The organism is Blastococcus sp. SYSU DS1024 (assembly GCF_054050795.1).
Genome location: NZ_JBJHAA010000002.1, coordinates 227,998 through 342,093 on the forward strand (window position 1 = coordinate 227,998; position 114,096 = coordinate 342,093).

At 74.1% G+C, this 114,096-nt stretch carries 109 protein-coding genes (2 of these 109 cut by a window edge); 58 read left to right on the forward strand and 51 right to left on the reverse strand.

From position 1 onward, the window contains the following. The 5 genes from ACI79S_RS02715 to ACI79S_RS02735 all read right to left on the reverse strand — a co-directional run. Positions 1–173 carry the 5' end (the start) of a hypothetical protein gene (locus ACI79S_RS02715; RefSeq protein ID WP_456591905.1) on the reverse strand. Its footprint begins 760 nt before the window's first position, so only the first 173 of its 933 coding nucleotides appear in the window; the start codon lies at positions 171–173; the stop codon falls past the left edge of the window. A gap of 13 nt (positions 174–186) precedes the next feature. Further along, entirely contained in the window at positions 187–402 is a 216-nt protein-coding gene (locus ACI79S_RS02720; RefSeq protein WP_456591906.1) for a heavy-metal-associated domain-containing protein, read from the reverse strand. 29 nt (positions 403–431) lie between these two features. Beyond that, a complete protein-coding gene (locus ACI79S_RS02725) occupies positions 432–752 on the reverse strand; it encodes a metal-sensitive transcriptional regulator (protein ID WP_456591907.1) in 321 nt (106 codons plus the stop codon). A gap of 52 nt (positions 753–804) precedes the next feature. Next, the gene (locus tag ACI79S_RS02730) at positions 805–1,143 is read right to left on the reverse strand and encodes a MerR family transcriptional regulator (protein ID WP_456591908.1); all 339 of its coding nucleotides are present in this window, start codon (positions 1,141–1,143) and stop codon (positions 805–807) included. 103 nt (positions 1,144–1,246) lie between these two features. Continuing rightward, the gene (locus ACI79S_RS02735; RefSeq protein ID WP_456591909.1) at positions 1,247–1,741 is read right to left on the reverse strand and encodes an Hsp20/alpha crystallin family protein; all 495 of its coding nucleotides are present in this window, start codon (positions 1,739–1,741) and stop codon (positions 1,247–1,249) included. Positions 1,742–1,987: 246 nt separating this feature from the next. On the opposite strand from ACI79S_RS02735, the gene ACI79S_RS02740 reads away from it, so the two are divergent. The 4 genes from ACI79S_RS02740 (at position 1,988) to ACI79S_RS02755 (ending at position 4,771) form a co-directional block, all read left to right on the forward strand. After that, positions 1,988–2,362: an STAS domain-containing protein gene (locus tag ACI79S_RS02740; RefSeq protein ID WP_456591910.1), complete on the forward strand. Its 375-nt coding sequence runs from the start codon at positions 1,988–1,990 to the stop codon at positions 2,360–2,362. 48 nt (positions 2,363–2,410) lie between these two features. Further along, positions 2,411–3,679 carry a YibE/F family protein gene (locus tag ACI79S_RS02745; protein ID WP_456591911.1) on the forward strand — a complete coding sequence of 423 codons (1,269 nt, stop codon included), beginning with the start codon at positions 2,411–2,413 and terminating at the stop codon, positions 3,677–3,679. After that, positions 3,676–4,356, forward strand: coding sequence for a class I SAM-dependent methyltransferase (locus tag ACI79S_RS02750; RefSeq protein WP_456591912.1), 681 nt, complete (start codon positions 3,676–3,678; stop codon positions 4,354–4,356). The genes ACI79S_RS02745 and ACI79S_RS02750 overlap by 4 nt, the downstream gene beginning before the upstream one ends. Positions 4,357–4,438: 82 nt before the next feature. After that, a complete protein-coding gene (locus ACI79S_RS02755; protein ID WP_456591913.1) occupies positions 4,439–4,771 on the forward strand; it encodes a TraR/DksA family transcriptional regulator in 333 nt (110 codons plus the stop codon). A 16-nt stretch (positions 4,772–4,787) separates the two neighbouring features. Here ACI79S_RS02755 and ACI79S_RS02760 read toward each other — a convergent pair whose 3' ends face one another. The 6 genes from ACI79S_RS02760 to ACI79S_RS02785 are packed head-to-tail and all read right to left on the reverse strand — an operon-like array spanning position 4,788 to position 10,071. Further along, complete coding sequence (locus ACI79S_RS02760) at positions 4,788–5,099, reverse strand: hypothetical protein (protein WP_456590987.1); 312 nt, start codon at positions 5,097–5,099, stop codon at positions 4,788–4,790. A 42-nt stretch (positions 5,100–5,141) separates the two neighbouring features. Continuing rightward, on the reverse strand, positions 5,142–6,089 hold the full coding sequence (locus ACI79S_RS02765; RefSeq protein ID WP_456591914.1) for a glycosyltransferase family 2 protein: 948 nt from the start codon (positions 6,087–6,089) through the stop codon (positions 5,142–5,144). Beyond that, positions 6,086–6,961, reverse strand: coding sequence for a glycosyltransferase family 2 protein (locus tag ACI79S_RS02770; RefSeq protein WP_456591915.1), 876 nt, complete (start codon positions 6,959–6,961; stop codon positions 6,086–6,088). The genes ACI79S_RS02765 and ACI79S_RS02770 overlap by 4 nt, the downstream gene beginning before the upstream one ends. Then, a complete protein-coding gene (locus ACI79S_RS02775; RefSeq protein WP_456591916.1) occupies positions 6,958–8,043 on the reverse strand; it encodes a prenyltransferase in 1,086 nt (361 codons plus the stop codon). Before ACI79S_RS02775 ends, ACI79S_RS02770 begins: the two co-directional genes overlap by 4 nt. Before the next feature lie 13 nt (positions 8,044–8,056). Next, positions 8,057–8,824: a class I SAM-dependent methyltransferase gene (locus tag ACI79S_RS02780; protein WP_456591917.1), complete on the reverse strand. Its 768-nt coding sequence runs from the start codon at positions 8,822–8,824 to the stop codon at positions 8,057–8,059. Then, positions 8,818–10,071, reverse strand: a complete 1,254-nt coding sequence (locus tag ACI79S_RS02785) for a glycosyltransferase family 4 protein (RefSeq protein ID WP_456591918.1) — start codon at positions 10,069–10,071, stop codon at positions 8,818–8,820. Before ACI79S_RS02785 ends, ACI79S_RS02780 begins: the two co-directional genes overlap by 7 nt. Before the next feature lie 94 nt (positions 10,072–10,165). Between ACI79S_RS02785 and ACI79S_RS02790 the strand changes: the two genes are divergently transcribed. From ACI79S_RS02790 to ACI79S_RS02800, 3 genes are all read left to right on the forward strand, one after another. Next, positions 10,166–10,459, forward strand: a complete 294-nt coding sequence (locus tag ACI79S_RS02790; RefSeq protein ID WP_456591919.1) for a Dabb family protein — start codon at positions 10,166–10,168, stop codon at positions 10,457–10,459. 36 nt (positions 10,460–10,495) lie between these two features. Next, positions 10,496–11,269 (forward strand): hypothetical protein, encoded by a 774-nt coding sequence (locus ACI79S_RS02795; RefSeq protein ID WP_456591920.1) that lies wholly within the window; start codon positions 10,496–10,498, stop codon positions 11,267–11,269. Positions 11,270–11,363: 94 nt separating this feature from the next. Continuing rightward, positions 11,364–12,452 carry a DUF4192 domain-containing protein gene (locus ACI79S_RS02800; RefSeq protein WP_456591921.1) on the forward strand — a complete coding sequence of 363 codons (1,089 nt, stop codon included), beginning with the start codon at positions 11,364–11,366 and terminating at the stop codon, positions 12,450–12,452. Positions 12,453–12,467: 15 nt separating this feature from the next. Here the strand turns inward: ACI79S_RS02800 and ACI79S_RS02805 are convergent, their stop codons facing one another. From ACI79S_RS02805 to ACI79S_RS02815, 3 genes are all read right to left on the reverse strand, one after another. Then, entirely contained in the window at positions 12,468–14,546 is a 2,079-nt protein-coding gene (locus ACI79S_RS02805; RefSeq protein WP_456591922.1) for a S9 family peptidase, read from the reverse strand. 70 nt (positions 14,547–14,616) lie between these two features. Further along, positions 14,617–14,922 (reverse strand): hypothetical protein, encoded by a 306-nt coding sequence (locus ACI79S_RS02810; protein ID WP_456591923.1) that lies wholly within the window; start codon positions 14,920–14,922, stop codon positions 14,617–14,619. A 23-nt stretch (positions 14,923–14,945) separates the two neighbouring features. Continuing rightward, positions 14,946–15,671 (reverse strand): metal-dependent transcriptional regulator, encoded by a 726-nt coding sequence (locus ACI79S_RS02815; protein WP_456591924.1) that lies wholly within the window; start codon positions 15,669–15,671, stop codon positions 14,946–14,948. Between the two features lie 156 nt (positions 15,672–15,827). Between ACI79S_RS02815 and ACI79S_RS02820 the strand changes: the two genes are divergently transcribed. The 3 genes from ACI79S_RS02820 to ACI79S_RS02830 all read left to right on the forward strand — a co-directional run bounded on the left by ACI79S_RS02820 (position 15,828) and on the right by ACI79S_RS02830 (position 20,479). Then, the gene (locus ACI79S_RS02820) at positions 15,828–17,009 is read left to right on the forward strand and encodes an acetoin utilization protein AcuC (RefSeq protein WP_456591925.1); all 1,182 of its coding nucleotides are present in this window, start codon (positions 15,828–15,830) and stop codon (positions 17,007–17,009) included. Beyond that, entirely contained in the window at positions 17,002–19,701 is a 2,700-nt protein-coding gene (locus tag ACI79S_RS02825; protein WP_456591926.1) for a bifunctional acetate--CoA ligase family protein/GNAT family N-acetyltransferase, read from the forward strand. Before ACI79S_RS02820 ends, ACI79S_RS02825 begins: the two co-directional genes overlap by 8 nt. Positions 19,702–19,825: 124 nt before the next feature. Continuing rightward, positions 19,826–20,479, forward strand: a complete 654-nt coding sequence (locus ACI79S_RS02830; protein ID WP_456591927.1) for a class I SAM-dependent methyltransferase — start codon at positions 19,826–19,828, stop codon at positions 20,477–20,479. 128 nt (positions 20,480–20,607) lie between these two features. Here the strand turns inward: ACI79S_RS02830 and sigB are convergent, their stop codons facing one another. Together sigB and dtd are read right to left on the reverse strand one after the other, a co-directional pair. Further along, positions 20,608–21,594, reverse strand: coding sequence for an RNA polymerase sigma factor SigB (gene sigB / locus ACI79S_RS02835; protein ID WP_456580410.1), 987 nt, complete (start codon positions 21,592–21,594; stop codon positions 20,608–20,610). Between the two features lie 282 nt (positions 21,595–21,876). Next, a complete protein-coding gene (dtd, locus tag ACI79S_RS02840; protein WP_456591928.1) occupies positions 21,877–22,311 on the reverse strand; it encodes a D-aminoacyl-tRNA deacylase in 435 nt (144 codons plus the stop codon). Between the two features lie 149 nt (positions 22,312–22,460). Here dtd and ACI79S_RS02845 point away from each other — a divergent pair, with 149 nt between their 5' ends. Beyond that, positions 22,461–23,009 carry a hypothetical protein gene (locus ACI79S_RS02845; RefSeq protein WP_456591929.1) on the forward strand — a complete coding sequence of 183 codons (549 nt, stop codon included), beginning with the start codon at positions 22,461–22,463 and terminating at the stop codon, positions 23,007–23,009. Positions 23,010–23,050: 41 nt separating this feature from the next. Here the strand turns inward: ACI79S_RS02845 and ACI79S_RS02850 are convergent, their stop codons facing one another. Next, complete coding sequence (locus tag ACI79S_RS02850) at positions 23,051–23,581, reverse strand: DUF421 domain-containing protein (protein ID WP_456591930.1); 531 nt, start codon at positions 23,579–23,581, stop codon at positions 23,051–23,053. 391 nt (positions 23,582–23,972) lie between these two features. Between ACI79S_RS02850 and ACI79S_RS02855 the strand changes: the two genes are divergently transcribed. Both ACI79S_RS02855 and ACI79S_RS02860 read left to right on the forward strand, forming a co-directional pair. Next, positions 23,973–24,398, forward strand: coding sequence for a hypothetical protein (locus ACI79S_RS02855; protein ID WP_456591931.1), 426 nt, complete (start codon positions 23,973–23,975; stop codon positions 24,396–24,398). 151 nt (positions 24,399–24,549) lie between these two features. Next, on the forward strand, positions 24,550–25,131 hold the full coding sequence (locus ACI79S_RS02860; RefSeq protein WP_456591932.1) for a hypothetical protein: 582 nt from the start codon (positions 24,550–24,552) through the stop codon (positions 25,129–25,131). 49 nt (positions 25,132–25,180) lie between these two features. Here the strand turns inward: ACI79S_RS02860 and ACI79S_RS02865 are convergent, their stop codons facing one another. Next, a complete protein-coding gene (locus ACI79S_RS02865) occupies positions 25,181–26,278 on the reverse strand; it encodes a hypothetical protein (protein WP_456591933.1) in 1,098 nt (365 codons plus the stop codon). Between the two features lie 511 nt (positions 26,279–26,789). Then, entirely contained in the window at positions 26,790–27,392 is a 603-nt protein-coding gene (gene wrbA / locus ACI79S_RS02870; protein ID WP_456591934.1) for an NAD(P)H:quinone oxidoreductase, read from the reverse strand. A 295-nt stretch (positions 27,393–27,687) separates the two neighbouring features. Between wrbA and ACI79S_RS02875 the strand changes: the two genes are divergently transcribed. Continuing rightward, positions 27,688–28,281 (forward strand): HhH-GPD-type base excision DNA repair protein, encoded by a 594-nt coding sequence (locus ACI79S_RS02875; RefSeq protein ID WP_456591935.1) that lies wholly within the window; start codon positions 27,688–27,690, stop codon positions 28,279–28,281. Between the two features lie 100 nt (positions 28,282–28,381). After that, positions 28,382–28,726 carry a DUF3099 domain-containing protein gene (locus ACI79S_RS02880; protein ID WP_456591936.1) on the forward strand — a complete coding sequence of 115 codons (345 nt, stop codon included), beginning with the start codon at positions 28,382–28,384 and terminating at the stop codon, positions 28,724–28,726. A gap of 4 nt (positions 28,727–28,730) precedes the next feature. On the opposite strand, the gene ACI79S_RS02885 is transcribed toward ACI79S_RS02880, so the two are convergent. Next, positions 28,731–29,609, reverse strand: a complete 879-nt coding sequence (locus ACI79S_RS02885) for a carbohydrate kinase family protein (RefSeq protein ID WP_456591937.1) — start codon at positions 29,607–29,609, stop codon at positions 28,731–28,733. An 8-nt stretch (positions 29,610–29,617) separates the two neighbouring features. Beyond that, positions 29,618–30,538: a pseudouridine-5'-phosphate glycosidase gene (locus ACI79S_RS02890; RefSeq protein ID WP_456591938.1), complete on the reverse strand. Its 921-nt coding sequence runs from the start codon at positions 30,536–30,538 to the stop codon at positions 29,618–29,620. A gap of 91 nt (positions 30,539–30,629) precedes the next feature. On the opposite strand from ACI79S_RS02890, the gene ACI79S_RS02895 reads away from it, so the two are divergent. Continuing rightward, complete coding sequence (locus ACI79S_RS02895) at positions 30,630–30,860, forward strand: DUF3039 domain-containing protein (protein ID WP_456591939.1); 231 nt, start codon at positions 30,630–30,632, stop codon at positions 30,858–30,860. 2 nt (positions 30,861–30,862) lie between these two features. Here ACI79S_RS02895 and ACI79S_RS02900 read toward each other — a convergent pair whose 3' ends face one another. The 5 genes from ACI79S_RS02900 to ppgK form a co-directional block, all read right to left on the reverse strand. After that, positions 30,863–31,924 (reverse strand): YihY/virulence factor BrkB family protein, encoded by a 1,062-nt coding sequence (locus ACI79S_RS02900; RefSeq protein ID WP_456591940.1) that lies wholly within the window; start codon positions 31,922–31,924, stop codon positions 30,863–30,865. A gap of 83 nt (positions 31,925–32,007) precedes the next feature. Then, positions 32,008–34,212, reverse strand: a complete 2,205-nt coding sequence (locus ACI79S_RS02905) for a VanW family protein (RefSeq protein ID WP_456591941.1) — start codon at positions 34,210–34,212, stop codon at positions 32,008–32,010. 142 nt (positions 34,213–34,354) lie between these two features. Next, positions 34,355–34,579, reverse strand: coding sequence for a DUF7455 domain-containing protein (locus ACI79S_RS02910; protein WP_091930645.1), 225 nt, complete (start codon positions 34,577–34,579; stop codon positions 34,355–34,357). Positions 34,580–34,958: 379 nt separating this feature from the next. After that, positions 34,959–36,308 carry an RNA polymerase sigma factor gene (locus tag ACI79S_RS02915; protein ID WP_456591942.1) on the reverse strand — a complete coding sequence of 450 codons (1,350 nt, stop codon included), beginning with the start codon at positions 36,306–36,308 and terminating at the stop codon, positions 34,959–34,961. A 280-nt stretch (positions 36,309–36,588) separates the two neighbouring features. After that, complete coding sequence (ppgK, locus tag ACI79S_RS02920; RefSeq protein WP_456591943.1) at positions 36,589–37,332, reverse strand: polyphosphate--glucose phosphotransferase; 744 nt, start codon at positions 37,330–37,332, stop codon at positions 36,589–36,591. A 95-nt stretch (positions 37,333–37,427) separates the two neighbouring features. On the opposite strand from ppgK, the gene ACI79S_RS02925 reads away from it, so the two are divergent. Then, a complete protein-coding gene (locus ACI79S_RS02925; protein WP_456591944.1) occupies positions 37,428–38,258 on the forward strand; it encodes an inositol monophosphatase family protein in 831 nt (276 codons plus the stop codon). A gap of 13 nt (positions 38,259–38,271) precedes the next feature. Here ACI79S_RS02925 and ACI79S_RS02930 read toward each other — a convergent pair whose 3' ends face one another. Both ACI79S_RS02930 and ACI79S_RS02935 read right to left on the reverse strand, forming a co-directional pair. After that, entirely contained in the window at positions 38,272–38,817 is a 546-nt protein-coding gene (locus ACI79S_RS02930) for a LytR C-terminal domain-containing protein (protein ID WP_456591945.1), read from the reverse strand. Positions 38,818–38,936: 119 nt separating this feature from the next. Next, a complete protein-coding gene (locus ACI79S_RS02935) occupies positions 38,937–39,983 on the reverse strand; it encodes a phosphotransferase family protein (protein ID WP_456591946.1) in 1,047 nt (348 codons plus the stop codon). Between the two features lie 286 nt (positions 39,984–40,269). Between ACI79S_RS02935 and ACI79S_RS02940 the strand changes: the two genes are divergently transcribed. The 6 genes from ACI79S_RS02940 to ACI79S_RS02965 all read left to right on the forward strand — a co-directional run bounded on the left by ACI79S_RS02940 (position 40,270) and on the right by ACI79S_RS02965 (position 44,163). After that, complete coding sequence (locus ACI79S_RS02940) at positions 40,270–40,569, forward strand: DUF4193 domain-containing protein (protein WP_091930594.1); 300 nt, start codon at positions 40,270–40,272, stop codon at positions 40,567–40,569. An 82-nt stretch (positions 40,570–40,651) separates the two neighbouring features. Continuing rightward, positions 40,652–41,527, forward strand: coding sequence for a hypothetical protein (locus ACI79S_RS02945; RefSeq protein WP_456591947.1), 876 nt, complete (start codon positions 40,652–40,654; stop codon positions 41,525–41,527). Between the two features lie 104 nt (positions 41,528–41,631). After that, a complete protein-coding gene (gene dut, locus ACI79S_RS02950) occupies positions 41,632–42,135 on the forward strand; it encodes a dUTP diphosphatase (RefSeq protein ID WP_456591948.1) in 504 nt (167 codons plus the stop codon). Between the two features lies 1 nt (position 42,136). Continuing rightward, positions 42,137–42,871 carry a DUF3710 domain-containing protein gene (locus ACI79S_RS02955; RefSeq protein WP_456591949.1) on the forward strand — a complete coding sequence of 245 codons (735 nt, stop codon included), beginning with the start codon at positions 42,137–42,139 and terminating at the stop codon, positions 42,869–42,871. Positions 42,872–42,935: 64 nt separating this feature from the next. Continuing rightward, positions 42,936–43,313: an OB-fold nucleic acid binding domain-containing protein gene (locus ACI79S_RS02960; protein WP_456591950.1), complete on the forward strand. Its 378-nt coding sequence runs from the start codon at positions 42,936–42,938 to the stop codon at positions 43,311–43,313. Between the two features lie 61 nt (positions 43,314–43,374). Next, on the forward strand, positions 43,375–44,163 hold the full coding sequence (locus ACI79S_RS02965; RefSeq protein ID WP_456591951.1) for a DUF3159 domain-containing protein: 789 nt from the start codon (positions 43,375–43,377) through the stop codon (positions 44,161–44,163). 64 nt (positions 44,164–44,227) lie between these two features. Here ACI79S_RS02965 and ACI79S_RS02970 read toward each other — a convergent pair whose 3' ends face one another. Next, the gene (locus tag ACI79S_RS02970) at positions 44,228–44,908 is read right to left on the reverse strand and encodes a potassium channel family protein (protein ID WP_456591952.1); all 681 of its coding nucleotides are present in this window, start codon (positions 44,906–44,908) and stop codon (positions 44,228–44,230) included. Beyond that, positions 44,908–45,585, reverse strand: coding sequence for a potassium channel family protein (locus tag ACI79S_RS02975; protein ID WP_456591953.1), 678 nt, complete (start codon positions 45,583–45,585; stop codon positions 44,908–44,910). The genes ACI79S_RS02970 and ACI79S_RS02975 overlap by 1 nt, the downstream gene beginning before the upstream one ends. A gap of 166 nt (positions 45,586–45,751) precedes the next feature. Between ACI79S_RS02975 and ACI79S_RS02980 the strand changes: the two genes are divergently transcribed. The 6 genes from ACI79S_RS02980 (at position 45,752) to ACI79S_RS03005 (ending at position 52,229) form a co-directional block, all read left to right on the forward strand. Then, entirely contained in the window at positions 45,752–47,797 is a 2,046-nt protein-coding gene (locus tag ACI79S_RS02980; RefSeq protein WP_456591954.1) for an APC family permease, read from the forward strand. A gap of 94 nt (positions 47,798–47,891) precedes the next feature. Beyond that, positions 47,892–49,139, forward strand: coding sequence for a class I SAM-dependent RNA methyltransferase (locus tag ACI79S_RS02985; protein WP_456591955.1), 1,248 nt, complete (start codon positions 47,892–47,894; stop codon positions 49,137–49,139). 66 nt (positions 49,140–49,205) lie between these two features. After that, positions 49,206–49,436, forward strand: a complete 231-nt coding sequence (locus tag ACI79S_RS02990; RefSeq protein WP_456591956.1) for a DUF4177 domain-containing protein — start codon at positions 49,206–49,208, stop codon at positions 49,434–49,436. Positions 49,437–49,517: 81 nt separating this feature from the next. Continuing rightward, on the forward strand, positions 49,518–49,886 hold the full coding sequence (locus ACI79S_RS02995; RefSeq protein WP_456591957.1) for a hypothetical protein: 369 nt from the start codon (positions 49,518–49,520) through the stop codon (positions 49,884–49,886). Positions 49,887–50,025: 139 nt separating this feature from the next. Next, entirely contained in the window at positions 50,026–51,948 is a 1,923-nt protein-coding gene (gene dxs, locus ACI79S_RS03000; RefSeq protein WP_456591958.1) for a 1-deoxy-D-xylulose-5-phosphate synthase, read from the forward strand. Continuing rightward, positions 51,945–52,229, forward strand: coding sequence for a thiamine-binding protein (locus ACI79S_RS03005; protein ID WP_456591959.1), 285 nt, complete (start codon positions 51,945–51,947; stop codon positions 52,227–52,229). The genes dxs and ACI79S_RS03005 overlap by 4 nt, the downstream gene beginning before the upstream one ends. A 333-nt stretch (positions 52,230–52,562) precedes the next feature. Here the strand turns inward: ACI79S_RS03005 and ACI79S_RS03010 are convergent, their stop codons facing one another. From ACI79S_RS03010 to ACI79S_RS03020, 3 genes are all read right to left on the reverse strand, one after another. After that, positions 52,563–53,795, reverse strand: a complete 1,233-nt coding sequence (locus ACI79S_RS03010; protein WP_456591960.1) for a ScyD/ScyE family protein — start codon at positions 53,793–53,795, stop codon at positions 52,563–52,565. 309 nt (positions 53,796–54,104) lie between these two features. Continuing rightward, positions 54,105–56,189, reverse strand: a complete 2,085-nt coding sequence (locus tag ACI79S_RS03015) for a 3-hydroxyacyl-CoA dehydrogenase NAD-binding domain-containing protein (protein WP_456591961.1) — start codon at positions 56,187–56,189, stop codon at positions 54,105–54,107. Then, positions 56,186–57,409, reverse strand: coding sequence for a thiolase family protein (locus ACI79S_RS03020; protein WP_456591962.1), 1,224 nt, complete (start codon positions 57,407–57,409; stop codon positions 56,186–56,188). The genes ACI79S_RS03015 and ACI79S_RS03020 overlap by 4 nt, the downstream gene beginning before the upstream one ends. Positions 57,410–57,628: 219 nt before the next feature. Between ACI79S_RS03020 and ACI79S_RS03025 the strand changes: the two genes are divergently transcribed. From ACI79S_RS03025 to ACI79S_RS03035, 3 genes are all read left to right on the forward strand, one after another. Continuing rightward, positions 57,629–58,735, forward strand: a complete 1,107-nt coding sequence (locus ACI79S_RS03025) for a sugar ABC transporter substrate-binding protein (RefSeq protein ID WP_456591963.1) — start codon at positions 57,629–57,631, stop codon at positions 58,733–58,735. 147 nt (positions 58,736–58,882) lie between these two features. Further along, positions 58,883–59,689, forward strand: coding sequence for an ATP-binding cassette domain-containing protein (locus ACI79S_RS03030; RefSeq protein ID WP_456591964.1), 807 nt, complete (start codon positions 58,883–58,885; stop codon positions 59,687–59,689). Between the two features lie 10 nt (positions 59,690–59,699). Then, positions 59,700–60,986, forward strand: coding sequence for a sugar ABC transporter permease (locus tag ACI79S_RS03035; protein ID WP_456591965.1), 1,287 nt, complete (start codon positions 59,700–59,702; stop codon positions 60,984–60,986). A gap of 168 nt (positions 60,987–61,154) precedes the next feature. On the opposite strand, the gene ACI79S_RS03040 is transcribed toward ACI79S_RS03035, so the two are convergent. Both ACI79S_RS03040 and ACI79S_RS03045 read right to left on the reverse strand, forming a co-directional pair. Continuing rightward, entirely contained in the window at positions 61,155–62,492 is a 1,338-nt protein-coding gene (locus ACI79S_RS03040; protein ID WP_456591966.1) for a ribonuclease D, read from the reverse strand. 38 nt (positions 62,493–62,530) lie between these two features. Further along, on the reverse strand, positions 62,531–63,160 hold the full coding sequence (locus ACI79S_RS03045) for a DUF3000 domain-containing protein (RefSeq protein ID WP_456591967.1): 630 nt from the start codon (positions 63,158–63,160) through the stop codon (positions 62,531–62,533). Positions 63,161–63,264: 104 nt separating this feature from the next. On the opposite strand from ACI79S_RS03045, the gene hemE reads away from it, so the two are divergent. From hemE to hemQ, 5 genes are all read left to right on the forward strand, one after another. Continuing rightward, positions 63,265–64,317, forward strand: coding sequence for a uroporphyrinogen decarboxylase (gene hemE / locus ACI79S_RS03050; RefSeq protein WP_456591968.1), 1,053 nt, complete (start codon positions 63,265–63,267; stop codon positions 64,315–64,317). After that, entirely contained in the window at positions 64,314–65,684 is a 1,371-nt protein-coding gene (gene hemG / locus ACI79S_RS03055) for a protoporphyrinogen oxidase (RefSeq protein ID WP_456591969.1), read from the forward strand. Before hemE ends, hemG begins: the two co-directional genes overlap by 4 nt. Positions 65,685–65,758: 74 nt before the next feature. Beyond that, the gene (locus tag ACI79S_RS03060) at positions 65,759–65,914 is read left to right on the forward strand and encodes a hypothetical protein (RefSeq protein ID WP_456591970.1); all 156 of its coding nucleotides are present in this window, start codon (positions 65,759–65,761) and stop codon (positions 65,912–65,914) included. 43 nt (positions 65,915–65,957) lie between these two features. Then, positions 65,958–66,932, forward strand: a complete 975-nt coding sequence (locus tag ACI79S_RS03065; RefSeq protein WP_456591971.1) for a hypothetical protein — start codon at positions 65,958–65,960, stop codon at positions 66,930–66,932. A 46-nt stretch (positions 66,933–66,978) separates the two neighbouring features. Beyond that, on the forward strand, positions 66,979–67,698 hold the full coding sequence (hemQ, locus tag ACI79S_RS03070) for a hydrogen peroxide-dependent heme synthase (RefSeq protein WP_456591972.1): 720 nt from the start codon (positions 66,979–66,981) through the stop codon (positions 67,696–67,698). A gap of 116 nt (positions 67,699–67,814) precedes the next feature. Here the strand turns inward: hemQ and msrB are convergent, their stop codons facing one another. After that, positions 67,815–68,237 (reverse strand): peptide-methionine (R)-S-oxide reductase MsrB, encoded by a 423-nt coding sequence (msrB, locus tag ACI79S_RS03075; RefSeq protein ID WP_456591973.1) that lies wholly within the window; start codon positions 68,235–68,237, stop codon positions 67,815–67,817. A gap of 155 nt (positions 68,238–68,392) precedes the next feature. On the opposite strand from msrB, the gene ACI79S_RS03080 reads away from it, so the two are divergent. Continuing rightward, positions 68,393–68,869, forward strand: a complete 477-nt coding sequence (locus tag ACI79S_RS03080; protein ID WP_456591974.1) for a hypothetical protein — start codon at positions 68,393–68,395, stop codon at positions 68,867–68,869. A 79-nt stretch (positions 68,870–68,948) separates the two neighbouring features. Here the strand turns inward: ACI79S_RS03080 and ACI79S_RS03085 are convergent, their stop codons facing one another. Both ACI79S_RS03085 and ACI79S_RS03090 read right to left on the reverse strand, forming a co-directional pair. After that, positions 68,949–69,152, reverse strand: coding sequence for a cold-shock protein (locus ACI79S_RS03085; RefSeq protein WP_014377016.1), 204 nt, complete (start codon positions 69,150–69,152; stop codon positions 68,949–68,951). 158 nt (positions 69,153–69,310) lie between these two features. Then, entirely contained in the window at positions 69,311–69,718 is a 408-nt protein-coding gene (locus ACI79S_RS03090) for a hypothetical protein (protein WP_456591975.1), read from the reverse strand. A gap of 267 nt (positions 69,719–69,985) precedes the next feature. On the opposite strand from ACI79S_RS03090, the gene ACI79S_RS03095 reads away from it, so the two are divergent. Continuing rightward, on the forward strand, positions 69,986–70,231 hold the full coding sequence (locus ACI79S_RS03095) for a hypothetical protein (protein WP_456591976.1): 246 nt from the start codon (positions 69,986–69,988) through the stop codon (positions 70,229–70,231). A 198-nt stretch (positions 70,232–70,429) separates the two neighbouring features. Here ACI79S_RS03095 and ACI79S_RS03100 read toward each other — a convergent pair whose 3' ends face one another. The 5 genes from ACI79S_RS03100 to ACI79S_RS03120 form a co-directional block, all read right to left on the reverse strand. Next, positions 70,430–72,010 carry an alkaline phosphatase D family protein gene (locus ACI79S_RS03100; protein WP_456591977.1) on the reverse strand — a complete coding sequence of 527 codons (1,581 nt, stop codon included), beginning with the start codon at positions 72,008–72,010 and terminating at the stop codon, positions 70,430–70,432. Positions 72,011–72,164: 154 nt separating this feature from the next. Next, a complete protein-coding gene (locus tag ACI79S_RS03105) occupies positions 72,165–73,232 on the reverse strand; it encodes a DNA polymerase domain-containing protein (protein ID WP_456591978.1) in 1,068 nt (355 codons plus the stop codon). A gap of 34 nt (positions 73,233–73,266) precedes the next feature. Further along, a complete protein-coding gene (locus tag ACI79S_RS03110) occupies positions 73,267–74,826 on the reverse strand; it encodes an alpha/beta hydrolase (protein ID WP_456591979.1) in 1,560 nt (519 codons plus the stop codon). 86 nt (positions 74,827–74,912) lie between these two features. Continuing rightward, positions 74,913–75,980: an ATP-dependent DNA ligase gene (locus ACI79S_RS03115; RefSeq protein ID WP_456591980.1), complete on the reverse strand. Its 1,068-nt coding sequence runs from the start codon at positions 75,978–75,980 to the stop codon at positions 74,913–74,915. 65 nt (positions 75,981–76,045) lie between these two features. Further along, positions 76,046–76,648, reverse strand: a complete 603-nt coding sequence (locus ACI79S_RS03120) for an NUDIX hydrolase (protein ID WP_456591981.1) — start codon at positions 76,646–76,648, stop codon at positions 76,046–76,048. Between the two features lie 101 nt (positions 76,649–76,749). Between ACI79S_RS03120 and ACI79S_RS03125 the strand changes: the two genes are divergently transcribed. Further along, positions 76,750–77,334 carry a maltokinase N-terminal cap-like domain-containing protein gene (locus ACI79S_RS03125; protein WP_456591982.1) on the forward strand — a complete coding sequence of 195 codons (585 nt, stop codon included), beginning with the start codon at positions 76,750–76,752 and terminating at the stop codon, positions 77,332–77,334. A gap of 15 nt (positions 77,335–77,349) precedes the next feature. Here ACI79S_RS03125 and ACI79S_RS03130 read toward each other — a convergent pair whose 3' ends face one another. Together ACI79S_RS03130 and treZ are read right to left on the reverse strand one after the other, a co-directional pair. Continuing rightward, positions 77,350–78,090, reverse strand: a complete 741-nt coding sequence (locus ACI79S_RS03130; RefSeq protein ID WP_456591983.1) for a dihydrofolate reductase family protein — start codon at positions 78,088–78,090, stop codon at positions 77,350–77,352. A 1-nt stretch (position 78,091) separates the two neighbouring features. After that, positions 78,092–79,846, reverse strand: a complete 1,755-nt coding sequence (treZ, locus tag ACI79S_RS03135; RefSeq protein ID WP_456591984.1) for a malto-oligosyltrehalose trehalohydrolase — start codon at positions 79,844–79,846, stop codon at positions 78,092–78,094. Between the two features lie 478 nt (positions 79,847–80,324). Between treZ and ACI79S_RS03140 the strand changes: the two genes are divergently transcribed. Next, the gene (locus tag ACI79S_RS03140) at positions 80,325–81,218 is read left to right on the forward strand and encodes an ATP-grasp fold amidoligase family protein (protein ID WP_456591985.1); all 894 of its coding nucleotides are present in this window, start codon (positions 80,325–80,327) and stop codon (positions 81,216–81,218) included. 2 nt (positions 81,219–81,220) lie between these two features. Here ACI79S_RS03140 and ACI79S_RS03145 read toward each other — a convergent pair whose 3' ends face one another. Then, positions 81,221–81,961 (reverse strand): hypothetical protein, encoded by a 741-nt coding sequence (locus ACI79S_RS03145; RefSeq protein WP_456591986.1) that lies wholly within the window; start codon positions 81,959–81,961, stop codon positions 81,221–81,223. 199 nt (positions 81,962–82,160) lie between these two features. Here ACI79S_RS03145 and ACI79S_RS03150 point away from each other — a divergent pair, with 199 nt between their 5' ends. Together ACI79S_RS03150 and ACI79S_RS03155 are read left to right on the forward strand one after the other, a co-directional pair. Continuing rightward, on the forward strand, positions 82,161–82,928 hold the full coding sequence (locus ACI79S_RS03150; RefSeq protein ID WP_456591987.1) for a hypothetical protein: 768 nt from the start codon (positions 82,161–82,163) through the stop codon (positions 82,926–82,928). Between the two features lie 247 nt (positions 82,929–83,175). Further along, complete coding sequence (locus ACI79S_RS03155; RefSeq protein ID WP_456591988.1) at positions 83,176–84,135, forward strand: ATP-grasp fold amidoligase family protein; 960 nt, start codon at positions 83,176–83,178, stop codon at positions 84,133–84,135. Positions 84,136–84,184: 49 nt separating this feature from the next. Here ACI79S_RS03155 and treY read toward each other — a convergent pair whose 3' ends face one another. Next, positions 84,185–86,557 (reverse strand): malto-oligosyltrehalose synthase, encoded by a 2,373-nt coding sequence (gene treY, locus ACI79S_RS03160; RefSeq protein ID WP_456591989.1) that lies wholly within the window; start codon positions 86,555–86,557, stop codon positions 84,185–84,187. Next, positions 86,554–88,665: a glycogen debranching protein GlgX gene (gene glgX / locus ACI79S_RS03165; RefSeq protein WP_456591990.1), complete on the reverse strand. Its 2,112-nt coding sequence runs from the start codon at positions 88,663–88,665 to the stop codon at positions 86,554–86,556. The genes treY and glgX overlap by 4 nt, the downstream gene beginning before the upstream one ends. A gap of 507 nt (positions 88,666–89,172) precedes the next feature. Between glgX and uvrB the strand changes: the two genes are divergently transcribed. From uvrB to ACI79S_RS03190, 5 genes are all read left to right on the forward strand, one after another. Further along, positions 89,173–91,287: an excinuclease ABC subunit UvrB gene (gene uvrB, locus ACI79S_RS03170; RefSeq protein WP_456591991.1), complete on the forward strand. Its 2,115-nt coding sequence runs from the start codon at positions 89,173–89,175 to the stop codon at positions 91,285–91,287. A gap of 251 nt (positions 91,288–91,538) precedes the next feature. Further along, positions 91,539–92,720, forward strand: coding sequence for a TerC family protein (locus tag ACI79S_RS03175; protein ID WP_456591992.1), 1,182 nt, complete (start codon positions 91,539–91,541; stop codon positions 92,718–92,720). A gap of 223 nt (positions 92,721–92,943) precedes the next feature. Next, positions 92,944–94,089: a TerC family protein gene (locus ACI79S_RS03180; RefSeq protein WP_456591993.1), complete on the forward strand. Its 1,146-nt coding sequence runs from the start codon at positions 92,944–92,946 to the stop codon at positions 94,087–94,089. A 260-nt stretch (positions 94,090–94,349) separates the two neighbouring features. Further along, entirely contained in the window at positions 94,350–96,305 is a 1,956-nt protein-coding gene (locus tag ACI79S_RS03185) for a S9 family peptidase (protein WP_456591994.1), read from the forward strand. A gap of 270 nt (positions 96,306–96,575) precedes the next feature. Beyond that, positions 96,576–98,249 (forward strand): M28 family metallopeptidase, encoded by a 1,674-nt coding sequence (locus ACI79S_RS03190; protein WP_456591995.1) that lies wholly within the window; start codon positions 96,576–96,578, stop codon positions 98,247–98,249. Positions 98,250–98,351: 102 nt separating this feature from the next. On the opposite strand, the gene ACI79S_RS03195 is transcribed toward ACI79S_RS03190, so the two are convergent. After that, positions 98,352–98,939, reverse strand: coding sequence for a sugar O-acetyltransferase (locus ACI79S_RS03195; protein ID WP_456591996.1), 588 nt, complete (start codon positions 98,937–98,939; stop codon positions 98,352–98,354). 87 nt (positions 98,940–99,026) lie between these two features. On the opposite strand from ACI79S_RS03195, the gene ACI79S_RS03200 reads away from it, so the two are divergent. Next, positions 99,027–99,308 carry a hypothetical protein gene (locus ACI79S_RS03200; RefSeq protein WP_456591997.1) on the forward strand — a complete coding sequence of 94 codons (282 nt, stop codon included), beginning with the start codon at positions 99,027–99,029 and terminating at the stop codon, positions 99,306–99,308. 12 nt (positions 99,309–99,320) lie between these two features. Here the strand turns inward: ACI79S_RS03200 and ACI79S_RS03205 are convergent, their stop codons facing one another. After that, the gene (locus tag ACI79S_RS03205) at positions 99,321–99,989 is read right to left on the reverse strand and encodes an MBL fold metallo-hydrolase (RefSeq protein ID WP_456591998.1); all 669 of its coding nucleotides are present in this window, start codon (positions 99,987–99,989) and stop codon (positions 99,321–99,323) included. A gap of 47 nt (positions 99,990–100,036) precedes the next feature. Between ACI79S_RS03205 and ACI79S_RS03210 the strand changes: the two genes are divergently transcribed. Together ACI79S_RS03210 and uvrA are read left to right on the forward strand one after the other, a co-directional pair. Continuing rightward, entirely contained in the window at positions 100,037–101,467 is a 1,431-nt protein-coding gene (locus ACI79S_RS03210; RefSeq protein WP_456591999.1) for an amidase, read from the forward strand. A 161-nt stretch (positions 101,468–101,628) separates the two neighbouring features. Then, entirely contained in the window at positions 101,629–104,526 is a 2,898-nt protein-coding gene (uvrA, locus tag ACI79S_RS03215) for an excinuclease ABC subunit UvrA (RefSeq protein ID WP_456592000.1), read from the forward strand. 76 nt (positions 104,527–104,602) lie between these two features. Here the strand turns inward: uvrA and ACI79S_RS03220 are convergent, their stop codons facing one another. Further along, entirely contained in the window at positions 104,603–105,868 is a 1,266-nt protein-coding gene (locus tag ACI79S_RS03220; RefSeq protein ID WP_456592001.1) for a cytochrome P450, read from the reverse strand. Between the two features lie 278 nt (positions 105,869–106,146). Here ACI79S_RS03220 and ACI79S_RS03225 point away from each other — a divergent pair, with 278 nt between their 5' ends. The 7 genes from ACI79S_RS03225 to ACI79S_RS03255 form a co-directional block, all read left to right on the forward strand. Next, entirely contained in the window at positions 106,147–106,422 is a 276-nt protein-coding gene (locus tag ACI79S_RS03225; protein WP_456592002.1) for a hypothetical protein, read from the forward strand. Positions 106,423–106,556: 134 nt separating this feature from the next. After that, the gene (gene uvrC / locus ACI79S_RS03230) at positions 106,557–108,593 is read left to right on the forward strand and encodes an excinuclease ABC subunit UvrC (RefSeq protein WP_456592003.1); all 2,037 of its coding nucleotides are present in this window, start codon (positions 106,557–106,559) and stop codon (positions 108,591–108,593) included. Next, on the forward strand, positions 108,590–109,567 hold the full coding sequence (rapZ, locus tag ACI79S_RS03235; protein WP_456592004.1) for an RNase adapter RapZ: 978 nt from the start codon (positions 108,590–108,592) through the stop codon (positions 109,565–109,567). The genes uvrC and rapZ overlap by 4 nt, the downstream gene beginning before the upstream one ends. Positions 109,568–109,602: 35 nt before the next feature. Further along, positions 109,603–110,535, forward strand: coding sequence for a gluconeogenesis factor YvcK family protein (locus tag ACI79S_RS03240; protein ID WP_456592005.1), 933 nt, complete (start codon positions 109,603–109,605; stop codon positions 110,533–110,535). A gap of 140 nt (positions 110,536–110,675) precedes the next feature. Further along, positions 110,676–111,650, forward strand: coding sequence for a DNA-binding protein WhiA (whiA, locus tag ACI79S_RS03245; RefSeq protein WP_456590378.1), 975 nt, complete (start codon positions 110,676–110,678; stop codon positions 111,648–111,650). Between the two features lie 296 nt (positions 111,651–111,946). Beyond that, positions 111,947–112,951 carry a type I glyceraldehyde-3-phosphate dehydrogenase gene (gap, locus tag ACI79S_RS03250; RefSeq protein ID WP_456592006.1) on the forward strand — a complete coding sequence of 335 codons (1,005 nt, stop codon included), beginning with the start codon at positions 111,947–111,949 and terminating at the stop codon, positions 112,949–112,951. Continuing rightward, positions 112,951–114,096, forward strand: the 5' portion of a protein-coding gene (locus ACI79S_RS03255; RefSeq protein ID WP_456592007.1) for a phosphoglycerate kinase. It continues 60 nt past the right edge of the window; 1,146 of the gene's 1,206 nt are visible here — the first part of the coding sequence; the start codon lies at positions 112,951–112,953; its stop codon lies beyond the right edge, outside the window. The genes gap and ACI79S_RS03255 overlap by 1 nt, the downstream gene beginning before the upstream one ends.

Here is a 114,096-nt window from a genome sequence, read left to right on the forward strand (position 1 = left end):
CCGCCGCCCCCGTGGCCGGGTCCCGCGGCGTGCCCGGCTCCGCCGGCGTCGGCGGTTCCGGCGGTCTCCTCGGCCGGGCCGATCGGGCCGACCGCGGATCCCACGCCGACCGCGGCGCCGAAGACGGCGACCAGGCCGACGGCGAACGCGGCGATCTTCGTGGGGGTGTTCATGGCGCCGGCCGCGTCAGCGGCCGCTCACCTCGTATCCGGCTTCCTCGACGGCGGCGCGGACGGCGGACTCGTCGACCGGCTGCTCGCTGGTGACGGTCAGCCCGCCGGTGGCCAGGTCGACGTCGACCCCGGTCACGCCCGGCACCTGCGAGACCTCCTCGGTCACCGAGGTGACGCAGTGGCTGCAGGTCATGCCGGTCACGGTGTAGCTGGCGGTGCTGGTGCTCACGGGGGATTCCTCTCGGGACGTGCGGGTGATCAGGAGCGGACGAGGCGGGCGATGGCCTCGGTGGCCTCGCGGACCTTCTCCTCGGCCTCTCGGCCGCCGGCCCGGGCGGCGTCGACGACGCAGTGGCTCAGGTGCTCCTCGAGCAGCCCCAGCGAGACCGCCTGCAGCGCCTTCGTCATGGCCGAGACCTGGGTGAGGATGTCGATGCAGTACTTCTCGTCCTCCACCATGCGCTGCAGGCCACGGGCCTGCCCCTCGATCCGGCGCAGCCGCTTGAGGTAGTCGTCCTTGCGGTGGATGTAGCCGTGCGCGTGGTCGTGGGCGGCGCAGCCGCCGTCGGTCGTCTCCACGTCGTCCTCCTGTCGGCACCGCGGGTGCGGCGTCGACCAGAACCATACCCCCCTACGGTTTCTTGTCAAGCGGGCCGGCGCGATCCCGCAGCCGGTCCAGGTCGGCCCGCACGGCGGCGAGCTCGTCCTGCAGGCCGACGATCATCTCGGCCGAGGCGACGGGGTGGCCGTCGTCGAGCAGCCCGCGCATGCGCGCGGCCAGGGCGAGCTGCTGGCGCGAGTAGCGGCGGTGACCACCGGGGGAGCGGTGCGGGGAGAGCACGCCGGAGCTGTCCAGGCTGCGCAGGAAGGCGGCCTGCACGCCGAGCAGCTCGGCTGCCTGGCTCATGGTCAGGGCCGGGTAGTCCGGGTCGTCCAGCCGGCGCAGGGGATCGGTGCGGTCCGGGTCCATCGCCCGCCTCCGGGTGTCGGGACGCCGCGGCGGGCGTCGAGCGGAGCAGGGGCCGGGCCCTGGACGGGCCCGGCCCCTGCGGTGCTGACCGGTTCGGCCGCGGTCAGCTCTCGACCGCCTTGGCCTCGTGCTGCTGGCCCTCGATGGTCCGCCCCTCGACGGCCGCGGGCGTGTCGGCGCGGGTCACCGTGATCTTGCGCGCCTTCGCCTGCTCGGCCACCGGGATGCTGATGGTCAGCACGCCGTCGTGGTAGCTCGCCTCGAGCCGGTCGGTGTCGAGGCTGCGGCCGAGCACCAGCTGGCGGGTGTAGCTGCCGAACGGTCGCTCGGCGACCGTCCACTCCGCGTTCTCCAGCTGGGGGACGGACCGCTCGGCGCTCACGGTGAGGGTGTTGCCCTCCACCGAGAGGTCGATCGAGCCGGGGTCCACGCCGGGCAGGTCGAAGTGGGCGACGAAGTTGTCGCCGACCCGGTAGGCGTCCATCGGCATGCCCGAGAGCGGGCGGGCGGTGGTGCCCCCGCCGCGGCCGGTGAGCTGGTCCAGCGCGCGGAAGGCGGCGGACGTGGCGGCGAACGGGTCGTAAGCGGTCAGCATCATGGCTGGAACCTCCTGTGACGGTGGTACTCGTGTTCGCTGCCCGAGGTATGAACCTCTAGTGGCGACTACAGATTACCTCGGTCGCGCACCCTGGTAAACGTCCCACGCGAGGAAATGTTCCCCGCGCCGACCGGCGACCGCCCGACCGTCCGGTGCGTGAACCGTGGCCCGGCGGGGCAGGACCGGACCGTGGAGGAGACGACGAACGACCCACCGCACGCAGACGCGCCGTCCGCCGAGCCCTCCGTGTCCCACACGGTGGAGGGGGACACCGCGAGGCTGGTCGTCGGCGGCGAGCTGACCGAGGCGGCCCGCCGGCCGCTCGTGCGCACCCTCACCGACCTGCTGCTCGCCGAGCACTCCCTGCAGCGGGTGGAGCTGGACCTGCGCGAGGTCGGCTTCATGAACTCGGCGGGGCTCTCGCTGCTGGTGCAGCTGCAGAAGCTCGGGGTGCCCCGCGGGATCCCGACCGTCCTGGTGCAGCCGCCGGCCTCGGTGTCGCGCCCTCTCCAGCTCAGCGGCCTCTGGCACCGCTTCACCGTGGTGACCGACGACGGCCGGGTGGTCGCGGAGGCGTCGACCGGCGGGACCCCCGCGCCGCCGGACCCGCGACACACCTGACCCGGCGCCGGGGCGGCTCCCCGGAGGCGCGGCTCCTAGCCTGACCGGGTGTCGTCCACCCATGCCCACAGCCACGGTCCCGATCCGGACGCGCCCCCGCCCACCGAGGAGGCGCTCGGCCGCCGGCGGCGCGCCGTCTGGCTGATGCTCCTGCTGCTCGTGCCCGTCGGCCTGGCCACGGTCATCGGCCTGATCGCCCTCTGGCCCAGCGGCGAGCCGACGCGGGCGGAACAGGCGGCCGCCCAGGCGCTGCCGCCGGGGACCACCTACCCCGACGGGCGGGTCGTCGCCCTCGAGGAGATCGACTGCGGGACGCCGGAGATCCCGGCCACCTGCGGCAACGCCGTGGTCGAGGTGCTCGACGGCGACGGCGCCGGCGACTTCGTCCAGATCCCGCTGGACGCGGTGGTCATGGCCAACGGGGTCGAGGAGGGGGACGTCCTGGTCCTCACCCGGGACGCCGGGGTCGAGGGCGGGGCCGGCTACGCCTTCTTCGACTTCGAGCGGGACACCCCTGTCGTCGTCCTGGCCCTGGCGTTCGCGGTGGTGGTCGGGCTGGTCGCCCGGCTGCGGGGCCTGGCCGCCCTGGTGGGGTTGGCGTTCGCCTTCTTCGTGCTGCTGCAGTTCGTGCTCCCCGGGCTGCTGGGGGAGGGCTCGCCGGTGCTGGTGACCCTGGTGGGCTCCGCCGCGATCATGTTCGTCGTCCTCTACCTGGCCCACGGCTTCTCGGCCCGGACGACGACGGCGCTGGTCGGCACGCTGTTCGGGCTGACGCTGGTCGCGGTGATGGGCGCGGTCGCGGTCGCCACCGCCCGGTTGACCGGCCTGACCAGCGAGGAGACGGTGACCCTGCAGGGCTACGACCCCACGCTGGACTTCTCGGGCCTGGTGCTGGCCGGGATCGTCGTGGCGGGGCTGGGCGTGCTCAACGACGTCACGATCACCCAGGCCTCGGCGATCTGGCAGCTGCACGAGGTGGACCCCTCGATGAGCGGGCGGGAGCTGTACCGGCGCGGCATGGCCGTGGGCCGCGACCACATCGCCTCGACCGTCTACACGATCGTCTTCGCCTACGCCGGCGCCGCGCTGCCGCTCCTGCTGCTGCTCGAGGTCTACGCGCAGCCGATCTGGACGACGATCACCTCGTCGGCGCTCGCGGAGGAGGTCATCCGGACCCTCGTCGGCGCCATCGCCCTGGTCCTCGCCGTTCCGGTGACCACGGCCGCGGGTGCCTTCTTCGCGAAGGTCGCCGACACGCAGGCCGGCACCGCCACGGAGCGCGGGGTCACCGCCCTGCGCGCTAGGTTCGCCCGATGACCATGCAGAGGCCCCGTCCCGAGGCCCGCGCCGAGCCTGCGAGGCGGGAGGAGGACGGGGTCCATCTCCTGCTGGACGCCGCCCGGGCCGCCCCGGGCTTCATGCCCGACGACGAGGGCCAGGCGCTGTACGAGGCCGCCCGCGCCGCCGCCGTCCCCGGGCCCCTGCTGGAGGTGGGCAGCTGGATGGGCAAGTCGGCCCTCTACCTGGCCGCCGCCGCGCGCGAGACCGGTCGCCAGGTCGTCACCGTCGACCACCACCGGGGATCCGAGGAGCACCAGCCCGGCTGGGAGTACCACGACCCGTCGCTGGTCGACCCCGCCGTCGGGCGGATCGACACCCTGCCGCGCTTCCGCCGGACCATCGCCGAGGCCGGCGCCGAGGACGTCGTGATCGCCGTCGTCACCCGGTCGGAGACCCTCGCGCCCCTGTGGAGCACGCCGCTCGCGCTGCTCTTCCTCGACGGCAGCCACACCGAGGAGTCCGCGCGCCGTGACCAGGACGCCTGGGTGGCGAAGCTCGCGGTCGGCGGCACGCTGGCCATCCACGATGTCTTCCCCGATCCCGCCGACGGAGGGCAGGCGCCCTACGGCGTCTACCGCCGGGTGCTGGGGTCCGGCGACTTCACCGAGCTGCCCGGCACCGGCTCCCTGCGGGTGCTCCGCCGCACCGCCTGAGGCGCCCCGCGCCGAGCGCGCCGCGCGGTCGGCGCGCGGGCGGACCCGTCGTCCCGTCGGCACCGAGGTGGAGGATGGGCCGGTGCTCCCACCCGACGACCTCTCCCGTGCGCGGGCGGAGGCGCTGGCGCAGATCGATGCGCTGACCCGCGAGTTCGACGCGATCGTCGCGGCGTCGCAGGCGTCCAACGCCGACGACGAGCACGACCCGGAGGGCGCGACGATCGCGTTCGAGCGCCAGCAGGTGGCGGCGCTGCTGGAGCAGGCGCGCCGCCGGCTGGCCGACGTCGACGCCGCGGTCACCGCCGTGGAGGCCGGCACCTACGGCCGCTGCGAGACCTGCGGCCGCCCGATCGCGCCGGAGCGGCTCGCCGCCCGCCCCACCGCCCGCACCTGCATCGACTGCGCCCGCTGAGGCGCCGGCCGCGTGGTCACCCGGGGCCGAACACCCCCGACTGCGTCCAGTCGTCGAGCTCGACCTCGTCGTCGGGGAGCTCGCGTCGCAGATCCCGCAGCAGGCGCGGCCCCTCCGCGGCGAAGCGGGCGCGGGCATCTGGATCGCGCCAGCCGCCGTCCCAGTGGAAATGCTCCTGGAAGAGCTCGTTCCAGGCGGCCAGGCGGGCCGTGAGCTCCTCGGAGAGCCCGAGCCGGCCGGGGTCGGTGAGGCCGACGGTCCACAACGGCCACTCGGCGCCGTAGTCCGTCATCAGCCGGACGTGGCGCCGCCCCTGCCCGTTCTCCACGGCTCGCACGGTAGGCCGGCGGCACCCCGCCCGCACGAGGTCTCAGCTGACGTACCGCCGGGCCGTCGAGCTCCGCTGGGCCTCCTCCAGCGCGGCGAACCGGGCCTCGGCGTGCGGGGGGAGCACCCGCCGCTCGCGCAGCACCCACGGCAGGCCGCGGACGGCCTGCAGCAGGCCGCGGGCGGTCACCCGGTCGCGGGGGACCGTGCGCAGCAGGTGCACGGTCCGCCGCAGCGCCGGGCGGAACGGACGCCGCAGCCAGGTGGTCCACAGGGTGTTGCGGATGCCGTCGGCCCGCCGCTTGTGCGGATCCCGCGCGGTGCTCGCCTGGTGGTGGATGGTCAGCGCCGGCAGGTAGCACAGCTCCCAGCCGCGGGCGGCCAGGTCGCCGGCCATCAGCTCCTCCTCGCCGCCCAGCCACAGCCGCTCGGAGAACCCGCCCACCTCGTCGAACGCCTCCCGGCGCAGCACGGAGGCACCGGCCAGGAACGAGCCGAGCGCCGGGCCGGGCAGCCAGTCGGCGCCGCGGACGGGGGAGTCGCGCAGCTCGGCGACGATCGGGTCCTCGGTACCGCCCGGCTCGACCAGGATCCGGGCGGTGACGACGGCGAGCCGCGGGTGGGCGTCCAGCGTGTCCGCCGCCGTGCGCAGCGCCCCCGGCTCCCACCAGGTGTCGTCGTCGCAGAAGGCGACGTAGGGCGTGCCGAGCCGGGCGACGCCCAGGTTGCGGCCGACCGCGCCCAGGTTCTCCGGGCTGGCGATCAGCTCGACCTGCGGGAACTGCTCGCGCACGGCATCGGCGGTGCCGTCGGTCGAGCCGTTGTCCACGACCACGACGTGCGGCTGCTCGGGCAGGGCCACCAGCCGCCGCAGGGCCAGCAGCAGTTCGTCCCGCCGCTGGTGGGTGATGACGACGACGGCGACGCGCGGGTCGGGGCCGACGGCGCGGTCACCGGTGGCCGCCGCGGGGGTCGTGCCGGTCGTGCTCACGGGCGCTCACCGGCCAGCACGCGCAGGTCCGCCCGCACCGCCGGGGGGACCGGTTCCCGCCGGCGGAGCGCGGCCGGGGCGTCGGGCAGCGCCCGCAGCAGACCCTCGACGCCGGGCCGACCGGCGCGCACGGCCCGCCCGGCCGTCCGGACGACGTCCCGCATCGGGAGCCGCATCGCCGCGGTGAGCAGCCGGCTGCGCCAGATCCCGGTCTGCCGGCGTCCGGGGGCCTCGCGCCGGGGGGACGGGTGGTGGTGCACGGTCACCTCGTCGACGTAGGCCAGCCCCCACCCGGCGGCGGCCAGGTCGAGGGCCAGCCGCTCCTCCTCGCCGGGGAACCGGACCACCGGGTCGAACCCGCCGACGGCCTCGAACGCCTCGGTGCGCACCAGCGCGGCGCAGGCGACGAAGCCCAGCAGCGAGGGGCCGGGCAGGTCCCACGCGGTGCCGAGGGGGCTCGCGGCCATCTCGGCGCAGACCGGGTCGAGGCGCTCCTCCGGCCCGACCAGGATGCGGGCGTTGAGGAGGGCCAGCCGGGGGTGGGCCCGCATGATCGCCACCGCGCGGGCGAGGTCGCCCGGTGCCCACCACGAGTCGTCGTCGGCGAAGGCGACGAACGGGGTGAGGGCGCGCGCGGCACCCAGCGTCCGGCCGTGGGCGCCCTCGTTGCGTTCCAGCGGCAGCAGCGTCACCTCCGGGTGCGCCTGGCGCACCGCGTCCACAGTGCCGTCGGTGGAGGCGTTGTCGACGAGCACCACGGGGGCCTCGTGGCGCGGCAGCGTCGCCAGCAGGTCCTCGCGGCGGTTGCGGCTCGCGACGACGACGGTCACGTCGGGGGAGGGAGGCCGGTCGGTCGGGGAGGGCGCGGTCACGGGGTCACCGTGCCCGCACCTCCGGCCAGCCAATCAGCGGGCGCAGTGGCGTCCGCCATGCCCGCCGCCGGGAGCGCCCAGGGGTCGGCGAAGACCCCGCTCGCGGGGGAGGCGCCGCACAGGGCATCAGCGGCCAGCAGCACGGCGGCGGCCGTCCACGTGGTGCGCTCGACCGGCCACCGCGCGTCGTCCGGGTAGACGAACCCGGTCCAGTAGGAGCCGTCGTCGTCCCGCAGGTGCTGCATCGCGGCGACCTGCTCGAGGGCGGCGTCGGGCTGCCCGGCGACGACCAGGGCCAGCGCGAGCTCGCAGGTCTCGGCCCCGGTGACCCACGGCCGGTCCGCGACGCAGCGGATGCCGAGCCCCGGGACGACGAACCGGTGCCAGTCGCCGGCCAGCCGGTCGCGGGCCGCGGCACCGGTGACGGCGCCGCCGAGCACCGGGTAGTACCAGTCCATGGAGTACCGGGAGCGGTCGGCGAACGCCTCCGGTCGCCGGCGGAGGGCCGTCCCGAGGTCGGCGACGGCGAGCTCCCAGTCCGGCTGGGCCTCACCGGCCAGCTCGGCCAGCGCCAGGCCGCAGCGCAGGGCCTGGAACAGGCTGGCGTTCCCGGTGAGCAGCGCAAGGTCGTCGGGGGTGCCGTCGGGCCGCAGCGCCCACGAGACCGCTCCGCCGGGCAGCTGCATCCGGGTCACCAGGTCCAGGCCGGCCCGCACCGCCGGCCACAGCTCGGTGACCAGCTGCTCGTCCCCGGAGATCAGCCAGGAGTGCCAGAGGCCGACGGCGAGGTAGCCGGCATGGTTGCTCTCCGCGGCGGGTGCGGACTCCACGCCGCCGCGGTACTCGGCCGCCCAGCTGCCGTCCGCCCGCTGCCGGCGGGCCAGCCAGCGGTAGGCGGCCGCCGCGCGGGCGTGCTCGCCGCCGAGGTCCAGCGCCATGGCGGCCTCGACGGAGTCCCAGGGGTCGAGCTGCCCGGTGGCGAACCAGGGGAGCGCGCCGTCGCGGCGCTGCTCGCCGGCGATCCAGGCGACCGTCTGCCGCACCTGGTCGGCGCCGAGCACCCCCGGCAGCTCGGGCAGCACCGGGCCGCCCCGGTCAGCGCGCCGCAGCGGACCGCTCCCGGTCCAGCCCGGCCGCCGCGGCCGCGCCGGCTCCGGCCGGCTTGTCGGCGTAGACGACGAAGCTCTTGCCGATCAGCGGGTCGAGGACGCGTTCGAGCGCCCGCGTGAGCCAGGGGCGGGTGGTGAGGTCCCAGACGAGCAACCGGTGGTAGGCCCGGACCGCGGCGGTGTCCTTCTCGACACCGACGGCGCACTTGAGCCACCAGTACGGGGCGTGCAGGGCGTGGGCGTGGTGGCTCGCCCCCGGGACCAGGCCGGCGGTGGCCAGGCGGGCGCGCAGCACCTCCCCGCGGTAGATGCGGATGTGGCCGCCCTCGTTGGCGTGGTACTCGTCCGACAGCGCCCAGCACACCCGCTCGGGGCCGTAGCGCGGCACGGTCACCGCCACCCGGCCCCCGGGCTTGAGGACGCGGAAGATCTCGGCCACCGCCGTGGCGTCGTCCGGGATGTGCTCCAGCACCTCCGAGGCCATCACCCGGTCGACGCTCGCGTCGGGGAAGGGCAGGTGCAGCAGGTCACCGCGCACCACCTCGAAGCGGGCACCGGCCGGGGCCTCGCCGGCCTCGGCGATCGCGCCGAGCCAGCGCTTCGTCGTCTCGACCTCGTGCTGACCCCAGTCGACGGCGACCACGCGCGCACCGCGGCGGTAGGCCTCGAAGGCGTGCCGCCCCTCGCCGCAGCCCAGGTCGAGGACGGTCATCCCCGGGCGCAGGTCGAGCCGGTCGTAGTCGACTGTCAGCACGGGGTTCCCTTCCGGTCCAGCGTCTCCGCGTACCACTGGGCCGTGCGCTCGGCCGTGGCCCGCCAGGTGTAGGTGTCCAGGACCCGCCGGCGGCCGGCGCGCCCCAGCTGCTCGGCCAGCGAGGGGGAGTCGAGCACCAGCTGCAGGGCGGCGGTCAGCTCGCCGACGTCGCCGGCGCGCACCCGCAGCCCCGCCTTCGTGCCGACCACCTCGGGCAGCGCACCCGCGTCGGTGGTCACCAGCGGGGTCGCGCACGCCATGGCCTCGACGGCGGGCAGCGAGAACCCCTCGTAGAGGGAGGGGATCGCCACCAGGGTGGCCCGCTGGAAGAGCCGGATCAGCTCCGCCTCGGGCACCGGGCCGGTGAAGCGCACGGCGTCGCGCAGCCCCAGCCGGTCCAGCGCCGCCTCGGCGGGACCGCCGGGCCGGGCGCTGCCCACGACGGTGAGCCGCACGGGCCGCTCCGTCCGGAGCTTGGCCAGCGCCTCCAGCAGGTGCACCAGCCCCTTGAGCGGCACGTCGGCGCTGGTGACCGCGAGGATCGAGTCGGGCTCACGGGGCTGCTCGGCCGGTGGCGGGGTGAACTGTCCGGGATCGATCCCCACCGGGATGACGCTCATCCGCTCCGGCGCCAGCCCCATGCGCGCCGCGATGTCGCGGCGGGAGTTCTCCGACACGGTGGTGACGGCATCCAGCTGCTGGACCACCCGCGCCTGCATCCGGGTGAAGGCGTACCACCGGCGCAGGGTGAGCTTCCGGCGCAGCGTCGGGGCCGCGGCCAGCTCGAGGTCGCGGTCGATGGCGATCGGGTGGTGCACCGTCGCCACCGTGGGCACGCCGGCCCGCACCAGCCGGAGGAGGCCGTAGCCCAGCGACTGGTTGTCGTGCACCACGTCGAAGTCGTCCCGCCGGGGCATCAGGTGGCGGGCGGCGCGGAGGGTGAACGTCAGCGGCTCGGGGAACCCGGCGGTGCACATCGTGGCCCACTCCGCCACGTCGACCCAGTCGCGGATCTCCGACGGGCGCGGGGTGCGGAAGGGATCGGGCTCTCGGTAGAGGTCCAGGCTCGGCACCCGGGTGAGCGGCACCCCCTCGTCGAGCTCGGGGTAGGGCTGACCGCTGAGCACCTCGACGCGGTGGCCGAGCTCGCGCAGCTCGCGGGAGAGCGCCCGGACGTAGACGCCCTGGCCGCCGCCGTGTGGCTTGCTGCGGTAGGACAGCAGTGCAATGCGCAACGACCGTCCCATGGAGCGGACTCTAACGACCGCGCACCGGGCGCCGGCTACCAGCCGGTAGCCGGACCACCCGGCCGGTCGACGCCGGGCCTGGCACAGTTCCCGCATGATCCGTCACGTCGTGCTCTTCACCTGGTCCCCGGACGCCGACGCCGAGCGGCGGGCGCAGACCATCGAGGCGCTGCGCGGGCTGCGGCGCACGGTCGGCGGGATGACGTCGCTGGTCGTGGCCGACGACGCGGACCTGGTCGACGGCAACGCCGACACCGTGCTGATCGCCGAGTTCCCCGACGAGGAGGCCTTCCGCCGCTACGCGCAGGACCCCGTGCACCTGGCGGTCATCGCCGAGCACGTGCGGCCCGTCCTGGCCTCGCGGACCGCGATCCAGCACCGGATGTGAGGGCCGGCGCGGCGCCCGCCGACTAGCGTCGTCGCCATGACCTCCGCGCACCGCGTCCCCGGCCGGCGCCGCCTGCCCGGCGCCCTCGTCGCCGGGTCGGCCGCCGTCGTGCTGCTGACCGGCTGCGGCGGCGGGGACGCCTCGGACCGCACCGCGGCCGCCGCCTCGTCGGCGTCGTCCGCGGCGGCGTCGTCGGCGCAGGCGACGGAGGAACCCGACCTCGCCTCGGGGCTGCTGCCCGCCGACGCCTTCGGGCCCGACGCGACCGTGCTGGCCCTCTCCCCGGAGCAGCTGCGCGTCGGTTCCGGCATCGTCGGCGGCGGGGCGGACGTGACCGTCACACCGGAGAACTGCCGTGCCGCCGTCGACGGCACCCAGCCGGCCCTGGACGCGTTCGAGGACGTCGCCGCGCAGAGCGCGACGACCGGGTCGGCGACGACGGTGCAGATGCTGGTGCGCGGCGGTCCGGTCGAGGACGCCGTCGCGCAGCTGGCCGACGCCGCCGAGCGGTGCCCCGAGGCGCGCCTGGCCTCCCCGCAGATCGGGGAGGCGACGATCACCTTCGAGCAGCTCCCGGTGGCCGACCTGGGGGATGGCGCGGCCCTCCTGCGGTACACGACCACGATCGCCGCACCCGACGGCTCGCAGGTGGCGGTGCCGACGCTGGTCGCGGCCGTGGAGGACGACGACCGGCTGCTCCTCCTGGTGTCCCTGGACACCGGGTTCGGCGGCGCCGCACCGGCCGACCCGGCGGCCTTCGCGGAGCTGCTCGAGCAGGCCTACGAGACCCAGGCCGACGCGCTGGGCTGACCACGCCGCCCGGCGGATCCACAGCGCCGGTCGCCGTCCACAGGACCCGCCGGGTGCTGTCCGCCGACGTCCGGGCGCCCCAGGGTCGATGCCCATGGACGTCCCCACCGCGCAGCAACCCGCCGACCAGCTGGAGATCCGGCTCTCCGACCCCGGTGAGGTGGCCGCCGCGCTGCCGCACCTGCTGGGCTTCCACCCGGCCGAGTCGGTGGTCCTGATCGGCCTGGGCGGCCCGTCGGGCGGGCGGGTCGGGCTGACCGTCCGGGGCGACCTGCCCCGGGACGGCGACGCTGCCCGGACGGCGCGGCTGCTGGTGGGAAGCCTGCGCAGCGACCGGCCCGAGGCGGCGGTGGCCGTGGTGGTCTCCAAGGCGCCCGACGACACCGGCCCGGACGACCCGCCGGTGGGGCTCCTGCCGCACCGGGCACTGGTGCACGAACTCGTCCTGGCCCTGGACGCGGCCGGCATCGCCCCGCGCGACGTGCTGCTCGTCCGGCGCGGGCGCTGGTGGTCCTACGACTGCCCGCACGCCTGCTGCGCGCCGTCGGCGGGGACGCCGTTGCCCGGCGGGGTCAGCGCGCTGGCGGCGGCGTCCGTCTGCACCGGGCAGGTGGTGGCTCCCGACCGGGCGGCGCTGGCCGAGCGCCTCGCTGCTCCCCCCGGGTCGGGTGGCGGTATGCGGGCCGCCTGCCTCCGCGCCGCCGAGGAGCGCTCGGCCCGGCTCCAGGAGGTGGGGTGGGCGGCGCTGGCCGAGGAGTCGTGGGCCGCGGTGCGGCGGGCGGTCGCCCGGTGCCGGCCAGGTCCGTCCGGCGAGGAGCCGCTCGGGGAGCACGAGCTCGCCGCGCTGGGCTGGGCCCTGCGCGACGTGCGGGTGCGCGACCGCGCCCTGCAGCTGGCCCTCGGTGCCGACGCCGCAGCGGCGGAGGTGCTCTGGACCGAGTGCGCCCGGCGGTTGCCCGCGCCGCTCGACACCGCCCCGGCCACCCTGCTGGCGGTCAGCGCCTGGTTGCGCGGCGACGGGGCGATGGCCGGCATCGCCCTCGACCGGGCCCTGGACAGCGATCCCGAGCACACCCTCGCGCACCTGCTCCGGCAGGCGCTGGACGCCTGCCTGCCGCCGGCGGGGCTGCGCGACCTGCTGGAGCGGGCGCACGCCGACGGCGGCAGCCGTCCGCCGGTGTGAGCCGTGCGACGCTCCTCAGAGCAGCTCTGGCCGCCGCCACTGCTCCCCGCGGACGTGCTCGGCCAGGAAGGCGAGCACCGTCTCGTACCAGACCCGGCGGTTCCCCGGCGTCAGCACCCAGTGGTTCTCGTCGGGGAAGTAGAGGAACTTCGACGGGACGCCGCGCTTCTGCAGGCCGTACCAGAGCGAGAGGGCCTCACCGATCGGCACCCGGTAGTCCTTGTCGCCGTGGATGACCAGCACCGGAGTGCGGATCTGGTCCACGTAGCGGTGGGGAGAGTGCTGCTCGTACCGCCGGGGTTCGGTGCACGGGTCGCCCCACTCCTTCTCCCAGTAGTACGCGGCGTCGGTGGTGCCGGTGAACTGCTCCAGGTTCCACAGGCTGGCGTGGGTGACGATCGCCTTGAACCGGTCGGTCTGCGTGGCCACCCAGTTGGCCATGTAGCCGCCGAACGAGCCGCCCATCGCCGCCGTCCGGGTCTCGTCGATCTCCGGCCGCTGCTCGGCCGCGTCCACCGCCGCCATCAGGTCGGTGTAGGGGGCGTCACCCCACTCGCCCCAGCCGCGGCGCACGAAGTCCTGGCCGAAGCCCTGGGAGAGGGCCGGGTTGGGCAGGAGGACCGCGTAGCCCTGCGCCGCCAGCACCCACGGGCACCAGCGCCACGACCACGAGTTCCAGCTCATCAGCGGCCCGCCGTGGATCCAGAGCACCAGCGGCGCCGGCGCGTCCGCCGAGGCCCCGTCGGGCAGCACCAGCCACGACTGCACGCGGGTGCCGTCGGGTGCGGTCGCCTCGACCTCGTGCAACGTCCCGGGCAGCCGGTCGATCGCCACCGGGCTCGGCAGGGGCTCCGGGTCCTGCCTCGGGGCCGCCGGGTCCAGGCGGACCGGCAGCGGAGGCGAGTCGATCGCCGACCGCAGGGCGTACAGGGCGCTGCCGTCACGGGCGACCTGCAGGTCGCTGTAGGCGCCGTCCCCTGTCAGCCGGAGGGGGTCGCCGCCGTCGAGCGGCGTGCGGAACAGCGCGTGCCGGCCGTCCTCGTCGGCGAGGAAGTAGACGGCGGTGCCGTCGGCGGAGAACTGCGGCGCGCTCGGCCATCGGTCGAAGTCAGGGGTCAGCTCCCGGGCGGCGCCGTCGGCGACCTCCACCAGGAGCAACGTGTAGTCCGGCGGCTCGGCGTAGGAGGACATCGCCTCGCGCACGCAGACCAGGCGGGCGCCGTCCGGGGCGAACGCCGGGGAGTGGACGTCGGCCAGCGGGTCGTCGACGAGCACCCGGGTGTCACCGGAGCCGGTGTCGGTGAGCACCAGCCGGGTGCGCCGACCGGCCGGGCCGTCGGGCACCTCCTCCGCCCGGGCGAGCAGGCGGCCGTCGGGGGAGAGGGCGATGTCGTCGCCCGACCCGTTCGGTGGGGGCGCGTCCGGGGTGAGGTCGCGCAGCTCCACCGGTGGGTTGCCGACCGGCTCCTCCTCGGCCGGGAGCCGGCCGGCCCAGAAGAGGTGCGGAGCCGCCGGCCCGAGGTCGTGGTCCCAGTACCGCACCGGGTAGGCCTCGTGCAGGATCGCGGAGACGCCGGCCTCGCTCCGGGCCTTCCGCCGCTCCTCGTCGGCGTCGGGCGCCGAGCCCCCGGGCATGGTCGCGGAGACGACCACGACGTCCCCGCTGTCGGCGGCGACGGCGAAGGAGCCGATGCCACCCGGTCGGGCCAGCACCGGCCGGGCCTCGCCCCCGTCGGCGGGCAGCCGCCACAGCGCCGGCGTCGGCTCGGCCGCCGGCTCCGCACCGGGGTCGGGCCGGGCCGAGGTGAACAGCAGCGAGCCGTCCGGCGCCCAGGCGGGGGCGGACTCGCCGGGCGCGCTGCGGGTGAGGCGGCGGGCCGGGCGGCGTCCCTGCGGATCGAGCTCCCACAGCGCCGACTGCCACTTCTTGCCTTCGCGGTCCAGCGTCTGCAGCGAGACCGCCAGCCGGGTCCCGTCCGGCGAGAGCGCCAGGGCGCCGAGCCGCGGCAGCGCGGTGAAGTCGGCCAGCCGGTGGAACGGCGTGGGTGCCGGCTCGGGAGCGGTGTCGGCGGGTGCCGGAGCGGACGAGCTCACCAGGGCCTTCTCTCGCGCGGCAGCGGGGGACCGCCTCACCGTAGTGAGCCGGTCGGCGCCCCGCTGTGCGTCAGCGCACGTCCCAGGCCCGGAGGAACTCATCCGGGCCCGTCGTCGCCAGCTCCGTGTCCACCGCCCGGAGCATGTCCCCGGCCGCGAACGGGTCACCGGCCGGGAAGCGCAGCACCTCCGTGCCGTCGTCCCGGCGGGTCACCACGACGTCGTGCACCGACGGTGCGGGCAGCACGCCCCACGTCAGCCCGCAGACGAACGCCCCGGCCACCCGCAGGCGGTGCAGCAGCGCCCCGCCGGGCCGGGGCAGCAGCCGCACGAGGAACACCTCGGCTGCCCGCGGAGCCGCCACGTGCTCCTCCACGCCCCCTCCTGCATCCGCTCGGCTCAGAGGCGCGGCGCGGCCTCGAGCGGGGTCAGCTCCTCGTCGACGGCGCTCACGAACATGTGCTGGGCGACACCGGTGGGCAGCACGTAGCCGTCCAGGCTCACCGATCCGTCGACGAGCTGGGCGGTCATCGAGACGCCCGGGCGCACCCCGTGGTCGGCCAGCGCCCGCAGCAGCTCGGCGTTCTCCTGCAGCTGCTCACTGATCCGGCGGATCACCACCGGCCGGCCCTCGGTCGTGGCGGTGGTGGACAGCAGCGTCAGGGAGTCGAGCACCGCGGAGGTCTCACCACCCAGCGGCTCGTCACCGCGCAGGGCGTCCAGCCCGGGGATCGGGTTGCCGAACGGCGACACGGTGGGGTTGCCGAGCAGCGACAGCAGGCGGCGCTCGACCGCCTCGCTCATCACGTGCTCCCAGCGGCAGGCCTCCTCGTGGACGTCTGCGTAGTCCAGGCCGATGACGTCGACGAGCAGGCACTCCGCGAGCCGGTGCTTGCGCATGACCGCGGTGGCCAGCTGGCGGCCCTCCTCGGAGAGCTGCAGGTGCCGGTCCCCCTCGACGGTCAGGAGGCCGTCGCGCTCCATCCGGGCGACCGTCTGGCTCACCGTCGGGCCGCTCTGGTGCAGGCGCTCGGCGATGCGGGCCCGGAGCGGGACGATGCCCTCTTCCTCCAGCTCGAAGATCGTCCGGAGGTACATCTCGGTAGTGTCGATGAGGTCGTTCACAGGTCTCCTCCGTGTCGGCAGCCAGTCTACGGGGCCGGAGGCCCGGTACCGGACCACCGGCGAGTGGTCTCGCCGACGTACCGGGCACCGCGGGACCCGGTAGCGTCGGCGACCGAGCCGCCGCGCCCGGCCGGGTGCGCCGGGAGGGGAGGTGCCGTGAGCGACTCGGTCGCCGTCGTCTGGGACGACGCGCTGCTCGGCTACACGATGGGGGGCGACCACCCGCTGCACCCGGTGCGGCTGGACCTGACGATGCGTCTGGCCGACGGCCTCGGCCTGCTGTCCAGCGACCGGCTCCGGGTGCTCGCACCGGAGCCGGCCGGCGAGGACCTGCTCACCCTCGTCCACGACCCGCTCTACCTGGAGGCGGTGCGTCAGGCGCCGGCCGATCCCGGTGTCGGCCACGGTCTGGGCACGCCGGACAACCCGATCTTCCCGGAGATGTACGAGGCCGCGGCGCTGATCACCGGCGGCAGCGTGCTCGCCGCCCAGCAGGTGCACAGCGGCGCCGCGCAGCACGCGGTGAACATCTCCGGCGGGCTGCACCACGCCATGCGGGGGGCCGCCTCGGGCTTCTGCGTCTTCAACGACGCCGCCATCGCCATCGCCTGGCTGCTGGGCCAGGGGTACGAGCGGATCGCCTACGTCGACCTCGACGTCCACCACGGCGACGGCGTCCAGGCCGCGTTCTACGACGACCCCCGGGTGCTCACCGTCAGCATCCACCAGACGCCGCTCACGCTCTTCCCGGGCACCGGCTTCCCGGAGGAGACCGGCGACCCCGACAAGGCCCTGGGCAGCGCCGTCAACCTCGCCCTGCCCAACGGCACCGACGACTCGTCCTGGCTGCGGGCGTTCACCGCTGTCGTGCCCAGCGTGCTCAAGGCCTTCGCGCCGCAGATCATCGTGACCCAGTGCGGGTGCGACGCCCACCACGAGGACCCGCTGGCCGACCTCGCGCTCACCGTCGACGGGCAGCGCGCCAGCTACAGGGCCATGCATGAACTGGCCCACGAGATCTGCGACGGGCGCTGGGTGGCCCTCGGCGGTGGCGGTTACGGCCTCGTGCGCTGCGTGCCCCGGGCCTGGACCCACCTGATCGCCGAGGCGGGCGGTGCGAAACTGGACCCGGCCACGGAGATCCCCGAGTCGTGGCGGGAGGACGTCGTGCGCCGCGGCCTCCGCGCGCGGCCGCCCACGCACATGACCGAGGGCGGCTACACCGGCTTCTCCCGCTGGGACCCCTTCACCGAGTCCCGCGTCGACCGGGCGATCATGCGCACCCGCCGCGCGAGCTTCCCCTACTTCGGCCTGGACCCGGACGACCCCCGTGACTGAGCAGCCCCGCACCGACGAGCAGCAGAACCCGACCCCGCCGCCGCACTGGGAGGCCGACATCGTCGCCGCCGACGGCGGCACGGTGCACCTGCGGCCGATCTGCCCGGAGGACGCCGCCGGCCTCAACGGGCTGATGGAGCGGAGCAGCGACCAGACGCGCTACTACCGGTTCTTCGGACCGATGAAGCGGCTGTCCGAGCGCGACCTGCACCGCTTCACCCACGTCGACCACGACAACCGGGTCGCCTTCGTCGTGCTGCTGGGCGACCAGGTCGTCGCCGTCGGCCGCTACGACCGGTACCCCGGCACCGACGACGCCGAGGTGGCCTTCCTCGTCGAGGACGCCCACCAGGGGCGGGGGCTGGGCTCGGTGTTGCTCGAGCACCTCGCCGCCGCCGGCCGGGAGCGGGGCATCAAGCGCTTCGTCGCCGAGGTGCTGGCGCAGAACAGCAAGATGGTGCGGGTGTTCCGCGACGCGGGGTACAAGGCCGAGCGCTCCTACGAGGACGGCGTCGTCCACCTGACCTTCCCCATCGAGCAGACCGAGGACGCGCTCGCGGTCGCCTACGAGCGCGAGCAGCGCAGCGAGTCGCGGTCGATCGCCCGGCTGCTGACGCCCTCCTCGGTGGCCGTGGTCGGCGCCAGCAACGACGCCGGCAAGATCGGCAACGCGGTGCTCCGGCACCTGCTGGACTACGGGTTCGCCGGGCCGGTGTACCCGGTCAACCCCAGCGCCCGGCACGTCCGCGGCGTCCCCGCCTACGCCGACATCGAATCCATCCCCGACGACCTGGACCTGGCGATCCTCGCCGTGCCGGCCGACGAGGTCGCCGGCGTGGTCGAGGCCTGCCGGCGCAAGCGGGTTCGCGGGCTGGTCGTGATCTCCGGCGGTTTCGGCGAGGCCGGGCCGGAGGGGCGTGAGGCCGAACGCCGGCTGGTCGCCGCGGCCCGTGCGTCGGGCATGCGCGTGGTCGGGCCCAACTGCCTGGGCGTGGTCAACACCGATCCGGAGGTGCGGCTGAACGCCAGCCTCGCGCCGATGGTGCCCGGCCGTGGCCGGGTCGGGTTCTTCGCCCAGTCCGGCGCGCTCGGCGTCGCGCTGCTCGAGCGGGCCCGCAGCCGGGGGATCGGGCTGTCCACGTTCGTCTCGGCCGGCAACCGCGCCGACGTCAGCGGCAACGACCTGCTGCAGTACTGGTCGACCGACCCGGGCACCGAGGTGGTGCTGCTGCACCTGGAGAGCTTCGGCAACCCGCGCAAGTTCGCCCGGCTGGCCCGCACCGTCGGGCGCACCAAGCCGGTCGTCGCGGTGAAGAGCGGCCGGCACGTCGGGGTCACCCCGGGCCTCGCCGGCACGTCGGTGGCCGTGCCCGAGCAGTCGGTGGCGGCGCTGTTCGCCTCGGCGGGGGTGATCCGCGTGGAGACCGTCGCCCAGCTGTTCGACGTCGGCACGCTGCTGGCCCACCAGCCCCTGCCCGCCGGATCCCGGGTGGCGGTCGTGGGCAACTCCACCGCCATCGGGGTCCTCGTCGCCGACGCGGTCCTCGAGGAGGGCATGGAGCTGGCGCGCGACGCGCCGGTGGACATCGGGGTCGCCGGGAGCCCGGAGGAGTTCCGGGCCGCGCTGCAGGCCGCCGTCGACGACGAGGGCGTCGACGCGGTGATCGCGGTGTTCCTGCCGCCGCTGATGGCCGGTTCCGCCGAGTACGGGCCGGCGCTGCGCGAGGTCTCGGCCGCATCGGGCAAGCCGATCGTGGCCAGCTTCCTCTCCGCCGAGGGCATCCCGCCCGAGCTCGCGGTGCTCGACGAGCACGGGATGCCGGCCCGCGGCTCGGTGCCCTCGTACAGCACCCCCGAGCGCGCGGTCATCGCGCTGGCCAAGGTGGTGGAGTACGGCCGCTGGCGCCGCCGCCCGGTCGGCGAGGTCCCCGATCTGCCCGACGTCGACGAAGCGGCCGCCCGCGGCCTGGTCCGCCGCGTCCTCGCCGAGGGCGCCGGGGGGCGGGAGCTGATCGACTACGAGCTGATCGAGCTGCTCGGGGCCTACGGCGTCCCGGTCCTCGCGACGCGGACGGTGACCAGCGCCGAGGACGCCGTCGCCGCCGCGGACGAGATCGGCTACCCCGTCGTCCTGAAGTCGACGGCCCCGTGGCTGCGGCACCGGTCCGACCTCGGCGGGGTGCGGCTCGACCTCACCGACGCCGACGCGGTCCGTGCCGGCTACGCCGCGATCCCGGCCGGCGACCCGGTGATCGTCCAGCAGATGGCCGCGCCCGGGGTGGCCACCGTGGTGGAGATCGTCGACGACCCGTCGTTCGGCGCGCTGGTCAGCTTCGGCGTGGGGGGCGTGGCCACCGACCTGCTCGGCGACCGGGCGTACCGCACGCTGCCGCTCACCGACCTGGACGCGGCCGAGCTCGTCCGCGCGCCCCGCGCCTGGCCGCTGCTGGACGGCTACAAGGGCGCGGAGCCGGTCGACGTGGAGGCGCTCGAGGATCTGCTCCTGCGGGTGGCCCGCCTCGCCGACGACATGCCCGAGGTGCTGCACCTGCAGCTCGAGCCGGTCATCGTGGGCCCGAGGAACCCGTGGCACGGGGGCCGGTCGCTCGTGGTGGCCGGCGGCACCGCCCGCATCGGTCCGCCCACCGCCCGGGTCGACCCCGGCCCGCGGAGGATGCGCTCACCGGTGTAGCGGTCGCCGTCCCGGCCGGGCGTGCGGGCCCGGGGCGCCGACAGCGCGCGCCGGGTGGTGGTCAGCGGGGGGCGCGGCTGCTGCACTTCCCGGGACGGGGCCGCCGTGCGACCGGAGGTCGGTGATGACCAGGTACGCCTTCGCCTACCGCGTGGGGTTCACACCGTGGGAGCGGTACGCCGTCGCAGCCGCCGCGAGCACCCGGGCCCTGCTGGCCCGCGAGGAGGCCGACCGCCCCACCACGCCCGGACGAGCGCTGGACCTGGGCTGTGGGCGCGGCCTGTACACGCACGAGCTCGCGCGCCGGGGCTGGGAGGCGGTGGGCGTCGACGCCGTGCCGCGGGCGGTCGAGGCGGCCCGGCGTGGCGCCGTCCCCGGGGCCCGGTTCGTGGTGGGCGACGTGACGGACCTGCCCGCGGCCGACGTGGGCTCCTTCGACCTCTTCCTCGACGTCGGCTGCTTCCAGGGTCTGGGGGCCGCCGGCCGGCAGGCCGAGGGCGTAGGCGTCTCGGCGCTCGCGAACGCCGGCGCGACGCTGCTGGTGCTCGCCTTCGGCCCCACCCGGATGCGGTCGTCCGTCGGGGGCGTGACGCGTGCCGAGGTCGAGGCCGCGTTCCCCGGGTGGGACGTGCTGTCGGTCGAGCCGGCCGACACGGCAGGGCTGGGCTGGCCGTTGAACCGGACCTCGCCGCAGTGGTACCGCCTCCGGCTGCGCCGGGTAGGCCGAGCGCACCGTCCTCCCTCACCTGGCAGCGTCCTCCCTCATCGCCGACGGTGAGGGAGGAGGCGCCATGATCAGGTTCCCTGATCGTGGCCGGTCCCCGCGACGACGAGAGCCCGTCCCCTGGTCGGGGACGGGCTCTCGTGGTGGCGCGCTGGTCGGCCCCCGCCGGAGCGGGTCCTGCCTCAGGCCAGGTAGTCGCGCAGGGCGTCGGCGCGCTGCGGGTCGCGCAGCTTGGCCATCGTCTCGCGCTCGATCTGGCGGACCCGCTCGCGGGAGAGGCCGAACTGCTTGCCGATCTGCTCCAGGGTGCGGGGCTGGCCGCCGTCCAGGCCGAAGCGCAGGACGACGACGTCGCGCTCGCGGTCCTCCAGCGTGGACAGCACGTTCCGGACGTCGCCCTTCATCATCTGGAAGGCCACGGCGTCCTCCGCGACGGCGGCGTCGGCGTCCTCGATGAAGTCGCCCAGGCGGGACTCCTCGTCGGCGCCGACGGTCTGGTCGAGGCTGACCAGGTCGCGGCTGTACTCGAGCAGCTCGGTGATCCGCTCCTCGGGCAGGTCCAGCTCGAGCCCCAGCTCCTCGGCGGTGGGCTCGCGCTCCAGCTCCTGGTGCATGCGCCGGCGGGTCCGGACCACCTTGTTGACCTGCTCGGCCAGGTGGACGGGCAGCCGGATCGTGCGGCCGGAGTCGGCCATGGCGCGGGTGATCGCCTGCCGGATCCACCAGGTGGCGTAGGTGGAGAACTTGAAGCCCTTGGTGTAGTCGAACTTCTCGACGGCACGGATCAGGCCGACGTTCCCCTCCTGGATGAGGTCCAGGAACGTCATGCCGTGGCCGGTGTAGCGCTTGGCCACGGAGACGACGAGCCGGAGGTTGGCCTCCAGCAGGTGCGCCTTGGCCGCCTTGCCGTCGGTGGCCAGGATCTTGTAGTCGCGCTTGCGGGCCGGGGTGAGGCCCTCCTGCTCGGCGAGCAGGCGCTCGGCGTAGAGGCCGGCCTCGATCCGCTTGGCCAGCTCCACCTCCTGCTCCGCGGTCAGCAGAGCAGTCTTGCCGATCGTGTTGAGGTAGACGCGCACGAGGTCGGTGGAGACCAGGCCGCTGGTGTCGGGCTCCCGCCGGGGGGCGCGCACGTCCAGGGTGTCGGTGGGGGAGGACTGCAGCAGCGTCACGATGGGTCTTCGTCCTTGCCTTGGGTTCGGATGCACCTGCCGGGCGTCGTCGGGCGGCGGTGCGATCCAGGCGTGGAGCGGGGCCACGGCTACGGGGTCACCGGCCGGTCCCGCTCTTCTCTGTCCGGTGTGGTACGCCCTGCACAACGGCCGCCACGGGGGTCGGTGTTCCACGAACCCGCCGTTCACAGCAAACCGACAGGGAGTGTCTTCGGTCACCCACCCGTACCCGGTGCCGCGGGGCCCCAGTCATGTGATTCGACCCGGGACGGCTTCCGCTGGTCAGACCTCCAGGAGGAGGGTCATCGGCCCCTCGTTCACCGACGAGACCCGCATGCTCGCGCCGAAGACCCCGGTGGCCACCGTCGCGCCCCGGCGGCGCAGTTCGGCCACCACCTCGTCGACGAGCGGTTCGGCGAGCTCGCCGGGGGCGGCGTCCTGCCACGACGGGCGGCGACCCTTGCGGGTGTCGGCGTAGAGCGTGAACTGGCTGACGACGAGCAGCGGCAGACCGAGGTCGGACGCCGACACGGCGCCGTCCGGCCCGGGGAAGACGCGCAGCTCGTGGATCTTCCGGGCCAGTGCCCGCGCCCGGTCGGAGTCGTCCTCCCGGCCCACTCCGACCAGTGACAGCAAGCCGGCGCCGATCTCGCCCACGACCACGTCGTCCACCGTTACAGCCGCTGTAGCCACCCGGCTCACCACCGCACGCACCACGGCATTCTCGCGCGACCCGTCCGCCGACGGCCGGGTTCCGGCGGATCCACAGCCAGCGGCAGGGGTGGCGCACAGGCCCGCCACAGCTGCGGCGCCGATGGTGCTGCCGGATCGGTCGCGGCAGACCGACCGGGAGCGAGGAGGGGAACGTGCGGAAGAAGCGGATCATCGCCATGACGACGGCCGGGGTGCTGGCACTGGGCGGGGGGCTGGCGGTCGCGGTGCCGGCCCTGGCGGACGAGGCGTCGTCGACCACTCGCCCGGACCGGATCCGGGACGCGCTCGCCGGCCTGGTGGAGGACGGGTCGATCACCGGCGAGCAGGCCGACGAGGTGGCCGCGACGCTGGCCGAGGCCGGGCTCGGCGGGCACGGCGGTCACGGCCGCGGTGGCCGGCTCGACCTGGCCACCGCGGCGACGGCGCTCGGCCTGACCGAGGACGAGCTCCGGGAAGCGCTGGCCACCGAGGGCACGTCGCGAGCCGACGTCGCCGAGCAGGAGGGCGTGGCCGTCGACGCCCTGGTCGACGCGCTGGTGGCGGCACAGCAGGAGCGGCTCGACCAGGCGGTGACGGACGGCGACCTCACGCAGGAGGAGGCCGACGCGCGGCTCGCCGGGCTGGATGAGCGGATCACCGAACGGGTGGCCGGCGAGGAGACCGGCCCGGGCGGGCGCGGTGGTCACCCCCGGGGCGACTGACCCGGGGCGCGGCGGCGCGTCCCAGCGGCGCGCCGCCGTCGTCACGTCCCGGCGGAGGTGAAGGGGAGCACCGAGGCGCCGTCGCCCATCTTGCCCGCGCCGATCACCGCGAACGTGCCGTCGGCCTGCAGGATCACCGCCGCCACGTCGTCGAGCGACCCGAAGCCCTTCTCCCGCGCCGCCGAGTGCAGGTCCGCCTCGATCATCCGGTGGCGGCGCAGGGCGCGGTCCAGCGGGCGCCCGTCGTGGAAGAGCAGCGTGGGACCGGGGTCGACCATCCGCTTGAGGGCGGGCCACCGGGCGCGACCCGCGGCGAACAGCCACTGCAGCGCGACGAGGAGGGCGAACGTCACGAGCGCCTCGGAGATGGGCACCTCCGAGGCGGTGAGCACCCGGCCGAACGCCGAGCCGAGCGTGACGGTGATCACGAAGTCGAACGGGGTCATCTTGGCCATGTTGCGGGGGCCGGTGCCGCGCAGCAGCAGCACCAGCCACACGTAGCCGAGGGTGCCGACCAGGAGAATGCGCAGGATCGGTTCCCAGCCGTCCCAGAGGAACTGGGTCTGGTTCACGCGGGTGACCTCCATCGGTGTCAGGGCGTCGCTGTCGACGCCGACGACAAGCTCAGCCGGAGTGCCTCCGTCGCGCCAGCCAGGATCGGGCGCGGCGCGGCGCGGGCGGGCCGCGCCGGGGCACCGCGCTCTCCGGCACACCGGTCGACGACCGTGATCGGGCGGGGAGCCGGCGTCGGCCCGTCCCGGTGCGCCCACCGATCAGGGCGGACCGGCAGTCGTGGGCAGCGGTGCCACCACGGACTCTCTGCGGACGCATGGATCGGCGGGTCCGGGTAACCCCGGAAGCCACAGCGGATCGCGATCACGGGAGCGCGCTGGTGTCGCAAGGGGGGACGTCGTGCCGGGAGCGAACGAGACGGAGAGCGTGGGCCGCACCGTCGTCCGGGGAATGCGGAGCACGGTGGGGCGGGAGAGCACCACCTTCGGCTTCTCCATCCTCGTCACCGTCACGTTCGGGATCTGCCAGGTGACGCAGGGATCGCCCGACCTGCCGCGCATCTTCCTGTACGCGGCCGGTGCGGTGATGTCCTTCACGCTCCTCGAGGGTCTCCTCTCGGCCGGCTTCCGACGGCCGATGCCCCAGCACCCCACGCAGACCCTGGCGCTGGGCACCAGCCTCAACATCCTGTCCGTGCTCGTCGGCCTGGGCGCCGCCGCGCTGCTGAGCGCGTCGTTCTCTCACGTCGCCGTCTGGGCGCTGGCCCCGTTCGTCGCCGGTCTGGTCTACCTGATCACCGAGAGCCTGGAGGCCGCGTTCGCCGAGCGGCTCCTCGTCTCCTCCGGTGACGCCGCCGCCCAGGAGGTCTCGGACTAGGCCCGGCCGCCAGGCCGGCCACCGACGGGGGCCTTCTCCGGTGGCATCCACGGCGGGCCTCCGGGGTAAGGCCGCCGGATCCGCGTCGTCACGACCGTGACAGGGCGGGCAGCCCACGAGCCCCTCCGCCCAGCAACCCGATCGAGGTGCGATGGAAACGACGCCCTTCTTCCTCCTGCTCTTCGTCCACCTCGCCGGCCTGGTCCTGGGCTTCGGATCGGTGCTGGTGACGGACCTCTACGGCCTGCTGTGGATCCGGGACCGGGTCCGCTTCCCGCAGCTCGTGCGCGTGAGCAGCGTGACGGAGAAGTTCGTCTGGGTGGGCTGGGGCGTCATGGTGGCCTCCGGGATCCCCCTGCTCGTGCTCAAGGGCGAGATCGACAACCTGCTGGTGGTCAAGCTCTTCTTCGTCGTCCTCATCGGGCTCAACGGCATCCTGCTGCACGTGCTCCACGACAAGGTGCGGGGCTACGAACAGGGCAGCGAGGTGCCGACCACCGTCCTGTTCCGGCTCTCCTTCTCGTTGCTCGTGTCCCAGATCGCCTGGTGGGGTGCGGTCCTCATCGGGTTCCTGCACCGCCACGTGCAGTCGATCATCGAGTGGCCCGATCCTCCCTGGGTGCTGATCGGGCTGATCGTCGCGGGCCTCGGGGCGCTCTGGGGCGGCGGCGAGGTGCTGGTGCGGCGCAAGCGCGAGGCCGCGGACGACCTGGTCGACGAGGTGGCGCCCTGAACCGGGCACCCGGGTGGCGACCAACCGCCCTCGGCGTCCAGCAGGCTCCCTAGTCCCACGGCCAGTCCTCCTGCGGCCGGAGCACGGCCTGCATGAACGCCCACGCCGTCACCAGATCGCTGAGCAGGGCGCCGAGATCGGCGTCCGCGGACAGGTCGACGTGGTCGAAGGAGCGGACGGCCGCCACCTCTGCCTCGGGGAAGGCCTGCTGGAGGCGCAGGAGCTCCGCGACCGGTACGGCCGGGTCGTCGAGGGCGTGTGCGGCCAGCACGTCGGCCTCGACCTGGTCGGCGACGGCGACCGGCGAGAACGTCTCGACGAGGGCGTCCCCGGGCGGCGGCAGGTTCCGGGCCAGGTCGGCGACCAGCACCGGGTCGTCGGTGGTCGCCATGCGGTAGACGAGGCGCACGGCAGCGGGGAGACCGCTCGGGTCCCGCTGCTCGAGCGCGCGGCGCAGCGGCTCCCCTTGGTCCTCGGGTACCAGCTGCGTCGCGGCGTCCCGGAGCACCGTGCGGACGACGGACTCGTCGGCGCCCCGCCACGGGTGCACCTCACCGTCCACCACGGACACCCCGGTCACCGCTGCCTGGAGCACCCCGACCAGGTCGGCGTAGGCGCCGAAGGTCGCGACCAGGTCGATGCAGCCGGCCACGCGCTCGTCCGCGGCCGCGACCAGGGCGAGGGACCCGCCGTAGGAGAACCCGAGGAACACCACTTCATCGCCCCCGCGGCAGAGCTCCGCGGCCACCTCCACCACCCGGGCGACGTCGTCGACGTCCAGCACCTCGTCGTAGAGGCTCAGCTCGGGGACCACCACCTCCCGCCCCGCGGCGGCCAGCGACGAGGCCAGGGACACGACACGCTCGTCGTCCCGTCCGGCGGGAGCCGCCCCGGGCACCACGAGGACCGGCGGCGCGTCGGCAGCGGGCGCGTAGCGGTCGACGACCACGTCCCCGATCTCCTGCTCGGTGCGCTCGACCGGCCGCGCCCACGGTCGGGGGAGCGGACCGTCGAGTGCGCCGTCGAGCACGAACACCGACTTGGCGGTCGCGCGCACGGCCGGATGGCACACGAGCCCGGCGATGGCGAGCACGGTCACGACCAGCCCCACCGCCAGCACGGCCCGGGGAGCTGGAGGACGCCGCATCCCCCGATCCTCTCGCGGTTCGCGACCACCCGCGGAGCCCGCCGACGCGGTCTTCGGCGAGGGCGACCCATCCGGCAGTTGATCGCGCCGGGATCGGACTACGGCACCATTCCGGTGTGCCGACTCTCCGCATCGCCCAGGATCCCGCCGCCGGTGAGCTGCTCGGCCGCGACCCGCTGGCCCTGCTGATCGGGATGCTGCTGGACCTGCACATGCGTCGACGAAGCAGCTGAAGAAGTCGACTGCAGTCCGACCCGCCGCGACGAGAGGGGCCGGTTCTGACCGCGCCTTCCCGTGGAGCGTCCGCGGCGCGAGAGTCACTCGCTACCCGCGCGGCCCCTGGAAGGTCGGCAGCCGACGCGCCCCGTGACCCCGTGACGGGGTGGCGTTCGCGCTCCGTGCCGTATGGGCGGGGGAGGCGCTGGCGACCTTGCGGCGGTAGCGCCGGGATCGTGGATCTGGCGGTTCCTGGGGCGAGTCCGCGGAGCAGCCCCAGGAACCGTGATCCATGTCAGGCGACGAGCTTGGCGGTCACCTCGGCGAGGCGGCGGCCCTGGTAGCGGGCCGCGGCCAGCTCGGCCTGGTTGGCGGTCGCCGCCTGGCCGCCCGAGGCGTTGGAGACGCCGTAGGGGTTCCCGCCGGCCTCGAACAGCAGGGGGTCGGTGTAGCCCGGCGGCACGATGACCGCCCCGAAGTGGGAGAACACGTTGAACAGTGTCAGGATCGTCGACTCCTGGCCGCCGTGGACGTTCTGGGCGCTGGTGAAGGCGGTGGCGCCCTTGTTGGCCAGCTTCCCGGTGAACCAGAGCCCACCGAGGGTGTCGATGAACTGCTTCATCTGGGCTGCGGGGGTGCCGAAGCGGGTCGGCGTGCCCAAGGCGTAGCCGTCGGCCCACTCGAGGTCCGCCGGCGTGGCCACCTCGACCTGATCGGCGGTGGTGTCCACGTGGGCGCGCCAGAGCGGGTTGGAGTCGATGGCCTCCTCGGGAGCCAGCTCGGGGACTCGACGCAGGCGGACCTCGGCCCCCGCTTCACGGGCGCCGTCAGCAACAGCGTCGGCGAGCTGGTGGACGTTCCCGGTCGACGAGTAGTAGACGACAGCGATGTTGGGCACGGTTCTCCCTGTAGCGCGTGGGTTCGGACATGGCGGGCGCAGTCGGCGCATCTCATTGAATACTCAACTACCGTCGCGACGCTACCGCGCGCCGGCTCGTTATGCATGTCAGGAAGTGGCGCCCGGGATGCGGACGGCGTGGTGGTTGCCGGAGTAAAGCGAAGCCGAGAATCAGCACTCGTTTACAAGGCCGTGAACGAGGTCTCTGGCAGGCGCATCGTCCACCGGCAGAGCCATACGGCCCGCGGTGCACGGTGGTGACTGCGACGGGATCGCTCTACGGCACCATCTCGATGTGCCGACTCTCCGCATCGCCCAGGACCCCGCGGCCGACGAACTGCTCGGCCGTGACCCCCTCGCGCTGCTAATCGGGATGCTGCTGGACCAGCAGTTCCCGATGGAGCGCGCCTTCGGCGCCCCGCGCCTGCTGGCCGACCGGCTCGGCGTGGACACCCTCTCGGCCGAGCAGCTCGCGGCGATGGACCCCGAGGAGCTCGTGCGGGTGTTCCAGGGGCCGCCGGCGCTGCACCGCTACCCCGGGTCGATGGCCGGCCGGACCCAGGAGGTGTGCCGGGTCCTCGTCGAGCGCTACGACGGCCGCGTGGAGGCGCTGTGGGCCGACGCCCCCGACGGCGCCACGGTGCTGAAGCGGCTGAACCAGCTGCCGGGCTTCGGAGCGCAGAAGTCGAAGATCTTCCTGGCGCTGCTCGGCAAGCAGTACGACGTCACCCCGCCCGGCTGGCGGGAGGCGGCCGGCGACTACGGCGTCGACGGCTCCCGGCGCTCGGTCGCCGACATCACCGGCCCGGAGACCCTGGCCGAGGTTCGCGCGTTCAAGCAGGAGCAGAAGCAGGCCGCGAAGGCCGCGAAGCAGGCGACGACGGGCTGACCGGGGCGGCTGCGCCGGGCTCCACGCGGTGGCACCATGGGGGTGGTCCGGGGAGCCGGCGGGGCTGATCCCCCGCGGACACCGGCCAGCGGAGGGAAGGGTGCCCGTGGCCTCGAGCCAGCAGTTCCCGCGGTCGCGCAAGCCGGAGCCGGTGCTCATCACCGAGGCGGCGCCGAGCCTGACCGACCAGCAGGCCGCCCGCAGACGGCGCTACGTGATCACCATGGCGATCCGCGGCCTGGCGCTGATCCTGGCCGCCGTCTTCTACAAGATCGTCTGGTTGATGATCATCCTCGCGATCCTGGGCACGGTGCTGCCGTGGGTCGCGGTCGTCATGGCCAACGACCGGCCGCCCAAGAACCGGACCCGCCTGGCCGGGGTGGACGCCCGCCCGGACCGGGTGCTGGAGAACCCCGCCCGGTCGGGTCGCGTCATCGACGGATAGCCGGTCAGCGCGCTCCGGGATGACCGACCACCCCGGCCGCGCAGGCCAGCCCGGCGTCGAGCGCGGCCGCGGGGGAGCACCCCGGTCTGCCGAGCCACGCGGCGAGCAGGCCGGCGGCGAACGCGTCGCCGGCACCGGTGGTGTCCACCACGGTCGCGGGACGGGCGGGCCGGTGCACGAGCTCCTCGCCCGCCGCCCACAGCGCGCCGTCGGCCCCGAGCGTGACCACCGCGACCGGGTGCCGGCGGGCCAGGGCCCTGGCCGCGTCGGCCACGTCCGCGCAGCCGGTCAGCAGCCGCGCCTCGTCGGCGTTGGGCAGGACCAGGGTCGCGCCGGCGGTGTCGTCGAGCCAGCGCTCCACCCCGTAGGCGCGGAGCGGGCCGGTCGACGCCGGGTCCACCGACACCGTGCAACCGGCCGCGGCCGCCGCCCGCAGCGCGCTGAGCCCGGCGTCCCGTGGCGCCGGGTCCAGCAGCGTGTAGCCCGACACGTGCAGGTGGCCGCCGGGGCGGGGGAGCGGCACGTCGGCCGCGCGCAGCGCCAGGTTCGCCCCGCGGTCGGCGAGCATGCTGCGCTGCCCGTCGCGCTCCACCAGGCTCACGATGGTGCCCGTCGCCGCGCCGGGCACGGTGCGCAGCCGCAGCTGCACCCCGGCCGCCGACAGCTCGGCGGCCAGGCCCGCCCCGGCGGCGTCGTCCCCGAGGCAGCCGGCCAGCAGCACGGCGGTGCCCAGCCGGGCCAGGTGCACCGCGACGTTGGCCCCCGCGCCTCCTCCGCGGCTGACGATCCGCGCGGGCCGGTCGGACCCCGGCGCCGGATCCCCGGAGAGGACGACGACGACGTCGGTGGCGACGTCGCCGACCACGACGACAGGAGCGGGCACGGCCGCGCTCAGGCGGCCAGCGCCGCGGCGATCCGGCCGGCCAGCTCGGCGTTGCGCAGCACCAGCCGGACGTTGACCGCCAGCGTCGCGCCGTCGCTGGCCCGGTGCAGGTGGTCGAGCACGAAGGGCGTGACGTCCTTCCCGCGGACCCCGGCCGCGTCGGCCGCGGTCAGCGCGTCGGCGATCACCCGGTCGTGGAGCCGCGGGTCCAGCTGCTCGTCGGCGGGCAGCGGGTTGGCCACGACCACCGCGCCGGGCGCCAGCCCGCGGCGGGCGGCGAACACCGCGGCGGCCTGCTCGGGGTCGGCCACCGACCAGTCCACCGTCGAGCCCGAGTCGGCCACGTAGAAGCCGGGGAAGGTGGTGGTGCCGTACCCGACCACGGTCACCGAGAGCGACTCGAGCCGCTCGAGGGTCGCGGGGACGTCGAGGATCGACTTCACGCCCGCGCACACCACCACCAGGGAGGTGCGGGAGAGCGCCGTCAGGTCGGCGGACTCGTCGAAGGTGTCGACGGCCTGCCGGTGCACCCCACCCAGCCCGCCCGTGGCGAACACGGCCACCCCGGCCGCCTCGGCCAGCAGCGCGGTGCTCGACACGGTGGTCGCGCCGCTCATCCCCAGGGCGGCGGCCACCGGCAGGTCGCGGACCCCCAGCTTGGCCAGGTCCGGGTCGGCGCACACGCGGTCGACCTGCGCGGCCGTCAGCCCGACGTGCGGGGTCCCGTCCAGGACGGCGATGGTCGCCGGGACCGCGCCGCCGGCCCGGACCGCCGCCTCGACGTCGTCGGCGGCCGCCCGGTTGTCCGGCCGGGGCAGGCCGTGGGCCAGCAGGGTGCTCTCCAGCGCGACGACGGGCCGGCCGTCGGCCAGGGCGTCGGCGACCTCGGGGGACAGGACCGGGCGGGGAGCGGTGTTTGCGGGCAGCACCCTGTCATCATGGTCACCGGGTGCGCCGAGCACCGCGGCGACCCCGGCCGCGCGGCCGGCGCACGACTGCACCGTCGACCAGGGAGACCGCATGAGCAGCAGCGACATCCTCGAGCGGCCGGACGTCCGCGACTCCGACACCGGCAACGCCAACGAGGTCTTCCACTACGTCCGGAAGAACAAGATCGCCGAGAGCGCCGTCATGGGCACCATGGTCGAGGCGCTGTGCGGCGAGGTCTTCCCGGTGACCAAGAGCCCCAAGCCCGGCAGCCCGGTGTGCCCGGCCTGCAAGGAGGTCTACCAGCAGCTCCGCAAGGAGTAGCGCTACCGCAGGCCGAGCCGGCGGGCCTCCTCGTCGAGCTTGGCCTGCCGCCGCTCCCGGCGGCGGCGCTCGTGCCGGCGCAACGGCGCCGGCCAGCGGGCCTGGATGGTGGCGTTGAGCTCCGCACCCAGGAGCACCGCCATGCCGAAGAAGAAGCAGAACAGCAGCGCGCCGATCGGCGCCGCCAGCGCTCCGTAGGGCAGGGCGGTGGTGAGGAAGGTGCCGACGTAGGCGCGCAGCAGCAGCGCGGCCACCAGGAAGAAGCCGAGGCTGAGCAGCGCGCCGGGGAGCTGGCGGCGCCACGGCAGCCGGTGCGGCAGGACGACGTCGAAGAAGCTGGTGAGCGCCAGCAGCAGGCCGATCACCACGATGGGCCAGTAGACGGCGTTGATCAGCATGTCGGTGGTGCCCCGCCAGTCGGGCGGGACGAGGCCGACCAGCGTGCCGCGGCCGAGCACCAGCAGCGGCAGCGTCAGCACCGCCAGGAACAGCCCGACGACGAAGAGCCAGAGCGCCTTCAGCCGGGTGCGGACCGGCCCACGCACGTCCCGCTGGTCGTAGGCGATGACGATGGTGTTCATGAAGGTGGCGGTCGCCGAGGACCCCGCCCACAGCGACACCAGGAAGCCGACGCTGACCACCTCGAGCCGACCCGAGCCGAGGATGTCGGTCAGCGTCGGGCGCACCAGGTCGTCGACGACGTCGCTGGTCAGCACCTCGGACGAGGCGTCGAGCAACTGCTCCTCGATCATCGTGACCGCGTCGTCGCCGATCAGGGAGCCCAGGTAGCCCAACGAGCCGAGCAACCCGATGAGCAGCGGCGGTACCGACAGGATCTGCCAGAACGCCGCCTCGGCCGACAGCCCGATGATCCGGTCCTGCCAGGCCTTCGCCAGCGTGCGTCCGAGGACCTGCAGCGGAACCCGCAGCGGGGTCGGCCACCGGCGCAGCCGGGACGGCGGTGGCACATCGGCCCGGGTCGCACCGGAGGCGCCGGGAGCGGGGTGCCCCGGCTCGCCCGCGCCGGCCCGGGCGCGGGAGCCGCTGGGGAGGACGGCGCTCACCTGCACAGTGTGCACGGCCGCGCCTGCATCGATCGGCGGGATGCCCGCCCCCGGCACCCCGCCCGACGTCCCGGACCCCTGCGTCAGGCCACCCGCGGACGCGGCGGGCGCCGACCGCCGGGCGCGGGGGAGCCGCCCGGGGCGGTGCCCTCCGGGCCCGGCGGGGCCGGCTCGGCGGGGACGCAGTTGATCACCGGTTCGGCGGCGTAGCGGGTGCGGAACTGCTCCCGCTTGACCTCCGCACCCGTGTCCAGGGCGCGGAAGACGCGGGTCACCGTGATGTCGAACCCGGTGGACCCCGACTGGGGCTCGCAGGTGGGGCTGTCCGGCTTGTTCTGCACGACCGGCTGGCGGATGTTGTAGCGCTCGCTGCTGATCGACTGGATCTCGTAGCGCGGGGTCCCGTAGAAGGTCACCGTGATCGTCCCCGGTGTCCAGGTGGTGTCGACGTAGACGCCCGTGTCCCCGTCGTTGCGCCACTTGAGGTCGATCGAGTCGTAGTAGACCGTCGCCTCGCGGCCCGCCGGGTAGCGGCTGATGTAGAAGCTGTGCGGCTTGTGGAAGACGTCCTCGAGACCGGCGAAGAAGACGGCGTTGAACATCGTCGTGGCGAACTGGCTGATGCCGCCGCCCACGGCGGTGGTGAACTCGCCGTTGTTGATGACGCCGGCCTCGACGTAGCCCTGCGCCAGGCCGCGCGGGCCGGTGAAGCCGTTCAGGCTGAACGTCTCCCCGGGCATGATGATCGCGCCGTCGACCTCTTCGGCCACCACCCGGATGTTGGTCCCGCTGGCCGGGTTGCCGATGTTGGTGGTGAAGCTGGAGATCTCTTCGCGGATGCCGAGGGCCTCGGCCTCCTCGGTGGTGAAGTTCGCGGGTACGGGGCCCAGTTCGGCGGTGACCGTCCGGGGCGCGTCCTCGGTCAGCGCCGGCAGCAGCTGCTCGGCCAGCCGGGCCGGCGCGATGCCGGTCCCGTCGACCGACGGGACGACGCTCACCGAGCCGCCGGACACGTCGAAGGTGGCGTCCTGCGCCGGGGTGCCGAAGACCGACAGCTCATCGCCGAGGGCCGCCTGCAGCGCCTCGGGGTCCAGCCCGACGGCGAGCTCGCCGTCGTCCTGGGGCGTGAAGGTCAGGGAGCCGGCGATCGCGTCCGCCGGCACCTCGGCGGAGGTGGCGCCGTCCTGGCTCACGACCTGGACCGGCGCGGACAACGCGGGGGTGACCGTCTCCTCGAGGACGCGGCGAGCCTCCTCGGCGTCGACCCGGACGGGCGTCACGTCCACGGGCAGCTCGATCGGCGTGCTGGGGTCCCCGCCGGAGGCCAGGGCATCGGTGATCGCCTCGGCTGCGCCTTCCCGGTCGAGCGTCCGGCCGTCCACCGGTTCCACGACCGAGGGCGTGGTGCCCTCGATGGCGATCGTGGCGTCCTGCGGAGCCCGGTCGACCTGCGCGGCGATGCCCTCGATCTGCGCGTTCAGCGCCGTCTCCTCGCCGGTGATCACCGGCTCCACCTCGCGGTCGGCGACGACCGTGACCAGCCGCGTCCAGGGGTTCAGCGGCTGCTCCTCGGCCGCGTCCACGGTGCGGGGCACGTCGAGGGTGATGCCCGCCGTGGCGGGGGAGAGGGTGGCCGTCACGTCGGCGGCGGTGACGGGGTGGTCGGCCACGACGCGGGGGGCGAGCTGCTCCTCCAGTCGCTGGGCCGCCGCCGCGGGGGAGAGCCCGCCGACGTCGACACCGGCGACGACGGTGTTCCGCGGCACCTCTCCGGAGGAAACGGCTAGGTCGATGCCGTAGAGGGCGGCCAGGGCGGCCAGCACACCGGCGGGGACCAGGGCGGCGCGGCGCCGCCACCAGGGGCCGCGCGGGCCGCCGTGGGCCTCCTGTCCGGACGGCGGGGGACCGGCTGCACCGGCGTCCTGGGGGGCCGGCTCGTGGGGCGTGGTGTCCGTGTCGTCGCGGTCCTCGACGGGAGGGACGACGGCGGTCCGTGCGCTGTCGTCGTCCGCGGCGGGCGCGTCCGCGTCCACCGGGATGCGGCTCGTGCTGGTGGCGTCGTCGTCGACCGGGTCGGACCCGGTGCTCGGGCTCACCGCGGTGCTCGGGCGCTCCGCGGTGACCGAGGACGGGTCGGGCGTGCCGGCCTGCCAGTCCCGGCCCACCGGACGGGTGTCGTCCGGCCCGGGCTCGTAGGCCGGGACCGAGCCCGTGGGCGGTGGCGGCCCGTCGCCGGAGTCGGGACGCAGGCGCACTGTCTCGTCGGATGCGGGGCGGTGCTGGGACATGGGGGTTTCCTCCGGTCGCCGCCGACCGGGGGTCCCCACAGACGACGGAGCCGCCGGTCCGGCGCCCGCACGAGGCGGGACGTCGGACGCGGCGGCGTCGTCGGGTGAGGCGGTCATCGCGGGCGCGACGATAGCGCCTCTCTCACGCAGTTACGCGCTGCTCGCCCTCAGTGTCGATGATGTCGACGGCGATGTCACGCAGCTTGCCCTCGTACTCGCGGGCGTGGTGTCCGCAGAACACGAGGTCGCTGCCGTTGGCGAGCACGACACGGACCTTGGCAAGTGCGCCGCAGCGGTCGCAGTGGAAGGGCACGACCAGGTCGTCGGCGGCGGGGGTCGTCGTCAGCGTCTGGGTCATCTGGGTCATCACTCGCTCTCTACCGCACGGACCCGCGGCTGCGGATCGGCCTCCTGCACAGCGCCAGGATGGCCCCTCGGATTCCCGTTCCCGCCCGGTTCATCCCGGACTCGCCGAATGAGATGAGTCCGTAACACGCCGGGCGTGGGTGGAGCGGGTTCAGCAGGGGACGTCACTGGCTGGGACGGGTGGTGCACGTGCTGGTGATCATCTGCCGGGCCGGTGGGTGACCGGTCCGACCGTGGGTCCGCTGCTGTTCTGACGGGTGCCACGCTACGCCGTCTACCCGACACGTGTCGGCGTACACCGCCGCCGGCACCCCGTGACCCGTCCGGGTCATGGCACTGCGCCACGACCGGCGACGGCGTCCCGGCCCGACGCCGGCGTCCTAGTCGAGGTAGTCGCGCAGCACCTGGGAGCGGCTGGGGTGGCGCAGCTTCGACATCGTCTTCGACTCGATCTGGCGGATCCGCTCCCGGGTCACGCCGTAGACCTGCCCGATCTCGTCGAGGGTGCGCGGCTGGCCGTCGGTGAGGCCGAAGCGCAGCCGGACCACGCCGGCCTCCCGCTCGGAGAGCGTCTGCAGCACGCTGGTCAGCTGGTCCTGCATCAGGGTGAAGCTGACCGCGTCGACGGCCACGACGGCCTCGGAGTCCTCGATGAAGTCGCCGAGCTGGCTGTCGCCCTCGTCACCGATGGTCTGGTCGAGGCTGATCGGCTCCCGGGCGTACTGCTGGATCTCCAGCACCTTGTCCGGGGTGATGTCCATCTCCTTGGCCAGCTCCTCCGGAGTGGGCTCGCGGCCCAGGTCCTGGAGCAGCTCGCGCTGGATGCGGCCGAGCTTGTTGATGACCTCGACCATGTGCACCGGGATGCGGATGGTGCGGGCCTGGTCGGCCATCGCGCGGGTGATGGCCTGGCGGATCCACCACGTGGCGTAGGTCGAGAACTTGTAGCCCTTGGTGTAGTCGAACTTCTCGACCGCGCGGATGAGCCCGAGGTTGCCCTCCTGGATCAGGTCCAGGAACGCCATGCCGCGACCGGTGTAGCGCTTGGCCAGCGAGACCACGAGGCGGAGGTTGGCCTCCAGCAGGTGGTTCTTGGCGCGCTCGCCGTCGCGGACGATCCAGTTGAGGTCGCGGCGCATCTGCGGGGAGAGCTTCTGGCCCTCCTCCTCGGCCTGACGCAGCCGCTCGGCGCCGTAGAGCCCGGCCTCGATCCGCTTGGCGAGGTCGACCTCCTCCTCGGCGTTGAGCAGCGCGACCTTGCCGATCTGCTTGAGGTAGGCGCGGACCGAGTCGGCGGAGGCGGTGAGCTCGGCGTCCTTGCGGGCCTGCCGCAGCGCCTCGGACTCCTCCTCCTCGTCCCACTCGAAGTCGGTGCCGCCCTCGGCGGTCTCCTCCTCGGCGGCGACCTCGACGCCGTCCTTGCCGGTGACGACCGTCTCGTCGAGCTTGAGCCCCTCGGAGCCGGCGTCCACCACGGCCACCGCGCCGTCCTCGGTGGCCACCGCGGTGAGCACGGCTCCCTCGCCGGTACCGGGCGACGGCGTGATCGCCGGCTTCGCGCGGCCCTTGGCCGCGCTCTGCGCGCCGGCCGGCTTGGCCGGGGCGCGCTTCCGGGCGGCCGCCGGCTCAGCGGCCGTCTTCTTGGCGCTGGCACGGGTACCGGCTGCGGCCGTCCTGGCGCGCGGGGTGCTCGCTGCGGCTGCTTCCGGTGCTGGCTGATCGGCGGGCACTCAGGTTCCTTCCCGTGCTGGGTGCGTTCCCCGGGGGACCGTGTGGCCCGCGGGCAGCGGCTCCGGCCCTGTGCTCGGAGCGGGAGGGGACCCCGCGGACCGGCGCGGCGTTTGGCCACGATCGGGTGTGGAAATCCCTCCCGGCTGAAGCGCGGCGGGCTGGGGCTCCACCATTGTAACGACGTCGCCGGGTGAAACCAGCGCCTCGCACCCGGGCCCCTCGCTCCGAGGGGGCGGTCGGCTCACCCCGGGAGGGTCACCCGGCGCCGCGACCCCGCGGTCAGGCCTCGCCGCGCTCGACGGCAGCCAGGGCGGCCCCGACGATCCCGGCGTCGTTCTGCAGCTCCGCGGGCACCACCGGGGTGCGCGTGGACAGCAGCGGGACCCACTTGTGCGCCTTCTTGCTGACCCCGCCGCCCACGATGATCAGGTCCGGCCAGACGCCGGCCTCCAGGACGTCGAGGTAGCGGTCCACGCGCCGCGCCCACTCGGGGTAGCTGAGCTCCTCCCGCTCGCGGGCGGCCGCGGAGGCCCGCTTCTCGCCGTCCTCGCCGTCGACCTGGATGTGCCCGAACTCGGTGTTGGGCACCAGCTTCCCGTCGGCGAACAGCGCGCTGCCGATGCCCGTGCCGAACGTGAGCATGAGCACCACCCCGCGCCGGTCGCGGCCGGCGCCGTAGCGCATCTCGGCCAGCCCCGCGGCGTCGGCGTCGTTCAGCGTCTCCACCGGGCCGGGGACGCGCTGCGCGACCCCGGCGGCGAGGTCCGTGCCCAGCCAGGTCTTGTCGACGTTCGCGGCCGTGTGCGCGACCCCCGACTTGAGCACCCCCGGGAAGGTCACCCCCACGCGCCCGGACCACTCGAACGAGCCCACGATGCGGGCCACGACGTCGAAGACGGGGTCGGGCAGCGACGGCTGCGGCGTCTCGATGCGCAGCCGTTCCCCGATCAGCCGTCCCGCGTCCAGGTCGACCAGGCACCCCTTGATGCCGCTGCCGCCGATGTCCACCCCGAAGCCCTGCACGCCGACAGGTTAGTAGAAGGACCCCCTCGCCCCCCGCAGCTCGCATGCTCGCAGCGGGCTCCTACGAGGGGGCCGCGCTGCGGCAGGATCGCCGCATGACCTCTCCGCACGCACTTCCTTCCGACCCGCCGGCACCGGGCGCGCTGCTGGAGCTCGCGGTGGCGGCGGCACGGGAGGCCGCCGCTCTGGTGGCCCGCGGGCGGGAGTCCGCCGGCGAGCGCATCACCACCAAGTCCAGCCCCGTCGACGTCGTCACGGCGGTGGACACCGCCAGCGAGGAACTGCTGGTGCGGCGGCTGCTCGCCGCCCGGCCGGCGGACGGCGTGCTGGGGGAGGAGGGGGCCGCGCGCGAGGGGACGAGCGGGGTGCGGTGGATCGTCGACCCGATCGACGGGACCGTGAACTTCCTCTACGACATCCCCGCCTACGCCGTCTCGGTGGCCGCCGAGGTCGGCGGGGTGGTGCAGGCCGGCGTGGTGCTGAACGTGGCCACCGGGGAGCTGTTCTCGGCGACGTCCGGTGGTGGGGCGTGGCTGGAGTCGCCCGGGCGGCCGGCTCGCCGGCTCGCCGTCCCGACGCCCGAGGCGCTGGACCGGACGATGGTCGCGACCGGCTTCGGCTACCGGGTCGAGCAGCGGAGGGCCCAGGGCGCGGTCGTGGCGCAGCTCGTCACGCGCGTGCGGGACATCCGGCGGTTCGGCAGCGCCGCGCTGGACCTCTGCGCAGTGGCGGCCGGCCGGGTGGACGCCTACTACGAGCTCGACCTGAACCCGTGGGACCACGCGGCCGGCGCGCTGGTGGCCGCCGAGGCGGGCGCGGTCGTGACGGGGCTCGACGGTGCGCCGGTGGGCGAGCCGATGGTCATCGCGGTGGCGCCCTCGGTGGCCGAGCCCTTCCTCGCCCTGGTGTCCGAGCTGCACCGCTGAGCGGCGGCGCGGCTCAGCAGTCGTCGGCCGCGCTCTCCGGCGCGGTGAGCGACACCTCGACCTCCTCGGGGGTGGCCAGGCTGTCGGGGAAGGTGAACTCGGGGCCGAGGACGAGGTCGACGACCGCGGTGGCCCGGGTGTCGCGGTAGTCCCCGACGCCCGGCGCGTGCACCGCGAGGAAGCGTGCGGCGTCGTTGCCCGGCGAGCCGTGTCGGACCTCGCCGACGCCCTCCACCTCGCGGCTGCTCGGGTCGTTCGCGACCTCGCTCACCGTGAAGCCGCGCGCGGCGAGCGCGTCGGCCACGGTCTGCGCCAGCCCGCCCTGGTCCGTGGCGTTGAGGACCCGCACCGAGACGGCGGCCGGGTCCAGCGACGGGGGCGCCGCCTCCGCGGTGGCGCAGGCCCGCGCGTCCGCCGCCCGCTGCTCCCGGTCCTGCCGGGCCACCGTCCACCACACCGCTCCGGCGGCCAGCGCGAGGACCAGCAGGAAAATCAGCGGGGGGAGCGGGCGCCGGCCACTGCGCGGGCGCACCGGAGGCTGGACGGTGCGCTCGGTCACGGGAATGCTCCTCGGGCGGGATCCGGCAGGCGTGGGACCGGCCGGCCGGAACGGGACGGACGGCGCCCGCGACGGGTGCGGACGGCTGTCAGCAGCGAGCTTAGGGGCGGACGGCGTTCCTAGATCGCACCGTCGTCCAGCGCGGCGCGTCCGAGCTGCACGCACGGCCCGATCCGCTCGGCGTAGCCGCTGGTGTCCTTGCCCGCCATGGCGCCCGCCGCCGACCGCGCCAGGATGCCCGCGATGATCGCGGCGAACTTGAAGAAGCCGAAGGCCACGTACCAGTGCAGCTCGGACAGGTCGGTGCCCGTCCGGGCCGCGTAGCGCTCGGCGACCTCCCGACGGGTCGGGAACCCGGGCAGGGCGGTGACCGGGCTCTGCGACGACGGACGCTGCTCGCCGGCCTCCGGCCAGTAGACGAGCATCATCCCGAGGTCGGTGAGCGGATCACCGAGGGTGGACATCTCCCAGTCGAGGACCGCGGCGATCCGGCCGGGCGCCGCGGGGTCGAGCAGGCAGTTGTCCAACCGGTAGTCGCCGTGCACGATGCTCGACCGCTGGGTCGTGGGCACCGTCTCGGCCAGCCGGGCCGCGAGCGCGTCGAGGTCGGGGCGGTCGCGATCCCGGGTGGCGTCCCACTGCTTGGTCCAGCGCCGCACCTGGCGGGCGGCGAAACCCTCCGGCCGGCCGAAGTCGGCCAGCCCCACCGCCGCCGGGTCGACGGCGTGCAGGTCGCCCAGCGTGTCGACGAGGGCGTCGCCGATGGCCCGCCGCTGCTCGGGCGCATCGGCGTACCCGGCGGGCAGCTCCCGGGCGACGTGCACACCGACGACGCGCTCCATCACGTAGAACGGCGCGCCGAGCACCGCGGGGTCGGTGCACAGGTGCAGCGTCCGCGGCACCGGGACGGGCGTCGGGCCCAGGGCGGAGATGACCCGGTGCTCACGGGCCATGTCGTGCGCGGTGGCCAGCACCGCCCCCGTGGGAGGCCGCCGGAGGATGACCGCTGCGTCGGCGGGGCCGTCCGAAGGGCTCACCACGTAGGTGAGGTTGGACATGCCCGCGGCGATCAGCTCGACGTCCACCGATCGCCATCGCTCCTCCCCGAAGACGGAGGCCAGGTACGGCCCGACGACGGCTGGATCAGCACCCGGGGAAGTCGCCACCGGCGCAGGGTAACCTCTGGCGCTCCGCCGCCCGCCCGACCGTTCCCGGGCCCGATGTGTCACGTCCGCTGAGTCGGGCACAAATCGGGGCCGAAGGGCGTTGGGGGGCCTGCTGGCCCCTCCGCGAGGGGAGGCCGGCGCAGTGGACGGGCGCCCGGTGCGGGATGCCCCACACCGACCCACCGGTCGCCCACCGGCGATCGGCCAGGACGACGGCGCGCACCCCGCGCCGCGTCAGACGAGCGGGCGCGACGCCCGCGAGAACCCCGGAGGAGGGGCACACCCCATGGCCACCGACTACGACGCCCCGCGCCGCAACGAGACCGACGAGCTCGGCGAGGACTCGCTCGAGGAGTTGAAGGCTCGCCGGGCGGAGGCGCAGTCCTCGTCGGTCGACGTCGACGAGACCGACTTCAACGAGAACCTCGAGCTCCCCGGCGCGGACCTGTCGAACGAGGAGCTGACCGTCCGCGTCCTGCCCAAGCAGGAGGACGAGTTCACCTGCTCGCGCTGCTTCCTGGTGCAGCACCGCAGCCGCCTGGCGTCCACCCGCGGCGACCAGCTGTTCTGCCGCGACTGCGCCTGAAGGGACCCCGTCCTCCCCACCCTTCGCAGGCTCAGGGTGGGACCCGGGACGGGGCCGTTCCATCCCGTCACCAGGGGGACCGATGACCGAGGGGCCGCGCACCGGCGCGCCGCGTGACGTCCCACCGCCACGGCCGGTGGCGCCGTCGGAGGGCGCCGTACCGGTCGAGGAAGGCCCCCTGGCGCGCGCCGGGCGGGCCATCGCGGACGCCGTCGCCGGGCTGACCGGGAGCGGCGCCGACCGGCCGGCCGGCGGCCTCCTGCGCGACGTCGTCGGTGCCGTCGCCGGCGCGGTGGCCGGGGCGTTCGGCGGGAGCAGCAGCGGCCCGCCGTCGCCCGGTCCGGCCGACGCCGGGGTGGCCGGCGGCGATGGCCGGGCGCCCGGGGCGCTGCTGGGCGACCTCCTGGCGGCCGCGGTGCCCCGGCTGCCGATCCGCGACCGGGAGCGGCTGCGCGCCGCCCATCCCGGCCTCCCGGACGACGAGATCGCCGAGGCGCTCGTCCAGCGCGCAGGCCGGGCCACCTCCGGGATCGGAGCGGCCGCCGGCGGGTTGTCCGCCGCCCACTGGTTCGCACCGCCGTCGCTGCTCGCCGTTCCCCTGGAGCTGGGTGCGGAGACGGTCCTGGTGGCCGCGGTGGAGGTCGTCCTGCTCGGTGAGCTGCACGAGCTGCACGGCCGACGGCCCCCGGGTGACGCCACCGCGCGGGCCCAGGCCTACCTGGAGGCCTGGTCGCAGCAGCGCGCCGTGGCCGGCGTCGGCGCCGCGGGGCTCGGCTCGGTCCTGGGCACCGCCGGCATGCGCGCCCTGCGCCGGCGCATGACCCGCCGGCTGGCCGGGGCCGTTCCCGGGGCGGCCCCCTTCCTCGTGGGCGCCGCCCTCTCCGGCCGGGTGAACCGCCGGGCGACCGAGACCCTGGCGCGCCGCGTCCTGTCCGACCTGCGCGGGCCGGGAGCTTGAGGGCGGACCCCCGTCCTCCCCGCCCTCCGCGGGCTCGGGGCGGGGCCGCTCGCCCCGCCGGGAGCGTGCGAGCGGTGGCGAGGGGGCCTTATAGGGTCGCCGACGTGCCCGATCCCTCCGCCGAGCTGGACGTGCCCGTCCTCCTCACCGCACCCGACGGCGCCGTGCCGCGCTACGCGCTGGCCGGTGACGCGGGCGCCGACCTGACCGCGGCCGAGGACGTCGAGCTGGCCCCCTTCGAGCGGCGGCTGGTGGGCACCGGTGTCGCGGTGGCCATCCCGGAGGGCTACGCCGGTTTCGTGCACCCGCGGTCCGGGCTGGCGCACCGGGTCGGGCTCAGCATGGTCAACGCTCCCGGCACCATCGACGCGGGGTACCGGGGCGAGATCATGGTCAACCTCATCAACCTGGACCCGGCCACCCCGTTGCGCCTGTCGCGCGGCGACCGCATCGCGCAGCTGGTGGTGCAGCCGGTGAGCCGCGCGCGGTTCGTGCCCGTCCCCGAGCTGCCGCCCAGCGAGCGCGGCGGGGGTGGGCACGGCTCCACCGGCGGGTACCAGGCCGGTGGGACCGGGGCCTCCGACACTCCACCACCCGAGGGGAACTGACATGCCGTTCGGACGACGGCGCAACCGCATCGACCGCAGCCTGCGCGAGCGGGGCGTCCCCCCGGAGCCGCAGCAGCGCATCCGGGACGTCCCGCCCACGAGCGGGCCCTGGGACGAGGCCGACGCGCCCGAGGACGGTCTGGCGCGCATCGACCTGGGCGCGCTCCGGCTGCCCGCCCTGCCGGGCATGGACCTGCGGGTCGAGCTCAACCAGGAGCAGAAGGTGATCGGCGCGACCCTGCGCCACGGGGACTCGCTGCTGCAGATCGCGGCCTTCGCCGCGCCCCGGGCGGCCGGCATCTGGGACGACGTCCGCGCCGAGCTGGCCCGCAGCGCCTCGGGCCAGGGCGCCTCGCTCCGCGAGGTGGAGGGCCCGTTCGGCACGGAGCTCGCCGGCACCGTCCTGGCGGCCCCGCCGGCGCAGCCCGGGCAGCCCGCCCAGCCGCCGGTCCGGCGACCGGCCCGCTTCCTCGGCGTCGACGGGCCCCGCTGGTTCCTGCGCGGGCTGCTCAGCGGCTCCGCGGCCGCGGGCGCCGAGGCGGAGGCGGCGGCGCTGGAGACGGCCTTCCGCGGCATCGTCGTCGTCCGGGGCAGCGAGCCCATGCCGGTGCGTGAGCCGCTCCCGCTCGCGCTGCCCCCGCAGGCCGCGGCCCAGCTGGCCGCGCAGCAGCCCGCGCGGGGCACGGCTCCGGGTCCGCGGTCGCCGGACGGCGGTCCGGCCGCCGGCCCGGCCTGACGACGCGATGCAGGGAACACCCGCGCGCGTCCCCGTGTGCACCGCGGCGCACTACGCTGGATCCGTGACGGAGACCCGACCGGCGGGCTGGTGGTCGCGCACGTTGCAGCGACTGACCGCCGACGACCAGACCATCGACGCGCAGGAGCTGCGCGCGGGAACGGCCACCGCCGGCTGCGAGCCGGTCAGCACCTGCCGCAAGGGCGCGGTGGTCACGGTCACCGGCCGGCTGAAGTCGGTCGTCTACACCCCGCGCGAGACGGTGCCCACGCTCGAGGCCGAGCTGTTCGACGGTTCGGGGTCGGTGACCCTGGTCTGGCTGGGCCGACGGCGGATCGCGGGCATCGAGCCCGGTCGATCGCTGACCGCGCGGGGGCGGTTCGCCGCCTTCGACGGCCGGCAGGTCATCTACAACCCCTGGTACGAGCTGAGCGCCGGCTGACCACCGCACAGCGGCGGGGAGCCGCCACGCGCGGGCCGGGCAGCGATCGGGGGAGACGAAGGTGACCGCAGCGGGCCGGCCGGGCGACGGCGAGCACGCTCCCGAGACGGGTGCGCCGGCCTCGCCGTTCGACCGCGAGCAGCTGCTGGCGCAGCTGGGCGGCTGGCGCGGCATGGTCGACGCCACGCTGCCCACGGTCGCCTTCATCGTGGCCAACGGCATCGCCGGGCTGCGCACCGGCATATGGGCGGCGGTGGTCGCGGCGGTCACGGTCTTCGTGCTCCGGCTGAGCCGGCGGCAGAGCGTGCAGCAGGCGGTGAGCGGCCTCGTCGGGGTCGGCATCGCGGTGGCCATCGCCGCCAACACCGGTCAGGCCCGCGACTTCTTCGTCCTGGGCATCGTGCGCAGCCTCGTGGTCGGGGTGGTGCTGCTGGGTTCGATCCCGCTGCGCTGGCCGCTGGTCGGGGTGGTGGCCGAGTTCCTGGCGCCGAGCCACCTCGGCGCGATGGCCACCCACTCGCTGCCCTGGAGCCGCCGGGCAGCGCCCGAGGACGCACCCGCGCCCACCACCGCGCCCCCGGTGCCCGACCCGGCCGCGGCGCCGCAGCTGCACTGGCGCCGGGATCCCCGGCTGCTGCGCGCCTACTCCTGGCTGACCGCGCTCTGGGCGGGCTCGTTCTTCCTGCGGGCGGGGGTGCAGTGGGTGCTGTACCGCGCCGACGAGGTGGAGCTGCTCGGCACGGCGTCGGTCGTGCTCGGCCTGCCGCTGACCGCGGTCGTGCTCGTGGTGACCCTGTGGGTGGTCGCCCGGCTGCACCGGCACCGCGCGCCCGGGCCGCCCGGCACCTGATCGCGGCTCCCTTGCCGGGGCCCGCCGCGAGCCTGCGAGCGGTGCGGGGCGAGGGCGTCCTCTCTCAGCGGTCGGTGCGGCCGGGGCCGACCGGCGCGAAGACGTGCTGCAGCTCCTCCTCGGTGTCGCCGTGCGACACGAACAGCAGCTCGTCGCCGGACTCCAGCGGCTCGTCCGGCGACGGGGTGATGACCCGGTCGCCGCGGAGGATCGTGGTCAGCACTGTCTCGCGGGGCAGCGGTACCTCGCGCAGCGGGCGGCCCACCCAGGAGGTGTCGTCGCCCAGGGTGATCTCCACCAGGTTGGCCGCTCCCTTGCGGAAGCTCATCAGGCGGACGACGTCGCCCACCGACACGGCCTCCTCGACCAGCGCCGCCAGCACCCGGGGGGTGGAGACGGCGACGTCGACGCCCCACGCCTCGGTGTAGAGCCACTCGTTGCGCGGGTCCTTGACCCGGGCGACCACGCGGTTGACCGCGAACTCGGTCTTGGCCAGCAGCGAGACGACGAGGTTGGCCTTGTCGTCACCGGTCGCGGCCACGACGACGTCGCAGGTGGCCAGCTGCGCCTCCTCCAGCGAGGAGACCTCGCAGGCGTCGGCCTGCACCCACTCCGCGCCGGGCACCGAGCGCGCGCGGACCTTGCGGCTGTCCTTCTCCAGCAGCATGACGGTGTGGCCGTTCTCCAGCAGCTCGCCGGCGATGGACCGGCCGACGGCGCCGGCCCCGACGATCGCGACCCGCATCAGTGGCTCCCCTCCTGGGGTCCGTGCTCGACCACCTCGTGCACGCGCGCGGTCAGCTCGTCGGTGACGGCGACGACGAGTTGGTCGCCGTCCTGGAGCACCGTGACCGGCGTGGGCAGCTGGGCCTCACCGAAGCGGACCAGCCACGCCGCGCGGGCCCCGGTGGCTGCCTCGAGGGCGGCGAGCTTGCGCCCCACCCAGGGGTCGGTGACCGTCACGCGCACCAGCAGCACCTTGCCGGTGGGTTCGCGCCACAGCTCGCTCACCTTGACCGAGAGCAGTTCGCGCAGCAGCCGGTTCACCGTCCAGGGCACGGTGGCGACGCTCGGGATGCCCATGCGCTCGTAGACCTCGGCCCGCTTGGAGTCGTAGATGCGGGCCACGACGTGCTGGACGCCGAAGGTCTCCCGCGCCACGCGGGCCGAGATGATGTTGGAGTTGTCGCCGCTGCTGACCGCCGCGAAGGCGCCCGCGGAGTCGATGCCGGCGTCCAGCAAGGTCTGCCGGTCGAAGCCCAGGCCCTTGATCTGGCGCCCGGTGAACTCCGGGCCGAGCCGCCGGAAGGCCTCGGGGTCCTGGTCGATCACGGCCACGCTGTGCCCGATCTGCTCCAGGCGCCGGGCGATGGCCGAGCCGACACGGCCGCAGCCCATCACGACCACGTGCACGCGCGTCACTCCCGCAGAGTTCCGGTGGCGCCGGCGCCGACCGCCCGCGCATCACCGGCCGCGAAGCTACACCCGCGGGCGGTCCGCGAGCGGGCAGGACGCCCGTATCCCCCCGTCGGGGCGGGGTGCGCCGAGTCACGCCCGCGGGGCTCCCGCACGTCCGTACCATCGCGCCGTGCCAAGCCTGTCCGACCTCGGACAACTCCCGAAACGCCTCGTCCTCGGCCGCCCCGTGCGCAGCGACCGGGTGGGGGAGTCCCTGCTGCCCAAGCGGCTCGCGCTGCCCATCTTCGCCAGCGACCCGCTCTCCTCCGTGGCCTACGCCACCCAGGAGATCCTCATCGTCCTGACCCTGGCGGGCACGGCGTTCCTCTACCTGGCCCCCTGGCTCGCGCTGCTCGTCGTGCTCCTGCTGATCACCGTGGTGCTCTCCTACCGCCAGGTGGTCCGCGCCTACCCCTCCGGTGGCGGCGACTACGAGGTCGCGATGAAGAACCACGGCCAGTTCGCCGGCCTCGTCGTGGCCAGCGCGCTGCTGGTCGACTACGTGCTCACCGTCGCGGTGTCGGTCTCGGCCGGCACCGACAACATCATCTCGGCCTTCCCCGCGCTCAACGAGCACCGCGTGGCCATCGCCTTGGGCCTGGTGGCGATCCTGGCCGCCGCGAACCTGCGCGGGCTGCGGGAGTCGGGCCGGACCTTCGCGCTGCCGACGTACATGTTCGTGGCCGGGATCATGATCATGATCGTCACCGGCCTGATCCGGGACTTCTTCACCGACAACCCGGTCGTCGCCGAGAGCGCCCAGTACTCGATCACCCCGGAGCCCGGCTACGAGCAGGTGGCGGGCCTGGCGCTGGTGTTCTTCGCGCTGCGCGCCTTCGCCTCCGGCTGCACCGCGCTGACCGGGGTCGAGGCGATCGCCAACGGCGTCCCGGCGTTCCGCCCGCCTAAGAGCCGCAACGCCGCCACGACGCTCGCGCTCATGGGCGGGCTGGCCGCCTTCATGTTCGCCGGGGTCACCGCGCTGGCCCTGCTCGGCGACGTGAAGTACACCGAGTTCCCCTGCGACCTCGAGGGCTTCACCGCCTGCGAGACCGAGCCGCAGCGCACGGTCATCGCCCAGCTCGCCGCGGCGACCTTCGGCGGCGACACCTCGGTCGGCTTCTACTACATCCAGGCCGCCACAGCGCTCATCCTCATCCTGGCCGCCAACACCGCATTTAACGGGTTCCCGTTGCTGGGGTCGGTGCTGGCCCAGGACCGCTTCCTGCCCCGGCAGCTGCACACCCGGGGCGACAAGCTGGTGTACAGCAACGGCATCCTGCTGCTGGCCGGCTTCGCCGGGCTGCTGATCGTGGTCTTCGAGGCCGACGTGACCCGGCTGATCCAGCTCTACATCATCGGGGTGTTCACCAGCTTCACCATCGGCCAGTGGGGGATGGTGCGGCACTGGAACCGGGAGCTGCGCGCGGAGGACGACGCCGCCGTCCGCCGGCGCATGCGCCGTTCCCAGGCGATCAACTTCGTCGGCGGGTCGCTCACCACCGTCGTGCTGCTCATCATCGTGGTCACCAAGTTCACCCGCGGCGCCTGGCTGGTGCTGCTGGCCATGCCGGTGCTGTTCCTGCTGATGAGGGCCATCAACCGGCACTACTCGAACGTGTCGCAGCAGCTCGAACCCGACACCGACGCCCGCACGTTGCCGAGCAAGGTGCACGCCGTCGTCCTGGTCTCCAAGGTGCACAAGCCGACGCTGCGCGCGCTGGCCTTCGCCCGGGCCACCCGCCCCGACGCGCTCACCGCGCTGACGGTCAACGTCGACGACGCCGAGACCCGGGCGCTGCAGGCCGACTGGCAGCGCTACGACATCCCGGTGCCGCTGACCGTGCTGGAGTCGCCGTACCGGGAGATCACCCGCCCGGTGCTCGACTACGTCAAGAGCATCCGGCGGGACAGCCCGCGCGAACTGGTGGTGGTCTTCGTGCCGCAGTACGTCGTCGGCCACTGGTGGGAGAACGTCCTGCACAACCAGAGCGCACTGCGGCTGCGCGCCCGGCTGCAGTTCCAGCCGGGAGTCATGATCACGACGGTGCCGTGGCAGCTGGAGAGCACCGCCGGGCACGACGACGACGCCGACGGGCGGCGCGGCGGGCCCGCACCCGGCGACCTCCGTCGGGGCTACACCGACGACGAGATGGACGTGACGCCGTATGGCTGAGGACCCCGCTGCCCCCCGGCACTCGCGAGCTCGCGCCGGGTCCCTGCAGCGCCGCCGACGGGGTAGCGCTCCCGAGGACCGTGGCGGTGGGTGGGTGGGGCGGGAGTTCGAGGTCGAGGTGGGTCCGGTGGCGCACGGCGGGCACTGCGTCGCCCGGCACGAGGGCCGGGTGGTGTTCGTCCGGCACACGCTGCCGGGTGAGCGGGTCCGGGTGCGGGTGACCGAGGACCGGCACCCCGGCTTCTGCCGCGCCGACGCCGTCGAGGTGCTGGTCGCGGCACCGGGGCGGGTCGAGCGCCCCTGCCCGTACAGCGGCCCCGGCAGGTGCGGCGGCTGCGACTGGCAGCACGTGGAGCCGGCCGAGCAGCACCGGCTCAAGGCCGCGGTGGTGCGGGAGCAGCTCGTCCGGCTCGGCAGGCTCGACCCCGAGGACCCGGTGGTGGCCGGTTTCGCCGTCGAGGAGCTGCCCGGTGGCGCCCTGCGGTGGCGCTCGCGCGCCCGCTTCGCCGTCGACCGCGCCGGCGCGTCGGGGCTGCGGCGGCACCGGTCGCACGACGTGGTGGTGCTCGACGACTGCCCGATCACCGTGGAGCCCGCGGCGCGGGCGGTGCTCGGACGGCGCTGGCCGGGAGCGGGCGCGGTCGACGTCTCGGTCGACTCGGCGGGCACGGTGACCACCGCCCGTCTGGACCGCCGGGGCCGGGTGCAGGCCACCGAGGTGCTGCGGGCGGGGGAGGAGCTGCCCGCCGAGCCGGCCGGTCGCGCCGAGCGGCGGGCGGGCGGGCGCGACTGGGAGGTCGAGGGCACCGGCTTCTGGCAGGTGCACCCGGCCGCGGCCGACGCGCTCGTGGCGGCGGTGACGGAGTTCGCCGCGGTGGGTCCGGGGGAGGCCGTCCTCGACCTCTACGCCGGCGCGGGCCTGTTCGGCGGTGCTCTCGCCCCCGCCGTCGGGGAGCGGGGCCGGGTGGTGTGCGTGGAGTCGGACCCGGGCGCCTGCGCGGCGGCCGACGCCAACCTGGCGGCGTTCCCGCAGGCGGAGGTGTGGCAGGGCGAGGTGGACGCCGACGGGCTGGCGGAGCTGCTCGCCGAGCTCGGCTCCGCGCCCGACGTCGTCGTCCTGGACCCGCCGCGCGCCGGGGCCGGGAAGGCGGTGAGCCGGTTGCTGGCCGGCGCCGGTGCGCGCGCCGTCGTCTACGTGGCCTGCGACCCGGCCGCGCTGGGCCGGGACGTCGCGGCGTTCGGCGAGGCCGGCTACCGGCTGGCCGCGCTGCGCGGCTTCGACGCCTTCCCGATGACCGCCCACGTGGAGTGCGTGGCGCTGCTGGTGCCGGCCGGCCGGTGACCGGGACAGGGAGTCTCCCGTCCTGCTGCCGTCACCCGCTGGACGCCCATTGGATACCGTCTCCGTGTGCCCACGTGGGAATACGCCTCGGTCATCACCGCGAACGACGCCGAGTCGCAGCGGGCCGGAGTGAGCGTCAAGCTCCCCGGCGGTCAGTCGGAACGGCAGCAGGGCGACACCAGCTCGGTGCTCAACAAGCTCGGCGCCGAGGGGTGGGAGCTCGTCAGCTACCACTCCAGCGGTGCCGGCACCTGGGGGTTCGAGCAGTTCTGGCTCAAGCGGCAGGTCGACTCCTGACGACGGCGCCGCTCGCCGGCTGACGCCCGGGCACCGGCACGCCGTCGAACGCCTGTTCGACCGGTGCGGCAGACTGGTGTCGTGGACGCGACGGTGCCGCCGGGCTGGCCGGAGGAGGTGCGCCCACCCGGCGCGCCCGACTGGGAGCGCACCGCCGTCGCCTGGTTGTTCGACCTCGTCCCGCCGGACTACCGCGCGCACGAGGTGCTCCGCCGGTATCCCGTGCTGCTCGCCCGGTTCGCCGGTGACCACGTCGCCGCCGGCCTGGAGGCGGCGCGCGCCGGCTGGCGCACCCTGCGCGTCGAGCTGGCCGACCAGCTCCCGCCCGAGGCCATCGAGGCGGCGATGGGGGCCTACGAACGGGAGGGCGCCCGGCTGGCCGCCGCTGCCCGCGGCGTCGAGGTGGTCGGTGGGGCGCTGCGGGGTGAACGGTGGGTTCCCCGGCTGTGAGCGGGGAACGGAGCGGACCGGGGCGCTGTGAGCTGCGTCCGCGCCACCCGCTCGACCGGAAGTACCCGTGAAGCGCAGCTACAGTGGGTCGGCGGCTGCTCAGCAGCCTCCGCCCAGACCGAGAGGACACCGCCGCACCGTGCCGCTCCTGCGATCGCTGCGGGGTCCGGAGGACCTTCGAGCCCTTCCCCCCGAGCAGCTGCCCGCCCTCGCGGCGGAGGTCCGTGACGCCCTGGTCACCAGCGTGGCCAGGACCGGGGGGCACCTCGGCCCGAACCTCGGCTGCGTCGAGCTGACGATCGCCCTGCACCGGGTGTTCGACTCCCCGCGCGAGCCCATCGTCTTCGACACCGGCCACCAGTCCTACGTGCACAAGATGCTGACCGGCCGGGTCGAGGGCTTCGAGCGGCTGCGCCAGCGGGGTGGGTTGTCCGGTTACCCCAGCCGCGCCGAGAGCGAGCACGACTGGGTGGAGAACAGCCACGCCTCGACGTCGCTGTCCTACGCCGACGGCCTGGCCAAGGCCTTCGCCATCCGCGGTGACTCCCGCCCCGTCGTCGCGGTGATCGGGGACGGCGCGCTGACCGGCGGCATGGCCTGGGAGGCGCTGAACAACATCGCCGCGGCCCAGGACCGCCCGGTCGTCATCGTGGTCAACGACAACGGCCGCTCCTACTCGCCGACGATCGGCGGGGTCGCCGACGCGCTCGCCACCCTGCGGCTGCGCCCCGGGTACGAGGAGGCGCTGGCCGCCGTCCGGCAGGCGCTGCACCGGGCACCCGTCGTCGGCACCAAGCTCTACGACGCGCTGCACGCGATCAAGAAGGGTCTGAAGGACGTCCTGTCGCCGCAGGGCATGTTCGAGGACCTGGGCATGAAGTACGTCGGCCCGGTCGACGGCCACGACGTCGAGATGATGGAGTCCGCGCTGCGGCGGGCCCGCTCGTTCGGTGGGCCGGTGATCGTGCACGCCGTCACGACCAAGGGCTTCGGCTACCCGCCGGCCGAGACCGACCAGATCGACGCCTGGCACGCCACCGGCGTCTTCGACCCCGACAGCGGCGCGAGCGTCCGCAAGACGGGGCTGGCCTGGACCGACGCCTTCGCCGACGAGCTGGTCCGCGTCGGCACCGAACGTCCCGACGTCGTCGCGATCACCGCGGCGATGCTGCACCCCACCGGGCTGGCGCCGTTCGCCGAGCGGTTCCCCGAGCGCACCTTCGACGTCGGCATCGCCGAGCAGCACGCGCTGACCTCGGCCGCCGGGCTGGCCATGGCCGGGATGCACCCGGTGGTCGCCGTCTACTCCACCTTCCTCAACCGGGCGTTCGACCAGTTGCTCATGGACGTCGCGCTGCACCGCCAGCCGGTGACGGTGGTGCTCGACCGCGCCGGCGTGACCGGTGACGACGGCGCCTCGCACAACGGCATGTGGGACATGTCGATCCTCTCCGTCGTCCCGGGGCTGCGGCTGGCCGCGCCGCGCGACGAGGCCACCCTGCGCGAGGAGCTGCGCGAAGCGGTGGAGGTCTCCGACGGGCCGTCGGTCGTGCGGTTCCCGAAGGGATCCCTGCCGCCGGACATCCCGGCGGTCGAGCGGCGCGGACCGGTCGACGTCCTGCGGCGCGGCGAGCGGCGGGAGGTGCTGCTGGTCGCCGTCGGCTCCATGGTCCCGATGTGCCTGGCGGTCGCCGAGCGCGCTGCCGACCACGGCATCGAGGTGACGGTCGTCGACCCGCGCTGGGTCCTGCCGGTCTCCGAGGAGCTGCTCGAGCTCGCCGCCGGCTCCCGGCTGGTCGTCACCGTCGAGGACGGCGGCCGCGCCGGGGGAGTGGGGACGACGCTCACGCAGGCGCTGCAGGACCGCGACGTCGACGTGCCGGTGCGCACCCTCGGGTTGCCGCAGCAGTTCTTCGAGCACGGCAGCCGTGGCCAGGTGCTCGCCGACGCGGGGCTGACCGAGCAGGACGTCGCCCGGCGGATCGCGGAGTGGACGGCCCGGCTGACCGAGCGCGCCGAGGCCGGGGACGACGTCGTCGAGCCGGTCGAGGGCGGGCGGTGACCGTGATCGCCGAGATCCAGGTCGCGCCCTCGCCGCCCGGGACCGCCGAGGATCCGCACGCGCACGTGGAGGCGGCGATCGCGGTGATCCAGGCCTCGGGGTTGCGCTACGAGGTCGGGGCGCTCGGGACGACCCTCGAGGGGGAGGCCGACGAGGTGTGGGCGACGCTGCGGGCAGCGCACGAGGCGATGCTCGCGGCCGGCGCCGCCGGCGGGCTCTCGCACATCAAGGTCGCGTCGGTGAACCGCACGATGGACAGCCTCACCGCCAAGTTCCGCTGAGCCCGTCGCTCTCCGCGACTCGCCCGCGCCGGGCAGCAGCGAACCTCGCGGTACACGGCGAGGGTCGCTGCCGCACCGCGACGTCCGGGCCCGCTGGGGCGCGGCCGCGTCGTCCGTCGTCGTCCTCCCTCACCGCAGAGCGTCCTCCCTCACCGCAGAGCGTCCTCCCTCACCACAGAGCGTCCTCCCTCACCGCACACCGCGAGGGAGGACGCTCCATGATCAGGTCACCTGATCCCAGCGGTGATCAGGCGGTGAGGGAGACGGCGGCACGTCGAGGTCGGCGCCCGCTGATGCGCTGAGGCCCGGCCGCGACGTCCGTCGTCGGTACGGCTAGAACGATCGCTTGGTCAGCCGCCAGACCTGCCCGTCGCTGTCCGGCGCGCCGGTTCCGGTGCCGGGGGAGAGCGAGTTCACCGCCACGTACACGTTGCCGGGCTGGTCGACGACCACGCCCGCCGGCGATGGCACAGGCAGCGTGGCCCGTGCGCCGTTCTTCGGCACCAGCACCACCTGACCGGACCCGTCAGCGCCGCCGAACAGTTCGCTGACGTACAGGTTGCCGGCCTGGTCCTGTGCTGCGCCGGTCACTCCGGTGAAGCCGGTCCAGGTCTGCTGGATGGCCCCGGTCTGGCGGTCCAGTTCCCAGACCCGGCCCGCGCCGGGAACCAGCGACCCCAGGCCCGCCACGATGATGTCCCCGTCGCGGCTGAAGGTGAGCGTTGTCGGGACCGGGTCGCAGGACAAGCTGCCGTCCTGGTTGGTTCGCGAGTCACAGCCGCCACCGCTGATGGTGGGCAGGACGGCGAACACGCTGATCGCGCCGCTACCGTCGACGGCGAGGAGGGCGTTGGCGGCGGCGTCGGCCACCAGTACCCGGTCGCCGAGGTCGAGCACCCCGTACGGGTTCGACTCGACACCCTGGCCGTCCGGGTCGAACGCCCTCTCGAAAGCGCGGATGTCGGCGACCACGACGGCCGGCTGGCCCGCCGCTGCGCGCAGCAGGCTGCCCTCCTGCTCCTCCGGCAGCCCGGTGATGCCGTCCGGGACGTCGACGTCCTTGGCGATGAAGATCCGGTCCAGGGACCGCGCGCTCGCCGCGTCGTTGCCGGTCGCGCCGATCCCGGACGGACCGGCCTCGGACAGCAGGCCGGTCACCACGCGCTCCGCGGTGACCCCCTCGACCTTGCTCGGGCGCCGCACGACGCTGACCGCCCCGGTGGTGCCGACGCACACGGTCTCCCCGCCCACCTCAGCGCAGTCGGTGCCGCCGGTTCCGGACTCCGCGATGACCAGGACCCCGTCACTGGTCAGGTCCAGTTGCCGGGGGTTGTCCAGATGCCGGGCCACCGGCACCGGGGCCAGCCGCGAGGCATCGGCGGGCGCGGCGACGGCGGGGCTGATCCCCAGCGTCGTGATCGCCAAGCCGGCGGTGGCTGCTGCACACACGACACGTCTCATCATTTCCCCCAGCGAGTCGAGCAACCTGGGCCGTCGGCACGGTCCAGCGAAGGACGCCGAACGTTCGCAGGGTGGCCCAGGGCCGTCAACCACCTGCGGCGTCATGCGCTGGAGGACGGGCCGCCGGCGCCGCTGTTCCGCAGCTCGCCGGCTGCCTGCCGATCACGGCGGCCCGACGTGGGCTGGAGGCGGGGCCCGGACCTCGTCGCGGACGGTCGACGGCGCCCGCTGATCGGACCCCGCCGTGCGGCACAGCACGTTCGATGTCGGGGGGCGGTCGTGTCGGTGCTGGTGAGACGACCACGGCGCGCAGCTCGCTCGCGCCGTCGTCCTCCCTCATGGCGGAGCGTCCTCCCTCACGGTGCACCGCGAGGGAGGACGCTCCATGATCAGGTCACCTGATCCCAGCGCAGGTCACGCGGGGAGCGAGGCCACGCCCTGGGGCAGGAACCGCGAGCCGGTGACCTTCTCCGAGACGCCGGTGCGGTCCAGGTAGGCGGAGATGCCGCCCAGCCAGAACGGCCACCCGGCGCCGAGGATCATGCACAGGTCGATGTCCTGCACCGCCTGCACGACGCCCTCGTCCAGCATCAGCCGGATCTCCTGCGCCAGCGCCTCGACCGCGCGGTCGTGCACCTGCTCCGCGGTGAGCGGCGCGTCACCGGCGAAGGCGTCCGCCAGCTCCGGGTCGACGACGCCCGGCTCGACGAAGACGCTCGACTTGCCGAGCTCGACGACGCGCTTGAGACCCTCGCCGACGGCGAACCGGTCGGGGAATGCCTCGTGCATGCGCTCGGCCACGTGCAGCGCGACCGCGGGCCCGACGAGCGAGAGCAGCTCGAACGGCGTCATGGGCAGGCCCAGCGGGTCGAGAGCGCGCTCGGCGACCTCGACCGGCGTGCCCTGCTCCACGGCCGAGGTGACCTCACCGAGGAAACGGGTGAGCAGCCGGTTGACGACGAACGCCGGGGCGTCCGCGACGAGCACGCAGCTCTTCTTCAGCGACTTGCCGACGGCGAAGGCGGTGGCCAGCGTGGCGTCGTCGGTCTGCTCGGCGCGCACGACCTCCAGCAGCGGGAGGACGGCGACCGGGTTGAAGAAGTGCAGGCCGACCACGCGCTCGGGGTGCTCGAGCTTGGCGGCCATCTCGGTGACCGACAGCGCCGAGGTGTTCGTCGCCAGCACGCAGGTCTCGGACACGATCGCCTCGACCTCGGCGAACACCTGCTGCTTCACCGACATCTCCTCGAAGACCGCCTCGATGACGAGGTCGGCGTCGGCGAAGACGTCCTTGGACAGCGAGCCGGTGACCAGGCCCTTGAGCTGGTTGAGCTTGTCGGAGGTCAGCCGGCCGCGCTGGGCCAGCTTGTCCAGCTCGCCGTGCACGTAGGCCACGCCCTTGTCGACGCGCGCCTGGTCGATGTCGGTGAGCACCACCGGCACCTTCAGCTGGCGCACGAACAGCATCGCCAGCTGCGAGGCCATCAGCCCGGCGCCGACGACGCCGACCTTGGTGACCTTGCGGGCCAGCGACTTGTCCGGCGCGCCGGCCGGCCGCTTGGCCCGCTTGTTCACCAGGTCGAAGGAGTAGAGCGAGGCCCGCAGCGGGTCGCTCATCAGCAGCTCGGCGAGTGCGTCGTCCTCGGCGGCGGTGCCGGCGGTGAAGGCCTCGCCCTCGACGCCGGCCCGCGCCAGGTCGAGCAGCTCGACGGTGCGGACGGCGCCGGGGGAGGCGTTGCGGGTGCGGGCCGCCACGATTCCGCGGGCGCGGGCGATCGCGTCGTCCCACCCCGAGCGGTCGATCTCGGGCCGGGACACCGGCACCGAGCCGTCGAGCACGCCGACGGCCCACTCCAGCGAGCGCTCCAGGAAGTCGGCCGGCTCGAACAGCGCGTCGGCGATACCGAGCTTCGCGGCCTTCGGCGCCGGCGTCATCTTGTTCTGCGCCAGGGCGTTCTCGACGATGACCGTGACGGCCGGGTCGATGCCGATGAGGTTGGGCAGCAGCTGGGTGCCGCCCCAGCCGGGCACCAGGCCGAGGAAGGCCTCGGGGAAGGCGACCGCCGCGCCGGCGCTGATCGTCCGGTAGTGGCAGTGCAGCGCCAGCTCCAGGCCACCGCCCAGCGCGACGCCGTTGACGAAGGCGAACGTCGGGATCGACGAGTCCTTGAGCCGCCGGAACACCCGGTGGCCGGTCTCGGCGACCTCGCGCGCCTGCTCCGCGGAGGCGATCGAGGGCACGCCGGAGAGGTCCGCGCCCACCGCGAAGATGAACGGCTTGCCGGTGACGGCGATCGCCGCCGGCGCCGGCGAGTGCGCCGCGATCTCGTCCAGGGCGGCGTCCAGCGACGCCAGCCCGCCCGGGCCGAACGTGGAGGGCCGGGTGTGGTCGTGCCCGTTGTCCAGGGTGATCAGCGCGATCTCCCCGGCCAGGCCCGGGTGGGCGAGGAACCGCACCTTGGCGGAGGTGACGACCTCGTTCTCGAAGACAGCAGTCACTTGGCCGCACCTTCCCAGTTCGGGTTCTCCCAGATCACGGTCGCGCCCATGCCGAGGCCCACGCACATGGCGGTGAGGCCGTACCGGACGTCGGGGCGCTCGGCGAACTGGCGGGACAGCTGGGTCATCAGGCGGACGCCGGAGGAGGCCAGCGGGTGGCCGACGGCGATCGCGCCGCCCCACGGGTTGACGCGCTCGTCGTCGTCGGCGATGCCGAAGTGGTCGAGGAACGCCAGCACCTGGATGGCGAAGGCCTCGTTCAGCTCGAACAGGCCGATGTCGGAGATGGACAGGCCGGTGCGGGCCAGCGCCTTCTCGGTGGAGGGCACCGGGCCGATGCCCATCACCTCGGGCTCGACACCGGCGAAGCCGTAGCCGACCAGCCGCATGCCGACGTTCAGCCCGAGCTCCTCGGCGACGTCCTCGGCGGCGAGCAGGCAGCCGGTCGCGCCGTCGTTGAGACCGGCGGCGTTGCCTGCGGTGACGTGGCCGTGCGGGCGGAACGGCGTCTTCAGCGTGCCCAGGCCCTCGAGGGTGGTCTGCGGGCGCGGCGGCTCGTCGACGGTGGCGACGCCCCAGCCGTGCTCGGCCGAGCGGGTCGCCACGGTGACCAGCTCCGGGCCGATCTGCCCGTTGGCGACCGCCTTCGCGTACTTCTGCTGGCTGGCCAGCGCGAACGCGTCGGCGCGCTCCTTGGTCAGGTGGGGGAACCGGTCGTGCAGGTTCTCCGCGGTGGAGCCCATGACCAGCGCGGAGGGGTCGACCAGCTTCTCGCTGATGATCCGCGGGTTCGGGTCCACGCCCTCGCCCATGGGGTGGTTGCCCATGTGCTCGACGCCGCCGGCGATGGCGACGTCGTAGGCGCCGAAGGCGATGCCCGACGCGGTGGTGGTCACAGCGGTCATCGCGCCGGCGCACATGCGGTCGATCGAGTAGCCGGGGACGGTCTTCGGCAGGCCGGCCAGCAGCGCGGCCGTGCGGCCGAGGGTCAGGCCCTGGTCGCCGATCTGGGTGGTGGCGGCGATGGCCACCTCGTCGACCCGGTCGGCCGGCAGCGCCGGGTTGCGGCGCAGCAGCTCGCGGATGCAGCGCACGACGAGGTCGTCGGCGCGCGTCTCGGCGTAGATGCCCTTCGGGCCGGCCTTGCCGAAGGGGGTGCGCACGCCGTCGACGAAGACGACCTCACGCAGCGAGCGTGGCCGCCGCTCAGTGGATGACACAGAACCTCCGCAGGATTCGTAGCAGGCCCGGCAGGGCCCGTCGCGGTACAAGTTACCCGTCGGTAACCGGAGGACCAAGGGTGGCACGACCCCGATCGAGGGGGTTCCGGATCACGGTCCGGCAACGGCCAGGGGGTGTGCTTGCGGTCACAAGGGCCGGGCGCGCAAGATGACCCGCCGGAATTTCTCTGTAACCCCAACGAAATAGAGGTCCCTCTCATGGCGCGACGGCGCACGGTGACGACGGCGATCGCTGCGGCCCTGGTCTTCGGGCTGGCCGCGTGTGGTGGCGACGACAGCGGCAGCAACGGCGGCAACGGCGGTGGCGGTGGCGGTGGCGAGGCCGCGGGCAAGGTCGGCGTGATCCTCCCCGACACCGCGTCCTCGGCCCGCTGGGAGTCGGCCGACCGTCCCCTGCTCGAGGCCGCCTTCGAGGAGGCCGGCGTCGAGTACGACATCCAGAACGCGCAGGGTGACGCGCAGCGGATGGCCACCATCGCCGAGCAGATGATCACCGAGGGCGTCACCGTCCTGGCGATCACGAACCTCGACTCGGCCTCCGGTGCGGCGATCCAGCGCCAGGCCGAGCAGCAGGGCGTGCAGACGATCGACTACGACCGCCTGACCCTCGGCGGGGAGAGCGACTACTACGTCTCCTTCGACAACGTCGAGGTGGGTCGCCTGCAGGGCGAGGGCCTGGCCCAGTGCCTGGAGGAGAACGGCCTCACGGAGGCGAACATCGCCTTCCTCAACGGCTCGCCCGACGACAACAACGCCACCCTCTTCTCGCAGGGGGCGCACGAGGTCCTCGACCCGATGGACCAGTACACCGTCGTGGCCGAGCAGGCCGTGCCGGAGTGGGACAACCAGCAGGCCGCCACCATCTTCGAGCAGATGTACACGCAGGCCGGCGGTGACATCCAGGGTGTCCTGGCCGCCAACGACGGCCTGGCCAACGCGGTCGTGTCGATCCTGGCCCGCAACAACGCTGCGGGTGAGGTGCCGGTGACCGGCCAGGACGCGACCGTCGAGGGGCTGCAGAACATCCTCGCGGGGCGTCAGTGCATGACGGTCTACAAGCCGATCGAGGAGGAGGCCAACGCCCTGGCCGAGCTCGCGGTCGCCCTCGTCAACGGCGAGGAGCCCGAGGTGGACGGCTCGGTGGAGGACCCCGAGGGTGACCGCGAGGTGCCGTCGGTGCTGCTCGAGCCGGTCTCGATCTTCCGCGAGAACGTCTCGCGGGTCATCGAGGACGGCTACCAGTCGGCCGAGGACGTGTGCACGGGCGAGTTCGCGGCTGCCTGCGAGGAGCTCGGCATCTCCTGAGCCGGTCCGGCCGGGGCGTCCACCAGCTGGGCGCCCCGGCCGTCTGCCGCCCGCCCTGCGGGTCTCGGGTCACCCGCGGACCCGCAGGGCGTCAGACTGTCTCCCTCCGGCCCACGACGGGCCGACCCCCTGCGGAAGGACGCACCGGTGTCCGCACTCGAACAGAGTCCGACCCCCACGACCACCGACCGGCCCACCCTGAGCCTGCGCGGGGTCAACAAGAGCTTCGGGGCCGTCCAGGTCCTGCACGACGTCCACCTCGACGTCTACCCCGGCAAGGTCACCGCGCTCGTCGGTGACAACGGCGCGGGCAAGAGCACGCTGATCAAGGCGATCGCCGGCATCCACCCGGTCGACTCCGGCACCGTCGAGTTCGAGGGGCGGCCGGTGCAGCTGCACGGCCCGCGCGACGCGGCCCGCCTGGGCATCGAGGTCGTCTACCAGGACCTCGCGCTGGCCGACAACCTCGACGTCGTCCAGAACATGTTCCTCGGCCGGGAGCGCAAGCGCGGCCTGGTCCTCGACGAGGCCTCGATGGAGGAGGCCGCGCGGGACACGCTCACCAAGCTGTCGGTGCGCACGCTGAAGTCGGTGCGCCAGCTGGTGTCCAGCCTCTCCGGTGGGCAGCGGCAGACGGTCGCCATCGCCAAGGCCGTCCTCTGGGAGTCCAAGCTCGTCATCCTGGACGAGCCCACCGCCGCGCTCGGCGTCGCGCAGACCCGTCAGGTGCTCGACCTGGTCCGCCGCCTCGCCGACACCGGCCACGCCGTCGTCTTCATCACCCACAACATGGTCGACGTGTTCGAGGTCGCCGACCGGGTCGCCGCCCTGTACCTGGGCCGGATCGCCGCGGACGTCCCCATCTCCGAGGTCGACCGCACCCAGGTCATCGAGCTGATCACCTCCGGCCGCTCCGGTGAGCTGGGGCTCGCACCGGACGCGCTCGAGGACTGAGAGGACTTCCATGTCGAGCAACACCCTGACCGCCGCCGAGGCGAGCGGATCGCAGAAGCCGGCCGCCGGTTTCGAGGGCGACCGCCAGGACAACTCCCTGGGCGGCGCCGTCCGCGGCTACGTGAACAAGCTGCGCGCCGGTGACCTCGGCGCGCTGCCGGCCATCATGGGCATCATCGTCCTGGGCATCCTGTTCACCGTGCTGCGGCCCGGCACGTTCCTCGCGCCGATCAACCTGGCCAACCTGCTCACCCAGGCCATCCCGATCACCGTGCTCGCGATGGGCCTGGTCTTCGTCCTGCTCCTCGGGGAGATCGACCTCTCCGCCGGCGTCGTGAGCGGCGTCTGCGCCGCCGTCCTCGCCCAGCTGCTGGTGCAGGCGGACGTGGCCTGGTACCTCGCCGTGCTGGCCGCGATCGCGGTCGGCGCGCTCATCGGGTTGTTCACCGGCAGCCTCGTCGGCATCGTCGGGATCCCGTCCTTCGTGGTGACCCTGGCGCTGTTCCTGGGCTGGCAGGGCGTCACCCTCTGGCTGATCGGCCAGGGTGGCACCGTGCCCGTCCGGGACGACGTCATCGTCGGCCTGATCAACCAGAACCTCCCGGTCGTGTGGGGCTGGGTGCTGGCGATCGGGGTCGTGGTCGTCTACGCCGTCGCCGAGCTGTGGCGGTGGCGCAGCCAGCGGGCGCGGGGACTGGCGCACCAGTCGCTGATCGTCGTCCTGCTCCGCGTCGTGGTGATCTCGGCGGTCGTGCTGGTGGCGACGGCCATCCTGAGCGTCGACCGGGCGCTCGCCGCCGCGATCGACCTGCAGGGCATCCCCTACGCGGTGCCGATCGTCATCGTGCTCCTGCTGCTGCTCACCTTCGTGCTGAGCCGCACCAGCTACGGCCGGCACATCTACGCGGTCGGGGGGAACGCGGAGGCGGCGCGTCGCGCGGGGATCAACGTCACCCGCATCCGCGTGAGCGTCTTCGTCCTCTCCTCCAGCCTGGCGGCGCTCAGCGGCATCTTCGCCGTCTCCCGGCTCAGCTCGGTCACCCCGGACGCCGGTGCCGGCAACACCCTGCTCTACGCGGTCGGGGCCGCGGTGATCGGTGGTACCAGCCTCTTCGGTGGGCGCGGCCGGGCCCGGGACGCCGTCCTGGGTGGGCTCGTCATCGCGATCATCGCCAACGGGCTCGGGCTGCTGGGTGTGGCCGCGTACCTGAACTTCATCATCACCGGCGGGGTGCTCCTGCTCGCCGCGAGCGTCGACGCGCTCGCCCGCCGACGGGCTGCCACGGCCCGACGATGACCCCTGCCGCCCGCCGTGCTCAGCGCCGGCGGGCGGCAGGCGACCACGCCGACGCCGGCGTCGTCCGCACCCCGCGGGCGGCGCCGGCGTCGTCGTCGGCCCTCCTGCGGCCCCGGGGCAGGGACCCGCTGCGAGCCTGCGAGCCGCGGGGGGCGGCGGGGTCCTCCCTCAGGCGCGGGTGATCGCGTCGGCGAGCAGGTCGCGGGTGAGCTCGAGCTGCCACTCGCGGGCGCCGCCGGCTCGCAGCGCCTCGGCCACGGCGCCGGGCTCCCGAGGTTCCGGCGGGCTCCACACGAGCCGCCGCACCAGGTCGGGGGAGAGGATGTTCTCCACCGGCACGGCGTGCTTCTCCGACAGCTCGGCGAGCCCCGCGCGGACCACCTGCAGCCGGGCGGCGGCCGCCGGGTCGCGGTCGGCCCACCGGTTCACCGGCGGAGGCCCGTCACCGGGCCTGCTGTGCAGCGGCAGCTCGTTCTCCGGCAGCGCCTTGCCGCGGGCCAGTGCGTTGTACCAGTGCGCCACCAGCCGGCGGTTGGCCCGGCCGCGGAACACCGGCAGCTCCAGCAGGGCGCCCTCGTTCTTGGGGTCGGCCTGGACGGCGGCGACCATCGCCGAGTCGGGCAGCACCCGGCCGGGCGCGACGTCCCGCTTGCGGGCCAGCTCGTCGCGCGCCTCCCAGATGGCCTTGAGCATGCCCAGCTGGCGCCGGCTGCGCAGGCCGTGCACGCCCGAGGTGCGGCGCCACGGGTCCTGCCTGGGCGCCGGTGGGCCGGCGGCGAGGATCGCCTCGAACTCCTGCCGCGCCCAGTCGCTCTTGCCCTGCTCCTCGAGGATGGCCGCCAGCGCGTCGCGCAGGTCGACCAGCACCTCCACGTCGAGCGCGGCGTAGACCAGCCACTCTTCGGGCAGCGGGCGGGTGCTCCAGTCGGCGGCGGAGTGCCCCTTCTGCAGCGAGAAGCCGAGCAGCGACTCGACGACGGCGCCCAGCCCGACCCGGGGCAGCCCCGCGAGGCGGGCGGCCAGCTCGGTGTCGAAGATCCGGGCGGGGACCAGACCGATCTCCGCCAGGCAGGGCAGGTCCTGGTTCGCCGCGTGCAGCACCCACTCGGCGTCGGCGATCGCCTCCTGCAGCACCGACAGGTCGGGCAGGGGGATCGGGTCGAGCAGGCCGGTGCCCGACCCGTCGCGCCGCAGCTGCACCAGGTAGGCGCGCTGCCCGTAGCGGTAGCCGGAGGCCCGCTCGGCGTCGACGGCGACGGGGCCGCGACCCGCGCGCAGCGCCTCGGCGTACTCCACCAGCTGGGTGGAGGTCTCGATGACCGGCGGCAGCCCGTCGCGGGGTGCCAGCAGCGGGATCGGTTCGGGGGCCGCAGCGGCCGCCGGGTCCTCCGGTGGCTGGGGAGTGGGCTCGGTGCTCAGTTGCCGTCCACCTTCTTGCCGGTCCTCGTCTGTCGGTCCACCGGCGCCCGGGCCGGGGTGCACCGCGCCGATCCTGGGGAGGAGCACCGGCGCAACGGGCTCCGTGCCGCTGTGCCGCACCGATGTTAGAGAGTCTCGCTACCGACCCGGTCGGAGGGACCCAGCAGCCGGACACCGGGCGGCGGGAGCCCGGCGGCGTTGCCGAGCACCTCCAGCCAGGCCAGCAGGTGCCGGTCCAGGTCAGCGCCGTCGGCCGTCCAGGAGGCGCGGATCTCGACGTCGACGGAGTGCTCGGGCCCGGCCAGCTCGCCGAACCGCGTCGAGGCGGTGCGGGTGACCGTGCCGCCGACGGTGTGGTGCGCCGCGCCGGCGTCCCCCAGCGCGTCGGTGAGCCAGCTCCACGCCACCTCGGAGAACATCGCGTCGTCGACCAGCTGCTCGTCGGTCGCTGCGGACAGGTAGCCGACGCACCGCGTGGTGCCGTGCCAGGCCTCGTGGCCCTCCGGGTCGAACAGGACGATGAACCGCGCGCTGGCGATCTCGACGTCGTCCTCGTCCTCGGCGTCGGGGTCGGGCACCCGGGCGCCGATCGCGTAGGCGAAGGGAGCCAGCCGCTGCGGGGCGGGGATGCGGCCCAGCTCGATCTCCGGGCGGACCCGCACTGCGGCCAGCGACTCCAGGGCGGCGCGGAAGGCGGCCGGGACGGCGTCGTCCCGGTTCCCGTCCCCGGCATCGGCCCGGTTGCGCGGCTCCACGTCCGCAGAGTAGGCCCGGACGCAGCACCAGGGCGCCGACGCGCCGCAGTCGCGCAGGACGCGGCGGACCGGTGCCGCCCGGCCGTCTGGGAGGATCGGCGGTCGTGAGTCCCGCTCCCGCGTCGGCGTCCCCGGCCGATTCCGACCTCGTCCGCGCCGCACGTGGTCTCCCGGTGAGCCGCACCCCCGTCTGGTTCATGCGCCAGGCCGGGCGTTCGCTCCCGGAGTACCGGGCTCTGCGCGCCGGCACGGCGATGCTGGCGGCCTGCCAGGACCCCGACCTGGTCACCGAGATCACCCTGCAGCCGGTCCGCCGCCACGGGGTGGACGCCGCCATCCTCTTCTCCGACATCGTGCTGCCGCTGGTCGTCGCCGGCGTCGACATCGAGATCAAGCCGGGCATCGGGCCGGTGGTCGCCGACCCGGTGCGCACGGTCGCCGACGTCGACGCGCTGCCCGACCTGGCGCCCGAGCAGCTCGGCTTCCTCCAGACGGCGGTGCGCTCGCTGGTCGCGGAGCTCGGTCCCACGCCGCTCATCGGCTTCGCCGGGGCGCCGTTCACCCTCGCCACCTACCTGATCGAGGGCGGTCCCTCCAAGGAGCACGCCCGCACGAAGGCGTTCATGTACGCCGAGCCGGAGGCGTGGGGCCGGCTGCTGCAGCGGCTCTCGGCGTCGGCGGCGACCTTCCTGCGCGCCCAGGTGGACGCCGGGGCGTCGGCGGTGCAGCTGTTCGACTCGTGGGCCGGCGTCCTGTCCGCCGCCGACTACTCCGAGCGGGTGCTGCCGCACTCGCGCGCGGCCTTCGACGGGCTGGGGGAGCGGGACGTCCCCCGCATCCACTTCGGTGTGGGCACCGGGGAGCTGCTGCCGCTCATCGGCGAGGCCGGGGCCGACGTCGTGGGGGTCGACTGGCGGGTGCCGCTGGACGAGGCCGCGCGGCGCGTGGGCCCCGGCCGCTCCCTGCAGGGGAACCTGGACCCCGCGGTCCTGCTGGCCGACCGGGCGACGGTCGACCGCGAGGTGCGCCGGGTGGTGCGGCAGGCGCAGGCCGCCCGCGGGCACATCTTCAACCTCGGGCACGGCGTGCTGCCCGAGACCGACCCGGACGTGCTCACCCACGTCGTCGAGCTCGTCCACGAGCTGACCGCGCGATGACCCGGTCCCGGCTCGTCGTCGTCGGGGCCGGCATCACCGGGCTGGCCGCAGCCTTCGAGTGGCGCCGTCGGCGCCCCGACGACGAGATCGTCGTGCTCGAGGCCGGTGACCGGATCGGCGGGAAGCTGCACCGCATCGAGCTGGCCGGGCACTGGTACGACACCGGGCCCGAGGCGATGCTGGCCCGTGTACCCGAGGCGATCGGCCTGGTCGAAGCCCTCGGGCTGGGGGACCGGCTCGTCGCGCCGGCCACCACCCAGGCGTCGGTCGTGCTGCCCGAGGGCCGGTTCCCGCTCCCGGCCGGCACCGTGCTCGGCGTGCCGGCGACGGCGGACGGGCTCGACGGCATCCTCACGCCGGCGGGCGTCGCCCGGGTGCGGGCCGAGGTGGAGCTGCCACCGCTCACCGTGGACGGCGACGTCGCCGTCGGCGGCCTGCTGCGCGAGCGGCTCGGCGACGAGGTGGTCGACCGGCTGGTCGAGCCGCTGCTGGGCGGCGTCTACGCCGGCCGGGCCGACGAGCTCTCCCTGCAGGCGACCATGCCGGCCCTGTTCGCCCACCTGCAGGGCGCGGAGTCGGTGCTGGCCGCGGCCGCGGCCGCCCGGGAGACGGGGAACCGGAGCCGGGGCGACGCCGACGGCCCCGTGTTCCAGACGGTCGACGAGGGCATCGGCGCGCTGCCCGCGGCGCTGGTGACCGCGGCCCGGGCCGAGGTCCGGCTGCGCACCCCCGCGCACGGGATCCGGCGGACACCCGCGGGGCTCGAGCTCTCCGTGGGCCCGGCGGGTGCGCCGGAGGTGCTGCGCGCCGACGCGGTCCTGGTCACCGCCCCCGCCGGCAAGGCCGCCCGGCTGCTCGCCGACGTCGCCCCCGGGGCGGTGCAGCCGTTGCTGGGCATCCCGTACGCCTCGATGGCCGTGGTGGCCATGGCCTTCACCGCGCAGCCCGTCGACGCCGGCAGCGGGCTGCTCGTGCCGCCGGTCACCGGTCGGCTGGTCAAGGGCGTCACGGTCTCCTCCGCCAAGTGGCCGCACCTGGGCGGGGACGTGCTCCTGGTGCGCTCGTCGGTGGGCCGGTTCCGTGACGAGTCCGAGCTGCAACGTGGCGACGACGACCTGGCGGCCGCGGTGGTCGCCGACGTCGCCGACCTGCTGGGGCTGTCCCGCCCGGAGCCGCTGGAGACCGCCGTCGTCCGCTGGGGCGGTGGCCTGCCGCAGTACCTGGTCGGGCACCAGGCGCGGGTGGACGCCGTCCGCGCCGCCGTCGCGGAGGTGCCGGGGCTGGGTATCGCGGGGGCCGCGTTCGGCGGGGTGGGCATCCCTGCCTGCATCCGGGACGCCCACCGGGCGCTCGACGCCCTGACCTGAACTCCGTGGCCGTCGTGGTGCGGACCACGGCCCGGGCGGGGCATCACCGGTGCCGCCGCGGCGTTGGAACCCCGGTGAGCACGACGTACCGCCACGACCAGTTCCCCGTCACCCCCGTCCGCTGCCTGCGCCACCACGTCTGGATGGCCGCCTGCCCCGACTGCCGCGAGGCCCACCGCACGCCCGCCCCCCGGCGCGGTGCCGCGACCGGCGAGAAGACCACCGGCTGACCCTCCGGTTGCCGGGCCCGCCGCCGCACCACAGGGTCGGAGCATGACCAGCACCTTCGTCCGCGGCCTGGCGGCCGGTGCCCTGGGCGCCGTCGTCCTCGACGCCGTCAACTACCTCGACATGGCCGTCCGCGGGCGCCCGGCGAGCACGGTGCCCGAGCGGCTGGTCGATGCCGTCGCCGCGCGCGCGGGACGGGAGATCCCCGGCCGCGGCGCCGCCCGCGACGCCCGGCGGACCGCGCTCGGCGCGCTCGCCGGCACCGTGAACGGCCTGGGCGTGGGCGTCCTGGCCAGCGCTGTCCGGTCGCTGGGCGTCCGGTTCCCCGCCCCGGTGGGGGCGCTGCTGGCCGGTGCGGCGTCGACGGCGGCCACCGACGGGGCGGTGGCGGCGCTCGGGGTGAGCGACCCGCGCGACTGGTCGGCCGACGACTGGCTGGCCGACGCGCTGCCGCACCTGGCGTACGGCGCGGCGGTGCAGGGGGTGCTCGAAGCGGTGCCCACCGCCCGCGAGCGGGCGACGCCCCGCGGCCCGGCCCGGGCCCGGCTGGTGGTCCGCTCCGCGGTGCTGGGGCTGGCCGCCGGCAGCCGCAGCTCGCTCGGCTTCGCCGGCCCCGTCCTCACCGCACCCACGGCCGCAGGGGCGCCGGGCGGCGTGACCAGGAAGCAGCAGGTCTTCAGCGCCGTCGGCGTCCTGGTGGAGCTGGTCGCGGACAAGCAGCCGGGTGTGCCACCGCGGACGGAGGGCGCCGCGCTGGCGCCGCGGTTGCTCGCCGCTGCCGAAGGTGGTGGGCGGCTGGCTGCCCGCGAGCGGGCCAACGGCGCGCTGCCGGTCACGGTCGGGGTCGCCGGAGCGCTGGTCGGCTCGTACGCGGGCCTGGGCTGGCGGCGTTGGGCGGCCGGGCGGATGCCGGGCACCGCCGCGGCGATCCTCGAGGACGGGGTCGCGCTGGGGCTGGCCGCGCTCGCCTGCTGGCCGGGGCGCACCCGCCGGCACCTGTCGGTGATCCCGAGCACGTGACCCGCCCGGTCCTCGCGCCGTCCACGCCGCGGAGGAAGATGTGGGCATGAGCGAGCAGCAGGTGGACGAGCGCAGCACCGGAAAGCGGGCCAACGAGCTCAACGCCACCATCCGGTACACGATGTGGTCGGTGTTCAGGCTGGCGCAGCCCTTCGGTGACGAGCAGCGGTCCGCCGCCGCCGACGAGGCCACCGCGCTGGTCGAGGAGCTGGCCGGCAAGGACGTCGTCGTCCGCGGTACCTACGACGTGAGCGGCCTGCGGGCCGACGCCGACCTCATGGTCTGGTGGCACTCCTCGTCGGCCGAGGCGCTGCAGGACGCCTACACCCGCCTCCGCCGCACGGCCCTGGGCCGGCGCCTGGAGCCGGTGTGGTCGCAGATGGCGCTGCACCGGCCGGCGGAGTTCAACCGCAGCCACATCCCGGCCTTCCTGGCCGACGAGGAGCCGCGGCGGTTCGTCTGCGTCTACCCGTTCGTGCGGTCCTACGAGTGGTACCTGCTGCCCGACGAGGAGCGGCGGGACATGCTCAAGGAGCACGGCATGCAGGCCCGGCCCTACCCCGACGTGCGGGCCAACACGGTGGCCTCGTTCGGGCTGGGCGACTACGAGTGGATGCTCGCCTTCGAGGCCGACGAGCTGCACCGCATCGTCGATCTGATGCGCGACCTGCGGGCCAGCCGCGCCCGGCGGCACGTGCGCGAGGAGGTGCCGTTCTACACCGGCGTCCGCAAGCCGGTCGCCGAGCTGGTCGCCGACCTGGCGTGACGACGCCGGACAGCACTGCGTCCCGCGTCGCGGGGCCCGGAGGGCTCCCGACGCGGGACGCGGACGCGCTCAGCGGAGCCGGGGAAGGGCTCGTGGACGCGGTGTGATCCGGAGGATCACGGTGTCGTGGCGGGCTGCAGCCGGATGCTGACGCTGTTGATGCAGTAGCGGTCGCCGGTCGGCGTCTGCGGCGCGTCGTCGAACAGGTGGCCCAGGTGGCTGTGGCAGGTGGCGCACAGCACCTCGGTGCGGTTCATGCCGAAGCTGCGGTCCTCGCGGAGGATGACGTTGTCCTCGGCGGAGGCCTCGTAGAACGACGGCCAGCCGCAGTGGGAGTCGAACTTGGTCTCCGAGCGGAACAGCTCGGCGCCGCACGCGCGGCACTCGTAGACGCCGACGGTCTTCGTGTCGACGTACTCGCCGGTCCAGGCGCGCTCGGTACCGGCCTGCCGGAGCACCGCGTACTCCTCCGGGGACAGCTGCGCCCGCCACTCCTCGTCGGTCTTGGTGACCTGGGGCTTCTCGGGGGAGGTCGTCATGCCCCGGTCAACGAGCACCGCCGGACCACCATTCCCCGTGCTCACCGGCCCGGCCCCGCCTCCCGGGCGCGCACGGGCGACCCGGCCGGAGCGCATGGTGCCCCGTGACGCCGGGCCGGGGCGCCCCGGCGTCGGGCGCCGGGGAGACTGGGCGGGTGACTCCCGCGCCCCCATCGCCCGACGGCCTCCTGCCCGACGTCTGGTTCACCCGTGACCTGCCCGTGCTCCGCGCGATCGCCCGGCTGGTCGACGAGCCGAAGCACGGCGGCGCCCCGTACCTGCTCGGCTCGGTCGTGCCGGGCAGCGGGCTGCCCAAGGCGGAGGTCGTCGCCGCGGCGAAAGCGCTGGCGTCCGCGGGGTACATCGAGCCGCTGACCAACCACGCCGGTGACATCGTGCGCATCACGGCGATCTCGGCGGAGGCCCGGCGGCTGGCCGGCCTCTGGCCGACCCCGCAGGGGGAGTGGGAGCGGTTGCTCGAGCAGCTGACCGCCCGGGCGGAGAACGCCCCGACCGAGCTGGAGCGGCAGCGCTGGCGAGCCTTCGCCGACGCGGCGGCCGCGGTCGGCGAGCACGACGGGGCCCTGCTGATGTCCGCGCTCATCGGCGGGTACGTGCCGCGGGCCCGCTGACCGCCCGCCCGGGCGGCCCACGAACGACAGCGCCCCCCGCCCGGTGAACCGGGCGGGGGGCGCTGTGCTGATCAGACGATCAGAGCGGGGTGACGTTCGCAGCCTGCGGGCCCTTCTGGCCCTGCTCGATGTCGAACGCGATCCGCTGGCCTTCATCGAGCGAGCGGTACCCGCTGGACTGGATGGCCGAGTAGTGGACGAAGACGTCCGGTCCGCCGCCGTCCGGGGTGGCGAAGCCAAACCCCTTCTCCGCGTTGAACCACTTGACAGTTCCTTCGGGCATTGCTCGCTCCTAGCTGAGGTGGTACATCGGGGTCCTGCCATAGCGCGGGGCCTTCCCGACGTCCTCACCCTAGCCGTCGATCGGGGGATCCGGACACCGGTGCGGCAGAACTGTGATCTGGGACTCTTCTCCGTGCCGGCCTCGACGGCGTCCGGAGCTCAGAGCAGGTGGCCGGGCTCCTCCGGGAACGCGGGGGCCACCCGGCGTCCGCGCCGGTTCCGCGCCGGCCCGTAGGCGCCCACCGAGTACGGGTTGCGCGCGGGGGTGGCGGCCGGCAGGGCGAGGGGCTCGGGACGCCACGAGCGGACGCCGATCGGGCGGTCCACGAGGAACGCCGGGGGCGCCGGGGGGTGCAGCCGCGCGGCCACCACCGGGGCCCAGCGCCGCAGCCCCAGCTGCCCGGCCAGCAGCACGGCGAGGGTGATCGAGACGGTGAGGAAGGCGTCGGTGACCGCGGTCGCCACGTCGAGGGCGGTGATCCGGGGCCAGCCGATGCTCTCCAGCTGGTGCCCCACCATCTCGACGACGACGTACAGGACGCCGTACGCCAGCAACCAGATCCTCACCCGTGCTCCTCCGCCGTCGTCGACTGCCGCATCGACCAGCGCTACCCCCGGCTGGAGCGCCCGGAGCCACCCGGGTGCCGGCGCTCACCCGTCCGGGGGACGCCGCGCCGCCCCTACGACGGACACGGCCGGTGCCGTGGTCGCGCAGGACGGCGAGCGGGCGGTCTTGCGGTTTTCCTGCGGTTCTCTCGGGGCCGTCGTGCGGCTGCTCCCCGACGGTGGGACCTGCCGGACGGATCCGGCGCACCACCGATCCAGGAGAACGCCATGCACCCGCTCGTCGCCTCGCCCGTGTCCTCCCGCGTTCCCGCCCCCGGCGGTGCCGTCTTCCTGCGCGACGTCGACGACCTGCACGACGCCGATCTGGACCTGGTCCTCGCCGACCGGCTGGCCGAGTCCGCCGACGCGCTGCGCGCAGCGGTGACCGCCGCCCGGCTGGCGCAGCAGATCGCGCAGCCGGTCGCGCTGAGCGTGCACGCCCTGGGCCCGGCCGCGCACCGGCTGGCCGGCTGACGGGCGGCCGCACGCCCACCGGCTCCGGCCACCTGTCCGGGGACGGGTGAGTGACCTGCAGGGGCGCCCCGCCCTGCCTACGCCGACCAGGGGAGGCGGGTGCGCGGGGTGCCCGGCCACGCCGCGACGGCGGGCGCCGGCGAGGTCGGGCGCGCTCCCGGACGGCGGCCGCGCTCGCGGCCGCCGTCCGGGAACCGGTCAGACCGGGGTCAGGTCGGTCTGGTGCAGGACGTGCCCGGCGACGTCGCGGAGCTGCACCGTCATGGTGCCGCTGCCCCCGTCGACGTGGACGTGGCCGAGGAACTGCAGGCCGTCGCTGGGCGGCTGGTTCGGGCGGTCGGCGGCCCGGTTGAACACGACCTGCGGGCCGAACGTGGGGTCGAGCTCGTTCGGGCCGAAGGTGCCGGCGTGCAGCGGGCCGGAGACGAACTCCCAGAACGGGTCGAAGTCGGTGAACGCAGCCCGTGCCGGGTCGTAGTGGTGCGCCGCGGTGTAGTGGACGTCGGCGGTGAACCAGACGACGTTGCGGACCCCGTGCCGCTTGAGGTCGGAGAGCAGGCGGGCGATCTCCAGCTCCCGGCCCGCGGGGAGACCGGGATCGCGGTTGGCGATGCCCTCGTGGTCCACCGGCCCGTCCGGCACGACCAGGCCGATCGGCATGTCGGAGGCGATCACCTTCCACAGGGCCCGGGAGTTGCGCAGCTGCCGGGCGAGCTGGCCGAGCTGGCTGGTGCCGAAGATCCGGGCCTCGGGGCCACCCATCGCCAGGTTGGGCGAGTTGGGACCGCGGTAGGTGCGCAGGTCCAGGGTGAACACGTCCACCAGCGGGCCGTACGGCAGCACCCGGTCGATCCTCTTGCCGCCGATCGGCATGTACTCGAGGAATGCCCGCCGGCCGCGGGCGGCCAGCGTGTCGACGTCCTTGACCGTGTACCGCTCGTCGGTGAGCACCTCGCCCGGGTACCAGTTGTTGGTCACCTCGTGGTCGTCCCACTGGACCAGTTGCGGGATCTCCGCCGCGAAGCGCCGCACGTTGTCGTCGAGGAGGTTGTACCGGTACTGGCCGCGGTACTCGTCCAGCGTCTCGGCGACCTTGCTCTTCTCCGGGGTGACCACGTTGCGCCACACCGTGCCGTCGGGCAGGACGACGCGCTCCTGCAGCGGTCCGTCGGCGTACACGCTGTCGCCGGAGTGGATGAAGAAGTCCGGGGCGAGCCGGCGAACCGCCTCGAACCCGGTCATGCCGTGCAGGTCGGGATTGATCCCCCACCCCTGGCCGGCGACGTCCCCGGACCAGGCGAAGCTCACGTCCCGGCGGTCGCCCGGCGCGGTGCGCAGCCGACCGGTCAGCGGCTCGCTGGTCTGCCCCGCGTCGTGCTCGGCGAAGCTGACCCGGTAGAACAGCTCCGTCCCGGCCGGCAGGCCGGAGAGGTGCACCTTGCCCGTGTGGTCGGTGTCCGGCCCGACGTCGACCGACCACCGGCCCCGGGGGGTGCGGAAGTCTTCGGTCGCCGCCACCTCGACCACCATGCGCGCGGGGCGGTCGGTCTTGGACCAGACGACCGCCGAGCGCGCGGTGACGTCCCCGCTCTGCACCCCCCAGCGCACCTCCGGCCTCGACCGGGTCAGGCCCGGCGCGCCCCATGCCCGGGGGGCGGGGCCCAGCACGGTGCCCGCCCCGACGCCGACCCCGACGACAGCGGCGGCCTGCAGCAGGCGCCTCCGGGTCAGCGCGGCCTCGGCCGGCGAGCCGTCCCGGGAAATCGATGACTCGGTCACGTGTGCCTCCTCGACGTGGGTGTCCGGCGGACAGCGTGGTGTCCGGGGAGGACGCCGGGAGGACGGCATGGCGACCCGCGGAGGAGCATCGGGTGAACGCAGTGACCACCGGCGCCGCGGAGGCGCGGCGCCGGTGGCGGGTGCGGCCCGGGGGTCAGTCCTCGGTGGTCGCGGGCTTCCGTGCGCGGCTGGGCTGCACCCGCATCGGCTCGCCGGGCATCTTCGGGTAGTCCGGCGGATAGGGCAGGTCACCGAGGCCGTCGTCGGCGGCCTGGCGCTCGGCCAGCTCCAGCAGCGGCTCGATGCCGAAGGCGTGGTCGGCCAGCCCGGCGTGCTTGTCACCCACGGCCGCGAACCGGGCCGGCATGCTCAGCACGTCGAAGTCGGTGGGGTGCACATCGGGCAGCTCCTCCCAGTCGACCGGTGCGGAGACGGGGGCGTGCGGCCGGGGCCGGATCGAGTACGCGGACGCGATGGTGCGGTCCCGGGCCATCTGGTTGTAGTCGATGAAGATCTTCTCGCCGCGCTCCTCCTTCCACCACGACATGGTCACGCGGTCGGGGAGACGGCGTTCCAGCTCGCGGCCGAAGGCGATCACCGCCCGGCGGACGTCGGTGAAGGTCCAGCGCGGCTGGATGGGCACGTAGATGTGCAGCCCGCGGCCGCCCGAGGTCTTCGGCCACCCCTCCATGCCGAGCTCGTGCAGCAGCTCCCGCACGTGCGGCGCCACCCACACCGCGTCGGAGAAGTCGGTGCCCGGCTGGGGGTCCAGGTCGATGCGGATCTGGTTCGGCGACTCGACGTCGGCCTTGCCCACCGGCCAGGGGTGGAACGTGAGCGTGCCGAGGTTGGCGCACCACGCGACGACGGCGACCGAGTCCGGCGCGATCTCGTCCGCGGTGCGCCCGCTCGGGAAGGTGATGTGCGCCGTCGGCACCCAGTCCGGGGCGTTCTTGGGCACCCGCTTCTGGTAGAACGCGTCGCCGGTGTTGTCCACCCGCGTGGAGAGCCGGGCTCCCTCGAACACGCCACCGGGCCAGCGCTCCAGCGTCGTCGGCCGGTCCTTCAGCGCGAACAGGATCCCCTCGCCCACGGCGAGGAAGTACTGCACGACGTCGATCTTGCGGATCCCGCGCTCGGGGAAGTACGGCTTCTCCGGGTTGGAGACCCGCACCTCGTGCCCGTCGACGTCCAGGACGACGGCGTCCTTGCTCGTGGCCATCCAGCTGCTCCGCTCGCTCCGGGGCCGACGAGTGTCACGCGGGACAGGTCAGCCCGTCCATGGGGGGCGCCAGGTCGATGAGGTAGGCGTTGATCGCGCCGGTGACGCACTCGGTCTTGGGATAGGCGGTGTGGCCCTGCCCCTGCCAGGTCAGCAGCACGCCGCTGTCGAGATCCTCCGCGAGGTCCACGGCGCCGGCCAGCGGGGTCACCGGGTCACCGGCGTTGCCCACGACGACGATCGGGGCGCTGCCCTCGGCGTCGCGCTCCGGCACGGGGGTGCGGTCGGCCTCCCACACCGAGCAGGTGAACAGCCCCGCCGCGGAACCGGCGCCGAAGAGCGGGTACCGCTCGCCCCACTCGGCGGCGAGCTGGCGGACCCGGCTCTCCTCCACCGTCTCCTCGGTGTCGGCGCAGTTGATCGCCACGTTGGCGTCGAGGAGGTTCGAGTACGACCCGTCCTCCAGCCGCCCGCTGTAGTCGTCGGCCAGCGAGAAGAGCGCCCGGGCGTCGCCGTTGCGGGCGGCGGCGAGGCCCTGCGCCAGCTGCGGCCACGACGCGGTGTCGTAGAGCGCCGCCTGCACCGCGGTGAGGACGACGCCGGGCGTGGCCTGCCGGGTCTCGCCCTCCTCGCTGCTCGGGATCGGGGCGGCCTGCGCCTGCGCGAGCAGCTCCTCGAGGAAGAGCCGGGGGTCGTCGCCCAGCGGGCAGCCGGCGATCAGGCCCCGGCAGTTCTCGGCGAAGGCGTCGAAGCCGGCCTCGAAGCCGGCGGCGCTGGCCTCCGCCTCGGCGATGGCGTCGTCGTCGGGGTCGACCGCGGCGTCGAGGACCATGGCGCGCACCCGGTCGGGGTAGAGCTCGGCGTAGGTGGAGCCAAGCGTGGTGCCGTAGGAGTAGCCGAGGTAGTTGAGCCGCTCCTCGCCCAGGGCCTCGCGCAGCCGCTCCATGTCGTGCGCGGTGTCCACGGTGTTGAACGTGCCGAGCGCCTCGCCGTACTCCTCGGCGCAGCCCTCGGCGATCTCCCGGGACAGTGCGAAGACGCTGTCGAGCTGCTCGTCGGTGGTGGGGCGGGGCTCCGCGGCGATCGCGCGGTCCTTGAGCTCCTTGGGGATGCACTCGACGGGCGTGGACAGCCCCACGCCGCGCGGGTCGAAGCCGACGACGTCGAAGCGGCGCAGCACGTCCTCGGGGAGGGTGAGCGCCAGCCCGATGGCCGCATCCGCGCCCGAGCCGCCCGGCCCACCGGGGTTCACCATGAGGGAGCCGATGCGGTCGGTCTGCCCGGCCAGCACGGCGCGGACGAGGAAGAGCGGCAGCGTGGCGCCCCCGGGCTCGTCGTAGCTGATCGGCACGTCGGTGCGGCCGCACTCGAAGGCGACGTCGCGCTCGCTGCCCGGCTGGCCCTCGATCAGCGGCTCGATCTGCGCGTCGCAGTCGGTCCACTCGATCGGCGCCGCCTCGGGCTCGGCCGGTGCCGTGGTGGTCGCCGCGGGCTCCTCGGCGCTCTCCCCGAAGGACGTGCAGCCGCTCAGCGCGAGGGGCAGGGCCAGCAGCAGGCCGGACGCGGCGGCCGGGAGGCCTCGGTGCAGACGCATGATCACGAGCATAAGGACCTTTCTGCCCCCCACCGCTCGCACGCTCGCGGCGGGCCCCTGCAGAAAGGCCGCCGCGGAGCACCGTCTCAGCCCTCCAGGACCTCGCCCAGGTCGTAGCGGACCGGCACGTCGAGCTGGTCGTACGTGCAGCTGCGGGGGTCGCGGTCGGGCCGCCAGCGCAGGAACTGGCCGGTGTGACGAAGCCGACGGCCCTCCAGCTGGTCGTACTTGATCTCCACGACCAGCTCCGGCCGCAGCGGCACCCACGAGAGGTCCTTCTTCGCGTTCCACCGGCTCACCGCGCCCGGCATCCGCTGCTCGCCGGCCTGCACCTGGGCGTTCGCCCAGTCCTGCCAGGGGTGGCCGTCGAGCGCCTCGGCGCGGTAGGGCGCGAGCTCCTCGACCAGCTCGGCCCGGCGCTTCATCGGGAAGGAGGCGGCGACGCCGATGTGCTGCAGCTCGTCACCGTCGTAGAGCCCCAGCAGCAGCGAGCCGACGATCGGCCCGCTCTTGTGCCAGCGGAACCCGGCGACCACGCAGTCCGCCGTCCGCACGTGCTTCACCTTGGTCATCAGCCGCTGGTCGGGGCCGTAGGGCAGGGTGGCCGACTTGGCGACGACGCCGTCGAGCCCGGCCCCTTCGAACGTCTCGAACCAGCGCTCGGCGGTGGCGGCGTCCCGGGTGACCCCGGTCAGGTACACGGGCGCCCGGGCGCCCGCCAGCGCGGTCTCCAACCGGGCCCGCCGGTCGGCGAACGGCGTCTCGAGCAGCGACTCGTCGCCCAGGGCCAGCAGGTCGAAGGCGACGAAGGACGCCGGGGTCTGCTCGGCCAGCAGGGTGACGCGGGACTCGGCCGGGTGGATGCGCTGCAGGAGGGCCTCGAAGTGCAGCCGGTCGCCCCGCGGCACGATGATCTCGCCGTCGACGACGCAGCGCTCGGGCAGGTTGGCCTTCACCGCCGCCACGACCTCGGGGAAGTAGCGGGTGAGCGGGCGCTCGTTGCGGCTGCCCAGCTCCACCTCGTCGCCGTCCCGGAACACGATGCAGCGGAAGCCGTCCCACTTGGGCTCGTAGAACCACTCGTCGCCGACGGGCACGCGCGTGGCGGCCTTGGCCAGCATCGGCTTCACCGGCGGCTGCACGGGGAGATCCATGCCGGTCAGTCAAGCAGCACCGACGCACCGGCGGCGGCGGCCGACGTTGCGGTCACCACGGCCGGCTAGCGCCAGGCGAAGACCGGCTGCTCGTAGTGGGCGACCCGCTGCACCTCGCCGCGGCAGGCGATCCGGCAGAACTGGTGGACCACCGCCGCCGTGGGCGCGTGCACGTGGCCGCCCAGCAGCGGCAGCCGGATCACCGGCGCCTCGGACTCGGGGATCGTCTCCACGACCGGGTCGACGTCGAGGTCGGCCAGCGGCACCTCGTGGACGGCCGCCACCTCGCGCTCGGACCCGGCGAAGCCGTCGACCGGACCGGCCCAGCAGACCACCGGTGTCATCACGTAGCCCGAGCGCGTCACGTAGTCGTCGAGCAGCCCGAGGACGGCCGAGGGGCCCAGGTCGAGCCCGATCTCCTCGTGCAGTTCCCGGAGCGCTCCCGCGACGGGGCCCTCACCGGCGTCGAGCCGCCCGCCGGGCAGCGCCCACTGACCGGCGTGGGCCCGCAGCCCCGCGGCGCGGCGGGTGATCACCAGGCTGGGCGCGCCGTCGCGGACGGTCACGCACACGGCCACGGCCGCCTGCTTCAGCTCGGGCCGCTCCGCGGCCACCCGCGGGAAGCCGGCGAGACGCCCGGCGATGCCGTCCCGGTCCAGCGGTTCCACGGGCTCTCCTCGTTCCGGCGGTGCGGCTCTCGGCCGTGGCCCACCCTCGCACGTCACCCGCCGCGGTCCCGTCCCCGAGCAGCCCGGAGCAGGATGTGGCCATGGCGACGATCCACCGGACGACGATGGTGCCGACCAAGCTCGAGCTGATCGGCGGGTGGCTGCCCCGCCAGCCCTGGTACCGCCCTCCGGGCGCACCACCGGCGCTGCGCCGGGCCGGGGGATTCCGGCTCGACGACCCCGCGGGCGAGGTCGGGCTCGAGTTCCTCGTGGTCGCCGACGGCCCACCGGGCCGGGAGACGACGTACTTCGTGCCGCTGAGCTACCGCGGCGCCCCCCTTCCCGGGGCGGAGGAGGGACTGCTCGGCACATCCGAGCACGGCGTCCTCGGCACGCGCTGGATCTACGACGCCGCGCACGACCCGGTCGCCGTCGCGCAGGTGCTCGCCTTCGTCGCCGGGGCGGCCGAGGCGCAGCACCAGGACGACAGCGACACCCCCGACCCCTCGGTGACGGGTCACTGGACCGGCGCCGGCGCGCCGGAGGCCACCACCTCGGTCGAGTTCGTCCGGGTGCTGCGGCCCGGTGACAGCGCCCCGGGGGAGGCGGCGGGGTCGATCGAGGCCGGGTGGACCGCGGTGGACGGCGCCGCCGTGCGCGGGACCGTGGTCGTCGTGCGGGCCTGACCAGCGCGCCGACCCCTACGCGGAGGTCGCGCCGCCCACGCCGTACCGGGTGAAGAGCATCCCGTCCTCCTCGAGCACCTGGTGCAGCGTCAGCCGCACCGGTGCCGGCAGGGCGTCCTCGAGCAGCCGCGTCTGGCCGCCGACCAGCGTCGGTGACACCGACAGGTCCAGCTCGTCGACCACCCCGGCCCCCAGCGCGGTCCGCAGCAGCTGCGGACCGCCCTCGCAGGTCACCTGCTCCAGGCCGTGCTCGGCCAGGGCGTCGAGCGCGGCCGGCAGGTCGACGTCGTCGTCGCCGCACACCAGCACCTCGACGCCGGCGGCGGCCAGGGCCGCGCGGCGTCCGGGGTCGGCGGCGGCGCAGGTGACCACGATCGTGGGGGAGACGGCGGCGGTGACCAGCGTGCTCGCCGGGTCCAGCGCGGCGCGCCGGGAGACGACGGCGACCGGCGCGGTCGGGGTGCGGCCGAGCTCGTCCCGCAGCCGCCCGACCGGCGAGTCGGGCAGCACCGGCCGGTAGCCCTCGGTCGCCGCCGTGCCGTGCCCGACGAGGACGACGTCGGCGAGCGCGCGCAGCACGCGGAACACCCGGCGGTCGCCGGGCGAGCCCAGGCCGGCGCTCACCCCGTCGACGGCGACGGCGCCGTCGAGCGAGGCGATGAAGTCCATGCGCAGCCACCGCCCGGGCGGGCAGCGGTAGGCCTCGACGAGGCCGGCGTCGTCGAGCTCGGCCGGCTCGGGGAACAGCCGGCGCACGTCAGCGGGTGCCGAGCACGGCCGCGCTCTCCGGCGGGAGCGTCACCGTGCGTCCGTCGAGGGCCGGCAGCTCACCGGTGGCGAACAGCACGTCGGCGACCGGCACGTCGAGGTCGATCTCCCGTGGCTGGTCGGCCAGGTTCGCCACCACCCGCAGGGAGCCCCGGTGCACGACCAGCCAGCGGTCGGCGTCGTCCCAGTTGACCTGCACGGCGGAGAGGTCGGCGTCCACCAGGTCGGGGTGGGCCCGGCGCAGGGCGAGCAGCGAGCGGTGCACGGCCAGCAGCCGGTCGTGGGGCTCCTCGCCCAGCTCCGACCAGTCCAGCTTCGACCGGGTGAAGGTCTCGGGGTCCTGCGGGTCGGGCACCTCGGCGGCGTCCCACCCGTGCTCGGCGAACTCGCCCTTGCGCCCCTCCGCCGTCGCCCGGCCGATCTCGGGGTCGGTGTGGCTGGTGAAGAACTGCCACGGCGTGGCGGCCCCCCACTCCTCGCCCATGAACAGCATGGGGGTGAACGGGCTGGTCAGCACGAGCGTCGCACCGACGGCCAGCAGCCCGGGGGAGAGGGAGGCCGAGATCCGGTCGCCGACGGCACGGTTGCCGATCTGGTCGTGGTCCTGCAGGTAGGTGACGAACTTCCAGCCCGGCAGCCGTGCGGTGTCCACCGGCCGGCCGTGGTGCCGGCGCCGGAAGCTCGACCACGCGCCGTCGTGGAAGAAGGCGCCGGTGAGGGTCTTGGCCAGCCCGCCCAGCCCGGCCTGCGCGAAGTCGCGGTAGTAGCCCTGGTCCTCGCCGGTCAGCGTGGCGTGCAGCGCGTGGTGGAAGTCGTCGCTCCACTGGGCGTGGATGCCGGTGCCGCCCGCCACCCGCGGGGTCACCATCCGGGGGTCGTTGAGGTCGCTCTCCGCGATCAGGGTGAGCGGCCGCCCGACGGCGGCCGAGAGCCGGTCCACCTCCTGCGCCATCTCCTCGAGCAGGTGGGTGGCCCGCTCGTCGACCAGGGCGTGGACGGCGTCCAGCCGCAGCCCGTCGACGTGCATGTCCCGCAGCCACATCAGCGCGTTGTCGAGGATGTAGCGGCGCACCTCGTCGGAGTCCGGGCCCGACAGGTTGACCGACTCGCCCCAGGTGTTCGCGCCGCCCTCGCTGAAGACCGGCATGAACAGCGGCAGGTAGTTGCCCGACGGGCCCAGGTGGTTGTAGACCACGTCCTGGATCACGCCCAGCCCGCGCTGGTGGCAGGCGTCGACGAAGCGCTGGTAGGCGGCGGGGCCGCCGTAGCTCTCCTGCACCGCGTACCAGAGGACGCCGTCGTAGCCCCAGTTGTGGGTGCCGTCGAAGGCGTTGACCGGCAGCAGCTCGACGAAGTCGATCCCGAGGTCGACCAGGTGGTCCAGCCGCGCCACCGCGGCGTCCAGCGTCCCCTCCGGGGTGAAGGTGCCCACGTGCAGCTCGTAGACGGAGCCACCGGCGAGCTGGCGGCCGGTCCACGCACCGTCGCCCCAGCGGTGGGCGGACGGGTCGAACCGGCGGGAGAGCCCGTGCACGCCCTCGGGCTGGCGGCGGGACCGCGGATCGGGGCGGGGCGTGTCGTCGTCGCCCAGGAGGAAGCCGTAGTCCGCCTCCGGCCCGGCCTCGACCTCGGCGCGCCACCAGCCGCCGTCGTCCCGGCGCATGTCGCGGACGGTGCCGTCGACCTGGACCCGTACGCGCTCGGGCAACGGGGCCCAGACGGAGAACTCGACGGGTGCGGACATGCGGGGGCCTCCAGGGAGCGGGCGGGACGGACCTGGCCGAGGGGTTCCAGGCGCGAGCTTCATGCCCGCACCGCCGGCGCCCAACCACGCGATCGCGGTCGGTGCGCTCGACGCCGCGATCGAGGTCGGTGCGCTCGACGCCGCGACCGGCCGGGGTGTCGCGTGACCGGCGTCCCCGGCGCGTTGTCGGAGGCCCGGGACGAGGACGGCCGGCCGGATCTTCCCCGCGGTGGTGCTGGAGAGGGTCTGCGCGACCGCGCTCGCCGGGCTGCTGCCGGTGATCATCGCCGTCCGTGCGAAGGTGATCGATGCGATCCGCTTCTGAGCGGCCCGGATCCGCCGGCGGCGTGCGTCCACCGCGGCGGGGTTCCGGGACGGGAGCTCCCATCCAGACCCTCCGCGGCCGCGGGGTACCCGTGTGCGCCACGGAGAGACGACCGCCGGAGATGCCGGCGTCCCGCGCAGGGAGGACTCAACGATGCCCCGCAGTCGGCTGAACTCGGCTCTCCGCTCCTACCTGCAGCCGGCGCACCGCCGGGTCGCGGGGCTGCTGCCGCCGACTGCCCGGCGGCGGTACCTGTACCTGGCCGGACACCGGCGGCTGCCTCGGCTGCGGGACCCGCGGACGTTCTCGGAGAAGGTCAACTGGCGCATCCTGAACGACCGGCGGCCCGAGCTGGCGTGGACGTGCGACAAGCTGGCGATGAAGGAGCACGCCTCCCGGCTGCGGGACGAATCCGGGATCGCCGTGCCCGAGACGCTGTGGTGCGGCGAGGATCTCGGGGCGGTGGTCGGCCGCGCCTTCGACCGTCCGTGGGTGCTGAAGCCGAACCACCGCAGCGGTCTCGTGCGGTTCGGGGCGGCCACGCAGGAGATCGACGCCTCGACGGTGGAGGCGACGCGGGACTGGTCGCGGGACGACGAGGGAGTGCTGCTGGGGGAGTGGGCCTACAGCCAGGCCCGGAGGCTGTTCCTGGTCGAGGAGCACATCGCCGCCGGTGAGCCGCTGGACGACTACAAGTTCTTCGTCTTCCACGGGAAGGTCGCCGCGATCCAGGTGGATCGGGGCAGGTTCACGACGGGGCAGGCGAGGAACTTCTACACCCCCGACTGGGAGCCCCTCCCCGTGCAGAAGACCGTGCGGAGCGGGCCATCGACGGCAGCTCCGGAGAACCTGGCCGCGATGCTGCGCGCAGCGGAGGTGCTCGCCCACCCCTTCGACTTCATGCGGGTCGACCTGTACGACGCGGGTGGCATCCTCTGGTTCGGCGAGCTCACGCCGTACCCGGGCGGCGGTGTCACGCGGTTCGAGCCGGCGGAGTTCGACGCGTGGCTCGGGGCGCGGTGGTCGGTGCCGCAGCCGCCGCGCTGAGCTCAGCGCCGTCGCAGCACGTCCAGCGCCGCGGCGGGTTCCCGTAGCGCCTTCCTCGTCTTGCGGCCGAGGTCGCGCACCGCGACGAGGACGGGATTGGCGAACCGGACCCCCTCGTCGTGCGTGAGCCGGCAGGGCCGGCACCGGCCGCACGGCTTCCCATCCAGCGGGCGGAAGCAGGACCAGCGGAGCAGGAGCAGATCCAGGAAGCCGTGGGCCTGCGCGATCTGCCGCATCTCCTCCTTGGTCAGGTGGATCACGGGGAACGACCAGAACCGGAAGAGCTCCGACTCCGGTGAGCCGTTGAGCTGCCCCGGCTCGTCGAAGACCCTGCGCTGCCAGTCGCTGAGGCCGGACTCGTAACGCTCGATGCAGAGCTCGACGTCCGACCACCCGAGCGCCTCGGCGGGGCCACTCAGCCAGACGTACTGGGTGCCCATCGTCGTCTCCCGGCGCAGGCGCTCCCCGATCGCCGCGTCACGTGGGCCGGGCAGGTGGTCGCTCGCCAGGACGCATGCGGTCGGGGCCAGGAGGGAGGGGTCCGGCAGTCGTGCGAGCACCCCTGCGCGCATGGCCTCCATCGCGCGCAGCTCGAAGAGCGTGCTCGGTCGACCGGTGTCGATCACGTAGATCGGCTGCACTGGGCGTCGCTCGACGAGCAACAGGTGCAGCAGCCGGAACGACGAGTCCCAGCCGCCGGTCCACAGCAGCCGCACCTGCTCCGCGTCTCGTCCTGCTGTCACGCAGCCGGATGCTACCCACGGGGAGTCGCTCGGCTCGGCCGGCGACCGGGGGCTCTCGCCGTTCGGCGCCACGACCGGCTCCGACCCGGCCGCCTGCGTCCGCCCAGGGCACGACCGAGGACGGCGACAGGAGTGACGGGGCTAAGGTCGCCGGATCGATGACTGCCCACGGGGCTCGAGATGGCGGGAGACGGTCACGATGGTGCCGATCGGCAACACCAGACGCTTGCTCGTCGCGCTCAGCGTGGCCGCGATCGTCATCAACCTCGTGAGCCTCGTGCTGCGGGTGGTCGCGGCCCAGCCGGCGAACGCGGCCGAGCTCGACAGCGGCGTGCGGCAGCCGGTCTTCTTCGGCTTCCAGGGCCTGCTGCGGATCTTCAGCGTCGACCAGGAGGCCAATCTGGCGTCCTGGCTGTCCGCGACGATCCTGCTCCTCTCGGCCCTGGTCGTCTGGGGGATCGCCGTGGACCGTCGCACCGCGGAGGACAGGTGGTGGCGGCACTGGGCGTTCCTCGCCGTCGCCTTCGCCTACCTCTCCGCCGACGAGGCGGCCAGGTTGCACGAATCGGCCGAGGTGGTGGTCGATTCGCTGATCGACGCCCGCGGCATCTTCTCGTTCGGCTGGATCCTGATCGCGGCGCCCGTCGTCGTCGCCTTCGCGCTGGCCTACCTCGGATTCCTGCGCGCGCTGCCCACCTCCATCGGTCGGCTCGTCGTGATCGCCGCCGTGCTGTACGTCGGAGGGGCGATGGGCGTCGAGGCCATCGGCGGCCTCGCCTACGACCTCAACGGTGGCCAGAAGGGCAGCCTGGCGTTCGTCGTGGCCTCCTCGATCGAGGAGTCGCTGGAGATGGCCGGTGCCATCGTCTTCCTGGCGGCGATGATCTCGGTGTCCCGGTCGACCGTCCGGCTCGCCCGACGACCGGCCGACCTCGCCGAGCACCGGCCGGGCACCTCGCTGTCGTGACCACCTGAGCCACCTGCGGCCCGACGGCCGCGGAATGCCGCCTGCTCCCTGGGCGATCCCCGCTCGCCGGGGACGCCGCCTCGACGGGTCCCGTGGCCCAGCCCGCCGGCGGCTCTCGCTCGACGGAGGGAGAACGGGAAGCTCGCTCGCCGATCGCCGCTAGCCTCTCCGCCACGGTGGGACACGCGTGTCCGCCCCGGCCAAGGGACCGCCGGACGTGCCGGCGTCCTCCGCAGAGAGATATGTGATGCCCCGAAGCCACCTGAACGCACGTCTTCGCTCGTCCCTGCAGCCCGCGCACCGCCGGTTCGCCGGGCTCCTGCCGCCGGCTGCCCGGCGGCGGTACCTCTACCTGGCCGGCCAGCGGCGCCTCCCTCGCCTCCGGGACCCGCAGACGTTCACGGAGAAGGTCAGCTGGCGCATCCTGCGGGACCGCCGGCCCGAGCTCGAGTGGACGTGCGACAAGTTGGCGATGAAGGACCACGCGCAGCGCCTCCAGCAGGAGGCCGGCGTGCTGGTGCCCGAGACGCTGTGGTGGGGCGAGGACCTGGGCGCGGTGGTCGGCCGGCCCTTCGACCGCCCGTGGGTGCTCAAGCCGAACCACCGCAGCGGCCTCGTGCGGTTCGGGTCGGCCTCGGACGTGATCGACGCCTCGACCGTGGCGGCGACGCGGGAGTGGCTGCGGGACGACCAGAGCGCGCTCCTGGGGGAGTGGGCCTACAGCAGGGCCCGCAAGCTCTTCCTCCTGGAGGAGCACATCGCCGGGGGAGCCCCCCTGGACGACTACAAGTTCCTCGTCTTCGACGGCGAGGTCGCCGCGGTCCAGGTGGACCGGGGCAGGTTCACGAGCGAGCAGACGCGCAGCTACTACACCCCCGACTGGGAGCAGATCCCCGTCCAGCTCGTCGCCCCGTGCGGGCCACCGATGGAGGCGCCGGAGAACCTGGCCGCCATGCTGCACGCCGCGCAGGTCCTCGGGCGTTCCTTCGACTTCATGCGCGTCGACCTGTACACCACCGGGGACGCGGTCTGGTTCGGCGAGTTCACGCCGTACCCGAGCGGGGGCACGATGCGGTACGAGCCCCGTTCGTTCGATGCATGGCTCGGGGGGCACTGGTCCCTGCCGACGGCACCGCACCCGGTGCCGAAGCCAGGCCCCTGGCGGCGTCGCGCGACCGCCGCGGCGGAGACCCGGCTGGCGTCGTGACGTCGGCCGGTGGCGCAGGAGGGTGGTCCGGCGCCACCGGCGGTGGCACCTACTCCCGCACGAGCAGGGCCACCGGCAGCCGAGCGAGAGCGACGTCGGCGGCGACACCGGCGACGTCCGAGACCACCCGTCCACCGGTGAGCAGGTCCCGCCAGGCGCCGTTCGGCAGCTGGAGCGCGGTGTCGCCCCAGCCGTTGCGCCCCAGCGTCGCCGGCAGCCGCGTCCCGGCCACGACGACGCCGCCCCGGTCGTAGGCGACGACGTGGTCGGCCGCCGATCCGGTGACCGCCACCGGCTCGTACGCGGTGAACCACTCGGGGTGGTCCCGGCGGGCGCGCAGCGTCCGTGACACGACCAGCAGCTTCGCCGCGCCGGTCTCGTCCACCGCAGGTACCTCCCCGCCGTCGAGCCGGGCGAGCAGCTGCCGGCGCCGGGCGTAGTCCACGGGGCGGCGGTTGTCCGGGTCGACCAGCGAGAAGTCCCACAGCTCGGTGCCCTGGTAGACGTCGGGGACACCGGGCATGGTCAGCTGGAGCAGCTTCTGGGTCAGCGAGTTCGACCAGCCCAGCGGCGCGACCCGGGTGACGAAGGCGTCGATCTCCGACCGCGTCGTGGGGTCGTCGTAGGCGGCGTCGACCAGGGCGTGCAGCTGCCCCTCGAACTCCTGGTCCGGATCGGTCCAGGTGGTGGAGGTGCCGGCCTCGCGGGCGGCCTTCTCCGCGTAGGCGTGCGCCCGCTCCCGGGAGAGCGGCCACGCGCCGACCAGGTTCTGCCACACCAGGTGGGCCAGCGCGCGGTCGGCCAGCGGGTGCCGGGTGATCCAGCCCCGCACGAGCCGTGCCCACTCGGCGGGGAGCTCGGCGAGCACGGCCAGCCGGGCGCGCACGTCCTCGCTGCGCTTGGTGTCGTGCGTCGACAGCGTGGTCATCGACCGCGGTCGCAACGCCAGCCGCCGCCGCTGGGCCTCGTGGAACTCGGCCACCGTGCTGCCGAAGCGGGCCGGGTCACCGCCCACCTCGTTCAGCGCCACGAAGCGCGCCCACCGGTAGTACGCGCTGTCCTCGACGCCCTTGGCCATGACCGGCCCGCTGGTCTGCTCGAAGCGGGTGGCCGCCTCGCTACCGGCCTGCGAGAGCACCGGGTGCAGCGCCTCCAGCGCCGGCGCCAGGTCGGGGCGGCGTTCCCGGACCGCGGCCACGGTCCGGTCCAGGTGCTCCCGGCCGTCGGGCAGGTAGCTCCGGTAGACCGGGAAGGAGGCGAGCAGCTCGGCCAGGGCCTCGGTCTGCTGCTCGCCGTCGACTGCGCCACCGCCCGCCCCCCCGAGCGCGCCGATGACGCGGACCAGCCGGGCGACCTCCGAGCCGAGCATCCCGTCGGTGACCTCGCGCTTGCAGTCGTGGACCAGCTGCGCGTAGTCGACCCGCCGGCCCGCGAGCTCGGTGTCGAGGGCGGTGACCGCCGGCTCCCCGGCCGGGTCGACGAGCACCTGATCGACCTCGGTGAGCGCGTCGTAGCCGGTCGTCCCCGCGGTCGCCCAGCTGCCGGGCAGGTCCTCGCCGGGCTCGAGGATCTTCTCGACGACGGTCCAGCGGCCGCCTGACGCCTCGGCGAGGCGATCGAGGTAGCCCTTCGGGTCGGCCAGGCCGTCGGGGTGGTCGATCCGCAGCCCGTCGACGGCGCCGTCGTGCACCAGTCGAAGCACCAGCTCGTGCGTGGCCTCGAAGACCGCCGGGTCCTCGACCCGCAGGCCGGCGAGCGTGTTGATCGCGAAGAACCGCCGGTAGTTGAGATCGCTGTCCGCGCGGCGCCAGTCCACCAGCTCGTAGTGCTGCCGGGCGTGCACCTCCTGCGGCGTTCCCTCCCCGGTGCCGGGGGCGATCGGGAAGCGGTTGTCGTAGTAGCGGAGCTCCCCGTCTCCGTCACCCCCACCCTCCCGACCGACCACCTCGAGCTTCTCGAGGTCGTCGGCCGAGCCGAGCACCGGGATGCGGACCTTGCCACCGCCGAAGTCCCAGTCGATGTCGAAGGCGGCCGCGTGCGCGCTGGCCCGCCCGTGCTGCAGCACGTCCCACCACCACGGCGCCGCCGCCGGGTCGTCGACGCCCATGTGGTTGGGCACCAGGTCGAGCACCAGCCCGAGCCCGTGCTCGTGCAGCGCGGCGACGAACCGGTCGAACCCGGCCTGCCCGCCCCGCGCCTCGTCGATGTGCGCGTGGTCCACGGTGTCGTACCCGTGGTTGCTGCCCTCGGCCGAGCGGAGCAGCGGGGAGGAGTAGGCGTGGGTGACGCCGAGGTCGGCGAGGTAGCCCGCGACCTCGGCGGCGTCCTGCAGCGGGAAGCCGGCGTGCACCTGCAGCCGGTACGTCGCCGCCGGGTCCGCGCGGCGGCGGTCGCTCCCCGGCACCCGGATGGGCTCGCTCACTGGGCAGGACCGGTCAGGACGACGATCGAGCGGCCCTGCACGGTGACCTTCTCGCCGGGCTTGATCTCCACCGGCTCCACCTCGTGCATCTCGGCGGTGTCGAGCACCGGCGTCCAGCTCTGCGAGTAGTCGGCGCTGGGCAGGGCGAACTCGATCGGCTCGTGCGAGGCGTTGAAGGCCAGGTAGAAGTGGTCGTCGGAGACGTACTCGCCGCGCTCGTCGGTCTCCCGGATCCCGACGCCGTTGAGGTAGACCGCCAGCGACTTGGCGTAGGCGGCGTCCCAGTCCTCCTCGGCCATCTCCTCGCCGGACGGGGCCAGCCAGGCGATGTCGGGCACCGGGTCGCCCAGCCCCCGGCGGACCGGCCGGCCGTGGAAGAACCGGCGCCGGCGGAACGTCGGGTGGTCGCAGCGCAGCCTGGTCACCTTCTTGGTGAACTCCAGCAGGCCCTCGTCGACGTTCTCCCAGTCGATCCAGGTCAGCTCGGAGTCCTGGCAGTAGCCGTTGTTGTTGCCGCCCTGCGAGCGCCCGAGCTCGTCACCGTGCAGCAGCATGGGCACGCCCTGGCTCAGCATCATCGTGGTGATGAAGTTGCGCCGCTGCTGCGCGCGCAGCTGCAGGATCTCGGGGTCGTCGGTCTCGCCCTCGACGCCGCAGTTCCAGCTGCGGTTGTGGCTCTCGCCGTCGTTGTTGCCCTCGCCGTTGGCCTCGTTGTGCTTCTCGTTGTAGGAGACGAGGTCGTTGAGCGTGAAGCCGTCGTGCGCGGTGACGAAGTTGATGCTGGCCACCGGCCGCCGGCCCGAGTGCTGGTACAGGTCCGACGAGCCGGAGATCCGGTCGGCGAACTCGCCGATCGTGCCGCCCTCGCCCCGCCAGAAGTCGCGGACGGTGTCGCGGTACTTGCCGTTCCACTCGGTCCACAGCGCCGGGAAGTTGCCGACCTGGTAGCCGCCCTCGCCGACGTCCCAGGGCTCGGCGATGAGCTTGACCTGGCTGACGACGGGGTCCTGGTGGACGAGGTCGAAGAAGGTGGCCAGCCGGTCGACGGCGTGCAGCTCGCGGGCCAGGGCGGAGGCGAGGTCGAAGCGGAAGCCGTCGACGTGCATCTCGGTGACCCAGTAGCGCAGCGAGTCCATGATCAGCTGCAGGGCCTGCGGGGTGCGGACGTTCAGCGTGTTCCCGGTGCCGGTGTAGTCCATGTAGTACTGCTCGTCGCCCTCGACGAGCTTGTAGTACGTGCGGTTGTCGATGCCGCGGAAGGACAGCGTCGGGCCCAGGTGGTTGCCCTCGGCGGTGTGGTTGTAGACGACGTCGAGGATGACCTCGATGCCCGCCTCGTGCAGGGCCCGGACCATGCCCTTGAACTCCTGCACGTGCTGCCCGGCCGTGGTGTTGCTGGCGTACTCGTTGTGCGGCGCGAAGAAGCCGATCGTGTTGTAGCCCCAGTAGTTGCGCAGGCCCTTCTGCTGCAACGTGTCGTCCTGCACGAACTGGTGCACCGGCAGCAGCTCGATCGCGGTGATCCCGAGCTCCTGCAGGTGCTCGATGGTGGCCGGGTGGGCGACGCCGGCGTAGGTGCCACGCAGCTCCTCCGGGATCCGCGGGTTGGTCATCGTCAGCCCCTTGACGTGGGCCTCGTAGATGACCGTCTTGTTGTAGGGCGTCCTCGGCGGGCGGTCGACGCCCCAGTCGAAGTAGGGGTTGACGACGACGGACTTCGGCATGTGCGCCGCGGAGTCGTCGTCGTTGCGCTCCTTGGTCTCGAAGTCGTAGCCGAAGACGGACGGGTCCCAGTCGATCTGGCCGTCGATCGCCTTCGCGTACGGGTCGAGCAGCAGCTTGTTCGGGTTGCAGCGCAGGCCCTGCGCCGGGTCGTGCGGACCGTGCACGCGGAAGCCGTACTTCTGACCGGGGTGGATGCCGGGCAGGAAGGCGTGCCAGACGTACCCGTCCATCTCGGGCAGCCGGACGCGCTCCTCGTTGCCGTCCTCGTCGAACAGGCACAGCTCGACCTTCTCGGCCACCTCGCTGAAGATCGCGAAGTTGGTGCCGGTGCCGTCGTACGTGGCACCGAGGGGGTAGGCGCTACCGGGCCACACCTGGGTCATCTGGGTCGTTCCTCCTGCCAAGGGCGCCCCGGGGCTGGGGGCGGGAGACCCGGGTACGTGCTCACGCGACCGGGTCTCGACGGACGTCGGGACCCCGGTGCCCGCGTCCGGGGCCCGCCACACCTCTGGCGGGCGTGAGACCGGCGACCGTGCCCGGGCCCCCGGCGGGGACGCCGGCCCGGCGGGCGACGACGACGCCCCCCGCGGCGGGCCGCGGGGGGCGTCGTGCGCAGGCCCGGCCGGGGTGCCACCGAGGAGCCCGGCCGACCGGGCGCGGCGGTGCCGCCTGCCCGGCGGGGCCGGACCGGCGGCGCGCCGGGTCCGACCTCGCCCGGGGAGCCCGGGTGGCGCTGGTCCTCGGCGCGGACCGCTCCTGCGACTGGGCACGCTAGGGGTGCGAGCCGGTGCAGACAAGTACCCGCCCCGCCGCCGCCGTCCCCTCCGCCCCAGCCACCGCCCGGTGCGCGCGCGACGCCTTCTGTCACACCGCCGACGTACCGTCGACGCGTGCGCACGACCACCGATCTCCGGCCCACGCAGGGGCGCTTCCGCGTCGTCAGCGAGTTCGAGCCCGCGGGCGACCAGCCGGCGGCGATCAAGGCGCTCGCCGAGCGGGTGAACGCCGGGGAGAAGGACGTGGTCCTGCTCGGCGCCACCGGGACCGGCAAGTCCGCGACCACGGCGTGGCTGATCGAGCAGGTGCAGCGCCCGACGCTGGTGATGGCGCCGAACAAGACCCTCGCCGCGCAGCTGGCCAACGAGTTCCGCGAGCTGCTGCCCGACGCGGCGGTCGAGTACTTCGTGTCCTACTACGACTACTACCAGCCCGAGGCCTACGTCCCGCAGACGGACACCTACATCGAGAAGGACTCCTCGGTCAACGAGGAGGTCGAGCGGCTGCGGCACTCGGCCACCAACAGCCTGCTCACCCGGCGCGACGTCGTGGTGGTCTCCACGGTCTCGTGCATCTACGGCCTGGGCACGCCCGAGGAGTACGTCGACCGCGCGCTGAAGATCTCGGTGGGGGAGGAGCGCGACCGCGACGAGCTGCTGCGCACCCTGGTCACCGAGCAGTACACCCGCAACGACCTCGCCTTCACCCGCGGCACGTTCCGGGTGCGGGGCGACACGATCGAGGTCTTCCCGGTCTACGAGGAGCTCGCCGTCCGGATCGAGATGTTCGGCGACGAGGTGGAGCGGCTGTACTACCTGCACCCGCTCACCGGCGAGGTCGTGCGCGAGGTGGAGGAGCTGTTCGTCTTCCCGGCGAGCCACTACGTGGCCGGCCCCGACCGCATGGAGCGGGCGATCGCCTCCATCGAGGCGGAGCTGGAGGTGCGCCTCGCGGAGCTCGAGAAGCAGGGCAAGCTGCTGGAGGCGCAGCGGCTGCGCATGCGCACCACCTACGACATCGAGATGATGCGCCAGGTCGGGTTCTGCTCCGGCATCGAGAACTACTCGCGGCACATCGACGGCCGGGCGGCCGGCAGCGCCGGCGCCTGCCTGATCGACTACTTCCCCGACGACTTCCTCCTCGTCATCGACGAGTCGCACGTGACGGTGCCGCAGATCGGTGGCATGTACGAGGGCGACATGAGCCGCAAGCGCACGCTGGTCGAGCACGGGTTCCGGCTGCCGTCGGCCATGGACAACCGCCCGCTGAAGTGGGAGGAGTTCACCGACCGGATCGGCCAGACGGTGTACCTCTCGGCCACGCCCGGGGACTACGAGCTCGGCCGCGTCCAGGGCGACGTCGTCGAGCAGGTCATCCGGCCGACCGGGCTGATCGACCCGGAGGTCGTGGTCAAGCCGACGAAGGGGCAGATCGACGACCTGGTGCACGAGATCCGCCTGCGCACCGAGAAGGACGAGCGGATCCTGGTCACCACGCTCACCAAGAAGATGGCCGAGGACCTCACCGACTACCTGCTCGAGCTGGGCATCAAGGTGCGGTACCTGCACTCCGAGGTCGACACCCTGCGCCGCGTCGAACTGCTCCGGGAACTGCGGCAGGGCGAGTACGACGTGCTCGTCGGCATCAACCTGCTGCGCGAGGGGCTGGACCTGCCCGAGGTGTCGCTCGTGGCGATCCTCGACGCCGACAAGGAGGGGTTCCTCCGGTCGGGCAAGTCGCTGATCCAGACGATCGGCCGCGCGGCGCGCAACGTCTCCGGGCAGGTGCACATGTACGCCGACAAGATCACCCCCTCCATGGCGCAGGCGATCGACGAGACCAGCCGCCGGCGCGAGAAGCAGATCGCCTACAACACCGAGCGCGGTATCGACCCCCAGCCGCTGCGGAAGAAGATCGTCGACATCCTCGACGGCATCTACCGCGAGGCCGAGGACTCCGAGTCGGTCGAGCTCGTCGGCGGATCGGGGCGGCAGCAGTCCCGCGGCAAGGCCCCGGTGCCGGGGCTGTCGTCGAAGGGCAAGGTCAAGGCCGGCTCGATCGACGTGCAGGGCCTGCCGCGCGCCGAGCTGGCGGACCTGATCACGCAGATGAACGAGCAGATGCTCGCCGCCGCCCGCGAGCTGCAGTTCGAGGTCGCCGCCCGTCTCCGGGACGAGCTGAACGAGCTGAAGAAGGAGCTGCGCCAGTTCGACGCCGCGCACGCCTGAGACACCTCGCCCGACGGGAACTCCCGGGGAGCCGCGCGCGTTGTCGGTCTCGGAGCAGGGTGCGGTGGTGGCGATGGTGGCTGCCCCGAGCGCTGCCCCGCTGAAGGAGGGGAGTATCCCCCCGCGGCAGGGTCGTCAGTACGAGGACGGGGACGCATTCCCGACCTCCGGCCTTGCTGGTCGCCGGCACGTCCGGCGGCGGGAGAGACCTCCGGCACTGACGTACATCCGCCAGTCTCCGGAGGTTTTACTTGGACGTCCCCTTCTGGGTGTGGGCACTCACGGTCACCGCGATCGTGGCGATGCTCGCCTTCGACTTCTTCGGCCACGTGCGCACGCCGCATGCGCCCACCCTGCGTGAATCGGCCACGTGGTCGGCGATCTACGTCGCGCTCGCGGTCATCTTCGGCATCCTGATCTGGATCTTCTACGGCGGGACGTACGGCGGTGAGTACTTCGCCGGCTACGTCACCGAGAAGAGCCTCTCGGTCGACAACCTGTTCGTCTTCGTGCTGATCATGGCGAGCTTCGCGGTGCCCCGGGAGCTCCAGCAGAAAGTTCTGCTGTTCGGCATCGCCTTCGCACTGGTGCTGCGCACGATCTTCATCGCCGTCGGCGCGGCCGCGATCGAGAACTTCAGCTGGGTCTTCTACCTGTTCGGCGCGATCCTGGTCTACACCGCCTGGGTGCAGGCCCGCAGCGGCGGGCACGACGACGCCGAGGAGTTCGAGGAGAACGCCGTCCTGCGGTTCGCGCGCAAGCGGCTGCGGACGACGGAGGAGTACCACTCCGACCGGATGGTGGTGAAGCAGGCCGGCAAGCGCTTCCTGACCCCGCTGGCCATCGCGCTGATCGCCATCGGCACGGCCGACATCATCTTCGCGGTCGACTCGATCCCCGCGATCTTCGGGCTCACCCAGGAGGCCTACCTGGTCTTCTCGGCCAACGCGTTCGCGCTGCTCGGCCTGCGGCAGCTCTTCTTCCTGATCGACGGCCTGCTCGACCGGCTGGTCTACCTCAGCTACGGCCTGTCGGTCATCCTCGGCTTCATCGGCATCAAGCTGCTCATCCACGCGCTGCACAAGAACGAGCTGCCCTTCATCAACGGGGGCGAGCCGTGGACGGTGATCCCGGAGGTGCCGATCTCGCTCTCCCTGGCGGTCATCGGGGTGACCCTCGCGGTGACGACCGTCGCCAGCCTGGCGCGCAGCCGGCGGGACCAGGCCGAGCACGAGGCGCTGCGGGCCGCGGCCACCCCCCGGCCTCCGCACGGCCTGGCCGCCGCGGAGCGGCCCGAGGGCGGCGACCCGCACGTGGGGCTGCACGCGCCCGAGGGCGACCCCCTCGGTCGCGGCGTCGGCGAGGCCGGGCACGACATGACCGGGGCAGGGGGTCGGGCGGCGCGCCCGGGTGACGGGACGCACGAGCGGTAGTTCACGCGGCGCCGGGGTACGGTGTGCGCCAGTACCCCGGCGCCGGCACCCGACGACGCGTGCATGGCGACGGGGTTGCACGGTGGAGGGGAGTATCCCCGCGCGGCAGCGTCGTCATCACGAGGTCCCATGGCCTCCGGTGCTGCCGGTCGCCGGCCCTCGGCCGGCGGCGGGAGAGACCTCCGGTGCCGGACGTCGGCAGTGATACCGGAGGTCTTCTGCAATGGACGTGCCCTTCTGGGTGTGGGCCCTCACGGTCGGCGCCATCGTCGGCATGCTGGTCTTCGACTTCTACGGCCACGTGCGCACCCCGCACGCGCCGACCCTGCGGGAATCGGCCACCTGGTCGGCCATCTACGTTGGGATCGCGGTCGTCTTCGGCCTGCTGATCCTGTGGGCCTACGGCGGCACGTACGGCGGTGAGTACTTCGCCGGCTACATCACCGAGAAGAGCCTCTCGGTGGACAACCTGTTCGTCTTCGTGCTGATCATGGCGAGCTTCGCGGTACCGCGGGAGCTGCAGCAGAAGGTGCTGCTGTTCGGGATCGCGTTCGCGCTGGTCCTGCGGACCATCTTCATCCTCGTCGGCGCCGCGGCGATCAACAACTTCAGCTGGGTCTTCTACCTCTTCGGCGGATTCCTCATCTACACCGCGTGGGCGCAGGCGCGCAGCGGCGGGCACAACGAGGACGAGGAGTTCAAGGAGAACGTCCTCCTCCGCCTCACCCGCAAGGCCGTGCCGACGACCAAGGAGTACCACGGCGACCGGATGGTCACGAAGCTCGAGGGCAAGCGCTACATCACGCCCCTGGCGATCGCACTGGTGGCCATCGGTAGCGCCGACATCCTCTTCGCGGTCGACTCCATCCCGGCGATCTTCGGGCTGACCCAGGAGACCTACCTGGTGTTCAGTGCCAACGCCTTCGCGTTGCTCGGGCTCCGGCAGCTCTTCTTCCTGATCGACGGGCTGCTGGACCGCCTGGTCTACCTGGCCTACGGCCTTGCGGTGATCCTCGGCTTCATCGGCATCAAGCTGCTCATCCACGCCCTGCACGAGAACGAGCTGCCCTTCATCAACGGCGGCGAGCACGTCACGGTGGTGCCCGAGATCCCGACGTGGCTGTCCCTGACGGTCATCCTGGTCACCCTGCTGGTGACCACCGTGGCCAGCCTGGCCAAGAACAAGCGCGACCAGGCGGCGGGCTACACCAGCCCGACGGGCGCCGGGGACCCGGGCGCCGACCGGACCGGGCGCAACGTGCCCGCCCCGGGCAGCCGCGACGGTCTGGACACCCCCGGGCGCGGCGAGGGGCCGCCGGACCCGAGGAACGCGCCGGTGACCTCGCGGGACGACGGCTCGACCGACTGAGCCCAGGCCGGTGCCGCCCGGGTGGGGTGACCCCCCGGGCGGCACCGGTCGCCCAGCCGGCTCCGCACGCGGGGCCGGCTGGTCTCGGCCGACGAGCCGGAGGAGGCCGGGGCCGTCCCCCGGGTGGCCCCGCGGCCGCCGCAACGGTCGAGGCGCGGACCGCCGGTACGAGCGACCCCGGTGGGGACGACGCCGCACGCTGACGGCGACGGCCCGGCCGCCGGGCGGCCGGGCCGGGCCCCTCGGCTAGCGTCCCCGGCATGCGGCCGTCGGACCTCGCTCTCCTGCGCACACCGGGGACGCCGACGGTCTCGCCCGACGGGCGGATGGTGGTCGTGGCGGTCGGCTGGCCCGATCCGGAGGTCGACGAGTACCGCAGCCAGCTGTGGGCGGTGCCCACCGACGGCTCCGCGCCGGCGCGCCCGCTCACCACCGGCCGGTGCGACACCGACCCGCAGTTCTCCCCGGACGGTCGGTGGCTGGCCTACCTGGGCGCGGAACCCGGTGGCCGTCCGCAGCTGCAGGTGCTGCCCGCCGCCGGTGGCGCGCCGCGCCGGCTGACCGACCATCCGCTGGGTGCCGGCGCGCCGGTCTGGTCCCCGGACTCCCGCCGCCTCGCGTACGTCGCGCGGGTGCCCGAGCACGGCCGGTACGGCACGGTCCCCGGCGTGGGCCCGGCCGACGAGCCGCCCCGCCTCATCACCACGCTGACCTACCGCCGGGACGGGCTGGGCTTCTTCCGCGACCGTCCCGCCCAGGTCTTCGTCGCCTCCCTGCCGGCCGACTTCGCCGACGACACCGCCGCGCTACCGCAGCCGGTGCAGGTGACGGTGGGCGAGGCGGACTGCGCGGACGTGACGTGGCGTCCGGACGGCGCCGAGCTGGCATTCGTGTCGGCGCGCCACGACCGGGCGGACCGGGATCTGGTCCGGGACGTGTACGCCATCCGCCCCGACGGCTCCGGCCTCCGACGCGTCACGGAGTGCTGCGGCGACTGCTCCTCCCCGGCGTACACGCCGGACGGCGCCACGATCGTGCTCACCGCCATCCCCGACCTGGGGCCGGACGGCGTGGACGCGGTCGCCCGGCAGGCGGTGCCCTGCCGGGTTCCCGTCGACGGCGGCCCGCTGGCGGTGCTCCTCGACCGCGAGCAGCACGGCCGGGGCGACACCACCGCCGCGACCGTGCTGGCCGACGGAGCGGTGCTGGTCGGCGTCCAGCGACGGGGCGCGGTCGAGCTGCTGCGCGTTCCGCTGGATGGCGGGCCGCCCGAGACGCTCGTCGACGGCCCGTTCACCGTCCGGCGCATCGCGACCGGGGGCGCGGTCGTCGTCGCCACGGTGGCCCACGACCGGTCGGCCGGGGAGCTGCTGGCCCTCAGCGGCGGGGGGCGCCGGCTGCTCACCGGCTTCGGCCGCGAACTCGGCGCCACCGGGCGGCTGCACCGGATGCGCGAGCGCACCGCCGAGGCGCCCGACGGGTACGCGGTGCACGGCTGGGTGACCGCGCCACCGGGGCCGCGCCCGCACCCGGTCCTGCTCGTGGTGCACGGCGGGCCGTTCCGCCAGTGCGGCTGGGAGCTGTCGGAGGAGGTCCAGGTCCTCGTCTCCGCCGGGTACGCGGTCGTGCAGTGCAACCCGCGCGGCTCCTCCGGCTACGGCGCGGCTCACGGGCGGGCTGTCCGGGGCGCATGGGGCGGCCCGGACGCCGACGACGTGCTGGCCTTCCTCGACGCGGTGCTCGCCGAGCCGGCGCTGGACGCCGGTCGGGTGGGGATCATGGGCGGCGGCTACGGCGGCTCGCTGACCGCGTTGCTGATCGGCCGGACGCACCGGTTCGCGGCAGCCGTGGTGGAGGGCGCGCTCACCGACCCGGTCGCCTTCGCCGGCACCTCCGACGAGGGCTGGTACCTGGTCGACACGCACCTGGGCACCGACCCCGAGCGGTTGGCGGCGCAGAGCCCGCTGGCCCAGGCCGGGAAGATCCGCACCCCGACGCTGGTCGTCCACTCGGAGGAGGACCGGCGGACGCCGCTGGAACAGGGGCAGCGCCTGTACGCGGAGCTGGTCCGGCACGGGGTGCCGGCGGAGCTGCTCCTGTTCCCCGGGGAGGGGCACGAGCTGGCGCGCCGTGGCCGCCCCCGCCACCGGGTGGACCGCCTGGCGCACCTGCTGCGCTGGTGGGGCCGGTGGCTCCCGGTGGACGGGGCAGGTTGAGGTCCGCGCCGCCGACACCGCTCGCCGAGCGTCACGGCCTGTCACGGAGCGTCGTCCCCGGTCTCAGCGTGTCGTGACCTGCCTCACACCGAATGCGCAGGTCGGCCCGGAGAAGAGCGCTCGACGGGCGGGCGCCGCGCGGGCTCCCGCGGGTTCCGGATCGCGAACTACCCCTATGCAAGCGCCCTCTCCTCCGGTGGAGTTCCGGTGCCGGCAACGGCGCCGGCTCAGGCGGCAGCGCCGCCGACCACCGATCGAAAGGGATCGAGCGTGAACGAACGACGGACCGCGTCCGCACGACGGACGGCGGCTCGAGCCATCGCACTGGGCACCAGCGGGCTGCTCCTGGCGCTGGCCCTCCCCGCCACCACGGCCACCGCCGCGCCGCGGGATTCGAACACCCTGCCACGGGATCCGTGCGACCGCCGGCACAACATCACCTACGAGAAGCTGCTGGAGTGCGTCGACCTCGAGGACATCCTCGAGCACCAGCGCGCGTTCCAGGAGATCGCGGACAACAGCGACGACCCGGTCTACCCGGGCAGCCGCGCGGCGGGCACGGACGGCTACGCCGACAGCGTGGAGTACGTCGCGGGCCTGCTGCGGCAGGCCAGGTTCGACGTCACGCTCGACCCGGTCGAGGTCACGTTCAACTTCCCCGCCGAGCTGCGCCAGCTCACCCCCGTCGCGGCCGAGTACGAGACCGGCGTCTTCACCGGCAGCGGCTCGGGCACCGTGGAGGGCGCCGTCGTCCCCGTCGATCTCGCACTGACCGACCCGGCCGCCTCCAGCAGCGGCTGCGAGGCCGAGGACTTCGCCGGGCTGGACCTCAGCGGCCCGGCCGACATCGCCCTCGTCCAGCGTGGTACCTGCAACTTCGGCGACAAGGTGGTCAACGCCGAGCAGGCCGGCGCCGAGGCGGTGATCATCTTCAACCAGGGGAACGGCCCCGACCGCATGGAGCTGATCGTCGCCAACGCGGCGACCCTCGGTGACGGCACGACGGTGGAGCACGGCATCCCGGTCGTCGGTGCCAGCTTCGCGCAGGGCGAGGCCCTGGCGGTCGACGGTGCCACCGCCTTCGTGAAGGTGCTCCCCGCGGAGACGCGCACCGACTACAACGTCATCGCCGAGCTGCGCGGCAGGGACCGGGACAACGTCGTCATGGCGGGTGCCCACCTGGACAGCGTCGAGGTCGGGCCCGGTATCAACGACAACGGCTCGGGGTCGGCGGCGCTGCTCGAGACGGCGCTGTCGATGGCTCGGATGAAGCCGCACAACACCCTGCGTTTCGCCTGGTGGGCCGCGGAGGAGCAGGGGCTGGTCGGCTCGACGAGCTACGTCGAGAAGCTGCCGCAGTCGGAGCTCGACCGCATCGCGCTGTACATGAACTACGACATGGTGGCGTCGCCGAACTACGTGCAGATGGTCTACGACTCGGACGAGTCCACCTGGGACGCCTCGGCCCCGATCCCGGCGGGCTCCACCGCGATCGAGGACCTCTACGAGTCGTACTACACCAAGATCGGGGTTCCCTACGACGACGCTGAGTACTCCGGCCGCAGCGACTACCAGGCGTTCATCAACGCCGGTATCCCGTCCGGGGGCCTGTTCACGGGCGCCGAGGTGCGCAAGACCGAGGAGCAGGCGGCGATCTGGGGCGGTACCGCGGGGGAGCAGTTCGACCCGTGCTACCACCTGGCCTGCGACCAGATCGACAACATGGCCCTCGACGCGCTGGACGTGAACAGCGACCTCATCGCCTTCGCCATGCTCACCTTCGCGTTCTCCACGGAGTCGGTGAACGGCGTTCCGGGCCGACCGGTGCCCGGTCCGGCCTTCGAGCTGCCGGCCCCGGCCGGCGAGCAGGGCACGTTCAAGGAGGAAGCCGGCGGCGGCGGCCTCGCGCACGACCACGTGCACGGTCACGAGGTCGTGGACTGACGGCTGACGGGGCGCGGCCGCACCGGCCGTGCCCCGTCGGCCTTCCGACCGGTCGAGCCGTCGCCGGCGTTCCCCACGGGGGCGCCGGCGACGGCTCGACGGCTACCGGGCCTCGTCCAGGCGGCGCACGACGCGGGCCGGGTTGCCGACCGCGACGACGTCGGCCGGCAGGTCCCGGGTGACGACCGCGCCCGCCCCCACCACCGTGTTCGCGCCGATCGTGACGCCCGCCAGGACGATGACGCCGCCGCCGAGCCAGACGTTGTCGCCGATGGTGATCGGCTGCGCGGCCTCCCACTTCTGCCGTCGCGGCTCCGCCTCCACCGGGTGCGTGGGCGTGAGCAGCTGGACGTTCGGCCCGATCTGCACGTCGTCACCGATGGTGATGGGGGCGACGTCGAGGGCGACCAGCCCGAAGTTGGCGAAGCAGCGGGCGCCGATGGTCAGGTGGCGGCCGTAGTCGACGCGCAGCGGCGGCCGCAGCTCGGTGCCCTCGCCGACCGATCGCAGCAGCTGCTCGAGCAGCTTCCGGCGCAACCCCGCCTGGCGGACCGACGTCGCGTTGTACGCGTCGGCGAGGTCGAGGGCTCGCGAGCTGAGCTCCGCGAGCTCCGGGTCGTCGGCGAGGTACGGCTCGCCGGCCAGCATGCGGTGCCGCATGGAGCGGCCGTCGTCCTGCGGCGTCGTCATCGACCCAACCTACGGTCCGGGCGTTCCCCGGACGCCCCGGGCGCGACGGGATGCCGGACGGGGCCCCGGGGGCCTACCGTGCGCAGGATGGCGCTCATCTACCCGGTCCGGATCGACTCCCCGGAGCCCGACGAGGACGCGGCTCCCGACTTCGCCGAGCTCGCTGCCGACCTGTCGGACCAGTGGCTCGTCGAGGTCGACCTGGGCGAGGACGGCGACGACGCCTGCTTCGGCCCGCTCACCCCTCGCGCGGCGTGGGACCTGGCGCTCGGCGTCGAGGAGCGGCGCCCGGAGTGGTCGGTCTCCGTGCTCCCGTTGCACGTGCCGGGCACGCCCGACGAGCTGGTGGCGCTCTTCAGCGACGAGTAGCCGGGCCCGGGGTCACCAGCCGCGCTCCCGCCACTCGCCGAGGTGCGGGCGCTCGGCGCCGATGGTCGTGTCGCTCCCGTGCCCGGGGTAGACCCACGCCTCGTCGGGCAGGACGGCGAACAGCCGCTGCTCGACGTCGTCGATCAGGCTGGTGAAGCGGGCGGCGTCCTGCTGCGTGTTGCCCACCCCGCCGGGGAAGAGGCTGTCGCCGGTGAAGACGTGGACGCCGGCGTCGCCGGGGCCGCGCCAGACCAGCGCGATGCTGCCCGGGGTGTGCCCGCGCAGGTGCACCACCTCGAGGGTCTGCTCGCCGACGGCCACGGTGTCGCCGTGCTCGACGGGCCGCTGCACCGGCACCGGCAGGTCGGCGGCGTCGGCCGGGTGGGCGACCGTGACCGCGCCGGTGTCCCGGACCACGTCGGGCAGGGCCCGGTGGTGGTCCCAGTGGCCGTGCGTGGTGACGACGGTGCGCAGGTCGGCGTCCCCGATCAGCGTCCGCAGCGTCTCCGGCTCCGCCGCGGCGTCGACCAGCAGCGCCTCGCCGGTGGCCGGGCAGCGCAGCAGGTACGCGTTGTTGGCCATCTCGCTGACCGCGACCTTGCTGATGGTCAGCCCGGGCAGCTCGCGCACGTCGGCGGGGCCACCCACCGTGACGTCTCCGGTGTAGGTGGAGGTGCTCATCCGGACTCCGTTCGGAAAGTGTCGGCGGGCGCCGTTACGGTCCAGGCATGGACGCTAGCGGAGGTGTCGGCACCGCTCAGGACGACGGGGCGCAGGAGCCCGGTGCGCGGATCGTCGGGCTCACGGCCACGGAGATCGCGGCGCGGGTCCGCGCGGGCGAGCTGACGGCGGTGGAGGTGGTCCGCGCGCACCTCGACCACATCGAGGCGGTCGACGCGCGGATCGGCGCCTTCCGCGTCGTCCGGCGCGAGGCGGCGCTGGCCGAGGCCGCCGCGGTGGACGCGAGCCTCACCCGCTTCGCCCTCCCGCTGGCCGGTGTGCCGGTGGCGGTGAAGGACAACGTGCCGGTGGCCGGTGAGGTGTGCACCGACGGCTCGCCGGCCCGGGAGAGCGGCCCGGAGCGCCGCGACCACGAGGTCGTCACCCGGCTGCGCAAGGCCGGTGCGGTGGTCGTCGGCATCACCCGGGCGCCCGAGCTGTGCCTGTACGCCGCCACCGACGGCCCGGGCACGGTGACGCGCAACCCCTGGGACACCGCCCTCTCGCCGGCGGGCAGCTCCGGCGGCAGCGCGGCGGCGGTGGCCTCCGGCGCGGTCCCGCTCGCCCACGGCAACGACGGCATGGGCTCGCTCCGGCTGCCCGCTGCGGCCTGCGGGCTGGTGACGCTCAAGCCCGGTGCCGGGGTGGTGCCGGGTGGCATCGGTGCCGACGACTGGTCGGGCATGGCCGTCAACGGCGCCCTGGCCACCACGGTCGCCGACCTCGCGGTCGCACACGCGGTGCTGGCGGGGGAGAAGCCCGCGGCCCCGGCCGCGCCCGGCCGCCCGCTGCGGATCGCCGTCAGCACCCGTTCGCCGCTCCCCGGCGTCGGTGCCGACGAGGCCACCCGCGCGGCGGTCGAGGCCGTGGTGAACCAGCTGCGCGCGGCCGGGCACACGGTGGTCCGCCGGAACCCGCCGGTCACCCCGGCCGCCGCGGCCGGCGCGCTCGCGCGGTGGATGGCCGGGGCGGAGGACGACGCGGAGTTCCTCGGCATCGACCGCGCGCGGCTGCAGCCCCGCAGCCGCACGCACGCCCGCGTCGGCCGGCTGGTGCGCCGGCTCGGGCTGGTGCGGCCCCGGACGCAGGAGCGCTTCCGGCAGCGGATGGTGCGGTTCTTCGACGACGTCGACCTGCTGCTCACGCCGGTCACCACCGGTCCGCCGCTGCCCGCCCGGCCCTGGCACGAGCGGTCCTTCCTGGCCAACCTCACCGCCAACGCGCGCTGGGCCCCGTGGACGGCGGCCTGGAACCTCGCGGGTATCCCGGCCGCGGTCCTGCCGGCCGGCGCCCGGCCGGACGGGCCCCCCGTGCCGGTCCAGTTCGTCGGGCCGCCGGGTGCCGAGGAGCGGCTACTCTGGATCGTCGGCGAGCTGGAGTCCCGCCGGCCCTGGCGCCGGTACGCGCCCGTCTTCGACCCCACCGCGACGACGGCCTGAGGCCCGGGCCGGCAGTGGCCGCCCGGTGACCGGGCGCAGCTCACAGCGCCGGGTGGACGACCGCGGGCAGCGCCGGTGTTGCACCGGCTGGGCCGCGACCGGACCACGACCGCCGCCGTCCAGGCCACCACCGCACCACACCAGCGACCGACAGGGATCACATGGACCGGCTCGTCGTCCGCGGCGCCCGCGAGCACAACCTCAAGGACGTCCACATCGACCTCCCCCGCGACGCGCTCATCGTCTTCACGGGGCTGTCGGGGTCGGGCAAGTCCAGCCTCGCCTTCGACACGATCTTCGCCGAGGGGCAGCGGCGGTACGTCGAGTCGCTGTCGGCCTACGCCCGCCAGTTCCTCGGCCAGATGGACAAGCCCGACGTGGACTTCATCGAGGGGCTCTCCCCGGCGGTGTCGATCGACCAGAAGTCGACCAACCGCAACCCCCGGTCGACCGTCGGGACGATCACCGAGGTCTACGACTACCTGCGGCTGCTCTACGCGCGGGCCGGCCAGCCGCACTGCCCGAACTGCGGCAAGCCGATCTCGCGGCAGACGCCGCAGCAGATCGTCGACCAGGTGCTGGCGATGGAGGAGGGCACCCGCTTCCAGGTGCTCGCCCCCGTCGTGCGGGCCCGCAAGGGCGAGTACGTGGACCTGTTCAGCTCGCTGCAGACCCAGGGGTTCTCCCGCGTCCGCGTCGACGGCACGGTGCACCCGCTCACCGAACCACCGACGCTGAAGAAGCAGGAGAAGCACAGCATCGAGGTGATCGTCGACCGGCTCACGGTGAAGGAGAGCGCCAAGCGCCGGCTCACCGACTCGGTGGAGACCGCACTCGGGCTGGCCGGCGGGCTGGTCGTCCTGGACTTCGTCGACCTGCCGGAGGGCGACCCCGCGCGCGAGCGCACCTTCTCCGAGCACCTGGCCTGCGTCGACGACGGGCTGTCGTTCGAGGCGCTCGAGCCGCGCTCGTTCTCCTTCAACTCGCCCTTCGGCGCCTGCGGCGAGTGCACCGGGATCGGCACGCGCAAGGAGGTCGACCCCGAGCTCGTCGTGCCCGATCCCGGCAAGAGCCTCAACCAGGGCGCGATCGCCCCGTGGTCCAGCTCGATGAGCAACGAGTACTTCACCCGCCTGCTGACCGGTCTCTCGCAGCAGATCGGCTTCTCGATGGACGATCCGTGGGAGCGGCTGCCGGCCAAGGTGCAGAAGGCGGTCCTGCACGGCTCGCCCGACCAGGTGCACGTGCGCTACAAGAACCGGTACGGCCGCGAGCGCAGCTACTACGCCGCCTTCGAGGGTGTCCTGCCGTTCCTGGAGCGCCGGCACGACGACACCGACAGCGAGTACATGCGGGACAAGTACGAGGGCTACATGCGCGACGTGCCCTGTCCCGTCTGCCACGGCACCCGGCTGAAGCCCGAGATCCTCGCGGTCAAGCTCAACGGGCGGTCCATCGCGGAGGTCACCAACCTCTCCATCGGCGAGGCGTCGCAGTGGCTGGGTGCCCTGGAGCTGGGGGAGCGGGAGAAGGCGATCGCCGACCGCGTGCTGCGCGAGATCCAGGCCCGGCTCTCCTTCCTCGTCGACGTCGGGCTGGACTACCTCTCCCTCGACCGCCCGGCGGCCACCCTGGCCGGCGGTGAGGCGCAGCGGATCCGGCTGGCCACCCAGATCGGCTCCGGGCTCGTCGGCGTCCTCTACGTGCTGGACGAGCCCTCGATCGGGCTGCACCAGCGCGACAACACCAAGCTCATCGAGACCCTCGTGCGGCTGCGCGACATGGGCAACACGCTGATCGTGGTCGAGCACGACGAGGACACCATCAAGATGGCCGACTGGGTCGTGGACATCGGCCCCGGCGCCGGTGAGCACGGCGGTGAGGTCGTGGTCAGCGGCACGGTCGAGGACCTGCTCGCCAGCGAGCGGTCGCTGACCGGGCAGTACCTGTCCGGCCGCAAGCAGATCGTCGTGCCGGAGCAGCGTCGCGAGCTCACGCCCGGCCGCGAGCTGGTGGTGAAGGGCGCCCGCGAGAACAACCTGCGCGGCGTCGACGTCACCTTCCCGCTCGGCTGCATGGTGGCCGTCACCGGGGTGTCGGGCTCGGGCAAGTCCAGCCTGGTCAACGACATCCTCTACAGCGTCCTGGCCAACGAGCTCAACCGGGCGCGGCTGGTGCCCGGCCGGCACCGCACCGTCACCGGGCTGGAGCACCTGGACAAGGTCGTGCACGTCGACCAGTCGCCGATCGGCCGCACCCCGCGGTCGAACCCGGCCACCTACACCGGCGTGTGGGACCACGTCCGCAAGCTGTTCGCCCAGACCTCCGAGGCGAAGGTCCGCGGGTACCTCCCGGGCCGGTTCTCCTTCAACGTCAAGGGCGGCCGCTGCGAGGCCTGCTCGGGCGACGGCACGCTGAAGATCGAGATGAACTTCCTGCCCGACGTGTACGTGCCCTGCGAGGTGTGCAAGGGCGCCCGGTTCAACCGGGAGACCCTCGAGGTGCACTACAAGGGGAAGACCGTCTCCGAGGTCCTCGACATGCCGATCGAGGAGGCGGCGGACTTCTTCGCGGCCATCCCGGCGATCGCCCGGTACCTGCGCACGCTCACCGACGTCGGCCTGGGCTACGTCCGCCTCGGCCAGCCTGCGACCACCCTCTCCGGCGGCGAGGCGCAGCGCGTCAAGCTCGCCAGCGAGCTGCAGAAGCGGTCCAACGGCCGCAGCATCTACGTCCTCGACGAGCCGACGACCGGCCTGCACTTCGAGGACATCCGCAAGCTGCTGCTGGTCCTGCAGAGCCTGGTCGACAAGGGCAACTCGGTGATCGTCATCGAGCACAACCTCGACGTCATCAAGAGCGCCGACTGGCTCATCGACATGGGGCCCGAGGGCGGATTCCGCGGCGGCACCGTCGTCGCGGAGGGCACCCCGGAGTTCGTCGCGTCGGTGCCCGAGAGCCACACCGGCCGCTACCTGGTGCCGCTGCTGGACGCCGACGCGATCGCCGCGGCGGCGGCCGGCCCGGTGAAGAAGCGGGCGCGCAAGAAGGCCAGCTGACCGGTGGACGTCGCCGGCCCGCGCTCGCACGCCGCGCGCGGGCCGTCGACGGCGCGGGGGCGGGGGCGGGGGCGGGTCAGCCTGCGGCCGGAACCGCCGTCGGCAGCGGCCGGACGTCGGAGACCACGAACCCGGAGGCGGGCAGCGTCGGCAGCCGGCGCAGGCTGATGCTGAGGTCCTGCACCCCCACCCGGTAGCGCATCGACCGGGTCAGCTGCCGGACCGCCTCCGCGATCAGCAGCCGCGTCATCGGCTCACCGGGGCAGCGGTGGTCGTCGCGGTACTCGCCGGCGCCCTGTGGGACCAGCGTGTACGGATCGCCGTCCCAGTCGCGGAACCGCTCGGGGCGGAAGGCCTCGGGGTCCGGCCACAGCCGTGGGTCGTGGTTGGTGCCGTACAGGTCGAGCAGCACCCGCTGGCCCACCGGGAAGTCGTACCCCTGCCAGCTGAACGGCCGGTGCACCCGCCCGCCGATCAACGGGAAGAAGGGGTAGAAGCGGCGGACCTCGTCGACGAAGGCCATCAGGTCCGCGTCGTCGCCGTCGGCGAAGGTGTCGTACCAGGACGGGTTCCGCAGCAGGGCCAGCGCCGCGAACACGACGTACCGGCTGACGGCGACGATGGGCCGCAGGACGTTGAGCAGCTCCACCCCGGCGGCCGGCAGGGTGAGCGGCTCCCCGGCGGTGTCGCGGTGGGCGGCGATCACGGCCAGCGCGCTGCCGGGTGGCGGCTGCAGGGTCCCGCGGCGGGTGCGGTCGACGAGCTGGCGCGCCCACCGCTCCGAGCGGTTGCGCAGCACCCTGGCCGCCCAGTTCCGTGGCCCCACGTCGCCGGCGTGATCCACCATCGCCGACAGCTCGCGGGTGCGCAGCCGCACGTCCCGCTCGGTCATCGGCACGCCGGCCCAGCCGGTCGCGGTCCGGGTCAGCACCTCGTTCACCGCGTCGTAGAGCGCGACGCGGCCGGCCCGCTGCCAGCGCGGCACCGCGCGCCGCCACTCCTCGGCCAGCCGCCCGGTGATCGCCTCGCTGCCGGTGCCCTGCAGGACGGTGAGGAACATGTCCTTGCGGTGCCGGTGCGGTTCGCCGTCCAGCGCCTGCACACTGCCCTCGTCCTGGAGCAGGCGCAGCACCGACGAGGGGAACGCCCCTGTCCGGGTGAAGCGCTCACCGCTGTAGAAGATCCGGGCCGCCTCGGCGCCGCGCATGCAGACCGCCGGCTGCAGCAGCAACCGGGTGCGGAAGGCGTCCGTACCGAGCTGGTCGCAGCGCCGGGAGACGAAGGCGTAGCCGTCGCGCAGCAGGGCCAGCGAGCTGTCGGGCACGGGGAGGGTCGGGACCATCGGTCACCTCTTCCGGTCGTCGTTCCGGGCCACCCGTCGCGCCTGCCCGGTACCGCGATCGCCCAACCACGCGGCGCCCCGGCGGACGTGCGCGCCAGGGGAGAGGACGGATCGCGCGTGGGCGTGCTGGGTGGGCCGCCGGGGCACCTGCGGGCCGGCGGACCGGGGGAGGCCTCCTCGGGGGTTGAACGGCAGCCCCCGTCGCCGTACTGTCGTTGTGACCGACGTCACGTAGAGCATTCGAGCAGCGTGGCGGAGTCCCTCGGAGGAGGACAGCGATGAGTGCGCTGACGCCCGACTGCGACCCCGATCTCTCCAACTGCGGCTCGCCCGTGTCCGGCGGGGGAGTGCGGTCGACGATCGTCCTGCTCGCCGTGCTGGCCTTGTCCGCGTCCGTCCTCACCGGTGGGGCGTCGGGCGTGATGACGTTCGCGGCCGGCGGCGCGGGAGCCGTCTCCGCCCTGGTGCTGGCGCGGCGGACGGTGCGCCTCGCGCAGCGCGCGACCGCCGGACTCACCGCGCACGCGCCCTGGCGGTCCCGCCCGGTCGTCTGAGCCGGCGCCCTGGAGCCCGGTGCGGCGCGCTGGTGCCGGACCGGGCTAGACGCCTGCCCGCGACCGTTGGGGCGGTTGTGACGGACGGGTGCGCTCGCTGCCGACGTGTCGGTGCGGCGACCTAGGGTGGGGACATGGCCGACCCCTCCACGTACCGCCCGGCGGTCGGCTCCATCCCGGAGTCCCCGGGGGTCTACAAGTTCCGCGACCCGAACGGCCGGGTCATCTACGTGGGCAAGGCCAAGAGCCTCCGGCAACGGCTGAACAGCTACTTCGCCGACGTCGCGGGCCTGCACCCGCGCACGCGCCAGATGGTGACGACGGCGTCGAGCGTCGAGTGGACCGTCGTCGGCACCGAGGTCGAGGCGCTCCAGCTCGAGTACAACTGGATCAAGGAGTTCGACCCTCGCTTCAACGTCCGCTACCGGGACGACAAGAGCTACCCGAGCCTCGCCGTGACGCTCAACGAGGAGTACCCGAGGCTGCAGGTCATGCGCGGGCCCAAGAAGAAGGGCGTCCGCTACTTCGGTCCCTACGCCCACGCCTGGGCGATCCGCGAGACCCTCGACACGCTGACCCGCGTCTTCCCGGCGCGGACCTGCTCCACCGGCGTCTTCAAGCGCGCCGGTCAGATCGGCCGGCCGTGCCTGCTGGGCTACATCGGCAAGTGCGCCGCCCCGTGCGTGGGCCGGGTGAGCGCCGAGGAGCACCGGCGGATCGTCGACGACTTCTGCGACTTCATGGCCGGGCGCACCGAGTCGATGATCAAGCGGCTCGAGCGGGAGATGGGCGAGGCCGCGGCGGCGATGGAGTACGAGCGGGCCGCCCGCCTGCGCGACGACATCGGCGCGCTGAAGCGGGCGATGGAGAAGCAGGCCGTCGTCCTCGGCGACGGCACCGACGCCGACGTCGTCGCCTTCGCCCAGGACGAGCTGGAGGCGGCCGTCCAGGTGTTCCACGTCCGCGGGGGCCGCGTGCGCGGGCAGCGGGGCTGGATCATCGACAAGGTCGAGGAGGTCACCACCGGCGAGCTGGTGGAGCAGTTCCTCCTCCAGGTGTACGGCGGGGTCGACGAGGAGACCGGCGTCGGCGAGGCCGGCGAAGCGGTCCCGCGCGAGGTGCTCGTCCCCGAGCTGCCCGACGACGCCGACGTCTACGTCGAGCTGCTGGAGGAGCTCCGCGGCGGCCGGGTCTCGCTGCGCGTTCCGCAGCGGGGCGACAAGCGCAGCCTCATGGAGACCGTCGAGCGCAACGCCAAGGAGGCGTTCGCCCGGCACCGGGTGAAGCGGTCCAGCGACCTGACCGCCCGCTCGCTCGCGCTGTCGGAGCTGCAGGAGGCGCTGGAGCTGGCCGACGCACCGTTGCGGATCGAGTGCATCGACATCAGCCACGTCCAGGGCACGAACGTGGTGGCGTCGATGGTCGTCTTCGAGGACGGGCTGGCGAAGAAGTCCGATTACCGCCGGTTCTCCGTCACCGAGGGCACCGACGACACCGCGGCCATGGCCGAGGTCGTGCGCCGCCGCTTCGCCCGCCACCTCAAGGACGAGGCCGACCGCCGGGACGAGCAGGGCATCGCCGCGGAGGAGGGGCGCCCGCGACGGTTCGCCTACCCGCCGAACCTGCTCGTCGTCGACGGCGGCGCTCCGCAGGTGGCCGCGGCCGCGCGCTCCCTGGACGAGCTCGGCATCGTCGACGTCGCCGTCTGCGGCCTGGCCAAGCGCATGGAGGAGGTGTGGTTGCCGGGAGAGAGCGATCCGGTGATCCTGCCGCGCACCTCGGAGGCGCTCTACCTGCTGCAGCGGGTGCGCGACGAGGCACACCGCTTCGCCATCACCTACCACCGGCAGAAGCGGTCCACCGGCATGCTGGTGTCCCTCCTGGACGACGTCCCCGGGCTCGGGGAGACGCGCCGGAAGGCGTTGATGAAGCAGTTCGGCTCGCTCAAACGGTTGCGGGCCGCGACAGTGGAGGAGCTCATGGCGGTACCCGGCATCGGCCGGCGGACGGCGGAGGCGGTGCAGATGGCGGTGGCCGAGCCGGTGCCGGCGCCCGAGGAGGGGCAGCCGCCGGCGGCGGAGACCACCCTCGCGCCGCAGGGCCCGGCCGAGCAGGGCGCGCCGCGCCCCGGCTCCGGCGCCACCGCCGAGGTCGGCCGGGTGGCCTCGTGACCACGGACGTCGGCAGGAAGAGCGAGGCGGCACCGGCCGAGGGATCCGGCACCACGCTCCCGGTCGGGCCCCAGAACGACGTCTCGCCGGCGATGGACCCGGCGAGCACGGAGACCCAGCCGCTCGAGGTCGTCGTCGTCACGGGGCTCTCGGGGGCCGGGAAGAACAGCGCCGGCCGGGTGCTCGAGGACCTCGGCTGGTTCGTCGTGGACAACCTGCCGCCGGCGCTGCTGCTGCCGATGGTGGAACTGGGTGCCCGCGGGGACCTGCGCCGGTTCGCCGCCGTCGTCGACGTCCGCAGCCGGGCCTTCTCCAGCGACCTGCAGGAGGCCATCCGGGTCCTCTCCGAGGCCGGGCACCGGCCGCGGGTGGTGTACGTGCACGCCCGCGACGAGGTGCTGGTCCGCCGCTACGAGTCCGTCCGGCGGGAGCACCCGCTGCAGGGCAACGGCACGCTCATCGACGGGATCACCGCCGAGCGCGCGCTGCTCACCGGCATCGCCGGCGAGGCCGATCTGTGGGTGGACACCAGCGATCTCAACGTGCACCAGCTGCGCGCCACGCTGGAGAACGCCTTCGCCCGCGACGGCCAGACCCCGCCCCTCACCGCGACGGTGATGAGCTTCGGCTTCAAGTACGGGCTACCGCTGGACGCCGACCTCGTGGTGGACGCACGCTTCCTGCCGAACCCGCACTGGGTGCCGGAGCTGCGGAGCCACACCGGCCGCGACGCCGACGTCCGGGACTACGTCCTCGGGCAGGAGGACGCCGCGAGGTTCCTGGACCGGTACAGCGAGGTGCTGCGGCTGCTGCTGCCCGGCTACCGCCGTGAGGGCAAGCGTTACCTGACGCTCGCGGTCGGCTGCACCGGCGGGAAGCACCGCAGCGTGGCGATCGCCGAGGAGTTCGCCCGGCGGCTGGGCGCCGAGGGCATCGCCGCCGTGGCCCGACACCGCGACCTGGGGCGCGAGTAGTGGCAGGGCCGACGGCCCCGGGGCAGGCCCCCCGGGTGGTCGCCTTCGGTGGCGGCCACGGTCTGGCGGCTGCCCTGTCCGCCTGGCGCCGGATCACCCCGGCGTTGACCGCCGTGGTGACCGTGGCCGACGACGGCGGCTCCTCCGGGCGGATCCGGCGGGAGATGCCGGTGCTGCCGCCCGGTGACCTGCGCATGGCCTTGGCGGCGCTCGCGGGTGAGGCCGAGCGCGAGCAGACCCTCGCGACGCTGTTCCAGCACCGTTTCGGCGGCAGTGGTGTCCTGGCCGGTCACCCGGTCGGCAACCTGCTCCTGACCGGGCTGACGGAGATGTTCGGCGGTGACACCGTCCGGGCGCTGGACGAGCTCTGCTCGCTCGTCGGCGCCGCCGGCCGGGTGCTGCCCATGGCGGACGAGCCGCTGGACCTGGTCGCCCGGGTGGAGACCGCCGACCGGGACGACCCCGCCCGCGTGCGCACCATCCGCGGGCAGGTGGCGATCGCGGCGACGCCTGGCCGGGTGCGCGAGATCCGGCTCGCGCCGGCCGACCCGGTGGTGCACCCCGCGGTGCTCGACGCCATCGCCGCGGCGGACGTGGTCTCGCTCGGGCCCGGCTCCTGGTACACCTCGGTGCTGCCGCACCTGCTCGTGCCCCGGCTCCGCGCCGCGCTGGCGGAGACCCGGGCGCGGGTGGTGGTGGTGCTGAACCTGGAACCGCAGCCCGGCGAGACGGACGGCTTCTCCCCGGAGGAGCACCTGTCCGTGTTGCAGGCCCATCTGGACGGAGTGGCGTTGCACACCGTGATCGCGGACGTGGAATCGGTGGTTGACCGCTGTGGTCTGCTTGACGCGGTCCGCGGGTGCGGCGCGGAGCTGTTGCTGGCGCCGGTCGCCGAGCCGGACGGCGCGCCGCGGCACGACCCGGTGCGGCTGTCCGCGGCGCTGGCCTCCGTGGTCGGGCTGCGGTGAACGAGTAGCGGTGTGCGAGCGGGTACCAGGTGGACGGTCGACCGGCCGGCACGAGGGGGAGAGGGGACGGCGTAGATGACGCTGACCCGGACTGCGGGGGCGGCAAACCCCGGGGGAACGTGGGGGTGGAGGACATGGCGATGACCGCCATGGTGAAGGACGAGCTCTCCCGGGTGGAGTGCACGAAGACCTCCGAGCGCAAGGCCGAGGTGACCGCGCTGCTGCGGTTCTCCGGCGGCCTGCACATCGTGGGTGGTCGGGTGGTCATCGAGGCCGAGCTGGACACCGGCTCGGTCGCCCGGCGGCTGCGGCGGGACATCAGCGAGGTCTACGGCTACACCAGCGGGGTGAGCGTGCTCGCCGGCGGCAACATCCGCCGCGGCGTGCGCTACCTGGTCCGCATCGCCAAGCACGGCGAAGGGCTGGCCCGCCAGACCGGCCTGGTGGACCAGCGTGGACGCCCCGTCCGGGGTCTGCCCCCGGCGGTCGTGTCCGGCAGCATCAACGACGCCGAGGCCGCCTGGCGGGGAGCCTTCCTCGCCCACGGTTCGCTGACCGAGCCCGGCCGCTCCTCGTCGCTGGAGGTCACCTGCCCCGGCCCGGAGGCGGCGATGGCCCTCGTCGGGGCCGCCCGCCGCCTGGGCATCGCGGCCAAGGCCCGCGAGGTGCGCGGCGCCGACCGGGTCGTCGTCCGGGACGGCGACGCGATCAGCGCGCTGCTCACCCGCATGGGCGCCCACGACGCGGTGCTCGCCTGGGAGGAGCGGCGGATGCGCCGCGAGGTCCGGGCCACCGCCAACCGCCTGGCCAACTTCGACGACGCCAACCTGCGCCGCTCGGCGCGGGCCGCCGTCGCCGCGAGCGCCCGGGTCGAGCGGGCCCTGCAGATCCTCGGGGAGGACGCTCCTGAGCACCTCCTCGTCGCCGGCCGGCTGCGCCTGGAGTTCGGTCAGGCCTCGCTGGAGGAGCTCGGCCAGCGGGCCGACCCCCCGATGACCAAGGACGCGGTCGCCGGCCGTATCCGGCGTCTGCTGGCCATGGCGGACAAGCGGGCCAAGGACCTCGGCATCCCCGACACGGAGTCCGTCGTCACCGACGACATGCTGACCCAGTAGCGGCCGTCCTGGCCCAGCAGCCTGGAGCCGTCTCGTCGACGGGGCCGCCACCCCCGGGGTGGCGGCCCCGTCGACGTGCAGGCGCCGGCCGGCCGGCGTCCCACCTCGCGGGGTCCTGGCTCACCGCCGTCCCTGCGCCAGGACCCTGGACGGTCAGGTGACCCGATCGGCGAGGGGCGGGCGCCCGAGCAGGGCGAGTGGGAGCCGCGTTACGCCCCGACCGATAGGGTCTGCACGGAGCGAGGCCGCGCGGTCCGCGCGGTAGCCAACGTGACGGTTCCCATGGGAGGTCTGCAGTGACGGTCCGGGTAGGCATCAACGGATTCGGCCGGATCGGCCGCAACTTCTGGCGTGCCGCCGCCGCCAGCGGTCAGGACATCGAGATCGTGGCGGTCAACGACCTCACGAGCAACGAGGCGCTCGCCCACCTGCTCAAGTACGACAGCATCCTGGGCGTCCTCAAGGAGGACGTGACCGCCGACGGCGACGGCATCACCATCGGCGGGAAGACCATGAAGGTCCTCTCCGAGCGCGACCCGGCGAACCTGCCGTGGGGCGACCTCGGCGTCGACGTCGTCGTCGAGTCGACCGGGTTCTTCACCAAGGCCGCCGACGCCCGCAAGCACGTCGACGCCGGTGGCGCGAAGAAGGTCATCATCTCCGCGCCCGCGACCGACGACGACATCACCATCGTCATGGGCGTCAACGACGGCCTCTACGACGGCTCGCAGACGATCATCAGCAACGCCTCGTGCACCACCAACTGCCTGGCCCCGCTGGCCAAGGTCCTCAACGACGCGTTCGGCATCGAGCGCGGCCTGATGACCACCATCCACGCCTACACCGCCGACCAGAACCTGCAGGACGGCCCGCACAAGGACCTGCGTCGCGCCCGGGCCGCCGCCCTCAACATGGTGCCCACCTCCACCGGTGCGGCGAAGGCGATCGGCCTGGTCCTGCCCGAGCTCAAGGGCAAGCTCGACGGCTACGCCATCCGCGTCCCGGTGCCCACCGGCTCGGCGACCGACCTCACCGTCCAGCTGACGAAGCAGGCCTCGGCGGACGAGATCGACGCCGCCTACCGCGAGGCCGCCGCCGGCCCGCTGGGCAAGTACCTCACCTACACCGACGCGCCGATCGTCTCCTCCGACATCGTCACCGACCCGTCGTCGTGCATCTACGACGCGAAGCTGACCAAGGTCTTCGGGCCGATGGCCAAGGTGCTCGGCTGGTACGACAACGAGTGGGGCTACTCCAACCGCCTCGTCGACCTCACCACCCTGGTGGGCAAGTCCCTCTGATGCGCTCCGTCGACGACCTCATCGCCGAAGGCGTCTCGGGTCGGCGCGTGCTGCTGCGCGCCGACCTGAACGTCCCGCTGGACAAGACCACCCGTGCGATCACCGACGACGGCCGGATCCGCGCCAGCCTGCCCACCCTCCAGGCGCTGCGGGAGGCCGGGGCACGGGTGGTCGTGGCGGCCCACCTCGGCCGCCCCAAGGGTGCGCCCGACCCGCAGTACTCGCTCGCGCCGGTCGCCGCGCGCCTGGGCGAGCTGCTCGGGACGACGGTCCCGGTGGCGTCCGACGTCGCCGGTGAGGACGCGCAGGCCAAGGCCGCCGCCCTCGGCGACGGCGAGGTCCTGCTGCTGGAGAACGTCCGCTTCGAGGCCGCGGAGACGGCCAAGGACGACGCCGCGCGGGGTGCGCTCGCCGACCGGCTCGCCGCGCTGGCCGACGTCTACGTCGACGACGCCTTCGGTGCGGTGCACCGGGCGCACGCTTCGGTGTTCGACGTCGCCGAGCGGCTCCCGCGCTACGCCGGGCGGCTGGTCGCCCGCGAGCTCGAGGTGCTCACCCGGCTCACCACCGAGCCCGAGCGGCCGTACGTGGTCGTGCTCGGTGGCTCGAAGGTCAGCGACAAGCTGGCGGTGATCGAGGCGCTGCTGCCGAAGGTGGACCGGCTGCTCGTCGGCGGCGGGATGTGCTTCACCTTCCTGGCCGCACAGGGGCACGGGGTCGGGAAGTCGCTCCTGGAGGCCGACCAGGTCGAGACCTGCCGCCGGCTGCTGGCCGAGGCCGGCGACCGGATCGTGCTCCCGGTCGACGTCGTCTGCGCGCCGGAGTTCAGCGCGGATGCGCCGACCACCACCGTGGCGGTCGACGCCATCCCCGACGACCAGATGGGCCTGGACGTCGGCCCGCGCACCGTCGAGCTCTTCGGGACCACCCTGGGCGACGCCCGCACGGTGTTCTGGAACGGGCCGATGGGGGTCTTCGAGCTGGCCCCCTTCCAGGCGGGCACCCGCGGGGTGGCCCAGGCGGTCTCCACCGTCGACGGGCTGTCGGTCGTGGGCGGCGGGGACTCGGCAGCCGCGGTGCGGGTGCTGGGCCTCGACGAGGACGCCTACGGGCACATCAGCACCGGCGGCGGTGCGTCACTGGAG

Excerpts from the sequence above, each read along its gene's own strand:
- ACI79S_RS03105 (WP_456591978.1), bottom strand. The coding sequence starts at position 73,232 with ATGGCCACGAGCAAGGACGCCGTCGTCCTGGACGTCGACGGGCACGAG.
- uvrC (WP_456592003.1), top strand. The coding sequence starts at position 106,557 with ATGGCCGACCCCTCCACGTACCGCCCGGCGGTCGGCTCCATCCCGGAG.
- ACI79S_RS02955 (WP_456591949.1), top strand. The coding sequence starts at position 42,137 with ATGCCGTTCGGACGACGGCGCAACCGCATCGACCGCAGCCTGCGCGAG.
- ACI79S_RS02830 (WP_456591927.1), top strand. The coding sequence starts at position 19,826 with ATGACCAGGTACGCCTTCGCCTACCGCGTGGGGTTCACACCGTGGGAG.
- ACI79S_RS03220 (WP_456592001.1), bottom strand. The coding sequence starts at position 105,868 with ATGGTCCCGACCCTCCCCGTGCCCGACAGCTCGCTGGCCCTGCTGCGC.
- hemG (WP_456591969.1), top strand. The coding sequence starts at position 64,314 with ATGACCCGGTCCCGGCTCGTCGTCGTCGGGGCCGGCATCACCGGGCTG.
- ACI79S_RS03095 (WP_456591976.1), top strand. The coding sequence starts at position 69,986 with ATGCACCCGCTCGTCGCCTCGCCCGTGTCCTCCCGCGTTCCCGCCCCC.
- uvrA (WP_456592000.1), top strand. The coding sequence starts at position 101,629 with ATGGACCGGCTCGTCGTCCGCGGCGCCCGCGAGCACAACCTCAAGGAC.
- msrB (WP_456591973.1), bottom strand. The coding sequence starts at position 68,237 with ATGACGACCTCCCCCGAGAAGCCCCAGGTCACCAAGACCGACGAGGAG.
- ACI79S_RS03150 (WP_456591987.1), top strand. The coding sequence starts at position 82,161 with ATGGTGCCGATCGGCAACACCAGACGCTTGCTCGTCGCGCTCAGCGTG.
- ACI79S_RS02925 (WP_456591944.1), top strand. The coding sequence starts at position 37,428 with ATGACCTCTCCGCACGCACTTCCTTCCGACCCGCCGGCACCGGGCGCG.
- whiA (WP_456590378.1), top strand. The coding sequence starts at position 110,676 with ATGACCGCCATGGTGAAGGACGAGCTCTCCCGGGTGGAGTGCACGAAG.
- ACI79S_RS02855 (WP_456591931.1), top strand. The coding sequence starts at position 23,973 with ATGCGGAGCACGGTGGGGCGGGAGAGCACCACCTTCGGCTTCTCCATC.
- ACI79S_RS02945 (WP_456591947.1), top strand. The coding sequence starts at position 40,652 with ATGACCGAGGGGCCGCGCACCGGCGCGCCGCGTGACGTCCCACCGCCA.
- ACI79S_RS02790 (WP_456591919.1), top strand. The coding sequence starts at position 10,166 with ATGATCCGTCACGTCGTGCTCTTCACCTGGTCCCCGGACGCCGACGCC.
- ACI79S_RS03065 (WP_456591971.1), top strand. The coding sequence starts at position 65,958 with ATGACCAGCACCTTCGTCCGCGGCCTGGCGGCCGGTGCCCTGGGCGCC.
- ACI79S_RS02750 (WP_456591912.1), top strand. The coding sequence starts at position 3,676 with ATGACCATGCAGAGGCCCCGTCCCGAGGCCCGCGCCGAGCCTGCGAGG.
- ACI79S_RS02730 (WP_456591908.1), bottom strand. The coding sequence starts at position 1,143 with ATGGACCCGGACCGCACCGATCCCCTGCGCCGGCTGGACGACCCGGAC.
- ACI79S_RS03185 (WP_456591994.1), top strand. The coding sequence starts at position 94,350 with ATGCGGCCGTCGGACCTCGCTCTCCTGCGCACACCGGGGACGCCGACG.
- ACI79S_RS02970 (WP_456591952.1), bottom strand. The coding sequence starts at position 44,908 with ATGCGGGTCGCGATCGTCGGGGCCGGCGCCGTCGGCCGGTCCATCGCC.
- ACI79S_RS02860 (WP_456591932.1), top strand. The coding sequence starts at position 24,550 with ATGGAAACGACGCCCTTCTTCCTCCTGCTCTTCGTCCACCTCGCCGGC.
- ACI79S_RS02905 (WP_456591941.1), bottom strand. The coding sequence starts at position 34,212 with ATGTCCCAGCACCGCCCCGCATCCGACGAGACAGTGCGCCTGCGTCCC.
- ACI79S_RS02865 (WP_456591933.1), bottom strand. The coding sequence starts at position 26,278 with ATGCGGCGTCCTCCAGCTCCCCGGGCCGTGCTGGCGGTGGGGCTGGTC.
- ACI79S_RS02735 (WP_456591909.1), bottom strand. The coding sequence starts at position 1,741 with ATGATGCTGACCGCTTACGACCCGTTCGCCGCCACGTCCGCCGCCTTC.
- ACI79S_RS03195 (WP_456591996.1), bottom strand. The coding sequence starts at position 98,939 with ATGACGACGCCGCAGGACGACGGCCGCTCCATGCGGCACCGCATGCTG.
- ACI79S_RS03035 (WP_456591965.1), top strand. The coding sequence starts at position 59,700 with ATGTCGAGCAACACCCTGACCGCCGCCGAGGCGAGCGGATCGCAGAAG.
- hemQ (WP_456591972.1), top strand. The coding sequence starts at position 66,979 with ATGAGCGAGCAGCAGGTGGACGAGCGCAGCACCGGAAAGCGGGCCAAC.
- ACI79S_RS03025 (WP_456591963.1), top strand. The coding sequence starts at position 57,629 with ATGGCGCGACGGCGCACGGTGACGACGGCGATCGCTGCGGCCCTGGTC.
- ACI79S_RS03115 (WP_456591980.1), bottom strand. The coding sequence starts at position 75,980 with ATGGATCTCCCCGTGCAGCCGCCGGTGAAGCCGATGCTGGCCAAGGCC.
- ACI79S_RS03085 (WP_014377016.1), bottom strand. The coding sequence starts at position 69,152 with ATGCCCGAAGGAACTGTCAAGTGGTTCAACGCGGAGAAGGGGTTTGGC.
- ACI79S_RS03225 (WP_456592002.1), top strand. The coding sequence starts at position 106,147 with ATGAGTGCGCTGACGCCCGACTGCGACCCCGATCTCTCCAACTGCGGC.
- ACI79S_RS03110 (WP_456591979.1), bottom strand. The coding sequence starts at position 74,826 with ATGCGTCTGCACCGAGGCCTCCCGGCCGCCGCGTCCGGCCTGCTGCTG.
- ACI79S_RS02940 (WP_091930594.1), top strand. The coding sequence starts at position 40,270 with ATGGCCACCGACTACGACGCCCCGCGCCGCAACGAGACCGACGAGCTC.
- ACI79S_RS03205 (WP_456591998.1), bottom strand. The coding sequence starts at position 99,989 with ATGAGCACCTCCACCTACACCGGAGACGTCACGGTGGGTGGCCCCGCC.
- treZ (WP_456591984.1), bottom strand. The coding sequence starts at position 79,846 with ATGTCCGCACCCGTCGAGTTCTCCGTCTGGGCCCCGTTGCCCGAGCGC.
- ACI79S_RS02895 (WP_456591939.1), top strand. The coding sequence starts at position 30,630 with ATGAGCAGCAGCGACATCCTCGAGCGGCCGGACGTCCGCGACTCCGAC.
- ACI79S_RS03140 (WP_456591985.1), top strand. The coding sequence starts at position 80,325 with ATGCCCCGCAGTCGGCTGAACTCGGCTCTCCGCTCCTACCTGCAGCCG.
- ACI79S_RS03180 (WP_456591993.1), top strand. The coding sequence starts at position 92,944 with ATGGACGTGCCCTTCTGGGTGTGGGCCCTCACGGTCGGCGCCATCGTC.
- ACI79S_RS02795 (WP_456591920.1), top strand. The coding sequence starts at position 10,496 with ATGACCTCCGCGCACCGCGTCCCCGGCCGGCGCCGCCTGCCCGGCGCC.
- ACI79S_RS02785 (WP_456591918.1), bottom strand. The coding sequence starts at position 10,071 with ATGGGACGGTCGTTGCGCATTGCACTGCTGTCCTACCGCAGCAAGCCA.
- ACI79S_RS03010 (WP_456591960.1), bottom strand. The coding sequence starts at position 53,795 with ATGACGCCGCAGGTGGTTGACGGCCCTGGGCCACCCTGCGAACGTTCG.
- ACI79S_RS03200 (WP_456591997.1), top strand. The coding sequence starts at position 99,027 with ATGGCGCTCATCTACCCGGTCCGGATCGACTCCCCGGAGCCCGACGAG.
- glgX (WP_456591990.1), bottom strand. The coding sequence starts at position 88,665 with ATGACCCAGGTGTGGCCCGGTAGCGCCTACCCCCTCGGTGCCACGTAC.
- ACI79S_RS02910 (WP_091930645.1), bottom strand. The coding sequence starts at position 34,579 with ATGACCCAGATGACCCAGACGCTGACGACGACCCCCGCCGCCGACGAC.
- ACI79S_RS03210 (WP_456591999.1), top strand. The coding sequence starts at position 100,037 with ATGGACGCTAGCGGAGGTGTCGGCACCGCTCAGGACGACGGGGCGCAG.
- ACI79S_RS03125 (WP_456591982.1), top strand. The coding sequence starts at position 76,750 with ATGGCGACGATCCACCGGACGACGATGGTGCCGACCAAGCTCGAGCTG.
- ACI79S_RS03155 (WP_456591988.1), top strand. The coding sequence starts at position 83,176 with ATGCCCCGAAGCCACCTGAACGCACGTCTTCGCTCGTCCCTGCAGCCC.
- ACI79S_RS02800 (WP_456591921.1), top strand. The coding sequence starts at position 11,364 with ATGGACGTCCCCACCGCGCAGCAACCCGCCGACCAGCTGGAGATCCGG.